The sequence below is a fragment of the Pseudovibrio sp. M1P-2-3 genome (assembly GCF_031501865.1).
GTDB lineage: Bacteria > Pseudomonadota > Alphaproteobacteria > Rhizobiales > Stappiaceae > Pseudovibrio > Pseudovibrio corallicola.
In genome coordinates this window covers 195,001-310,343 of sequence record NZ_JARRCW010000001.1, presented here as the reverse complement: position 1 = coordinate 310,343, position 115,343 = coordinate 195,001, and the positions used below count along the sequence as shown (strand labels likewise).

108 protein-coding genes, 3 tRNA genes, 2 rRNA genes and 1 pseudogene (1 of these 114 running past the window's edge) are annotated in these 115,343 nt (G+C 50.4%); 39 read left to right on the top strand and 75 right to left on the bottom strand.

The features are described from left to right. Window positions 1-869: 869 nt before the first annotated feature. A complete protein-coding gene (locus P6574_RS01465; RefSeq protein ID WP_310618630.1) occupies window positions 870-4,208 on the top strand; it encodes a M10 family metallopeptidase C-terminal domain-containing protein in 3,339 nt (1,112 codons plus the stop codon). Between the two features lie 126 nt (window positions 4,209-4,334). After that, window positions 4,335-4,721: a hypothetical protein gene (locus P6574_RS01460; protein WP_310618629.1), complete on the top strand. Its 387-nt coding sequence runs from the start codon at window positions 4,335-4,337 to the stop codon at window positions 4,719-4,721. On the opposite strand, the gene P6574_RS01455 is transcribed toward P6574_RS01460, so the two are convergent. The 5 genes from P6574_RS01455 to P6574_RS01435 all read right to left on the bottom strand — a co-directional run bounded on the left by P6574_RS01455 (window position 4,718) and on the right by P6574_RS01435 (window position 10,752). Next, a complete protein-coding gene (locus tag P6574_RS01455) occupies window positions 4,718-5,845 on the bottom strand; it encodes an ABC transporter ATP-binding protein (RefSeq protein ID WP_310618628.1) in 1,128 nt (375 codons plus the stop codon). The genes P6574_RS01460 and P6574_RS01455 overlap by 4 nt on opposite strands. A 2-nt stretch (window positions 5,846-5,847) precedes the next feature. After that, complete coding sequence (locus P6574_RS01450; protein WP_310618627.1) at window positions 5,848-7,530, bottom strand: alpha-glucosidase family protein; 1,683 nt, start codon at window positions 7,528-7,530, stop codon at window positions 5,848-5,850. 7 nt (window positions 7,531-7,537) lie between these two features. Beyond that, window positions 7,538-8,365 carry a carbohydrate ABC transporter permease gene (locus P6574_RS01445; RefSeq protein WP_310618626.1) on the bottom strand — a complete coding sequence of 276 codons (828 nt, stop codon included), beginning with the start codon at window positions 8,363-8,365 and terminating at the stop codon, window positions 7,538-7,540. Further along, on the bottom strand, window positions 8,365-9,327 hold the full coding sequence (locus P6574_RS01440; RefSeq protein WP_310618625.1) for a carbohydrate ABC transporter permease: 963 nt from the start codon (window positions 9,325-9,327) through the stop codon (window positions 8,365-8,367). The genes P6574_RS01445 and P6574_RS01440 overlap by 1 nt, the downstream gene beginning before the upstream one ends. 123 nt (window positions 9,328-9,450) lie before the next feature. Beyond that, window positions 9,451-10,752, bottom strand: coding sequence for an ABC transporter substrate-binding protein (locus tag P6574_RS01435; protein ID WP_310618624.1), 1,302 nt, complete (start codon window positions 10,750-10,752; stop codon window positions 9,451-9,453). Between the two features lie 451 nt (window positions 10,753-11,203). Here P6574_RS01435 and P6574_RS01430 point away from each other — a divergent pair, with 451 nt between their 5' ends. Continuing rightward, window positions 11,204-12,229, top strand: coding sequence for a LacI family DNA-binding transcriptional regulator (locus tag P6574_RS01430; protein ID WP_310618623.1), 1,026 nt, complete (start codon window positions 11,204-11,206; stop codon window positions 12,227-12,229). Window positions 12,230-12,252: 23 nt separating this feature from the next. Here P6574_RS01430 and P6574_RS01425 read toward each other — a convergent pair whose 3' ends face one another. Then, window positions 12,253-13,197, bottom strand: a complete 945-nt coding sequence (locus P6574_RS01425; RefSeq protein ID WP_310618622.1) for a LysR family transcriptional regulator — start codon at window positions 13,195-13,197, stop codon at window positions 12,253-12,255. Between the two features lie 46 nt (window positions 13,198-13,243). On the opposite strand from P6574_RS01425, the gene P6574_RS01420 reads away from it, so the two are divergent. Beyond that, entirely contained in the window at window positions 13,244-14,227 is a 984-nt protein-coding gene (locus P6574_RS01420) for an aldo/keto reductase (protein ID WP_310618621.1), read from the top strand. A 163-nt stretch (window positions 14,228-14,390) separates the two neighbouring features. On the opposite strand, the gene rplT is transcribed toward P6574_RS01420, so the two are convergent. From rplT to P6574_RS01400, 4 genes are all read right to left on the bottom strand, one after another. Beyond that, on the bottom strand, window positions 14,391-14,747 hold the full coding sequence (gene rplT, locus P6574_RS01415; protein WP_310618620.1) for a 50S ribosomal protein L20: 357 nt from the start codon (window positions 14,745-14,747) through the stop codon (window positions 14,391-14,393). A gap of 31 nt (window positions 14,748-14,778) precedes the next feature. Further along, window positions 14,779-14,976: a 50S ribosomal protein L35 gene (gene rpmI, locus P6574_RS01410; RefSeq protein WP_310618619.1), complete on the bottom strand. Its 198-nt coding sequence runs from the start codon at window positions 14,974-14,976 to the stop codon at window positions 14,779-14,781. Window positions 14,977-15,270: 294 nt separating this feature from the next. Then, the gene (gene infC / locus P6574_RS01405) at window positions 15,271-15,813 is read right to left on the bottom strand and encodes a translation initiation factor IF-3 (protein ID WP_310622078.1); all 543 of its coding nucleotides are present in this window, start codon (window positions 15,811-15,813) and stop codon (window positions 15,271-15,273) included. A gap of 197 nt (window positions 15,814-16,010) precedes the next feature. Beyond that, the gene (locus P6574_RS01400) at window positions 16,011-17,171 is read right to left on the bottom strand and encodes a glycosyltransferase family 4 protein (protein ID WP_310618618.1); all 1,161 of its coding nucleotides are present in this window, start codon (window positions 17,169-17,171) and stop codon (window positions 16,011-16,013) included. 117 nt (window positions 17,172-17,288) lie between these two features. Here P6574_RS01400 and P6574_RS01395 point away from each other — a divergent pair, with 117 nt between their 5' ends. The 4 genes from P6574_RS01395 (at window position 17,289) to P6574_RS01380 (ending at window position 21,562) form a co-directional block, all read left to right on the top strand. Continuing rightward, a complete protein-coding gene (locus P6574_RS01395; protein ID WP_310618617.1) occupies window positions 17,289-18,071 on the top strand; it encodes an alpha/beta hydrolase in 783 nt (260 codons plus the stop codon). A gap of 41 nt (window positions 18,072-18,112) precedes the next feature. Next, window positions 18,113-19,099, top strand: a complete 987-nt coding sequence (gene mepA / locus P6574_RS01390) for a penicillin-insensitive murein endopeptidase (protein ID WP_310618616.1) — start codon at window positions 18,113-18,115, stop codon at window positions 19,097-19,099. 121 nt (window positions 19,100-19,220) lie between these two features. After that, window positions 19,221-21,026: a translation elongation factor 4 gene (lepA, locus tag P6574_RS01385; RefSeq protein ID WP_310618615.1), complete on the top strand. Its 1,806-nt coding sequence runs from the start codon at window positions 19,221-19,223 to the stop codon at window positions 21,024-21,026. 251 nt (window positions 21,027-21,277) lie between these two features. Continuing rightward, a complete protein-coding gene (locus P6574_RS01380) occupies window positions 21,278-21,562 on the top strand; it encodes a TM2 domain-containing protein (RefSeq protein ID WP_310618614.1) in 285 nt (94 codons plus the stop codon). Window positions 21,563-21,683: 121 nt separating this feature from the next. Here the strand turns inward: P6574_RS01380 and P6574_RS01375 are convergent, their stop codons facing one another. From P6574_RS01375 to P6574_RS01365, 3 genes are all read right to left on the bottom strand, one after another. Continuing rightward, window positions 21,684-22,574 carry an SRPBCC family protein gene (locus P6574_RS01375; RefSeq protein ID WP_310618613.1) on the bottom strand — a complete coding sequence of 297 codons (891 nt, stop codon included), beginning with the start codon at window positions 22,572-22,574 and terminating at the stop codon, window positions 21,684-21,686. Further along, entirely contained in the window at window positions 22,571-22,933 is a 363-nt protein-coding gene (locus P6574_RS01370; RefSeq protein ID WP_310618612.1) for an ArsR/SmtB family transcription factor, read from the bottom strand. Before P6574_RS01370 ends, P6574_RS01375 begins: the two co-directional genes overlap by 4 nt. A 150-nt stretch (window positions 22,934-23,083) precedes the next feature. Beyond that, the gene (locus tag P6574_RS01365) at window positions 23,084-23,965 is read right to left on the bottom strand and encodes an alpha/beta hydrolase family protein (RefSeq protein ID WP_310618611.1); all 882 of its coding nucleotides are present in this window, start codon (window positions 23,963-23,965) and stop codon (window positions 23,084-23,086) included. 252 nt (window positions 23,966-24,217) lie between these two features. Between P6574_RS01365 and P6574_RS01360 the strand changes: the two genes are divergently transcribed. Further along, window positions 24,218-24,850: a peroxiredoxin gene (locus P6574_RS01360; protein ID WP_310618610.1), complete on the top strand. Its 633-nt coding sequence runs from the start codon at window positions 24,218-24,220 to the stop codon at window positions 24,848-24,850. 124 nt (window positions 24,851-24,974) lie between these two features. Next, a complete protein-coding gene (locus tag P6574_RS01355) occupies window positions 24,975-25,376 on the top strand; it encodes a hypothetical protein (protein WP_310618609.1) in 402 nt (133 codons plus the stop codon). A gap of 62 nt (window positions 25,377-25,438) precedes the next feature. Here P6574_RS01355 and pheT read toward each other — a convergent pair whose 3' ends face one another. Further along, complete coding sequence (gene pheT / locus P6574_RS01350; RefSeq protein WP_310618608.1) at window positions 25,439-27,859, bottom strand: phenylalanine--tRNA ligase subunit beta; 2,421 nt, start codon at window positions 27,857-27,859, stop codon at window positions 25,439-25,441. Window positions 27,860-27,900: 41 nt separating this feature from the next. Next, window positions 27,901-28,983, bottom strand: a complete 1,083-nt coding sequence (gene pheS / locus P6574_RS01345; protein ID WP_310618607.1) for a phenylalanine--tRNA ligase subunit alpha — start codon at window positions 28,981-28,983, stop codon at window positions 27,901-27,903. 487 nt (window positions 28,984-29,470) lie between these two features. Here pheS and P6574_RS01340 point away from each other — a divergent pair, with 487 nt between their 5' ends. Continuing rightward, window positions 29,471-29,611 (top strand): hypothetical protein, encoded by a 141-nt coding sequence (locus tag P6574_RS01340; protein WP_310618606.1) that lies wholly within the window; start codon window positions 29,471-29,473, stop codon window positions 29,609-29,611. Between the two features lie 31 nt (window positions 29,612-29,642). Here the strand turns inward: P6574_RS01340 and P6574_RS01335 are convergent, their stop codons facing one another. From P6574_RS01335 to P6574_RS01325, 3 genes are all read right to left on the bottom strand, one after another. Beyond that, on the bottom strand, window positions 29,643-30,242 hold the full coding sequence (locus tag P6574_RS01335; protein ID WP_310618605.1) for a metallophosphoesterase family protein: 600 nt from the start codon (window positions 30,240-30,242) through the stop codon (window positions 29,643-29,645). A 55-nt stretch (window positions 30,243-30,297) separates the two neighbouring features. Next, window positions 30,298-31,143, bottom strand: a complete 846-nt coding sequence (locus P6574_RS01330; protein WP_310618604.1) for a DMT family transporter — start codon at window positions 31,141-31,143, stop codon at window positions 30,298-30,300. 126 nt (window positions 31,144-31,269) lie between these two features. After that, the gene (locus P6574_RS01325) at window positions 31,270-31,953 is read right to left on the bottom strand and encodes a YrbL family protein (RefSeq protein ID WP_310618603.1); all 684 of its coding nucleotides are present in this window, start codon (window positions 31,951-31,953) and stop codon (window positions 31,270-31,272) included. Window positions 31,954-32,153: 200 nt separating this feature from the next. Here P6574_RS01325 and P6574_RS01320 point away from each other — a divergent pair, with 200 nt between their 5' ends. Continuing rightward, a complete protein-coding gene (locus P6574_RS01320; protein WP_310618602.1) occupies window positions 32,154-33,032 on the top strand; it encodes an alpha/beta hydrolase in 879 nt (292 codons plus the stop codon). Between the two features lie 27 nt (window positions 33,033-33,059). Here the strand turns inward: P6574_RS01320 and P6574_RS01315 are convergent, their stop codons facing one another. From P6574_RS01315 to P6574_RS01305, 3 genes are all read right to left on the bottom strand, one after another. After that, window positions 33,060-33,584 (bottom strand): DUF2478 domain-containing protein, encoded by a 525-nt coding sequence (locus tag P6574_RS01315; protein ID WP_310618601.1) that lies wholly within the window; start codon window positions 33,582-33,584, stop codon window positions 33,060-33,062. Window positions 33,585-33,714: 130 nt separating this feature from the next. After that, on the bottom strand, window positions 33,715-34,383 hold the full coding sequence (locus P6574_RS01310; protein WP_310618600.1) for an NnrU family protein: 669 nt from the start codon (window positions 34,381-34,383) through the stop codon (window positions 33,715-33,717). Between the two features lie 3 nt (window positions 34,384-34,386). Then, window positions 34,387-35,583 (bottom strand): NnrS family protein, encoded by a 1,197-nt coding sequence (locus P6574_RS01305; RefSeq protein WP_310618599.1) that lies wholly within the window; start codon window positions 35,581-35,583, stop codon window positions 34,387-34,389. Window positions 35,584-35,959: 376 nt separating this feature from the next. On the opposite strand from P6574_RS01305, the gene P6574_RS01300 reads away from it, so the two are divergent. From P6574_RS01300 to cyoD, 6 genes are all read left to right on the top strand, one after another. Further along, entirely contained in the window at window positions 35,960-36,229 is a 270-nt protein-coding gene (locus P6574_RS01300) for a hypothetical protein (RefSeq protein ID WP_310618598.1), read from the top strand. 281 nt (window positions 36,230-36,510) lie between these two features. Continuing rightward, window positions 36,511-36,762, top strand: a complete 252-nt coding sequence (locus P6574_RS01295; RefSeq protein WP_310618597.1) for a hypothetical protein — start codon at window positions 36,511-36,513, stop codon at window positions 36,760-36,762. 320 nt (window positions 36,763-37,082) lie between these two features. After that, window positions 37,083-38,000: a ubiquinol oxidase subunit II gene (gene cyoA / locus P6574_RS01290; protein WP_310618596.1), complete on the top strand. Its 918-nt coding sequence runs from the start codon at window positions 37,083-37,085 to the stop codon at window positions 37,998-38,000. Further along, the gene (locus P6574_RS01285) at window positions 37,985-39,985 is read left to right on the top strand and encodes a cbb3-type cytochrome c oxidase subunit I (protein WP_310618595.1); all 2,001 of its coding nucleotides are present in this window, start codon (window positions 37,985-37,987) and stop codon (window positions 39,983-39,985) included. The genes cyoA and P6574_RS01285 overlap by 16 nt, the downstream gene beginning before the upstream one ends. Beyond that, on the top strand, window positions 39,982-40,581 hold the full coding sequence (locus P6574_RS01280; protein WP_310618594.1) for a cytochrome c oxidase subunit 3: 600 nt from the start codon (window positions 39,982-39,984) through the stop codon (window positions 40,579-40,581). Before P6574_RS01285 ends, P6574_RS01280 begins: the two co-directional genes overlap by 4 nt. Window positions 40,582-40,593: 12 nt before the next feature. Continuing rightward, on the top strand, window positions 40,594-40,902 hold the full coding sequence (gene cyoD / locus P6574_RS01275) for a cytochrome o ubiquinol oxidase subunit IV (RefSeq protein WP_310618593.1): 309 nt from the start codon (window positions 40,594-40,596) through the stop codon (window positions 40,900-40,902). A 75-nt stretch (window positions 40,903-40,977) separates the two neighbouring features. Here cyoD and P6574_RS01270 read toward each other — a convergent pair whose 3' ends face one another. Continuing rightward, the gene (locus P6574_RS01270; protein WP_310618592.1) at window positions 40,978-41,316 is read right to left on the bottom strand and encodes a hypothetical protein; all 339 of its coding nucleotides are present in this window, start codon (window positions 41,314-41,316) and stop codon (window positions 40,978-40,980) included. A 209-nt stretch (window positions 41,317-41,525) separates the two neighbouring features. Here P6574_RS01270 and P6574_RS01265 point away from each other — a divergent pair, with 209 nt between their 5' ends. Continuing rightward, the gene (locus P6574_RS01265) at window positions 41,526-42,701 is read left to right on the top strand and encodes a M20 aminoacylase family protein (RefSeq protein ID WP_310618591.1); all 1,176 of its coding nucleotides are present in this window, start codon (window positions 41,526-41,528) and stop codon (window positions 42,699-42,701) included. A gap of 256 nt (window positions 42,702-42,957) precedes the next feature. Here the strand turns inward: P6574_RS01265 and P6574_RS01260 are convergent, their stop codons facing one another. Continuing rightward, window positions 42,958-43,992 carry an aspartate-semialdehyde dehydrogenase gene (locus P6574_RS01260; RefSeq protein WP_310618590.1) on the bottom strand — a complete coding sequence of 345 codons (1,035 nt, stop codon included), beginning with the start codon at window positions 43,990-43,992 and terminating at the stop codon, window positions 42,958-42,960. 572 nt (window positions 43,993-44,564) lie between these two features. On the opposite strand from P6574_RS01260, the gene P6574_RS01255 reads away from it, so the two are divergent. Both P6574_RS01255 and P6574_RS01250 read left to right on the top strand, forming a co-directional pair. Next, window positions 44,565-45,065 (top strand): hypothetical protein, encoded by a 501-nt coding sequence (locus tag P6574_RS01255; protein ID WP_310618589.1) that lies wholly within the window; start codon window positions 44,565-44,567, stop codon window positions 45,063-45,065. 43 nt (window positions 45,066-45,108) lie between these two features. Continuing rightward, complete coding sequence (locus tag P6574_RS01250; protein WP_310618588.1) at window positions 45,109-45,612, top strand: GNAT family N-acetyltransferase; 504 nt, start codon at window positions 45,109-45,111, stop codon at window positions 45,610-45,612. A gap of 76 nt (window positions 45,613-45,688) precedes the next feature. On the opposite strand, the gene P6574_RS01245 is transcribed toward P6574_RS01250, so the two are convergent. Beyond that, window positions 45,689-46,123 carry a hypothetical protein gene (locus tag P6574_RS01245; RefSeq protein WP_310618587.1) on the bottom strand — a complete coding sequence of 145 codons (435 nt, stop codon included), beginning with the start codon at window positions 46,121-46,123 and terminating at the stop codon, window positions 45,689-45,691. A 213-nt stretch (window positions 46,124-46,336) separates the two neighbouring features. Then, window positions 46,337-47,449, bottom strand: coding sequence for a 3-isopropylmalate dehydrogenase (leuB, locus tag P6574_RS01240; RefSeq protein WP_310618586.1), 1,113 nt, complete (start codon window positions 47,447-47,449; stop codon window positions 46,337-46,339). 241 nt (window positions 47,450-47,690) lie between these two features. Here leuB and P6574_RS01235 point away from each other — a divergent pair, with 241 nt between their 5' ends. Beyond that, window positions 47,691-49,121 carry an APC family permease gene (locus P6574_RS01235; RefSeq protein WP_310618585.1) on the top strand — a complete coding sequence of 477 codons (1,431 nt, stop codon included), beginning with the start codon at window positions 47,691-47,693 and terminating at the stop codon, window positions 49,119-49,121. Between the two features lie 74 nt (window positions 49,122-49,195). Here P6574_RS01235 and P6574_RS01230 read toward each other — a convergent pair whose 3' ends face one another. Both P6574_RS01230 and P6574_RS01225 read right to left on the bottom strand, forming a co-directional pair. Continuing rightward, window positions 49,196-49,846, bottom strand: a complete 651-nt coding sequence (locus tag P6574_RS01230; protein WP_310618584.1) for a carbonic anhydrase — start codon at window positions 49,844-49,846, stop codon at window positions 49,196-49,198. Between the two features lie 114 nt (window positions 49,847-49,960). Then, window positions 49,961-50,347 carry a RidA family protein gene (locus P6574_RS01225; RefSeq protein ID WP_310618583.1) on the bottom strand — a complete coding sequence of 129 codons (387 nt, stop codon included), beginning with the start codon at window positions 50,345-50,347 and terminating at the stop codon, window positions 49,961-49,963. A gap of 163 nt (window positions 50,348-50,510) precedes the next feature. On the opposite strand from P6574_RS01225, the gene P6574_RS01220 reads away from it, so the two are divergent. Both P6574_RS01220 and P6574_RS01215 read left to right on the top strand, forming a co-directional pair. Next, complete coding sequence (locus P6574_RS01220) at window positions 50,511-51,581, top strand: MaoC family dehydratase (RefSeq protein WP_310618582.1); 1,071 nt, start codon at window positions 50,511-50,513, stop codon at window positions 51,579-51,581. An 89-nt stretch (window positions 51,582-51,670) separates the two neighbouring features. Then, window positions 51,671-52,825 carry an amidohydrolase family protein gene (locus P6574_RS01215; RefSeq protein ID WP_310618581.1) on the top strand — a complete coding sequence of 385 codons (1,155 nt, stop codon included), beginning with the start codon at window positions 51,671-51,673 and terminating at the stop codon, window positions 52,823-52,825. A gap of 22 nt (window positions 52,826-52,847) precedes the next feature. Here P6574_RS01215 and P6574_RS01210 read toward each other — a convergent pair whose 3' ends face one another. The 7 genes from P6574_RS01210 to P6574_RS01180 all read right to left on the bottom strand — a co-directional run bounded on the left by P6574_RS01210 (window position 52,848) and on the right by P6574_RS01180 (window position 60,215). Further along, window positions 52,848-54,494 (bottom strand): U32 family peptidase C-terminal domain-containing protein, encoded by a 1,647-nt coding sequence (locus P6574_RS01210; protein ID WP_310618580.1) that lies wholly within the window; start codon window positions 54,492-54,494, stop codon window positions 52,848-52,850. 138 nt (window positions 54,495-54,632) lie between these two features. Next, a complete protein-coding gene (locus P6574_RS01205) occupies window positions 54,633-55,592 on the bottom strand; it encodes a LysR substrate-binding domain-containing protein (RefSeq protein WP_310618579.1) in 960 nt (319 codons plus the stop codon). A gap of 436 nt (window positions 55,593-56,028) precedes the next feature. Next, entirely contained in the window at window positions 56,029-57,108 is a 1,080-nt protein-coding gene (gene modC / locus P6574_RS01200) for a molybdenum ABC transporter ATP-binding protein (protein ID WP_310618578.1), read from the bottom strand. After that, window positions 57,105-57,806 (bottom strand): molybdate ABC transporter permease subunit, encoded by a 702-nt coding sequence (gene modB, locus P6574_RS01195; protein WP_310618577.1) that lies wholly within the window; start codon window positions 57,804-57,806, stop codon window positions 57,105-57,107. The genes modC and modB overlap by 4 nt, the downstream gene beginning before the upstream one ends. Beyond that, complete coding sequence (modA, locus tag P6574_RS01190) at window positions 57,803-58,618, bottom strand: molybdate ABC transporter substrate-binding protein (RefSeq protein ID WP_310618576.1); 816 nt, start codon at window positions 58,616-58,618, stop codon at window positions 57,803-57,805. The genes modB and modA overlap by 4 nt, the downstream gene beginning before the upstream one ends. 135 nt (window positions 58,619-58,753) lie before the next feature. After that, window positions 58,754-59,578 (bottom strand): tellurite resistance TerB family protein, encoded by an 825-nt coding sequence (locus P6574_RS01185; protein WP_310618575.1) that lies wholly within the window; start codon window positions 59,576-59,578, stop codon window positions 58,754-58,756. 163 nt (window positions 59,579-59,741) lie between these two features. Further along, complete coding sequence (locus P6574_RS01180; protein WP_310618574.1) at window positions 59,742-60,215, bottom strand: Lrp/AsnC family transcriptional regulator; 474 nt, start codon at window positions 60,213-60,215, stop codon at window positions 59,742-59,744. A gap of 121 nt (window positions 60,216-60,336) precedes the next feature. On the opposite strand from P6574_RS01180, the gene hppD reads away from it, so the two are divergent. Next, window positions 60,337-61,452, top strand: a complete 1,116-nt coding sequence (gene hppD / locus P6574_RS01175; protein ID WP_310618573.1) for a 4-hydroxyphenylpyruvate dioxygenase — start codon at window positions 60,337-60,339, stop codon at window positions 61,450-61,452. Between the two features lie 31 nt (window positions 61,453-61,483). On the opposite strand, the gene P6574_RS01170 is transcribed toward hppD, so the two are convergent. Continuing rightward, window positions 61,484-62,743, bottom strand: coding sequence for an SLC13 family permease (locus P6574_RS01170; protein WP_310618572.1), 1,260 nt, complete (start codon window positions 62,741-62,743; stop codon window positions 61,484-61,486). A gap of 127 nt (window positions 62,744-62,870) precedes the next feature. Between P6574_RS01170 and P6574_RS01165 the strand changes: the two genes are divergently transcribed. Beyond that, window positions 62,871-64,115, top strand: coding sequence for an MFS transporter (locus tag P6574_RS01165; protein WP_310618571.1), 1,245 nt, complete (start codon window positions 62,871-62,873; stop codon window positions 64,113-64,115). A gap of 90 nt (window positions 64,116-64,205) precedes the next feature. On the opposite strand, the gene P6574_RS01160 is transcribed toward P6574_RS01165, so the two are convergent. Next, window positions 64,206-64,328 (bottom strand): hypothetical protein, encoded by a 123-nt coding sequence (locus tag P6574_RS01160; protein ID WP_310618570.1) that lies wholly within the window; start codon window positions 64,326-64,328, stop codon window positions 64,206-64,208. 250 nt (window positions 64,329-64,578) lie between these two features. Here P6574_RS01160 and P6574_RS01155 point away from each other — a divergent pair, with 250 nt between their 5' ends. After that, entirely contained in the window at window positions 64,579-65,568 is a 990-nt protein-coding gene (locus tag P6574_RS01155; RefSeq protein ID WP_310618569.1) for an IS481 family transposase, read from the top strand. Between the two features lie 47 nt (window positions 65,569-65,615). Here the strand turns inward: P6574_RS01155 and P6574_RS01150 are convergent, their stop codons facing one another. From P6574_RS01150 to P6574_RS01090, 13 genes are all read right to left on the bottom strand, one after another. After that, complete coding sequence (locus tag P6574_RS01150) at window positions 65,616-66,251, bottom strand: SH3 domain-containing protein (protein ID WP_310618568.1); 636 nt, start codon at window positions 66,249-66,251, stop codon at window positions 65,616-65,618. 359 nt (window positions 66,252-66,610) lie between these two features. Further along, entirely contained in the window at window positions 66,611-67,288 is a 678-nt protein-coding gene (locus P6574_RS01145) for an SH3 domain-containing protein (RefSeq protein ID WP_310618567.1), read from the bottom strand. A 204-nt stretch (window positions 67,289-67,492) separates the two neighbouring features. Then, window positions 67,493-68,872 (bottom strand): alpha,alpha-trehalose-phosphate synthase (UDP-forming), encoded by a 1,380-nt coding sequence (locus P6574_RS01140; protein ID WP_310618566.1) that lies wholly within the window; start codon window positions 68,870-68,872, stop codon window positions 67,493-67,495. Between the two features lie 71 nt (window positions 68,873-68,943). Continuing rightward, the gene (locus P6574_RS01135; RefSeq protein ID WP_310618565.1) at window positions 68,944-70,770 is read right to left on the bottom strand and encodes a glycoside hydrolase family 15 protein; all 1,827 of its coding nucleotides are present in this window, start codon (window positions 70,768-70,770) and stop codon (window positions 68,944-68,946) included. Beyond that, entirely contained in the window at window positions 70,771-71,562 is a 792-nt protein-coding gene (otsB, locus tag P6574_RS01130; RefSeq protein WP_310618564.1) for a trehalose-phosphatase, read from the bottom strand. A gap of 529 nt (window positions 71,563-72,091) precedes the next feature. Continuing rightward, window positions 72,092-72,559, bottom strand: coding sequence for a PTS IIA-like nitrogen regulatory protein PtsN (gene ptsN, locus P6574_RS01125; protein ID WP_310618563.1), 468 nt, complete (start codon window positions 72,557-72,559; stop codon window positions 72,092-72,094). An 82-nt stretch (window positions 72,560-72,641) separates the two neighbouring features. Beyond that, on the bottom strand, window positions 72,642-73,226 hold the full coding sequence (gene hpf / locus P6574_RS01120) for a ribosome hibernation-promoting factor, HPF/YfiA family (RefSeq protein WP_310618562.1): 585 nt from the start codon (window positions 73,224-73,226) through the stop codon (window positions 72,642-72,644). 220 nt (window positions 73,227-73,446) lie between these two features. Then, complete coding sequence (gene rpoN, locus P6574_RS01115) at window positions 73,447-74,988, bottom strand: RNA polymerase factor sigma-54 (RefSeq protein ID WP_310618561.1); 1,542 nt, start codon at window positions 74,986-74,988, stop codon at window positions 73,447-73,449. A gap of 74 nt (window positions 74,989-75,062) precedes the next feature. Next, window positions 75,063-75,806, bottom strand: a complete 744-nt coding sequence (lptB, locus tag P6574_RS01110; RefSeq protein WP_310622077.1) for an LPS export ABC transporter ATP-binding protein — start codon at window positions 75,804-75,806, stop codon at window positions 75,063-75,065. Between the two features lie 88 nt (window positions 75,807-75,894). Further along, entirely contained in the window at window positions 75,895-76,455 is a 561-nt protein-coding gene (gene lptA, locus P6574_RS01105) for a lipopolysaccharide transport periplasmic protein LptA (protein ID WP_310618560.1), read from the bottom strand. Next, complete coding sequence (gene lptC / locus P6574_RS01100; RefSeq protein WP_310618559.1) at window positions 76,452-77,120, bottom strand: LPS export ABC transporter periplasmic protein LptC; 669 nt, start codon at window positions 77,118-77,120, stop codon at window positions 76,452-76,454. Before lptC ends, lptA begins: the two co-directional genes overlap by 4 nt. A 315-nt stretch (window positions 77,121-77,435) precedes the next feature. Continuing rightward, window positions 77,436-78,056: a ribonuclease D gene (locus tag P6574_RS01095; RefSeq protein WP_310618558.1), complete on the bottom strand. Its 621-nt coding sequence runs from the start codon at window positions 78,054-78,056 to the stop codon at window positions 77,436-77,438. Window positions 78,057-78,259: 203 nt separating this feature from the next. Beyond that, entirely contained in the window at window positions 78,260-78,691 is a 432-nt protein-coding gene (locus tag P6574_RS01090; RefSeq protein ID WP_310618557.1) for a CPBP family glutamic-type intramembrane protease, read from the bottom strand. Between the two features lie 524 nt (window positions 78,692-79,215). On the opposite strand from P6574_RS01090, the gene P6574_RS01085 reads away from it, so the two are divergent. The 3 genes from P6574_RS01085 to P6574_RS01075 are packed head-to-tail and all read left to right on the top strand — an operon-like array spanning window position 79,216 to window position 81,149. Further along, window positions 79,216-79,953: an energy-coupling factor ABC transporter ATP-binding protein gene (locus P6574_RS01085; RefSeq protein ID WP_310618556.1), complete on the top strand. Its 738-nt coding sequence runs from the start codon at window positions 79,216-79,218 to the stop codon at window positions 79,951-79,953. Further along, window positions 79,950-80,582, top strand: coding sequence for an energy-coupling factor transporter transmembrane component T family protein (locus tag P6574_RS01080; protein WP_310618555.1), 633 nt, complete (start codon window positions 79,950-79,952; stop codon window positions 80,580-80,582). Before P6574_RS01085 ends, P6574_RS01080 begins: the two co-directional genes overlap by 4 nt. 9 nt (window positions 80,583-80,591) lie before the next feature. Beyond that, the gene (locus P6574_RS01075) at window positions 80,592-81,149 is read left to right on the top strand and encodes a biotin transporter BioY (protein ID WP_310618554.1); all 558 of its coding nucleotides are present in this window, start codon (window positions 80,592-80,594) and stop codon (window positions 81,147-81,149) included. Window positions 81,150-81,365: 216 nt separating this feature from the next. On the opposite strand, the gene queF is transcribed toward P6574_RS01075, so the two are convergent. From queF to queC, 4 genes are read right to left on the bottom strand one after another with little or no spacing between them, the layout of a single operon-like run. Further along, window positions 81,366-81,833 (bottom strand): preQ(1) synthase, encoded by a 468-nt coding sequence (gene queF, locus P6574_RS01070; protein ID WP_405048062.1) that lies wholly within the window; start codon window positions 81,831-81,833, stop codon window positions 81,366-81,368. Between the two features lie 18 nt (window positions 81,834-81,851). Next, on the bottom strand, window positions 81,852-82,604 hold the full coding sequence (queE, locus tag P6574_RS01065) for a 7-carboxy-7-deazaguanine synthase QueE (RefSeq protein ID WP_310618553.1): 753 nt from the start codon (window positions 82,602-82,604) through the stop codon (window positions 81,852-81,854). After that, window positions 82,583-82,939, bottom strand: a complete 357-nt coding sequence (queD, locus tag P6574_RS01060) for a 6-carboxytetrahydropterin synthase QueD (RefSeq protein WP_310618552.1) — start codon at window positions 82,937-82,939, stop codon at window positions 82,583-82,585. Before queD ends, queE begins: the two co-directional genes overlap by 22 nt. A gap of 5 nt (window positions 82,940-82,944) precedes the next feature. Further along, entirely contained in the window at window positions 82,945-83,643 is a 699-nt protein-coding gene (gene queC, locus P6574_RS01055) for a 7-cyano-7-deazaguanine synthase QueC (protein ID WP_310618551.1), read from the bottom strand. Window positions 83,644-83,939: 296 nt separating this feature from the next. Here queC and P6574_RS01050 point away from each other — a divergent pair, with 296 nt between their 5' ends. After that, the gene (locus tag P6574_RS01050; RefSeq protein ID WP_310618550.1) at window positions 83,940-85,010 is read left to right on the top strand and encodes a serine hydrolase domain-containing protein; all 1,071 of its coding nucleotides are present in this window, start codon (window positions 83,940-83,942) and stop codon (window positions 85,008-85,010) included. A gap of 113 nt (window positions 85,011-85,123) precedes the next feature. Here the strand turns inward: P6574_RS01050 and P6574_RS01045 are convergent, their stop codons facing one another. From P6574_RS01045 to P6574_RS01015, 7 genes are all read right to left on the bottom strand, one after another. Beyond that, on the bottom strand, window positions 85,124-86,113 hold the full coding sequence (locus P6574_RS01045) for an IS481 family transposase (protein ID WP_310618549.1): 990 nt from the start codon (window positions 86,111-86,113) through the stop codon (window positions 85,124-85,126). 84 nt (window positions 86,114-86,197) lie between these two features. Beyond that, window positions 86,198-86,461, bottom strand: a complete 264-nt coding sequence (locus P6574_RS01040) for a BQ00720 family protein (protein WP_310618548.1) — start codon at window positions 86,459-86,461, stop codon at window positions 86,198-86,200. Window positions 86,462-86,515: 54 nt separating this feature from the next. Next, complete coding sequence (locus P6574_RS01035) at window positions 86,516-86,944, bottom strand: Hsp20 family protein (protein WP_310618547.1); 429 nt, start codon at window positions 86,942-86,944, stop codon at window positions 86,516-86,518. Window positions 86,945-87,138: 194 nt separating this feature from the next. Beyond that, complete coding sequence (locus P6574_RS01030) at window positions 87,139-88,242, bottom strand: sn-glycerol-3-phosphate import ATP-binding protein UgpC (RefSeq protein ID WP_310618546.1); 1,104 nt, start codon at window positions 88,240-88,242, stop codon at window positions 87,139-87,141. 8 nt (window positions 88,243-88,250) lie between these two features. Further along, complete coding sequence (locus P6574_RS01025) at window positions 88,251-89,093, bottom strand: ABC transporter permease subunit (RefSeq protein ID WP_310618545.1); 843 nt, start codon at window positions 89,091-89,093, stop codon at window positions 88,251-88,253. Window positions 89,094-89,104: 11 nt separating this feature from the next. Further along, on the bottom strand, window positions 89,105-89,986 hold the full coding sequence (locus tag P6574_RS01020) for an ABC transporter permease subunit (RefSeq protein WP_310618544.1): 882 nt from the start codon (window positions 89,984-89,986) through the stop codon (window positions 89,105-89,107). 100 nt (window positions 89,987-90,086) lie between these two features. Continuing rightward, window positions 90,087-91,367 carry an extracellular solute-binding protein gene (locus P6574_RS01015; RefSeq protein WP_310622075.1) on the bottom strand — a complete coding sequence of 427 codons (1,281 nt, stop codon included), beginning with the start codon at window positions 91,365-91,367 and terminating at the stop codon, window positions 90,087-90,089. 407 nt (window positions 91,368-91,774) lie between these two features. On the opposite strand from P6574_RS01015, the gene P6574_RS01010 reads away from it, so the two are divergent. From P6574_RS01010 to P6574_RS01000, 3 genes are all read left to right on the top strand, one after another. Further along, entirely contained in the window at window positions 91,775-93,178 is a 1,404-nt protein-coding gene (locus tag P6574_RS01010) for a cryptochrome/photolyase family protein (protein ID WP_310618543.1), read from the top strand. A 70-nt stretch (window positions 93,179-93,248) separates the two neighbouring features. Beyond that, window positions 93,249-93,725 carry a YaiI/YqxD family protein gene (locus P6574_RS01005; RefSeq protein ID WP_310618542.1) on the top strand — a complete coding sequence of 159 codons (477 nt, stop codon included), beginning with the start codon at window positions 93,249-93,251 and terminating at the stop codon, window positions 93,723-93,725. 201 nt (window positions 93,726-93,926) lie between these two features. After that, the gene (locus P6574_RS01000; protein ID WP_310618541.1) at window positions 93,927-95,240 is read left to right on the top strand and encodes a glycosyltransferase; all 1,314 of its coding nucleotides are present in this window, start codon (window positions 93,927-93,929) and stop codon (window positions 95,238-95,240) included. Here P6574_RS01000 and P6574_RS00995 read toward each other — a convergent pair. From P6574_RS00995 to P6574_RS00985, 3 genes are all read right to left on the bottom strand, one after another. Continuing rightward, a tRNA-Ala gene (locus P6574_RS00995) sits at window positions 95,228-95,303 on the bottom strand. The two genes, P6574_RS01000 and P6574_RS00995, sit on opposite strands and share 13 nt — an antisense overlap. Window positions 95,304-95,359: 56 nt before the next feature. Further along, window positions 95,360-95,435, bottom strand: a tRNA-Ala gene (locus P6574_RS00990). Window positions 95,436-95,563: 128 nt separating this feature from the next. Further along, on the bottom strand, window positions 95,564-95,923 hold the full coding sequence (locus P6574_RS00985) for a TIGR02300 family protein (protein ID WP_310618540.1): 360 nt from the start codon (window positions 95,921-95,923) through the stop codon (window positions 95,564-95,566). Between the two features lie 206 nt (window positions 95,924-96,129). Here P6574_RS00985 and aroA point away from each other — a divergent pair, with 206 nt between their 5' ends. From aroA to rpsA, 3 genes are all read left to right on the top strand, one after another. Beyond that, a complete protein-coding gene (gene aroA / locus P6574_RS00980; RefSeq protein WP_310618539.1) occupies window positions 96,130-97,485 on the top strand; it encodes a 3-phosphoshikimate 1-carboxyvinyltransferase in 1,356 nt (451 codons plus the stop codon). Then, window positions 97,482-98,108 carry a (d)CMP kinase gene (cmk, locus tag P6574_RS00975; protein ID WP_310618538.1) on the top strand — a complete coding sequence of 209 codons (627 nt, stop codon included), beginning with the start codon at window positions 97,482-97,484 and terminating at the stop codon, window positions 98,106-98,108. Before aroA ends, cmk begins: the two co-directional genes overlap by 4 nt. Window positions 98,109-98,312: 204 nt before the next feature. After that, entirely contained in the window at window positions 98,313-100,007 is a 1,695-nt protein-coding gene (gene rpsA / locus P6574_RS00970) for a 30S ribosomal protein S1 (RefSeq protein WP_310618537.1), read from the top strand. Between the two features lie 69 nt (window positions 100,008-100,076). Here the strand turns inward: rpsA and P6574_RS00965 are convergent, their stop codons facing one another. Beyond that, a complete protein-coding gene (locus P6574_RS00965; protein WP_310618536.1) occupies window positions 100,077-101,171 on the bottom strand; it encodes a class I SAM-dependent methyltransferase in 1,095 nt (364 codons plus the stop codon). 314 nt (window positions 101,172-101,485) lie between these two features. On the opposite strand from P6574_RS00965, the gene P6574_RS00960 reads away from it, so the two are divergent. Then, a complete protein-coding gene (locus tag P6574_RS00960; protein WP_310618535.1) occupies window positions 101,486-102,700 on the top strand; it encodes an MFS transporter in 1,215 nt (404 codons plus the stop codon). Window positions 102,701-102,884: 184 nt separating this feature from the next. On the opposite strand, the gene P6574_RS00955 is transcribed toward P6574_RS00960, so the two are convergent. From P6574_RS00955 to P6574_RS00935, 5 genes are all read right to left on the bottom strand, one after another. Then, window positions 102,885-103,948, bottom strand: a protein-coding gene (locus tag P6574_RS00955) for an IS630 family transposase (RefSeq protein ID WP_310618534.1) whose coding sequence is annotated in 2 segments (ribosomal slippage) — window positions 102,885-103,465 and window positions 103,465-103,948 — 1,065 coding nt in all. Because the reading frame shifts where the segments join, the coding sequence is not laid out codon by codon here. Between the two features lie 175 nt (window positions 103,949-104,123). Further along, a complete protein-coding gene (locus tag P6574_RS00950) occupies window positions 104,124-104,939 on the bottom strand; it encodes an RDD family protein (protein WP_310618533.1) in 816 nt (271 codons plus the stop codon). A 104-nt stretch (window positions 104,940-105,043) separates the two neighbouring features. Next, window positions 105,044-105,742, bottom strand: coding sequence for a 4'-phosphopantetheinyl transferase family protein (locus P6574_RS00945; RefSeq protein ID WP_310618532.1), 699 nt, complete (start codon window positions 105,740-105,742; stop codon window positions 105,044-105,046). Between the two features lie 48 nt (window positions 105,743-105,790). Further along, a complete protein-coding gene (locus P6574_RS00940) occupies window positions 105,791-106,843 on the bottom strand; it encodes a siderophore-interacting protein (protein ID WP_310618531.1) in 1,053 nt (350 codons plus the stop codon). 248 nt (window positions 106,844-107,091) lie between these two features. Next, window positions 107,092-107,574, bottom strand: a complete 483-nt coding sequence (locus tag P6574_RS00935; RefSeq protein ID WP_310618530.1) for a hypothetical protein — start codon at window positions 107,572-107,574, stop codon at window positions 107,092-107,094. 325 nt (window positions 107,575-107,899) lie between these two features. On the opposite strand from P6574_RS00935, the gene P6574_RS00930 reads away from it, so the two are divergent. Beyond that, window positions 107,900-108,400, top strand: coding sequence for an AAA family ATPase (locus tag P6574_RS00930; RefSeq protein ID WP_310618529.1), 501 nt, complete (start codon window positions 107,900-107,902; stop codon window positions 108,398-108,400). A gap of 100 nt (window positions 108,401-108,500) precedes the next feature. Here the strand turns inward: P6574_RS00930 and P6574_RS00925 are convergent, their stop codons facing one another. From P6574_RS00925 to P6574_RS00900, 6 genes and pseudogenes are all read right to left on the bottom strand, one after another. Then, window positions 108,501-109,361: an SDR family oxidoreductase gene (locus P6574_RS00925; protein ID WP_310618528.1), complete on the bottom strand. Its 861-nt coding sequence runs from the start codon at window positions 109,359-109,361 to the stop codon at window positions 108,501-108,503. Window positions 109,362-109,388: 27 nt separating this feature from the next. Next, the gene (locus tag P6574_RS00920) at window positions 109,389-109,964 is read right to left on the bottom strand and encodes a TetR/AcrR family transcriptional regulator (RefSeq protein WP_310618527.1); all 576 of its coding nucleotides are present in this window, start codon (window positions 109,962-109,964) and stop codon (window positions 109,389-109,391) included. Between the two features lie 151 nt (window positions 109,965-110,115). After that, a pseudogene (locus P6574_RS00915) lies at window positions 110,116-111,177 on the bottom strand (FAD-dependent oxidoreductase). 648 nt (window positions 111,178-111,825) lie between these two features. Continuing rightward, a 5S ribosomal RNA gene (gene rrf / locus P6574_RS00910) occupies window positions 111,826-111,940 on the bottom strand. Window positions 111,941-112,059: 119 nt separating this feature from the next. Beyond that, window positions 112,060-114,790 (bottom strand): 23S ribosomal RNA (locus P6574_RS00905). 484 nt (window positions 114,791-115,274) lie between these two features. Continuing rightward, window positions 115,275-115,343, bottom strand: a tRNA-Ala gene (locus P6574_RS00900) (it continues 7 nt past the right edge of the window).

Genomic DNA, 115,343 nt, shown 5'->3' with positions numbered 1-115,343 from the left:
CGCCTTACACGTGTAGTTCACTCTGGACTCCAAGATATTATATTGTCGTTGCTATGATCTAAATTTCAGAACCTTCGCTTGGGGTAAACAGAACAAATTTCCCTGGTCTCAGAACGGGCTGGATTTGCGGAAATTCTGCATAAGTAGATGCGTATTCACGGATTGAACGGCTGATATGCAACTTCTTAAACTTTTAAGTTAGTTCGCAACAAATATTATCAATAATAAAACGGCATTTATTTACAATTTTAAAATTCACATAAATTAACAAAACAATAGTTAAGTATATTAACAGGCTTATCCAATATATCTCATTAAATTAGTTTCATTGGTTAAATTTTATCACCTTAAAAATCATTGACTTTCAACCAGAAAACAAAAAGAATTCTATAACTATATTGGAAAAGATAACGATAAAATCGTCTGCATTAAGTATTGATAGACCACACCTTTTATGGGTAATCACTGGCACTGAATATGCAGACAGGGACTTGGAGTGATTGAAAGTGTTGACTGGCTATGCGTATTCTCCGCTTAAACAAGCTCTTAAGAAATCATCAAAACTCCTTAAACTGTTGGAACCTCAAAAACTTGAGCATCTCAACGGATACAGGAAGTCCCAATCGCTCTCCTGTACAGCAAATGCGAGGCGGATCAGAAAGTACGCCCGTTATAATCTAGCAAAAATTATAAGTGTCCCTAGTAAAACACACTACGAATCCTCTCCTCAAGATTCTCAATAATTTTGTCTTCTAGAAACGTCCCCAAGTGCCAATGGGGCGACGGCATATGTGATGCCGAGTAATTGCTGGCACACCAATACTGTTACGCATTATCAACCCAAACTTATAAAGCAGGGAGATCAACCGATGCAACATCCGACACATGCCAGTGGCTACTGGTGGATTAATGATCAAACCCCAGACAATCCATTTGGTAAAAGTGAAGATTATGAATCTTATCTGGATTACCTTGGTGCACTGCCGCGAAGCCTGACACCTGAGATTGCTCAGGAACCGTTGGTTATCAACGTTTCAGGACTCAATGACTACCCTGAATACAAAGCTGCCGCTATTGGAGCTTTGCAGATGTGGTCTTATGTTACCCCGCTTGAATTTGAAATTGTCGATGACGTGCCATTCGATCCGGACACGCAATGGATGGAAGTTGTAAGCCCAGCACTGGGTGAACAGGACGATGGCAGTGCCTACTCATCCAACCGCTATGTCAGCATCGGCCAGCGCTTCCACGACACAGAGCCTAACCTGACAGACATTGGCGGCTATGTGTTTGACAGCTTTATTCATGAATTCGGTCATGAATTCGGCCTCAATCACCCTGGTCTTTACAACTACGGCGGACCAGGCGGCGTTCAGATCAACTACCTGAACAATGCCACATGGACCTATGACCGCCAACAGTACAGCGTCATGTCCTATTTTGATGGCATTGATGTTGGGGAAACAACGCGCTGGTCGGCAGCAACACCGTTAATGGCCGACATTGAGGCAATTATCCGCCGCTATTTCTCGACTGTTGATGAAGATGGTGTGCGCACATACCAGACGATTGATCTCAATACGGGTGACAACACCTACGGCTTCAACAGCACCGAGTATGGCTATGAGCTGACCTCCACGGGCATGCAGCACGATATTGGTTTCGTGATCCATGACACTGGCGGGGAAGACACCATTGACTTCTCCGGCTCTACAGCAGGCACCATCCTTGATATGCGCGCTGGACAGTTCTCCAGTGTAAACGGACACAGCAACAACGTGTCTATCTTTGCCGGACACAATGAAGATCAGACCGAGTACTATATCGAGAACGGTATCGGTAGCCAGTTTGATGACATCATCATCGGTAACGATGGAAACAACGTGCTGAACGGTGGCAGCGGCGCTGACCGCATGGCTGGCGGCAACGGCGATGATATTTACTTTGTCGATTCCGCTGATGACATCGTTCGCGAAGAAGCTGATGGCGGTAATGACACCATCATCGTCCTGAACAGGGATATTGATCTGGGTGACGTGGAGAATGTTGAAAACATTATCTATGTTGACGGCACTCCAGTTGAACCCGTTGAGCTGCCTGTTGAGGATACCACACCAGATACAAGCGAAGCGATGACCAGCATCATCTTTGGTGATGAAGGAAACAACACCCTTGATGGTGGCGCTGGTGGCGACACAATCTTCGGTATGGATGGAGACGACTACATCGTTGGTGGTCGCGATTCACTGGCCAGCCGCGATATCAACAACACCATTGATGTTGAAGACCTTGAAGATCAGACCGAAAGTGATGACGGCAACGACGTTCTGTATGGTGGTCGCGGTAACGACACCATTTTGGGCGGTGCTGGCGATGACATTCTCGATGGCGGCGAAGGCGACGATATCCTTATGGGTCAAGACGGCGTTGACGTCTTTATCGGCGGTGAAGGCAGTGACACTGTTGACTTCAGCAATGAAAGTCCGTTCCAGCTGATCGTTAACCTTGAAACCAACATGGCCAGCGGCGGCACAGCCTCCGGGGATACATTCTACTCCATCGAAAACCTGATCGGTTCCGATGATCGTGTTGACCGGTTCATTGGTAACTCCTCCGACAACCATTTCTGGGGCCAAGGTGGCGGTGACGTCTTCAATGGCGGCGCTGGTGATGACATTCTGGACGGCGGCAATGACGGTGACATGCTGTGGGGCGATGAAGGCAACGATACGCTTATCGGTGGCTCCGGTCAGGATTACCTGAATGGCGGAGAAGGTATCGATACCGTTGTTTACTCAGGAAGCTCCGGCGGTGTGATGGTTGACTTGGTCAATGGTACAGCCAGTGGCGGTGACGCTGATGGTCCTGTGCAGATTGTGGGCCGCGGCACTGCCATCAAGCACGACATCATTGTTGATGTAGAAAACGTTGTTGGTTCTTACTTCGACGATCACCTCATCGGAAACGATCAGGTCAATGAGCTCTCTGGTGGTTCAGGCGACGATGTTCTGACTGGCGGCGCAGGCGCTGACATCTTGAACGGTGGAGCAGGTAGCGACACTGCAGACTATTCAGATGCAACAAGCGGTGTCCGGCTCAATCTGGCGAAGGGGCGTTCCGAGGGAGATACTTATAACTCCATCGAAAACCTTGCAGGTTCCGGTTTCAATGACCGCATGAAGGGTGACAACTCAGCGAACACTCTAACAGGTCAGGGTGGCAACGATATTCTTCGCGGCGGCGGCGGCGATGATATTCTGCTCGGTGACTTCGCCGACCTTGGAGAGGCTATCCCACGTCCAGGCATGGGCACCGGTTACGCCACACTGGGAGCGGACGCCACCAACAACTCAATGGATACCGCGTTCGATATTTCCAACAACTTCTCCTTGACAGAAGATCCAAATATTTTCGATTCGACCTCAGTCCTTCACACGACTGTCAACGCAACCGGAAATGGTTTGGGCGGCTACTACAGCATCGACCTTGCAGCTGGAACAGTTCTTACAATCGACATCGATGGTATTGCTGATCCGAACGTCCATGACAGCTGGGTGCGCTTGCTTGATAGTGATGGGAATATCGTCACTGAAAACGATGATGGTGGCGGCGATGCCGGCTCTAACAGCAGCCGCGATTCAAGCACAGTCTTCGTTGTTCAGGAAACCGGAACCTACTACATCCTTGAGGGCAGCTGGACACCGGATTCCCCTGAGGGCTGGACAGAAGCTGTTCCTGAGGGTTCCGACTACACCTTGAACGTATCCGTTGAGTTCCCGCCTGAGCCGGTTCAACCGGGTGTTGCCGGTGATGACAAGCTCTATGGTGGACGTGGCAGCGACTTGCTGGACGGCGGCCTTGGAAACGATGTTCTGGATGGCGGCGCAGGGGAAGATTCCTTCCGCTTCTCTACAGAGCTTGGCGAAGACAATGTGGATAAGATCAAGGACTTCAACAGTGCTGAAGATCTGATCCTGCTGGACAGCAGCATCTTTACAGAAGCTGGCAATGAGGGTCTGCTTGACCTGAATTCATTCCACATGAGCGCCTCTGGTGTTGCAAGAGACGCCAGTGATCGTATCATTTACGATACCGATAGCGGGGCTCTGTTCTATGATGCGGACGGGTCCGGTGATGGTGATGCGATCCAGTTCGCACGACTGGATTCAGGCTTGAACCTTGCAGCCGATGATTTTGTGATCATCTAAAAATAACGAGAGGGGCGCCTTCCAGCGCCCCTCTTCTTTTGGCTATAGTCTTTTTATAGATCTGGAACTATTGCGGGTTACATACACAATAAAGGTAGTATTATGAGGCTCTTGACCAATCGCAAAATGGTATTCGCAGCAGCCGGATTTCTGGCGTCAGGCAGTGCAGCGGTTTCCGAGACAGTCACAATACAACCAGAAGATATTAAGGTCATAGTCAGGTTCGAGGACAACACTGCCATACCGAAAGGTTCACTCGAAGTATCTTTCAAAGGGCAAGACACTCACAAAGATACCCAAGACCTTGACGGTAAAGTCCAGCTCTCAAGTTCGGGCAAATCCAAGACGCTGGAATTTTCGCTAGCATCCCCCTCCTCCACTGCAACCACATCTCCAACACTACAGCTCGTTGCCAACCTGAAACGCAGCGACGGCTGGCTACTCGCACGCGGCAGCGCAAAGTTAAAGCCGGCTACCCCAGTAGACATTACCCTTTACAAAGTAATGTACTAATTATTTTCCATCTGGCGGGCGGCCATGGACGTTGAAGTGTCCGCTTGGCGAGGAAGAGATGTTCCGTCACTTTTGAAAACATGGCACTGGGTTGGCGGGAGTTCCAAAGTCACTTCATCGCCGGCTTTGATTTGCGCATCACCTGATTTTTGAACTGTCATTAGTTCTCCATCTGGAGAGCGAACGTAGAGAAAATGGCTCTCACCCAGCTCTTCAATGACCTCTACAGGCGTAGAAATAGGCCCCTCTTGAGAGCTTTCAATATGCTCGGGCCGGATACCAATGGTAACTTTCTCTCCAACTGTAAGCTGGCTCCCGTCAACACAGGCCGCAACAGTGTTCCCATTGGCAAGCCTTGCCTCCACTTTGTCTTTGCTGGCTAAAGTAACTGCCGCAGAGACAAAATTCATTTTTGGGGAACCGATAAACCCTGCAACGAATTTATTGCGCGGGTTATGATAAAGCTCCAACGGCGAGCCCACTTGCTCCACCTGACCTGCAGAGAGAACCACGATCCTATCAGCCAGTGTCATGGCCTCCACCTGATCATGAGTTACATAGATCATGGTTGCATCCATTTCGCGGTGCAGTTTTGCAATTTCGATACGCATTTGCACACGAAGGGCTGCATCCAGATTGGACAAAGGCTCATCAAAGAGAAAGACTTTGGGATTGCGGACAATCGCACGGCCAATAGCCACCCGCTGGCGCTGCCCGCCAGATAGCTGCTTGGGCTTACGCTTCAGCAAAGGTGTCAGCTCAAGAACCTCGGCAACCTTGGTGACTTTCTCACGAATTTCCTGTTTGGAGTGTTTTGAAAGCTCCAGCCCAAAGGACATGTTCTCATAAACATTCATATGCGGATAAAGCGCGTAGGACTGGAATACCATCGCGATTTTCCGCTCTTTCGGCGATCGGTCATTCACCACCTCACCGTCTATAGACAAGGAGCCGGTAGAAATGTCCTCCAGACCTGCAATCAAGCGCAGTAACGTGGATTTTCCGCAGCCGGAAGGTCCAACAAAGACGACGAACTCGCCGCTTTTAATATCCAGATCAACACCGTGAATAATTCGGGTGCTGCCAAAGTCCTTTACGATACCTTTTAAGGTAATGCTGGCCATATTCAGTAGGCTCCCGACCCTTTTTGAATTTTCAAGAATGCTGCCTGCCATGGTGTAATGGTCACAGCCCCACCTTTAAGCCGCGCAACAAAGCCATGCCCCTTCAAGGCCAGCAGTTTGCCAAGGCTACTCACATCCAGTGTGGCAGTCTCATCGCTTAAATTGAATAGACAAAAGGTCTCTTCAGTTTCTAATGCTCTAACAAAACCCAGAATCTGGTCACCGGTATCTAAAAAGCGAATTGTTCCTTTAATGAGCGCGCTTTGACTCCGGCGCCATTTCAGGAACTGCCGCGTGCGGTTGAGGATAGAGTTCGGGTCTTTTGATTGTTCACCGACATTGCTGGCGATATGCCCAGAATCCACCGGCAGCCACGGCGTTCCCTCAGTGAAGCCCCCATGCATGGAATTATCCCATGCCATTGGTGTGCGGCACCCGTCACGACCTTTGAACTCTGGCCAGAATTCAATTCCGTATGGGTCTTGCAGCAGATCAAATAGAACCTCCGCCTCTGCAAAGCCGAGCTCTTCGCCTTGATAAATACAAGGAGAGCCGCGTAAAGATGCGTTGAGCGCCAGCAAAACCGGGGCGATTTCAGCCACATTGGCCCCCTCGCCCAAACGGGAAGCCACCCGCACAACATCATGGTTCGACATGGCCCAGCTTGGCCAGCCATCTCCAATCTTTGCTTCCAGTTTCTCAACACAGGCCTTCACGTAGGTGGGAGTGGGCGTGTTGGACAGGAGGTCGAAGCTATACGCCATATGCAAACGTTTGCTGCCCTCAGTATATTGGGTAATAAGATCTATCGCATCCTGCTCAGCCCCAATTTCCCCCACGGTCGTCGTATTGGGGTACTCATTCATCAATGCGCGCAGGCGCTCAAGAAATGCGATATTGTCAGGGCGTGACTTGTCGTAGATATGCTCTTGGAAGGTGTAGGGATTATTGTCCTTTGCAGAAGCCGAGGTTTCACTGGACTGGCGAGGGGGATTATCACGCAGCTCCTTGTCGTGAAAGTAGAAGTTCACCGTGTCCAGCCGGAAACCATCCACCCCCAGATCAAGCCAGAAGCGGGTTGCCTCCAGAACAGCTTTGCGAACCTCCTCGCTATGGAAGTTCAAGTCCGGTTGGGATTTCAGAAAATTATGCAGATAATACTGCATCCGGCGGGCATCCCATTGCCACGCCGACCCGCCAAATATGGAAAGCCAGTTGTTTGGAGGGGAACCGTCCGGTTTGGCATCGGCCCACACATACCAGTCCGCTTTGGTATTGTTGCGGCTCTGACGGCTTTCTTCGAACCACAAGTGCTGATCTGAAGTGTGGGAGATCACCTGATCCATAAGGACCCGAAGACCGAGGGCGTGGGCCTTTGCTATCAGCGTCTTGAAGTCCTGAATGGTTCCGAACATGGGATCCACCTCGGTATAATCAGAAACATCATAGCCAAAATCATCCATCGGTGATTTCATAAAAGGGGAGATCCAAAGAGCATCTACGCCCAATCCGGCAATATATTCCAGCTTGTTGGTAATCCCCTGCAAATCTCCGATACCATCCCCATTGCTATCAGCAAATGAGCGCGGGTAGACCTGATAGATGACAGCGCCCCGCCACCAATCCCTGTCATTGGGGAGCGTTGATTTGCGGGCACTTTGATCTGGGGAAACAAATGCATTCATCCCGTGATTATCCTTTTACGGCGCCAGCAGTCAGGCCAGCGACAATTTTTCTTTGAAAGATGAGTACAAGCACCACGATCGGCACGGTGACCACAACCGAGGCTGCCATGATGCGCCCCCACGGCAGCTCAAACTCGGAAGCACCGGAAAGTAGAGCAATTGCCACAGGGACCGTGCGCACATCGTTGGACAGGGTAAAAGTAAGTGCGAACAGGAACTCATTCCACGCGGCAATAAATGCCAGCAGGCCTGTTGTGACCAGAGCGGGCCACATGAGTGGCAGGAAGATCCTTCTGACAATCGTAAAGGAGGAAGCCCCGTCTACAATTGCAGCTTCTTCCAGCTCTTTAGGCAGCTCGCGCATAAAGGTTGTCAAAACCCAGACAGTAAACGGCAACGTGAGAACTGTATTGGGAATAATGAGGCCGGGCAGACTGTTATAAACGCCCAGCGCACGGATGAGTTCAAACATGCCCGAGAGTATGGCCACCTGCGGAAACATGGAGACACTCAAGACTGTCATAAGCAGCAGCCCGCGCCCTCTGAAATGGACCCTTGCCAGTGCATAGGAGGCGGTTACAGCAATAAACAGCGAGAAGATCACAACCGACGTTGCAACGATAACCGAGTTTAAAATGTTCCTGCCAAAAGGCTGCTCGGTGAAAATGCCAAGATAATTTTCAAAATTGAAGGATGTGGGCAGCAAAGAGGTGCTGAACAGTTCCGCCCCCGAACGCAGGGAAGAGACAACGGCATAGTAGAAAGGAAAAACCGAGAAAACGACTATGCAGGCGACAAGTGCATAAAACAGCACTGTTTTGATCGTTCTATTCATCACTGGCCCTCCTCAGTAACGCGGACCTTGCCGACAACCAGAGTAAGCGCGGTTAATCCGGCAACAATCATGAACAGCAACGTTGCGGCGGCAGAGCCGTACCCAACCTCTTGAAAGTCGATAAGCTGCTGCTTGGCATAAACGGACATAGACATGGTGTCGGAGGAGTTGGAGGTCAGTACGTAGATCAGATCAAAGATACGCAGCGCATCCAGCGCGCGGAAGACAACCGCCACCAAAACCGCGGGACGAATAAGCGGTAGCGTGACCTTGAAGAATACCTTAAGGGGACTAACACCGTCCACTTTTGCCGCCTCGTAAATGTCAGAGGGCAGCATTTGCAGGCCCGCAAGAATAAGCAGCGCCATGAAAGGCGTTGTCTTCCACACATCAACAATAATAACCGCCCACATGGCCGTATCGGGATTTGCTGTCCATGCAACTGGCTGGCTGATGATACCAATTGTCATCAGAATTTCATTCAGCACTCCAAACTGGTCATGAAGCAGCCACCCCCACATACGGGCAGAAACAATTGTTGGAATGGCCCATGGAATAAGCACGGCAGTTCTTGCTAAGCCGCGCCCTTTGAAGTTGGCGTGCAGAACCAGTGCCACAATCAGACCGAAGAAGGTTTCCAACCCAACCGAAATGACAGTGAAGTAGATTGTGTTACCAACAGCATTCCACCACTGCGGGTCAACCAGCAAGCCGAAAGCTTCACCATCATAAAATGCGAGATAGTTTTCAAAGCCGATAAACTGGGTAGCAGATAGGTCTGACAGGTTTGCATCGGTAAAGCCCAGCCAGATTGTTCGGAGCAAAGGCCAGCCGGCAACAACTGCCAAAGCTAGAAGCATGGGAGAGAGAAAAAGCCATGCAGAGCGAATTCTGGAAGAGGTCAGCCGAGAGCGCTGGGCTTTTACTAACTTCATTCCGCCGCTGGATACGGCAAGGGTCATGGACCTGATCCTTGGTGCACAGGCAAACTATTTAAAACAGCTTCTAAATAGGATTTGCGTTTTTATAATAGATTATTGGCGAATGCGGCCAATCAAAACCGCATTCGCAAAAGCGGGCTCTGGCTACCAGTCTTTACGCTTGATGCGCTTCAAGTCTTTTTCCAGCTTTGCAAGGGATGCCTCTGCGGTTGTTTTCCCGCTGAGAACCTTATGGGCTGCATTATAAAAAGCGTTGGAGACCTTGTTGTAATTACTGCCTGTTGCACGAGACGGGCGGGCAACAGCATTGGTGAAGGTCGCTTCCAACTGACCCATAAACGGGTTAACAGCCAGGATTTCAGTGTCGGAGTAAAGGGCTGGGATTGTTGGATTATAAGACCCTTTGATGGCAGCTTTCTTTTGCTCTTCCTTGCTTGTCAGCCACATGACAAGGCTTGCAGCGGCCTCGGGGTTTTTGGAATACTTGGAAACGGCCATTTGCCAGCCTCCCAGCGCTCCGGTTTGCTTTCCATTCTCCCCACCCTTTGGCAGTGCAACAACACCCACTTTACCCTTGACGGACGAGCCTTCTTTTTGTGCTAGCGACCATGCGTAGGGCCAGTTGCGCATAAAGACCGAGTTACCGGATTGGAAGATGCCGCGAGAATCTTCTTCCATATAGTTCAGCACACCTGAAGGGGTGATCGTACCAACCCAGCTTGCCGCCATATTCAAGGCTTTAACTGCATGAGGGTTGTTGATGGTGATGTCGCCTTCCGCGTTAACGATGTCGCCGCCGCCGTAACTATCCACCCACTCCAAGCCATCACAGGTCAAACCTTCATAGGCCTTGGCCTGAAAGACAAATCCCCACATCTTGTCTTTGCCGGAGGCGCGTTCAGCTGCTTGAATCTTTTGAGCTGTAGCGGTCAACTCTTCCCAAGTTGTTGGTACTGGTTCACCATATTTTTCCAGCAAATCTTTCCGGTAATACAAAAGGCCCGCATCGGTATATTTGGGCATAGCAACCAGTTTGCCCTTATAGGTATTGTTCTCAATAATTGGCTGGAAATGTTCGGCTTCAACACCATTTGTGTAGGGCTTCAGATCGATAAAGTGATTACCCAGAATGCCGGGCCAGATCACATCAATTTGAAAAACATCAATATCATCAGAGCCTGAGCCCAAAATTTGCTGAAATAAAGCCAACTGATCGGTGGCGGAGGTCGGCGCTGAAACGATATTGGCAGTATGGCCGGTTTTCTTTTCCCACTCAGCGACAGAGGAACGGCAGAGCTCCTGTTCCTGCCCAACACTGCCACAGGTAATCGTAACTTCCGCGGCATTGGCCTGAACTGTCAGTCCGGCAAGGCTCACTGTGGTTGCGGCTAAAACTGTTTTGATGTTCAAAAGACATACTCCCCGATGTTTTTGTTTTAGAGACATTATCGATAACCTCCCCGACAATAGCTCCGTGCCCTTTCGCAAATGGGCCAAGCAGGATAATCGAAAAGCAGCTGTTTTCATTACCCCAAAGCGCTTTGGATACTACGGTGACGGACCTACAGCTAAGTGTCAAGAGCTATTCCCTATGGGATAATTAAATGGTCAACTACTGATATTGCCTATATATTAGGCAATATTTCTTCAAATAACTGAATCAAAGCAATGTTTTCAAATTCCTCAAGTTAAGCCATCCCATTCCATAGTGCTCCCCTAGGTTTTATTTCCAAAGCGCTTTGGATATGCTATTATAAATACTCATGTGGAGCATCTATCGAAAAAGGATGGACGAACTTGATCTTACCTGAAGCTACCAGCATCAGTTGAAAAGTTATAACTGGGTAAGTTCGTCGGTTGCCGGGAATGCTGTAAAAATTGAAGGTTGAGCACTTTAATGAATTTGAAAAGCCTTTCTGTCCATCTGGGACTTTCACAAACAACCGTCAGCCGCGCCTTGAACGGGTACAGCGATGTCTCTGTGGAGACGCGCAAACGGGTTGAAGAGGCTGCGAAAAAATATGGGTACCGCCCCAATGCCAGCGCTCGCAAACTGGCAACAGGCAGATCCCGCGCCATTGGCGTTTCCTTTCCCACAGACCGCAATTTGCTCGCTGATCCACACTTTATCGAATTTCTGATCGGGTTGACCGAACAGGCTGCCGAGTGTGATTACGACCTTCTGTTATCCGCAACCAAAAGCGATTCAATTGAAGGGTATCAAAGAACCGCCGGTAATGGCGCTGTCGACCTGATGGTGCTGTCCAGCCTGGATCTGAGCGAAGAGAGGCTGGATCAACTAAAGGATATAGGCAGGCCTTTTATTGTTCATGGGCGCATTGAGGGACGTGAAGACTATGCCTATTTGGACATCGATAACCGGCAAGCGTTCTACCTCCCCACGAAACTTCTTCTGGATCTTGGGCACCGACGGATCGCCATTCTCAATGGCCCTGATGGGCGGCACTATTCCAATCAACGCGCGAAAGGGTGGGCGGATGCCTTGAAAGAGTACTCCATTGAAGCCGATCTGAATCTTACACGCGGCGGTGTGATGAGTGAGGAAGTGGGATACCGGCTTGCAAAAGACTTGCTGAAACAGGCAGAAAGGCCCACCGCGCTTTTATGTTCCAGTGTCGTTATGGCCGTTGGTGCCTACCGCGCGGCGGGAGAGCTTGGACTTTCGGTGGGCTCTGATGTCTCCATAACCGCTCATGATGATGGATTACCTTTGGTCAACCCTCAAAGAATGGAGCCTGCCCTCACAGTTACCCATTCCCCCATCCGCGCAGCAGGCAAGGAAATTGCCTTGATGGCTAAACGCTTTGTGGGAGGCGTACCTTTGGAACAGCTGAAAACCGTTTGGGATGTGGAGCTGATTTACCGCCCATCCGTTGGAGCGCCGCGCAAGAAAGTAGATTGAGACCGTCATATACCAAGCCGCGTTTAGTACCCGCGCAACTTACCTCGGTGATCAACTATCAAGTCACTTAGAAAATCGGCCAGTACACGCACTTTCCGACTTTGAGCCAGATCCGTTTGAATAACGAGGTAAATTGGTTGATCCAGACCAATATCTGGATCAATACAGACGAGGCCCTGTTTTTGAGCCAAAAGGTGGGGTATGACCGCAAGACCCAAACCCGCTTTTACGGCAGAGACCTGCGTCGCAAGAGATGTTGTGGTTACCGCAGGCGCACGTCCGTGCAAAATACGCTCCACCCATTGGGCCGCAGGCAAATAGGCCTGTGCCCCTCCCCAAGCAATAAACTCATCCGTCTCATAGCTCCCCCGCTCCAGCTCCGCACGCCGTTCTCTCGCATAATCTTTGCTGGCATAAAGGCCAAACCCTAATACTCCCAGTCGCTTTATGGTCACATTACCGCGCTCTGGCTTCACCATGCGAATAGCCAGATCCGCATCGCGGCGATGCACATTCACCGTGGCGATATCCGTGATCACTTCAACTGTAAGCCCCGGATACTGTCTTTTAAATTCACCAAGAGCTGGCAGAATAAGTGAGGTTGCAAGGTTCTCAGCGGTCGCCAAGCGCACCTTTCCGCAAAGCTGTGCTTGGCGTCCGGCTTCTGCCCCAAAGGACAGAGCAGCCTCTTCCAGCACCTCTGCTTTTTCAACCAGATTACGCCCATCCTCTGTGAGGAGATATCCTGACTGCTGGCGTGTAAAAAGCGGTACACCCAGTGCATTTTCAAGCCTGTCAATCCGGCGGGATAAAGTTGCTATCCCCATAGTGAGAGAGGCCGCAGCCGCGCTCAACGTGCCATATCGGGAGACCGCCAGAAAGGCACGGGCATCATCCCACACCAGCCGTCGGGTTTTGTATTTTTCAATATCGGAAAACCACTTCTTGGAACTCGCTAATTTCTTCATTTTGGAAACATGCCACATTGCCTCTGAAAAGCACAAGGAGGCTATCATGCAAAAACGTAAACTAGGTCAGGACTTTGAAGTATCCGCTATTGGGCTTGGCTGCATGGGAATGAGTGAATTCTATGGGCCCCGCGACGATACCCAATCGCGGCAAGTTCTCTCCCGCGCAGTGGAACTCGGAATCAACTTTCTCGATACGGCGGACATGTACGGCCCGCATCACAACGAAGAGCTACTAGGCGAGTTTCTTCGAAGCAGCCGAGCCGATGTGCGCATTGCAACGAAATTTGGTATCCGGCGCAACCCCGGAGAATACAAACGAATTCTGGACAATAGCCCTTTATATATGAGCCAAGCCTGTGAAGGTTCTTTAAAACGCTTGGGCGTGGACTACATCGACCTTTACTACGTACATAGAGTAAGCCCGTCCCATCCAATTGAAGAGACAATAGAGGCTCTGTCCCGCTTGATCCAGCAAGGAAAGATTGGCCACATCGGCCTTTGCGAAGTCAGTGCCAAAACTCTACGGAAAGCCCATGCTGTACACCCGGTAACAGCAGTGCAGACAGAATACTCCCTATGGTCGCGGCAGGTGGAAAGCGACATTTTGCCGACTTGTCAGGAACTAGGTATTGGATTTGTCCCTTATTCACCGCTGGGGCGCGGCTTCCTGACAGGGCGTTTTCAAGATACTCAGGAATTTGAGGAGAATGACTTTCGCACATCCCTCCCCCGTTTTTCTGCAACTGCCCTCACCCAGAATAAAAGCATCGCAGAAGTGATCTCTCAAACCGCGAAGGAGAAGGGATGTACCCCTGCGCAGTTGTCCCTAGCATGGCTTTTGGCACAGGGGGACAACATTGTGCCCATTCCAGGCACGAAAAAACTCAAATATCTGGAGGAGAATGCAAAGTCCCCGGCAATCCACCTGAGCAAAGCTGACTGCAAGAAACTGGAGGCCTCTCTAACCCCCTTACCTGTTATCGGAGAGCGATACACAGCAGAAGGCATGAAGGGGCTTAACGCATAACTCACACCTCTCTTTCTGCTTAAATAAATGATGCCCCAAAATACAACGGCATCACCTTGCTAAAGCGCAGACAAAGATACGAGCAAAAGTGGCAACCCCTAACAAAAAAGGCACGGCCCTAACGGGCGCGTGCCTTTAAACTGCTAAGTACAGACTATCGCAATTAAGAGATAGCAGCCTGTGCTTTTTCAACCAGCGCTTTGAACGCTTCTGGCTGATGGATAGCAATGTCGGACAGAACCTTACGGTCTACTTCGATGCCAGCCTTGTTCAGACCATCGATGAAACGACCATAGGTCATGCCGTGCTCACGGGTTGCAGCGTTGATACGCTGAATCCAGAGCGAACGGAAGTTCCGCTTGCGAGCCTTACGGTCGCGATAAGCGTACTGTGCCGCTTTTTCGACCGCCTGCTTAGCTGTACGGATGGTATTTTTACGACGGCCATAGTAACCTTTGGCTGCCTTAATAACCTTTTTGTGACGAGCGTGGGCTGTAACGCCTCTTTTTACACGCGACATGGGTAACTCCTAGTCTCAATTGCTGGACGGCTTAGCCGTATGGCAGGAACTTCTTCACGATACGGGCATCCTGATCGCACAATGTGGTTGTGCCACGTGCGTTACGGATGAACTTTTTCGAGCGTTTGATCATGCCATGGCGCTTGCCGGCCTGAGCGCATTTAACTCTGCCTGTCGCGGTGAGTTTGAAGCGTTTCTTGGCTCCAGACTTCGTCTTCAACTTGGGCATTTTGCGTCCTTTCTTTATATGGCTGGCTAATTGCCAACCAAGGTCACATCTTGGATGCATCAAAAGCCGCCACGGCATGCCCTATATGCCTTGGAAAGAAACCTTTTTAAAAAAGCTTTTCACCAAGAGTAGCCGGGCGACTTTGAACCGCGGGGTTATAGGACTGAACTGCCAGAAAAGCAAGAGGCAATCCGCTTCGAGAAGTGCTCTTGAAAGGGGAGACTGGGATTGGGCAAAAAAATACCCGGCGCACGAATACGCCGGGTAAAATTTTCTAACAAAAATCAGATTGAATTAGCGAGCAATCGGCGCCAACACCATCATCATCTGCCGACCTTCAAGCTTTGGATGGCTTTCCACCTTGGCGATATCAGCAGTTTCTTCTTTTACTTTCAGAAGAAGCTTCATACCCAGGTCCTGGTGAGCCATTTCACGGCCACGGAAACGAAGCGTAACCTTGACCTTATCGCCATCATCGAAGAAGCGCTTCATGTTTTTCATCTTCACTTCATAGTCATGAGTGTCGATGTTTGGGCGCATCTTGATCTCTTTGATCTCGACGATTTTCTGCTTCTTGCGAGCTTCAGCAGCTTTTTTCTGGGCCTGATACTTATAGCGACCATAGTCCAGAATTTTACAGACAGGAGGCTTGGAATTCGGCGCGATTTCTACTAGGTCCAGCCCCTGATCCGAAGCCATTTCAAGGGCTTTTTCGATAGGTGTTGGGCCAAGGTTTTCCCCTTCAGCATCAATCAACTGGACTTCACGAACACGAATTTCTTGGTTGGTGCGCGGCCCTTCCTTCGTGGGGGGTGGTGCGCGAAACGGACGACGAATGGTGGCTAACTCCTCTTTGGATGCCGATAAAAGCTAATTACAGAATGGTTCCATGAACCTTTATCTCAGCTTCGTCAAGACCTGAAGCCAAAAAGAAAAAAGTCTATCGACACCCTGTTGCACAAAGATCGATAAAAATACGCTGCAAGTCAACAGCTCTACAACTAAAAAAGATCAAGCTTTCAGCCAATCTATCCTCAATTTCCCAATTGCTTGGCATAGACATCAAGGGTCGCGGAACACATTGCCTCTTTTGTAAATTTTTGTTTTACATGGGCCAATGCCCTGCTTCGCAAATCCTCAAGATCTACCTGAGGCAGACTCAGAACAGTTTCAAGGGTTCGCGCAAGCGATTCTGCATCTCCCGCGGGCACATGCCATCCGGTGCGCTCGCTTTCCGAAACTACCGGCGGCACCAGAACCGTTTCTGGTACCGCGCCAATATCACTCACAATCACCGGAACACGGGCGGCCTGAGCCTCCACTGCTGCACGCCCAAACGCCTCTGGCTCAATGGAGGCCACAACACTTACATCGGCAAGAGCGTGGGCGGCTGCAACATCGGCGCAATGGCCAACCAGCTTGATACGCTCGCTAAGCCCCGCCTGATCGATTTGCGATTTGAGCGAGCGAAGATACTCCTCCCGCCCCTGATGGTCCCCCGCCAGAACAACACAAAGATCCTCATAGTCTCCACTACCGAGCAGGCGCACCGCCGCATCAATAAGAACCCCCTGCCCCTTCCATGCGGTCAATCGGGCCACGTTCAAAATAACCCGCTGTCCTTTGCGCAGGCCCCAAGCCGTCCTCAAGGCTTCCTTGCGCTCTTCCTCCACATTGTTCGGGTCAAGGTAGCCTAGATCAGAGCCCCTATGGATAACCGTGATTTTGGAGGTAACGGCAGCATTTCTTTGCCGGATGACGCCAGCGGTGTAATTGGAATTTGCGATAATGGCATCAGAACGGGTCATTGCCGAATTATAAAAGGCTTTCAAAGCATTCTGTTCTTTGTAGAGCCCGTGATAGGTCGTCACAAATGGGATTTTCAGTGCATGAGCTGCCCACAGCGCCGACCATGCAGGCGCACGACTTCTAGCGTGGATCAAAGAGACGTTGCTTTCCCTTGCAATTTTAATAATACGCCGCGAGTTTTGCCAAAGCCTAGCAGGGCTCTTGGTTCCAGCTGGAAACTGAATGTGCCGAGCGCCCGTAGCCTCCAGCTCCGGCAACAGCCTTCCCCCTTCCGACAAAACAATCGATCCCCACCCATGCTTTACAATTGCCTCGGCCACATCAACGGTTGTGCGCTCAGCGCCGCCAGTTCGAAGATCGGGGACAATTTGCATTATTGTTGGCATAGGGGCCTTCCTCTGGGCGTTAAATCTGGCATTTGTAACTGGAACAGTTTGCGGCACAGGTTTTCTTCAATAAATATCCGCTGTGTCCTACAAAGGTAGACAATCGGAGGTTCTTTAATGAGTGCTCAGATACCCCAATTCATTGAGGTTGGCAAAGACTCTGAAACACGCAGGATCGCGGTCAGGCAAGACAAGCGCTCCAGCACAGGCGTTTTGTGGCTTTCCGGCTTCAAATCCGACATGCAGGGAACCAAAGCACAAGCACTGGTAAAATGGGCCGAAGACAAAGGCGTCACCTGCACCCGCATGGATTACTCAGGACACGGAGAATCCAGCGGGGAGTTTACCGAAGGCACGATCTCCAAGTGGCTTAAAGAGGCCAAAGCCGTTTATGAGCGGTTCTGCGATGGTCCAACAATCATCATCGGCTCGTCCATGGGGGGATGGATTGCCCTTGCCCTTGCCAAAGCACTCGCCAATGGAGAAAAGCTGGGCAATGGAACGCTTGCCGGCATGGTTCTGATTGCCCCGGCTCCCGACTTTACCGAGGAACTCATGTGGAAACAGGAGTTTACCGAGGAAATCAAGCGCGAGATTATGGAAAAGGGCCGCATGGAGCGCCCCTCCGAATATGAAGACAGCCCCTATATCATCACTCGCGATTTGATTGAGGACGGGCGTAAAAACCTTCTCTTGGGGGAAGCTATTCCAACCAATTGTAAAACAATCATTCTACAAGGTCAGAAAGACCTTTCCGTACCTTGGCAGCACGCCCTGCGTATTACAGAGCAGATTGTGAATGATGACGTGCTTCTCACCTTCGTAAAGGATGGCGACCATAGTCTTTCTCGCCCAGAAGATCTTGATCGGCTATTATCCTCCATTGAGAGCCTCATCTAGGTTTATGGCTCTTCGGAACTGCACGAATAAATAGGGCACCTATGGTTATTCAAAAACTCATCTATACGGTTTTCTCGCTCTTGGGTGTCCTTGCGTTTTCTGCTGAAACCGTCATGGCAGTTCCCCTACCCAACAAAAAACCTTTTGCAATTCCGGCCCATGATTCTCAGGCCCGCAGTGAGCAAACAAAGTTTGACGGGCCTGCAAAAGAGTACTTTGGCGCACATCGCACACCTGCCAGTTTGAAGGCGGAAAGCTACGGCTCCTACGCCAAGGGCTGCATTGCGGGCGCGGTTGAAATGCCAAAAAACGGTACCACCTGGCAAGTCATGCGCTTGTCTCGCAATCGCAACTGGGGGCACCCCAAGCTCGTCGCATTCCTGCAAGACCTTGCGGGGCAAGCACCTTCTCTGGGCTGGAACGGCCTGCTGGTTGGCGACATGTCCCAACCCCGCGGCGGCCCCATGCTCACCGGTCACGCCAGTCATCAGGTGGGACTGGATGCCGACATCTGGCTTCGTCCACTGCCTGAAAAACGGTTTACGCCCGCCCAGCTGGAAAAGGTCAGCGCCATCTCCATGCTGAAAGGGCCGATGGACGTGGCGGGTGCGGACCGCTCAGTTGACCCTGAGATTTGGACCCCTGCCCATGCGGGCCTTATCAAAGCCGCTGCACAACATCCGGAGGTCGCCCGCATTTTCGTCAGCCCTGCCATTAAAAAGGAACTCTGTGAGTTTGAAACAGGTGAAAATCGGGACTGGCTGCGTACCGTACGCCCTTGGTGGGGGCATCATTATCACTTCCACGTGAGGATGAAGTGCCCTGCGGAAGATAAATCTTGCAAAAATCAGCCGGCACCACCGCGCGGCGATGGCTGCGGGTCAGAGCTGGGTTGGTGGCTTTCCGATGAACCTTGGGTTCCAAAACCAAAGAAACCCGGCGAAAAAAAGAAGGTTACGCCTAAGAAACCACCACTGGAAGTCATCGATCTTCCCACTCAGTGCACTAAAGTGCTGCTGGCAAACTAATTCTAAAGGTTTCAAGGAGGATGCTTGACGTCCTTCCAAAACTGGAAGAGTCCTTTTAAAAATCCAATATACTGGTCATTTAGGTCTTTGCCTAAGTGTCCAGCAATGGTAATTGAGCGCCATGACCACGAAAACACTGTCCAACATACGCAATTTTTCAATTGTTGCGCACATCGACCACGGTAAATCCACACTGGCCGATCGCCTGATCCAGTCCACTGGCACGTTGACCGAACGTGAAATGACGGAGCAGGTTCTCGATTCCATGGATATCGAGAAAGAACGCGGCATTACGATCAAGGCACAGACTGTTCGCCTGATTTACAAAGCCGAAGACGGTCAGGAATATACCCTGAACCTGATCGATACGCCCGGTCACGTGGACTTTGCCTACGAAGTTTCGCGCTCCCTTGCTGCGGTAGAAGGCTCCCTTCTGGTCGTCGATGCCTCGCAAGGTGTGGAAGCGCAAACTCTGGCAAACGTATATCAAGCCATTGAAAACGATCATGACATCGTGACGGTTTTGAACAAGGTTGACTTGCCTGCCGCAGAGCCGGACCGTATTAAAGAGCAGATCGAAGATGTGATCGGCCTTGATACGGCTGAATCAGTCATGATTTCCGCCAAGACCGGCCTAGGTATTCCTGACGTTCTGGAAGCAATCGTCAAACAGCTACCCGCCCCTAAAGGCGACCCTGACGCACCCCTCAAGGCCATGTTGGTGGACAGTTGGTACGATACGTATCTGGGCGTTATGGTGCTTGTACGCATCATTGACGGTGAGCTGAAAAAAGGCGATTCCATCAAGATGATGGGAACCGGTGCGGTCTATCCGGTGGACCGTGTAGGTGTTATGACCCCGGCCTTTGTCGCCACCGACCGCCTTGGCCCCGGTGAAATTGGCGTGTTGACTGCGTCCATCAAGGAAGTTGCCGACACCCGTGTTGGTGATACAGTCACCATGGACAAAAAAGGCTGCACAGAGGCTCTACCTGGCTTCAAACCAGCCCAACCAGTTGTGTTTTGTGGTCTGTTTCCGGTAGATGCCAACGACTTTGAGGATCTGCGCTCTGCAATGGGCAAGCTACGCCTCAACGATGCGTCCTTCTCCTTTGAAATGGAAACATCAGCCGCTCTCGGCTTTGGCTTCCGCTGTGGTTTCCTTGGCCTGCTGCACCTTGAAATTATTCAGGAGCGCCTGTCCCGCGAGTTCAATCTGGACCTGATCGCAACCGCTCCATCCGTTGTTTACGAGATGGAGATGACTGACGGTTCCAATTTTGAAATGCACAATCCAGCTGACATGCCGGATGTGGTCAAGATCAAGGAAATTCGTGAGCCTTGGATCCGCGCAAACATCATGACACCCGACGAGTATCTGGGTGCAATCTTGAAACTGTGTCAGGATCGTCGCGGTATTCAGGTTGACCTGTCCTATGTGGGCAGCCGTGCCATGGTAACCTATGATTTGCCGCTCAACGAAGTTGTTTTTGACTTCTATGATCGATTGAAGTCCATCTCCAAAGGGTATGCATCCTTCGATTACACCATTAGCGAATATCGCGCTGGTGACTTGGCAAAAATGTCTATTCTGGTGAATGACGAGCCCGTAGACGCGCTGTCCGTTCTTGTTCACCGTTCACAGGCAGAGCGCCGTGGCCGTGCCATGTGTGAGGTTCTTAAAGAGCTTATCCCTCGTCACATGTTCAAAATCCCAATTCAGGCCGCACTTGGTGGACGTGTTATCGCGCGTGAAACTCTCTCTGCCCTGCGTAAAGACGTGACTGCGAAATGTTACGGCGGTGACGCCACCCGTAAGCGTAAGCTTCTGGAAAAACAGAAAGCGGGTAAGAAGAAAATGCGCCAGTTCGGTAAAGTGGAAATCCCTCAGGAAGCCTTCATTCAGGCCCTGAAGATGGACGACTGAGACCAGTTTTGCCTCAAGAATAGTCCACGCCTGTGCATCTGCTTAGCGCACAAATATACGAACTTATTGAAAGGCAGCCATCTGGCTGCCTTTCGTATATATACTTAAGTTCTAATTAAGTATATTTTTAACAGATATTTATTTAAACACGCTTTAATTGCCTTTTTATCAATCATAAGTTGATGCAGCTAAAATACACCTACCTAGGCAACTGGCTATATTTCTGCCCTATCAGTAAAAATGGATTTGCTATGAGTGAAAATAATACAACTCAAATCAACATTAACGTAAGTGAAAACCAAAAGTCGGCCATTATAGGATTTGTTCTGTGGTTCTTTCTTGGAATGCTCGGTATTCATCGAATCTACATGGGCAAAATAACTTCAGGCATAGCCATGGCTGCCATGACGGTTATAGGCGGGATTACAGCTATCTTCTTAATAGGTTACTTTATTTTAGTTGCAGTGTGGGTATGGTGGATAATAGATCTTGTTCTCATGGCTATTAATGCAAGTAAAGGTCAAAAGTTGCTCTAGAGTTGCAAATATAACCCAGCTTTGTACTATGCAACCAATCGCTTGACTATCTCTTGGGGCCTCGCTTCTTTTACTACCCAAAGCGAAGCCCCAAATAGGAATTTCAATAGGCCTGTTTAACTCACAACTGATGAGGCTCGCCCTCTCCGCCATTCAAATAGTCCTTCAGGCTATTTGCAAAATATCGTTCCCATCCGTCTACACAGATCTCATGGCATTGCAGTGCTGGAATCAGCCCCTCATGGGTAAGCGTTATAGAGCATCCTCCATTCTTTTTTCTAATATCCCAGCGTAGCCTCGTGTCATTCCATTCTTCAGGCTCAGAAACCTGCCGACTTATAATATTGGAAGCCGTGCACGACCAAAGAACCTGCTCAGGTACTTTGGAGTGGTCCAGACGAAAGGTCTTGAATGATGGCCCAAAGTGAACGGTCATCTCACCCTCTTTGCGGTCAACTTCCGGCGTCCACCATTTCTCAACATCCCCGATAATCGCTTGGCAAGCGCGATCAGGAGAGCAGGCAACCTCTATCGTTTGCGTGTAACTTTCGCTCGGGCTCTTCCTATAGGAAGCCTTTGCGAGAAACTCACCTACACTTTTGCGAAGGGCACCAAAATGCTTATCCCAGCCTTTATCGAAGGCTTGAAAGAGGTTGAGAGCGACAGACCCTGCAGCGTCTTCAACCCCATCGTGGGTCAGTAACAAACGGGTACCACCGGCAACCTCCTCCAACTCCCAAATCACAGTCGTCTCATTGTGTTTTAGTGGTTCAACGATAAAGGTGGTGACGAGCCTGTGGGGCGGGTCCATTTCAAGTACCTGCCCCCATATCAACGGAACGCGCCGGTCATTCTCATCGACACGGTAGAGGCTATAGCTCGCGCCACTTGAAAGGTTCTCTTCTGCGGGGTGATACCACTCCCCAAGCTTATCCTTGTCAGTCAAGAACGACCAGACGATCTCACGGGGAGCTTCAAAGAAAATAGATTTCACCAGAGTTGCCGAATTCATTGCTCTTCCTTTCCTTGATTTGCCTGCTCACGTGCAACTGCATCTTGCAGGAGTGACAAGCGTTGATCCCAGAATTGGCTGAAGTAGTTGAGCCAGTCGGAAACCGACTTGAGACCTTGCGGCTCCAGCCTGTTCACCCGCTCCCGCCCCCTTGGAAGCACTGAAATGAGTTCCCCTTCGCCAAGAATTGTCAGATGTTTTTTGACTGCAGCGCGGGTGATGTCGAAATGAGTGCAAACCTGAGCGATTGTCATGTCTTGACGACTCAACAGCAAGAGAATTTCGCGGCGTGTCGGGTCCGCAAGAGCACGAAAAACGCACTGTTCCTGTTTTGAGTGGTAGCTTTGCGGGGTGGGCATACGGGCTGTTTCTCCTCATCCAATACCAAAAGGTACCACATAATGTAGTACCTTTTGGTATTATGTCATTCCCCCAAATATAAGGGAAATACAGATGTGATGCGGAATAAGAGCTCTAAAATAGGAGAACTGTCCTGCCCTATATCCGGGTTAAACAGCTCCCAAAAGGGTTGGCCACAGTACTTTTTTACTCGTCCTGAAAGAATTTAAATGCCCCACAGAGCGCAACCCATAGTCTTTAGGCTGAATTCGAATTCTCTCAATATCCGCTGCTGAATAAACACGTGTCAACCGATCGGCAGCTACCGTCGGGACCATCTGGTCATCTTCAAAACTGATAATGCGCATGGGGCCTGCGTAAGGAACTGCTTTCCCTTGGCGAATGCTTTTCTCTACTTGCTTTTCATAGAGGTTTCTCTCATTGCACCATTGTCGCCATGTCCAGAAAACATCGGAGGGCATGTTCTCGGCCATGCCAAATTTACTTCCTACAAAATAACCCTTAGCCCTCGTCCAAAAGGGACCGAGAATATGCCAGAATAAACCTACCCAAAAAATATAGGGAAACGAATGATCGTAGAGATGTGTCGGGCCACTGGCCACGGTTGTCATGCGGTCAATTTTGGACGTATTTTCGTGAAACGGCGTTCCTAACCCGCCAAGTGATTGCCCTATAACATGCACCTCTGGCGTTTTTGCCAGAGAGACAAGATAGTCTAGAGCCGCTTGTTGATCGCAAATGGCCCAGTCCATCATATTGGCCTTACTGGCCTTGAGTGCATCAATCGTTTTCGGCTCATTTTTCCCGAAATCTCGATAATCATAGGTAAGCACAAGGTGGCCCTGCTCTGCAGCCCACTTAGCAAATGGGTGATAAAACGACTGGGGAACACAAGTCGCAGCATGGATCACAAGTGAGGACTTGAGAGGCCCGCGTGGCCAAAAAACAGTTCCACGCAGCGTCTCCCCATTGGAGGGGAAACTCACCGTTTCTTCTTTCACCCTTTCCTCACTCTTCAGCATCTCGCCCATAGTCCTTCCCACATATTAGCCATCCTCAAACAGCACAGTGTAGCTGCTCCATTAGAATAACAAGCTGCCCATTGGTTCCACTGGATTTTAAGGAATGCTGACAAACAGGCCTGCAAAAGTTAGGACTAAGGATAGCTGCCTATCATTTTTGTTCCTCTAATTTTCGGATAATTCTAGAATTAGTTAGGCAGATATTTTCATAGTCTCTCTCTAGTCTATTAATAAATTGCAGTGATTTCCAAGGAGCAGACCATGTCTCTTCACGTGGGAGAAGTTGCGCCGGATTTTACGGCGGACACAACGATAGGTACTATTAACTTCCACGAGTGGAAAAAAGACAGCTGGGCTCTTTTCTTCTCCCACCCCGCCGACTTCACTCCCGTGTGCACAACAGAACTCGGCCGTGCCGCACAGCTGCAAGAGGATTTCAAAGCTCGGAACGTTAAACCCATCGCTCTTTCAACCGACAGAATTGAGGACCACTTGCGGTGGGTCTTCGACATCAATGAAACTCAAGATGCCTTGGTGCGCTTTCCGATTATTGCAGATAATACAATGGAAATATCTCGCATGTATGACATGATCCATGCGCAAGAAAGCGAAGTGAAGACCATCCGCACTTATATGATCATCGATCCCGACAACAAAATCCGAGTAACCTGCGCCTACCCAATGGCCGTTGGACGCAGTTACACAGAAATTTTCCGGATTATAGATGCTTTAATCGTCAGCGACATGCATCAGGTCGCCACTCCTGTTGACTGGGAGAAGGGGGACTCGGTCATCATCCCACCTAATATTGACAACGCCACTGCCCGCCGTATGTTCCCCCGCGGCTGGAATGAAGTCCTGCCATATCTGCGTTATACGCGCTACGATCAATAGAGAGTGCCCGCATCAAGCCCCCCTTCATATACTGACAATATCAAAATTATCGGCTTACATTATAGCGATTGACCTTCTGTGCTTGGGAAGTGACCATTAACCGACTAGGCACAGGAGATTCAGATTGCCTTCCCACAACATACCCCTCATTTTGACTGTTATACTCGGCCTCGCTGCCTGTGCTTCTGCAGGTAACGAGACCCTTAGAAGCGAGACGCAGGTTTCACTGGACCAAAAGTTTGAAAAGGGTGTGACTACAAAAGAGCAGGTTAAAACCTCTTTCGGACAACCTCAGACTTTGAATTTCACAGACAGTGGGAATGAAGTCTGGAAATACAGGCACGTACGCGCAAAAGCAAAGGCGACTAATTTCATACCCGTTGTCGACCTTCTAGCAGGTGGTCAAGATTTAAAGACGAAAGAGCTCGCACTTTTCTTTGACACAAACGGCGTTCTGGTCAACTACTCCATGACTGAATCTAAAAGTGAAATCCGTACTGGGCTCATCACCGCTAACGCTCAGTAGATAACAAAAACGCGGCGCTCAAGATGAACGCCGCGTTTTATTTTTTCATCTACTTGCAAGTCTTACCCGCGTAGTGTTCCGCCGGTTGTTTTTGCGACAGCTGCAACAATCTTGGCAGAGACAGCTTCGATGTCCTCATCGGTCAAGGTTTTCTTAACCGGTTGAAGCATCACGTCGATAGCCAGAGAACGCTGGCCTTCTGGAACGCCTTGCCCCTCATAGATATCAAAGAGTGTTACGTCTTTGATCAGATTTTTGTCCGCACCACGGGCAGCTCTTAGGAGCTTTTCAGCCGGAACATCCGCATCCACAAGGAACGCAAAGTCACGGCGCACCGGCATCAGATCAGCCGCATTGAGTGCGCCCTTGCTGCGGGTTGCTTTTTTCTTTGGTGCTGGAGGTGCGTCAATGAACACTTCAAAGCCGACCAGCGGGCCTTCAAGATCCAGCTCTTCCAGTGTTTTGGGGTGAATTTCACCAAACAGAGCCAGCGTATTCTTCGGACCCAGCTTCAACGCACCGGAACGACCGGGGTGGTAGTAGCTCGGCGCATCTGTGAACACCATCAACTTCTCGGTCGGAGCACCAATGGCAGACAGTGCAGCTTCTGCATCCGCCTTGGCATCAAACACGTTCACAGCCTCAGAGTTACCGGACCAGTGACGACCTGCGCCGCCCATGGACGCAGTTCCGCGGCGGATACCGGCAACGACCATTTTCTGGCCCTTTTCCGTATCATCCGTGAACACTTGTCCAACTTCGAACAGAGCGACATCCGGATAGCCACGATCAGCATTACGCTGAGCAGCAGTTAACAGACCCGGCAACAAGGACGGACGCATGTCGGACATATCTGCGGAAATCGGGTTAGCCAATTCCAGTTCCTTGCCGCCGCCATCGAAGATTTCAGCTTGACGTTTGGAAATGAAGGACCATGTGACAGCCTCGTCCATACCACGCGTTGCCAGCGTACGGCGGGCGCTGGAGCGGCGGTTTTGGCTCACGGTCAAAACTTTTTCTGAGACAGGCGACATGCGCGGCAAAGTTTCGGCTGGGACATTATCCAAGCCAATAATGCGCACAACCTCTTCAACCAGATCAGCTTTGCCATGTACATCCGGTCGCCAGCTTGGTGGAGTTACCTGAACGCTCTCACCTTCACCGGAAATAACAAAACCAAGCGCACTCAAAATACCTTTGATTTCATCGCTGGAAACATCCAGACCAGACAGGCGTTTTACTTCTGCAAACGGGAAGTTGATGACCAGTTCATTAGAAGGAACATCACCGGCAAGGGTTGCCTCGGTTGCTTCGCCGCCGCAAAGGTCGATCACCATTTGCGTTGCAGCGTCCAAGCCTTCAGCCATGTAATTCGGGTCAACACCGCGCTCAAAGCGATAGCGTGCATCGGACACAACATTGAGCTTGCGACCTGTGCGGGCAATCATCAACGGGTCCCAAAGAGCTGATTCAATGAGGACATTCACAGTCTCATTGGTACATCCGGACTGCTCGCCGCCCAAAATACCACCAAGAGACTCAACGCCGTTATCATCGCTGATTACAACAGTACCACTCTCGAGAGCGTACGTTTTACCATCAAGACCGGCGTAGTCCTCACCGTCACCATCATAGTGGGTTACAACCAGATCACCATGCACCTTATCCGCATCGAACACATGCAGAGGACGGCCTTGGTCGAATGTCATGTAGTTGGTAATATCAACGAGGGTGTTGATCGGGCGCAGACCAATATCGCTCAAGCGCTTTTGCAGCCACTTTGGCGAGGGGCCATTTTTCACGCCCTTTACCAGACGCAGACCGAATGCAGGACAATGCTCTGGATTATCACCCAGCTCCAGCGTCAAACCAATAGGGTTCGGACCAGTTGGCGCGAATGCTGGTGCCTTTGGAGCTTTCAAGGTACCTAGGCCAGCAGCAGCAAGGTCGCGAGCGATGCCGTAAACACTGGCGCAGTCAGGACGGTTTGGAGTGAGACCGATTTCGATGACAGGATCATCAAGGCCCGCATACTCAACGTACGGCATTCCAACAGGGGCGTCATCCGGCAGGTCGATCACGCCGTCATGCTCATCAGAAAGTTCCAGCTCGCGCTCGGAAGCCATCATGCCGAAGCTTTCAACATCGCGGATTTTGCCAACGGACAAAGTCACATCAAGACCGGGAACATAATCGCCCGGCTTGGCAAACACACCCACAAGTCCAGTGCGGGCATTCGGCGCGCCGCAAACAACCTGCAACGGATCACCTTCACCGGTGTCCACTTTCAGTACGCGTAAACGATCTGCATTGGGGTGCTGCTCCGCATGCAAAACCTTGGCGATTTTGAAAGCGCCAAGCTTTTCAGCAGGGTTAACAACCTCTTCGACCTCAAGGCCGATCATGTTCAGTTTCTCAAGAATCTCGTTGAGACTTGCATCGGTCTCAAGATGGTCCTTGAGCCATGAAAGAGTGAATTTCATTGATCTGCTCTTCTTTATCTAGGCAGCGGAAGGACCGCGAATTACTTGGAAAGGCCAGCCAACAGAGTTGGCATGTCCAGAGGGCGGAAACCATAGTGCTTGATCCAGCGTACATCGCCATCAAAGAACGCACGCAAATCTGGCATGCCGTATTTCAGCATGGCAAGGCGGTCGATACCGATGCCCCAGGCAAAGCCTTGGTAGACGTCAGGGTCGAGGCCACAATTACGCAGGACATTCGGATGCACCATGCCCGAACCCAGAATTTCCATCCAGTCGGAGCCTTGACCGATTTTCACTTCACCGCCCGAGCGGTCACACTGCACGTCCACTTCCATGGAAGGCTCGGTGAACGGGAAGAAGCTTGGGCGCAAGCGCAACTTCACATCATCCACCTCGAAGAATGCCTTGAGGAATTCCTGCAGGGTGCCCTTCAGATGCCCAATGTGGCTGGCTTTATCGATGACAAGACCTTCCAACTGGTGGAACATGGGCGTGTGCGTCTGGTCACTGTCACAGCGGTATGTGCGGCCCGGAATGATAATGCGCAGCGGTGGCTCCTGTGTGCGCATGGTGCGAACCTGCACTGGAGAAGTGTGCGTACGCAGCAACTTGCGCTCACCCTCTTCGTTTTCATTGAAGAAGAACGTGTCGTGCATTTCACGCGCTGGATGCCCTTCGGGAAAGTTCAATGCTGTAAAGTTCAGCTCATCCGTTTCAACGTCCGGCCCTTCGGCAACAGAAAAGCCCATATCTGCAAAAATGGCGGTAATCTCGTCCACCACTTGAGAGATCGGGTGAATGTGGCCCATTTCCGTAGGCGCAGCACGCAGCGGCTGTGTCACATCAATGGTTTCGCTTTTCAAGCGTGCATTCAGGGTTTCTTCCTTAAGCACGGTTTTACGAGCAGCAATGGCATCGGCAACACGGTTTTTCAGGCCGTTGAGTGCCGGCCCCATTTCCTTACGCTCTTCCGGCGTCATTTTGCCGAGCGTCTTCATTTTCTCAGAAACGGAACCCTTTTTACCAAGGGACGCCACGCGCACATCTTCAAGCGCAGCTTCGCTGTCAGCACCGGCAATAGCGGTGTTGATATCAGCTTCAAGTATTTCGAGGTCGGACATAATCCCTCAAAGGTTTGCAGCAGGCTTTAAAAGCCAAGCGATAATAACGAATTCGTGGAGTGTCTTTTAGCAGGTTTACAGCGGCTTTCCAGTGGTGAACCATGAATTTTCCAAGTGCCGACAAAGGTATTTCCTACTCAGTGTCTCAAGGCGGGCTCACGCTGGACTTTATCTTGATAGCTTTGGAAAATTTGAGGCGTTCCGCAAACGGATCATGCGCACTGTAGCGTGTTAATTACACACTAGAATCTAAATCGTCCGCATGCAGGCCCTGCGTGAATATGGGGGGAAACGGAGCGAATCGTAGCTCGGTTATGCTGATGGAACTCTATCATGCAGCTAGACTAGTAAAGACTACATCCAAGATCAATCAATGATTTAAGGAAGGAACACGCGCAATTATAGGCCCCATATATTATGGGTATGTATTTATACGTGCATATAGTCTAATGTTCTATGGCTGCATATATTTGGGGGGAGATAGACAATGATTGAATTTCTCTGCGTTATGGCCATCCTTGCCATTATCACCATTGTCACCCACTGGCGCAAAGATGGCGGAAAAGACACACAGCAGCGGACCAGCCAACGTGTAAAAGGACGACGTGGCACTCACGCTTCTCGCTGAAAACTACCGATCTCCGGATTATATGTGGCCGTTAAACCTCAAACCAGTTTAGCTTAGGCCCCATGTTGTGCACGAGAGTTTCCCCAATGCGGCCTGTTTGGCCCCATGCAAAATGAACATGGCCACACAGGTTCAACACCGGTTGTGTGCTCTTTACGGCATCATGTACTGAAACACTGCCCCCATGAGAACCATCTTTATGCAGGTCCGCAATGCCATAGGGCGGCGTGTGGGTTACCAGAACGGAGCCACGCGGACACGAAGAGAGCAGCGCCTCTGCCACCTCTTCGCTCATCGCCTCTCCATGATTCTTGTCCATCTGCTTGGGCACTTCTTTTCCCAAACCAAAAAAGAAATGGCCTTCCAGCTCTACACCTGTACCGTGCAGAAAGTGCCCTAACTCCCAACCTGCACAAAACTCTTTCAGTTCGTGTTCACGATCATGATTTCCCGAAACCAGAACAACAGGGACCCGGCACCCTTTCAAAATCTCGAGCGTATCCAGAAGGCCAATACCTTTATGGGCAAAATCTCCCGCTCCAACAACAACGTCCGCTTGAGCACTTTCCTCTACAATGGAATAGGCAACATCTTGCTTACGATGAAGGTCGCTAAAACCCAGAATACGCATGGGATACCTCTTGGCACTTACAGTAAGTCTTGAGAGCGGAAATACAGTATTTCCGTCACTTTGCAAAGCGTAGAAGAGCCGCGCCCATTAAGGTCATCATGGTCGAGAAAACCCGCCAAACACTAATGCTTTCTTTGAGCACAAAGGTACCAATCACCAGCGCAAAAATAATACTTGTTTCACGTAGTGCAGTCACCAGAGCAATCGGGGCAAGGGTAAATGCCCAAATGACAAGCGCATAGGCTACATATGACGCCAACCCACTCCCCAGAAATAAGAGTTTATTATGCAGTACCAACCGCTTCAGCACCAATGGATTGCGGTAAAGCATGATTAAGAAAAATAGCAGGGAATTTCCCAGAGACAGGATAGAGTAAAAGCTCAGCGAGTTTCCGGAGATGCGGGCCCCCATACCATCAATAAGAGAATAAGATGCAATAAAACACCCTGTTATAAAGGCCAAAATTGAAGCTCCGTTATTGCGTGCTCCGCTGCGCTTGCGCTCCAATGAAATACTCAAAATGCCTGCTGCAATGGTAAAGACTGCCAAAAGCTCCAGCCCCGCAAGCACCTCACCAAGAAACAATACCGAAACACCAGCCACCAACAGGGGCGCTGTTCCACGTGCCATAGGGTAAACTTGGGTTAAATCCCCTAGCTTGTAGGAATAGAGCAGGAAAATCTGATAGCCGGTGTGGAGCACGATTCCCGCGAGGATATAGGGAATACTCTCCAGGGCCGGTAGCGGTACAAACAACAGAGCCAGCAAGGCAAAGGGCACATGCCCCAAAACTACCGCGCTCATGCCCAGATACTTGTCACTCCCCCCTTTAACCAGAGAATTCCAAAGGGCATGAAGAAAAGCAGCCGCAATAACCGCAACAAAAACATAAAATTCCAAGAAAGCCTCCGAGTCCTCAATTCTATCTGGAAGGACACAGTATAAGGTGTGCGAATCGCTAGTTTACCGAGCAGAGCAGACTAGGGGCTTTCGGGATCGTGTCAAATCGAATGCAGTTTTCTGCAATCAGAGCTTTCCCTTGCCTACCGCGTAATTTTTATCCAGCAAGATTTCTAGGTGCCGTTTCAGGCGCCGCTGCGTACGGATGTTTTTAAAGAGTTTAATTTCATAGATCGGAATAAGGTGGTGATTATAATAGGGCTTCACATCGAAGCTCTTGCAGTAGAGCTTGCCATTTTCATCCACCACAATAGCAATATTCTCGGGGCGGTCGGCAAAAGCTGCCAGTTTGTGCTCTCTCAAAACATCGAAGTACTTTGTCAATGCCTCTCTGAGCTCTGGATTTTGAATATTTTTGTGCTTCCTGAGATATTGGCGAATGGTTTTGGTATCGCTGTTCCAAAAGTTCGTAATCCGCTCAATCATGAGTGCAGGGCCCCGATCCGTCTCCACCATTCCGTAGACTTTTGTGAAATAGCGGTGACCTGCAAGCCCCTTATCCTCGAGCACACGCCAACCCATAATTTCATCATGGTTGCCGCTCAAGTGCCTGGTTCCCAGTCCCAGCTTATTGCGAAACTCTCTCCGAAGCCTTTTAAGTCCACGATTCTTTCGAGGGGGGCGCGGGGTTTTTCCATCAAACTTTAAGAGCTTAGTGTCATCGTCAGCACACTCCCATGACTGGCGAAAACCACCTTTATTCACGTAATTCCCGACCCTATAGACCTTGTGATCACTCTTGTTAGGCACTGCATACTCCGAAAACATTATCACCGCTTTTATAGGGGAAACCCAAGGCTTTTCAAGGCTCTCAATTAAGCCCTCAGCACACTCAACCTCACATTGAGAAGAGCATAGATATGTATTTATGTTTACACTTTTCTTCTGGGTTTAGAGTAATCTGTGCTTACAATTACCATTCATCAAAGTCGTTGGGGCAAAGAGTTTTTATGGTTGACGTTGCAGCAAAACCAAACGGGCACATCAATAAACTTCTTGATCTCTTCAAGAGCAAATTTCCCCTTCATTTCATCTGGCCCTACATTGTCAATGCCAGTGCCCCGATCAAAGGGAAGATGGAAACATTTAACCTGATGACAGCACAGGGCCAAACATACAGCTACGTAATTTACATACCACCCGGTTATGAAGACGGTGACGAGGAGTATCCTGTTCTCTATCACCTTCATGGGGCCGGAGTTATACGCAATTGGGTGGAGCTGGATTGCAACCGCCTCGCCAAACAGCAGGAAAATGCAGTCAGACAAGGCAGTACGCACCCTCACATCATTGTGGCTCCCATTGACAAAACCCGCTTTTCCATGTGGGTCGATTCAGTAGATGGTCAAAGTCAGGCCTATTCCAAGTTCATGGATATTCTGATCCCCCATGTGGAGAGTACTTACAAGACCATTGCAAAAAGAGAAGGGCGCGCCCTCTCCGGCTTTTCCATGGGTGGGTTCGGGGCTGCTATCACTGCATTTAAAAAGCCGGATTGTTTCAATAAAGTGGTTATCTGGGACGGGGCCATCCATACGTGGGATAGTCTTTATGAAAACCGGAGAAAAATTGCCCGATCAATCTTTGGGGGCACTGCGTATTTTAACAGCTGGTCGCCGTGGAAAGGCTCTTTTACTTCAACCCAAGAGCCGCCTCAGTTTTTCATCGTGACAGGCGAACTGAAAGAGCCCAACGAGAACTTTGTAGAGCTCTTAAAAGGTCAAGGCGCAGAAGTTGAGTATATAAGCACCTCATGCGGGCATGACCTGTTCTGCATGCTGCAAAATGCGGGACAGGACTTCTACCGTTTTCTTGGTAAAGACTTCTAGCCCCCATTTTTGCGATAAGGGGGTGCGCTAGGCCACCTGCTCTTTTTCTGATTTCAGGCATCCATCCAGCCAATCAGCAATTTTTTCAGGCTCGGGAGATACTTTTACAGCAATACCAGCGGTGTATTCCAAAAAGGCGGGTAGGTTCAGCTCATTCACACCAACCAAAACCGGAATCTCCATGGCAAGAGCTTCCCCGATCAACTCTCGAAATCCCCTGCCCTCGGCTTCATGCTTTCCGAATTTATTGATGATTAGCACATCAACGCCTTGATCCAATCGGCTCCTAGAATAGCCAACAGCCTCTTCCAAAGCGGAAGGGTTTAGCCTGCATCCTTGCGAATCCTGTCCAAGGCTCTGGGAAATTCGAATGACAGGGCCATTGGGAAGAACTTTCACATCCATATCGCAGGCATGACAGTTTTCGCGGTCACTGTTGATCTGTACGGTACCACAGGTACGCACGCCTTTTGTTTCCAAAAGTGCAGCGGACTGCTCCAAAATCAGATCCATGTCACCACGGCCCGGTGCCATTGTATATGCAATGTGCATTTATTTTTCTCCGTTCTAGGAAGATCACTGCGAACCCTAGTGTATATTTTAGCCCAAGTCATATTAAGAGTGAGCTCATGCGACGCAATGTCCACCAAATGCACAAGGGCAAAACTCTCCAGATACGGCTCTAGGAAATAAAGATCGCAATGGGGGACACCCCAAACAGGTATTGATGCAACCACAACAACCCAGCAAAAGCCCCCAACCCCAAAGACACTCTTGGCAATATAGAACTGCTTATAGAGACAGAAGAGTTTTGCAAAGCATCTCGTAACTCGCCCCAGCGAGCGCCCATTTCCCGTTGCTTTTTGCGGTCAACCAAGCGCTGACCCAACAAGGCAAAAGCTGCAAAGCTGCCAAACACCAGAATATGGGCCAAATCTCCGTTTGGTACCATATGGGCGGTTGCCCAGATTGCCAGAGCCACCAGAAGGGGATGGCGCATCCACTTCACGATGCCGGGTTTTTCAACGTTAAATTGCTCGTTTTGTGCTCCACCAAAAGAAAACGGGTTCGGCCTGCCCACAGCCAGAGCAATAAGAACACAGACCAGCGCCATCGCCACAAGAGGGACACCGTTTTGCCACGGCTGCCACTGCCAAATTTCCACATAAGGAGCCCTTTGTGCTGCTGCAAACAGCCACCACAAAATGCCGAGGGAAAGGGCTGAATAAAGAGCCGTAAAGCCACGGCTCCCAACAAGAGCGACCAGCCTTGCTTTCATTGGTGGCCGCGTTGGCACCTGATGCAGGACAAAAAAGGCCCCAAACGCCGCGATGTATTCCAGCCAGTCCACGTTTTACCCCATCTTCCTATATCGCAGTAAAGAAGGGCCATAGACCACAGCATAACTGGCGAAAGACAGGCACCATGCCGCGCCGGACAGACTGTAGAGCTGCATGTTAAACTCTGGGACAATACCGGCAACAACCCGTGCGATCACGGAGACCAGTATGGTGAGGTAGATGATCACTGTTCCAGCTCCAGCCGTGAGCTCCTGCCCGGTATGCCCCAGCGTGGCGCGGGTCATGACGGCAAGTGTCATGGTCGCAATTGCCCCAGCCATCCAAAGGTGCTGGGCAGCTGTTGCCGGAATTACATCAGGAAAGAAAATGGAAAGCCCCATGGCCAGTGCACCAAGAGGAACGAAGGCATAACCCACATGCAAAATCCAGACAAGCGGCTCACGACCAGTGAGATAGCCACACCAGCGCCACAGGCGATAGGTGTGAACGCCGCCTGTGATAAGAAGGGCTGCGGTTGTCACCAAGCTATCAGGCTGAACAACCCACATCAGCACTGTGAACAGGCAAACTAGCATTGAAACCTTGTCATAGGTGCCAATTGCAGCAGGGCGCGCTTCCATTTTGGATCTCGCCATCCAGTTCCGTGTAAAGCTTGGAACAATACGCCCGCCAATTACAACAATCATCATAATTGCCGCTCCAACGCCAATGCGCAGACCATAGCCGCCCGCTGCATACTCTCCACTGCTGGCCTCTATGTGAAATATCAAGTTCCCGAACATCAACATAACCAGCATGCCAAGAACAATCAGATTCCGCCAGTTTTTGCCCTTTATGATTTCCTGAGCAATGGCCAGAGCCAGTGCAGCAGGAGCCATAAGGTCCGCTAGGGCAACAATTTCCGGCGACCACCATGCTGAAGTTAGAACGGCAAAACGGCCAATAATCCAGCACAGAAACAAAACACCCAGAGGCCAGCCAACGATGGGTAAACGCCCCGTCCAATTGGGAACAGCCGTCAACAAGAAGCCCGCGACAATCGCCTGCAGGTATCCATAAAGGAACTCATGGGCATGCCATGACACTGGGTCCCACGCGATTGGTAAGGAAATATCTCCCATCAACAAAGGTATCCAGAGGAGTGCGGAAATGAAGGCCCAGAGCGCTCCCCCTAAGAAAAATGGTCGAAAGCCATAGCTCAAGAGCGCCGGTCCAGTCCATTGGCGCATTAGACTTGCTGTACTGCTCATGATGACCAGTCCCTTCAAATAGGCCCATCCGGCTTTCTATTTTTGCCGAATAAAGCGTGCACACTTCCCTTACAGCCGATAACCGGAACCGTAGGCTATAATATATATTATGTATACATATTATATTTTTTCTAAAATTTCAATTCTTTCCTTCCTGCTGCGGCAATGCGTCCGCTGGAAATATGAAACTTTGCGTAAAACGCGGCAATGATACATGTCAGCCTTTTGAAGGTTACTGGAAATTTTCTGCAAAACACCAAACACGCCCGCTCCTGTTAAGGGTCTATAATTCTTAATTTCATTGGGGATTTGTTTCGAGTTTCCAGCTCACCTACTCTCATAACGTGTCTTATCAACAACCCCAAGGATACATGGAATGAGAACCGCAGGCCGTCTCCTAAGCCTTTCCGCAGCAGCTCTTTTTGCCCTCTCTAACGTGACATTTGCTTCCACTACATTTGTACTGGACCAGAAAGCTGCCCTACAAAATTCTGCTCAATCCCAGTTTATACAAGTGGCAGATAACAAGGAGCATAAGGACGACAAGCACGACAGTAATGGCCATGACAATGATGACAAGAAAGACGATCACCATGATAGCAGTGAGCACAAGTCAAAAGGGGACAAGCAAGGCGACTCCCATTAGCAAAAATTGAGTTGCCGTTCAGTCATGGAAACTACCTTCAAATAGTCATTGCACCGTTTCACACAAAACAGTCGCCCCCGTAAACACGGCACACCACATACATCCAAAGTAAAGCCGCTGAAGTTATGTGACACTTCAAGCGGCTTTAGCTTCCAGATTTACGAAAGAGCGCGCAGTCCTTAACGCTCCGTACCCCATAACTCTACAAGCTATTTGCGCTGATTTTCAGCCCCCCCTACTCTCAAAGCGTGTCTATCAGCAACCCTTCAAGGATACCAATAATGAAAAAGCTGAGAATCCTCCCAAGCCTTTCCGCTATAGCTCTTTTTGCCCTGCCCAATCTGGCAGTTGCGTCCAACGCGCCCACAGCTGAGCCAAAGGCATTCCTTCAAAATCCCTCATCCCAACTGCTGTTAAGCCAGTTGGAGGAGGATATCGACCGGATTGATGATAGCCATAGGGATAGAGACGAAGACAGAGATAGGGATGAAGACAGAGATAGAGATAGAGATAGGGATGACGGGCACGGATAAGAGCCTAAGGCTTCTCATAGAACGCACAAGCCTGCTTTCAAACGTAACTTAACATGACCAGTAGGAAACCGCTCACCCACCAACTTAACTGGTAACGCGCACTCCTGCAAAAGCCGCTGGATTCATTCCGCACTTCAGCGGCTCCACTATTTTAGTGAAAATAAATACACAGTAAATTACAAACAAAAATAACGCAAAGACAATAAACTCAAAACAATAGATTACCCAAAATATTTCAAAATATCTGAGCCACTTATCAAAATGATAAAATCAAATGACCTATACTGATAACAACAACCAAATAACAGTGCGCTGGTCAAATGAACAACAAATTAAACTACATTAAACTACTAGTTATTGTTGTCACTTTGTTTTTACTGGGGTCCTGCGCCCTGGGAAACGCCCCGATGATCGACACCAAAGGTCCTATCGCTGAAACACAGCGTAACCTTATGTACATCTCCCTCCTGATCATGTTGATCGTCGTCCTGCCAGTCTACATTCTGGCCTTCACATTCATCTGGCGCTACCGGGCCAAGGGCGGAAAGGGCGAACATCGGCCCGCTATGCCGACCTCTATTGCAATTGAGGCTGTTGTGTGGACAATTCCAGCCTTGATTATCGTAATATTGGGAACACTGGTGTGGGAATACACCCACAAGCTTGACCCCTACAAAAAACTTCAAAGCACCGCCAAACCAATCACCATTCAGGCTATCGCCCTCGATTGGAAGTGGCTCTTTTTATATCCCGAACAAGGCATCGGCGCTGTAAATGAGCTGGTCATTCCCAAAGGGCGCCCCATCACCATCGAGCTCACTTCCGATACGGTGATGAATTCCTTTATCATTCCCGCCCTCAGCGGTCAGATTTACGCCATGGCTGGCATGAAAACCGAGTTGAATATTCTTGCCAGTGAAGTCGGTAAGTTCCGCGGCCGCAATACCCAGTTCAGTGGCACCGGATACCCCTTGCAGTACTTTGATGCCATTTCACTGGATGCTGCCGATTTTGAAAAGTGGGTTGCAACTGTCAAAGGCATGCCCGAACAGCTCACCCACGAAATTTATGCGGATCTGGAAAAGCCCTCCATCGGCAACAAAGTAGAATACTTTTCCAGCACCCCATCCGAACTCTTCAATAGCATTCTCGCAAAATATGGAAACAACAGCTCGTGGCGCCCAAGCGCTCGGCAACAGCCCACCTGCGAAGGAGGTAAGCCATGCTTGGAAGACTAACATTTGATGCTCTCCCTTTCTATAGCGCCATTGCAGCTGGCGGAGCACTCATCACAGTTGGTGGAGCCGTCACTGTAATCGCCCTTATCACCTACTTGGGAAAATGGCGCTATCTATGGCAGGAGTGGCTCACAAGTGTGGATGCCAAACGCATCGGGGTCATGTATATCGTCCTAGCGATTATCATGCTTTTGCGCGGGTTTGTTGATGCACTCATGATGCGCGCCCAACAAGCCATTTCCTACCAAAGTCAAGGCTATCTTGACGGATCACACTTCGAGCAGATATTCACATCCCACGGCACCATAATGATCTTCTTTATGGCCATGCCGTTCCTCGTTGGCTTGATCAACATCGTCGTTCCGCAGCAAATCGGAGCCCGGGATGTCGCCTTCCCCTTCCTGAACTCCGTTAGCCTGTGGCTCACTGCAGCGGGCGCAGCATTGGTGATGGCTTCACTGGTAATCGGAAAGTTCTCAACCGCAGGCTGGACTGGTTACCCTCCCTATTCGGGAAGTTATTTCAGCCCCGGCGTGGGTGTTGACTATTGGATCTGGGCACTTTTGGTCAGCGGTGTAGGTAGTACGCTCACAGGTATCAATTTCATTGTTACTATTTTGAGAATGCGGGCTCCCGGCATGACGCTCATGCGGATGCCCTTGTTCACCTGGACCGCCCTTTGCACCAGCTTTTTGATAGCCTTCGCTTTCCCCGCACTCACCGTCGTTGCCATTATGTTGGGTCTGGACCGTACTTTCGGTTTCCACTTCTTCACCAACGAGCTTGGTGGCAACATAATGAATTTCATTAATATCATCTGGATTTGGGGACATCCGGAGGTATACATCCTCGTTCTGCCAGCCTTCGGAGTATTTTCCGAAGTGGTGGCAACATTCTCGCGCAAAAAGCTGTTCGGCTATGAATCTCTCGTTTATGCCACTGCCTGCATCACGATCTTGTCTTTCAGCGTCTGGCTACACCATTTCTTTACAATGGGCTCAAGCGCCAGCGTGAATGCTTTCTTCGGCATTATGACCATGATTATTGCCGTACCCACCGGGGTGAAAATTTATGATTGGCTCTTTACTCTCTATAAGGGCTCCATAGTCTTCCACACCTCCATGCTATACACCATCGGCTTCATGGTGACCTTTGTTCTGGGCGGCATGTCCGGCGTTCTTCTGGCCATTCCCCCAGCCGATTACATGATGCACAACTCCACATTCCTTGTCGCCCACTTCCATAATGTACTTATACCCGGAGCCCTTTTCGGCTTTCTGGCCGGTATGAACTATTGGTTCCCCAAAGCCTTTGGCTTCAAACTAAATGAATGGTGGGGCAATGTTTCCTTCTGGTGCTGGATGATCGGCTTCTATCTGGCCTTTATGCCTCTATATGTTCTCGGTTTCATGGGAATGACACGGCGTATGGCCCGCTATGAAGTCGCCGAGTGGCAACCATTGTTGATCATCGCAAGCATCGGCGCGCTGTTTGCTTTATGCGGCATCATCGCAATTCTGGTGCAGATTGGCGTCAGCTTCAGAGATCGCGAACAACTCAAGGACACCACTGGAGATCCTTGGGGTGGACGGACGCTGGAATGGCAAACAGCCTCACCTCCAGCCGAGTACAACTTCGCAGTTATTCCTAAGGTTCACGATCGTGATGAATTTTTCCTCCGAAAAGAACAAGGCAACGCCTACACAGCCCCACCCGTTTACCAAGACATTATCATGCCCCGAAAAACCGGTCTCGGCGTGATCATAGGTGGTGTTGGTTTCGTGTTCGGGTTTGCCTTCGTCTGGCATATCTGGTGGCTGGTCGCCCTCATGACAGTCCTGTCATTGTGCGCCGGTCTTTATCGTAGCTGGGCGGATGACCGTGAAGAAATCATTTCCGCAAAAGAAGTCGAACATTTTGAGACAGCCCGCCTGAAACAACTGGCTGCTGCAGGCCGTTTGAAGCCAATGGGAGAAGGCAATTGAGTGCAAAACTAGAAACACCTATTGAAGAGTTCGAGCATCACCAGCTTTCCAATCGGGAACTCGGTTTCTGGGTCTTTCTCATGACGGATGCCATCATCTTTTCCCTCTTGTTTGCAACCTATGTTGTGATGCTGGTTGGTACGGCAGGTGGTCCCACGCATAAGGATATCTTCGAGTTCGGTATCGCCTTTTGGGAAACCATGTTCCTGTTGACCTCGACCATGACATTCGGTTTTGCCTATATCTGTGCCACGCGCAATGACATCGGCAAAGCGGGTGTCTGGCTCATTGCTACCTTTATTTTGGGGGGCGGGTTTCTTACACTGGAACTAGTGGAGTTCGCCAGCCTCGTTGCAGCAGGGGCCGGCCCGACACGAAGTGGATACATGTCCTCGTTTTTTACGCTGGTAGGCACCCACGGTCTTCATGTCACCTTTGGCATGGTTGGCGTTTTGTTTTTAATCTTCCAGATGCTGTTTAAAGGTCTCACTCCGCTTGTTCGCTCACGATTGTTCCGGCTGGGCCTGTTCTGGCACTTTCTGGATATCGTCTGGATCGGTATTTTCTCGATCGTCTACCTTCCCGGTCTCATATAGGAGGTTTTACCTGTGTCATCCTCTACACATACAAACAAACCCTATATTCAGGGATACGTAATCGCGATGATATTAACGCTCATACCGTTTGGTCTGGTATGGATGTCTTCGTTCACTCTCATGACCACATTCTGGATTATAGCGATCTGCGCTGTCATACAGGTGGTCGTACATCTGCGCTTTTTTCTGGGCCTGTCTTTTCACGCAACGCCCGGAGATTACATGTTGACTATGCTTTTTGCCGCAATTCTGATTTTTATTATGATCGGCGGAAGTCTCTGGATTCTCTTCGACCTCCACCACCGAGGCCATGTATTGTAGGAGCCTGCACAGGCTCCCGGCAAAGCAGGGGCGTGAAAAGTTCTGCGTCCACGCCCCTGCTTTCACAAGTCCCCTCTAATTGCTGGAGCTAATGGTCAAATTATTTCCATCAGGTGACAGCGTAAAATTCGGATTGCTGCCGGACTGGCTCCAGCCGCCACTCGTGGAGGATGTGCTGGTACCATCACTATCCGCACCACTTGAAGAGGGGGCAGTGTAAACAAACACGGCCACATTTCCGTTCACAATTGCCGTTACGCTGGTGATCTTGTCCGAATCCAAAGAGCAGCTGTCATAGCTATGCCCATACAGAAGGTCAGGAGAATTAATCTGCACGCTTTCCAGATTAAGTGTCCAGCTTTGCGCACTGCCGGTTGACGACGTATTTGATAAAATCACATTGTATATTGTCATTGGAGCCTCCTTAAAACACGGTCTTCCCCCTCTAAGACGAGCAATCGAGGGTTTCGTGAGGCTCCAACGTTCGAGCGGCACGCACTCTTTGCAAAACCGAAAACCTCCAAAGGCTGGTTTTAAGCGGGTCGGCAATGTGCTTTAAATATGGGAGGACACGCCCAGACAGTCGTCCGCAACTATCTTCATCTGGTTCAGGAGCACGCCCTATGCCAATCTTTGATTTTTCACCGGACTTCCTCAAGGAACTCACTGTTTGGCGGCGGGACTTCCACCAGCACCCAGAGTTATTATATGACACTCACCGAACGGCGGCGCGGGTTGCCGAGCTGCTGACAGACTTTGGGCTGGATGATGTAACCACCGGCATTGGTAGAACGGGGGTCGTTGGTACCATCTTAGGTCACAATGGCGGGGCTGGTAAAGTCATCGGCCTGCGGGCGGATATGGATGCCCTGCCCCTACAGGAAATACCAGGCAAGGAATGGATCTCCAAAGTGGATGGCAAGATGCATGCCTGCGGCCATGATGGCCATACGACAATGCTGTTGGGCACTGCCAAGTACTTAGCAGAGAACAGAAACTTCTCGGGAACCGTTGTGGTCATTTTCCAGCCAGCGGAGGAAGGCGGGGCAGGAGCCAAAGCCATGATTGATGATGGTTTGATGACCCGCTGGCATATCGAGGAGGTTTATGCTTTGCATAATTTACCGGATCTTCCAGTAGGGGAATTTGAAATCTGCTCAGGCCCGATCATGGCCTCCTCCGATGACTTTTATTTAACTATCCATGCAAAAGGCGGACATGCCGCCATGCCTCATGAGGCAGTTGACCCTATTTTTATTGGCTCTCAAATCGTCATGGCATTGCAAACTCTGGTAAGCCGGATTTGCGATCCTCTGGATGCCGCCGTACTTTCAATAACCACATTCCAAGCGGGTTCGGCCACCAATATTATTCCGGAAAGCGCAACATTATCAGGCACCGTACGCACCTTGAGCCCCCAAGCTCGGGAGATCATTCAAACCCGAATGAAAGAAGTCATCAATAGCCTGTGCGAGGCGCACAATGCGCGGGCAAACTTCACCTACGAGATTGGATATCCGGTCACCGTCAATCACCCGGTTCAAACAGAACTTGCCGTATCCGTAGCAGCTCAAGTGGCGGAGTCTCCAGATAGGGTGAATAACCAGATGAAACCTGTTATGGGTGCAGAGGACTTTTCATTTATGCTGGAGGAAAGACCGGGCGCTTTCATTTTTGCTGGAAACGGAGACACCGCCAGCCTGCATAATCCGGCCTATGATTTCAACGACGAACTCACCCCCTATGGCTGCGCCTATTTCATCAATCTGGTTCATGCAGCATTGGGGAATGAGAGATAAAAAAGGCGTGGCCACTTGCATAGCCACGCCCATATTACATTCACTTAGAGTATATCGCCGAAAAGTGGATACCGGTTTTCGGTCAAAGATACGCGACTAAACAATAGATTAAAGCAGTGAGCTGTTTCAATAAAACGTCTCGCTGCTTTAGACTACTTGAATTAGAGCACGTTGCGTTCATTCGCTCGCACTCTAACTTTTATATATTTAAGCGAATTCTTGTCGTTTGATTGAATCCAATCAAACGGAACGCGCTTTAAGCGGCGGCCTTCTTTGGCTCGATCAAACCACGGTTTACCAGAACCTCGGCGATCTGCACGGTGTTAAGGGCAGCACCTTTGCGCAGGTTGTCAGAAACAACCCAGATGTTCAGGCCGTTCTCAACAGTTGCATCCTCGCGGATACGGGAGATGTATGTAGCGTCTTCCCCTGCACTCTCGTAGGGGGTGACGTAACCACCATCCTCTTGCTTGTCGACAACCAGACAACCGGGCGCTTCACGCAAGATATTACGGGCTTCCTCAGGTGAGAGCGGATTTTCAAACTCGATATTCACACTCTCGGAATGGCCAACAAACACAGGCACGCGAACGGCTGTACAAGACACCTTGATTTTTGGATCAAGGATCTTCTTGGTTTCAGCCAGAACCTTCCACTCTTCCTTGGTGTAGCCATCTTCCATGAACTCGTCGATGTGTGGAATGACGTTGAAGGCAATGCGTTTTGGGAACTTCTGCGGCTCGATCGGATCGCTCACAAACACAGCACGTGTCTGGTTGAACAGCTCTTCCATCGCGTCTTTACCGCCGCCGGAAACGGACTGGTACGTGGACACAACGATGCGCTTGATGCCAGCAGCTTCATGCAGCGGAGACAGAGCAACAACCAACTGAGCGGTGGAGCAGTTGGGGTTGGCGATAATGTTCTTCTTGGTGAAGCCTGTAATATCATCCGCATTCACTTCAGGAACGATCAGCGGCACATCCGCATCATAACGCCAAGCCGAGGAGTTATCGATGACAATACAGCCCTTTGCGGCAATTTTGGGAGCCCACTCTTTGGAGATAGAGCCACCAGCAGACATGATACAGATATCCGTATCAGAGAAGTCGTAGTTCTCCATGGCTTTCACTTGCAGTGTTTTATCACCAAAAGAGATATCGGTTCCCTGAGACCGGCGGGAGGCAAGCGCTACAACTTCATCAGCCGGAAAACCCCGCTCTGCGAGAATGTCCAGCACTTCGCGCCCTACATTGCCTGTTGCACCTGCAATAGCAATTTTAAAACCCATGAATTTCGTCCTTCTCGTCTCCCCCCATCACTCTTCGGAGGCATTCGCTTCCGGTGAGCTCTCTGGCCCCCTCCGTCCCGGGAGGAGTGCGGGAAAGAGAAGTACCGTCAGGCGGTCGTCTTGGTCGTAGTTGTGATAGAGGTTTTGCGTTTAAGCGTACCCATAGCGAAAGATACAGTCATCCCTTTGAAGGACGCTGGCATCATTTCTACAATGTTGGACCGCAGTTGGGCCATTGGTACAATCTCTCAAACTAACATCGAAAATGTTCTCCCTTCTTTGCCCGCTCACCTTTCTCATGTCAACTCCCTTACCAAAGCTCTGTGCCAATCATCGGAGCAAAATTGAGTTTTTTCATGGCACGAGACGCTCCAAACTCCAGTCTTTCCAACCACTCAAGGCCCACGCAATTCAAATCATGAATATTCCTCAACATGCCTTCAAGGTATTGGCGACAGAACGGCGTACAAACAAAATGTAGAAAACAACTACTTATGCACTTCACTTAGGCCTTGTGCCTGTGAGACATTACACCCCCAACATGAATGCCCTTTAAAAATAAAGTAGAAAACGTGCCGGATCTATTCAATTACGTGGTTGGCCTTGCCAGCCAGTTGCAGGCGTCCTTTATAACGGACCTTTTTAGAACCTATGACTGGTTCTATCCGCTGATAAACATTCTACACCTTTTTGGCATGGCAATATTGTTTGGCGCTCTGGTTCCTCTGGACCTGAGAATGATGGGGCTCTGGCGCTCCATCCCGCTTTATGAGCTTGCCCGCGTTCTGGTACGCGTTGCTCTGGCGGGTGGAATTCTTGCAATTGCAAGCGGTGTTTTTCTGTTGGCTGTCAAAGCAAAAGTTTACGTAGATTCGCCCATTTTCTGGGCCAAGGCAGGTTTTCTCATCCTCGCCCTGATCAACGCAATTACACTCAGGTTTGTAACAGCATGGCGATACCTGCCCAAAGTAGATTCCCGCGGCACCATCTCCCGTTTCCGCTGGGCAGGTTTCATCTCTCTTTTTTCTTGGAGCTCCGTCATAATCTGCGGTCGCTACTACGGCTACTTTTAGGGTACACTTGCCACAAATAGCCATAAAAGAAGCTAGGCACCCTATGATAATCCGAGTGGAACACCCTAAAGATCATACAGAAATTCGAGATCTTGTTTATGAAGCATTTGAGGATAACCCTCATCGCGAGCCCGGCACACCGCCAACAGAGCCCGAAATTCTGGAACAGCTGCGTTCCCACAAAGCGTTAACCTTGTCTCTGGTTGCCGAACAGGACGGCCAGATCATCGGGCACGTTGCCTTTTCTCCCGTCACAATAAACGGACAGGATCTGGACTGGTTCGGCCTAGGCCCCGTTGCGGTTGCCTACCTTCACCGAACCAAAGGAGTTGGTGCCAAGCTTATCAGGAAGGGATTGGAAATCCTGCGAAATGACGGGGCCTCCGGCGTGGTTGTGCTGGGCGACCCTGACTACTATCAAAAATTCGGGTTCAAACCCGATAGGCGACTTTACCTTGCAGATGTTCCACAGGAGTATTTCATGATGCTAGCTTTCGAAAAAGACCTGCCTGAAGGCGAAGTGGCTTATCATCCGGCATTCAACTAGATCACCCTCCCTCATTTGCACGTAAAGACAACAGACGAAAACACCGTAAGGTGCTTCAAGAAAGCACCTGATGGCTTTAATTGGCCCGTACGTATACCGCCTCGTTGGTGAAGGAGCCCACATCAAGCAAGTGAACGGTCTGCTCTACAACGAGGTGCTGGCCAGTGTCATCAATCTGGCGCTTGGCGCTCATGATCACCAGTCCGTTTTTCTTGGCCTCTGAAGTCAAGGTGTGGCTGTCATCAAACACCAAAGAGAGAGTATCTGCGAAGGAGTTCGGGGGCATCGGGCGGTCGATACCATCTGGAATACCCGAAAAATTCGCCTCAAGCGTATCTCCGGCCCCTTCAACGGTTTTCATAAAAAAGCCAACCTCGCCATCCTTTTCGGCGATCTTCAAGCTTCCACCCAGAGGCACTTCTCCCTGTTCATAGTGAGACTGGTCAGGGTCCAGAATCCACATGCCCAGAAAAGGTATTAGACGTTCATCCATCAGCTCAGGCTTTCCCATTACAGTGTACCTTTTACAATGTGCCCACAGGGCTTCTAAAAGATACACACGAAACAAAAAATTAAAGCGGTGAAGTATGTCCTTAACACATCTCACCGCTTAAAATTCGAAATTAGCAAGCCTTATGCAGCAGGAGCATAGCGAGTTCAACTGTTGATCCTCGCATACCCATAAAAGGGCACAGCAACAGTGCTATACCCTTTGTGTTTGCGGTTACGCAGCCAGCGCACTCAGCTCGGCAACAATGGCATCACCCATCTGCGCTGTAGTCACTGTTGCTTCGCCTTCACCGGCGATATCCTTGGTCCGCAGGCCTTTGTCCAGTGCAACGGAGACAGCCTTTTCAAGCAAGTCAGCCTCTTCAATCATCTGGAAGGAATAACGCAGCGCCATTGCAAACGAGGCGATCATGGCGATCGGGTTTGCAGCGCCCGTTCCCGCGATATCCGGGGCAGAGCCATGCACTGGTTCATAAAGCGCCTTGCGTTTGCCGCTTGCTGCATCAGGCGCACCTAAAGAAGCAGATGGCAGCATACCCAGCGAGCCGGTCAGCATTGCAGCAACATCTGAAAGCATATCCCCGAACAGGTTGTCAGTCACAATCACATCAAACTGCTTTGGCCAGCGCACCAGCTGCATACCGCCAGCATCAGCAAGCATATGCTCCAGTTCAACGTCTTTGTATTCAGCCTCATGGGTAGCGCTCACCACCTCGTTCCAAAGAACACCGGACTTCATGACATTGCGCTTTTCCATGGAGGTGACTTTGTTGCCGCGAGTACGGGCAAGGTCAAAGGCAACACCTGCAATGCGTTCGATCTCATAGGTGTCGTAAACCTGCGTATCAACCGCGCGCTTCTGGCCGTTTTCCAGCTCGGTAATCGTTTTTGGCTCACCGAAATACACACCGCCCGTCAATTCGCGAACGATCAGGATATCCAGCCCTTCGATAATGTCCTTCTTGAGAGACGATGCATCCGCAAGAGCCGGATAACAAATGGCCGGCCGCAGGTTTGCAAACAAACCAAGATCTTTGCGCAGGCGCAGCAAACCAGCCTCAGGGCGCACCTCATAGGGCACATCATCCCATTTTGGCCCACCAACAGCGCCAAATATCACAGCATCCGCCGCGGCGGCTTTGGTCATATCTTCTTCGGAAATAGAAACACCATGGGCATCATAGGCACTTCCGCCCACAAGCCCTTCATCATATTCAAAGGAGGCTCCACCGCGCTCATTGAACCAGGAAATGACTTTTTTCACTTCCTCCATGATTTCGGGGCCAATGCCGTCACCGGGAAGCAGAAGCAGTTTATTTGCAGACATGGGTTTGTGTCGCCTTCGTAAATGAAAATCTGTGTTTTATTAGTGCAAGGTTTCGGCAGTTTTATCAACTGAACAGCGCTCCATTTAACCTCAACGATCCTTTCACAGCCCTCAACTATTCGTGTTCACTTGGGTAATATTCGCGTAGCTTAAGCTTCAAGACACTCCCAAATCTAGCAGCTAGCCCCGCGAGCGAATTCAGCTAGCATTCACACGAGGGCACACGCTTTAGGGAGCAAGAATGGCGGAGCAAAGCGAGCCGCAGCATAAAATTGGTCTGGTGCCTCTTGTCCTTATGACAACCGCCCTGTTCATGACCCTGCGCAACCTGCCCATGATGGCCGAAACCGGCATGCAGATGCTGATATTGAACACAATTACCGTATTCGCCTATCTCATTCCGACAGCCTTGATTTCGGCGGAGCTGGCAACGGGTTGGCCCCAAAACGGGGTATTTCATTGGGTGGAGGCGGCGTTCGGCACGCCCGTCGGCTTCATTGCCGTTTTCCTGCAATGGGTTCAGAGCATATTTGGCGTCACTTCAATTGTTGCATTCGCCGCTGCCTCTTTTGGGCAGATGATCAGCCCTGAGCTCGCCACAAACCCCTATTTCTTATTTTTCACAATTCTCTCCCTTTACTGGGGGGCCACCCTTGCAAATTTCAAAGGGACCAAAATCTCGGAGCGCATTTCCAGTGTGGCGGTGGTGGTCGGCGTCTATTTCCCTTCGCTCCTGTTAATTCTGGCGGGGGCCACCTACGCGCTTCTGGGCGGAGAGATTCAACTGGACACTTCTTTCACGCTCTCCAACTGGGTTCCAAGTCTGGAGAGTACAAACAGCCTCGTGCTATTCATGAGTTTTGTTTTCGGTTTTGTGGGGATCGAGGTCTCAGCCTGCCATGCGCGGGAGGTCAAAGACGTTCAGAAGAACTACCCCACCGCCATTTTCATCGCCGCTATCTTTGGCTTTGTGGTCACGCTGCTGGGAGGCGCAGCGGTGTCGTTTATTCTCCCCGCCTCGCAAATCTCTTCTATCAGCGGCTCCTTGCAAGCCTTCTCCGCCTACTACAGTTTTTTTGAATTAGGCGCTTTCATCACAATCACGGCATTTCTGGTCGGCCTTGGCGCAACGGGGCAAGTCAGCACGTGGATAGTGGGACCGGTCAAGGGTATGTGGGCAGCAGCCCAGCGGGGGCTTTTGCCTGAGCGTTTTGCCAAAACCAATGAAGTCGGTGTTCCGGCGGCACTGCTTGTTCTGCAAGCCACGCTCATCTCGATCATTGCAGTGAGCTTTCTTTTTGCCGACAACGTTGACCTTGTCTTTCTGGTGCTCACATCAGTTGCGGTGCTGCTGTACTCCATCATGTATATAGTGATGTTTATCGCGGCGATCCGCCTGCGCTACACACATCCTGATACACCGCGTCCCTATAAAGTGCCCGGAAAAAACTGGGGGATTTGGGTTTTAGGGGGCATCGGTGGCCTCACAGCCAGCACTTGCTTTGCCATTGGCTTCCTACCGCCCGAAGGCTTGCCCCTCTCCCTGTTCCGCTTTGAAACCACAATGGTTATCGCCACACTTCTTGCCCTGATCATTCCACTTGGCATCTGGGCTTCAAGGCGAGAAAAGCTGTCCAGTATTCCAAAGGTTTCACCGGACAGAACTCTGTGAAAGGGACCATCCTGCATTCTTAGCAAACAAGGAGACCTGCTCAGCGCCTCCCTGTCCATATTTAAAGCACCTGCTTATTTCAAAAAATTGTCAGCCATTTCGAACTGTTGCGTTTCCGGATTCATGATCCGCAGTTCACCGGCTCCTATATCAAACCACGCACCATGCAAATTCAACGCCCCTTCCTTCACCTTTCTCGCAATAAAAGGAAAACCCATCAGGTTCTTCAAACTTTGGCGAACACCAGCATATTCCATACCCAGCTGCGGGTCCTCGTTCACCTCCACAGGCGTACACGCCAATGAAACGGCAGCGGGCTCCAGCAGTTTGATCCACGGCCCAATGAAGTGGCCTGTATCTTCAAGGTGCCCCCCATTTTCGCGGAAGGCCTGTACACCACCACACTTGCAGTGCCCCATGATGATAAGGTGCTCCACCCTCAGGTTGTTCACTGCATATTCAATGGCAGCACTGGTTCCATGGTTTCCCGGTTCACCTTCATAGGGAGGAACAAGGTTGGCAACATTTCGCACAACAAACAAGGAGCCCGGTCCGGCATTGAAAATGCCTTCCGGCGTCACCCTGCTGTCGCAACAGGAAATCACCATCACCTTGGGCTCTTGCCCATAAATTGCGAGGTGCTCATAGTCTTCTCGCAGTGCACTATAAGTGGTGTCTTTATAGTTTTTATAGCCGTCGAGGAGTTCCTGCGGAAATTCTGCCATTTGTTCTGTTCTTCCCAAGTGACCTGTTACACACCTTGAAAATAGTTGGAGCACTCCCCGTATTCAACGGGGAATGCTCAATTTTTACAATCGAATAGCCCGTGAAGTATTATTTTAGGATTTTCGCTGCGCTGTCACTTCGATCTCTACCTTCATCTCTTCCTTGATAAGGTCGCAGATCACCATGGTCGCAGCGGGCCGGATATCGCCAAAGTACTCGCCAAGGACAGCAAAGACAGCATCCACATTGGCCCTGTCTGCTACATAATATCTGGCGCGCACCACTCCATTCAAGGAGGCTCCTTCCCCTTCCAAAACCTTCTTGATTGTTTCAAGACAGTTTGCAGTCTGGGCAGCCACATCCTCAGGCATGGTCATGGTGCTGTAATCATACCCCGTTGTTCCCGACACGTGAATATAGTCGCCTTGAACAACCGCTCGGGAATAGCCCGCAACTTTTTCAAAAGGAGAACCGGAGGAAATAAGTTTACGCTCAGTCATAGGACGCTCCATTAAATAAGGCAGGTTGTTCCTAACACCCTTTCCAGCAAAAGAACACCAGCGTGTGCCTTCAAAAAAGACCCCGCCAAAGGTGCAAGTTGCGGCCCTAATTTTCTTCATGTTCAATGGCGCAAATCATAAGTTAAGCGGAAGGTCCGATTGAATGGCACAAGAGAAGCACACCGGAAAAACAAACACTGGTAATTTCTTTGAGGATTTTGCTGTTGGCCAAACCATTCGGCACGGAACGCCGCGTACCATAACCAAAGGCGATGTGGCCCTTTATACAGCGCTTTATGGCTCCCGCTTTGCAGTCCAGTCCGCTGATGCATTTGCCGGAGAAATCGGCTACCCGAAAGCACCAGTAGATGACATGCTGGTATTCCATATCGTCTTCGGCAAAACAGTTCCCGATATCTCCCTAAATGCAGTTGCCAATCTAGGATACGCCGAAGGACGCTTCCTGAGCCCCGTCTATCCCGGAGATACCCTGTCTTCTCAATCAGAAGTAATCGGGGTTAAGGAAAACTCAAACGGCAAAACCGGCGTGGTTTATGTGCGCTCCTCCGGCTATCGCTCCGATGGAACAAAGGTTCTGGAATATGTTCGCTGGGTGATGGTGAAAAAACGGGATGTAAACTCCCCAGCTCCAGAACCTCAGGTACCAGAGCTGGAAAAATCTCTGACAGCAGAAAAGCTGGGCAAAGCAGTTCCCGGGCTTTCCATGAACGCTTGGGATTACGCACTGTCCGGCTCCCCTTTCACCTTTGGTGATTACAATGTGGGTGAAAAAATCAACCACGTGGATGGGATGACAGTGGAAGAGGCCGAGCACCAGATTGCCACACGCCTCTACCAGAACACAGCCAAAGTACACTTCAACCAACACAGCGAAAAAGACAGCCGCTTTGGAAAACGCCTCATCTATGGCGGCCATGTGATCTCTCTTGCCCGCGCCCTCTCCTTTAACGGTTTGGGCAACGCGTTCCACATTACCGGCATCAATGGTGGACGCCATGTGGCGCCGTTATTTGCCGGAGACACGGTGTATGCATGGAGCGAGGTGCTGGACAAGCAGCTCATTAAAGGGCGTGATGATATCGGAGCCCTGCGCCTGCGCCTTGTGGCAACCAAAGACCAGACCTGTGAGAATTTTCCGCTCAAAGATGAAGAAGGAAAGTACCACAATGGGGTTATTCTGGACTTCGACTACTGGGCTGCATTGCCCCTTTAGACAATCTTGGATTGCCCCTGATTTATCAGGGGCGACACCCTCTTTTGTAAGATAGACAATTCCAAGCATCTTTGTGCTGAGGGGGCAATATGTCGAAATCGAAGATCGAGATTATTAATTGCCATAGTCATCTGTTCACTCTCAAACACGTTCCGGACCGCTTTTTACCCTTCGGCCTCAGCCGCATTCTGGATCACATCATTTTCCAAAAGCAGGTTCTCTGGCTTCTGCGGCTGCTTTCCTTCGGGCACACCAAAAGCCTGTTGGCCAGATACGCGAATTTTCTTGAAATCGGCGGAAAGGATACGCAGGAGGAAGTCTACAAGGTTTTAAACTCCTATTACCCCAAGAACACCCGTTACATTGTCCTGCCTATGGATATGGCATGGATGGAGGCTGGAAAGCCTCCCGTCTCCCTTGAAGAACAGCACAAGGAGCTGGCAGAGCTCGCCCTTAAGGAAAAAGGGCTCCTCCTTCCCTTCATTGCAGTAGATCCACGCCGACAACGCATTGGCGGGCAAAGCCTGACAAAGATGGTGGAGGAGCTTCTGGATTACAAACATGACGATGGCATCACCGTGTTTAAGGGGATTAAGCTTTATCCGCCTCTGGGCTATTTGCCAGATGACCCTGCCTTGAGCGAACTTTGGCACTTGTGTGAAGAAAAAAGCCTCCCTCTCATGACCCATTGTTCCAAAGGGGGGATCAAATCACGGGCTTTAAGCTGGGACACAGCCGCAAGCTACGCCGATCCAGACCACTTTATACCCGTTTTAAGAAAGCACCCGAACCTACGCCTGTGCCTTGCCCATATGGGCGGGCAAACGGACTGGCAGCGCTACTTTCAGGCCCCCTCCAGCAGACGCCCTGCGCCGCTGGACGCTCCCGCGCACGAGCGGGCTCACATGAACTGGCTCAGTAAAATCATGCAGATGATTGAAAGCCAGCAGTTTCCCAACCTATATACCGACATCTCCTACACGGTGTTTTATATCCGCCAGAACATGCCCTCTCTCAAGATTTTTCTGCTCAACGATGTCCTGCGCAGCAAAACCCTGTTCGGGTCGGATTTTTATATGAGCGAGCGTGAGACTTTTGAAGAGCGATATCTTTCCATGAAGCTGCGCTCCGAGCTAGGCGAGAAAACCTATCGGCAAATTGCCTGCCAAAACCCCTTGGATTATCTGGGACTTCAAGGTGAGGCGGAATGCAAAAATACCGCTGGTCAGAAACCAGCGGCATAACATATTGAAACCGAGACGCTGATTAGCTCACTTCGTGCTTCAACGCATTGCGTTCCAGCATTTCACCCTGCTTTTTACTCTTGAGGACTTCACGAGCTTTTTCAAACTGTGGATCTTCCCAGAACATCATGCATCCATTGCAACCACGGCCACAGCAGCCTTCCAAGCCAAGACGCGGTGATTTTGGTGTCTTGTCCTGCAGGCCCTCAGAAATAGCGTCGATCAGTTTTCCGCGCTGTGTCTCATACTTGCTTTGCTGGGCCTGTGTCGCTTCACCCCGCGCCTCAATGCGCTCAGAAACACGGTCCAACTTCAAGCGGTTCCACTGCTCTGCTGTCAGCGGCTTTTCTTTGCGCACCACGGTATTCTCCGGGAAGCGTTCCTTAAAGGTGGAGGCATCATCTTGATCAAACAGGGAGAACGGAATGCGTACAGTTGGCTGCGCCCCAGCGTGCACAACATCTGTCACCTCACCGTTCTTTGCATTTTCAAATTCATAAATGCGTAGCAGAACAGAGTTTTCTGACATAGGCTGCATGAACTCCAGCACTTCGCCCGCAGAAATCTTATTTTTCACTTTCATATAGAAAGCTTCGTCTGTTACTTTTTCAATGAGACCAGCAAACTCCCATTCACCAATGGAATGTGTATCTTCATAGTTATGGGCGAAATTATTCAACCGGCCATCATGGAAAGCTGTCGTGTAACCGCGGTTCGCCACACTATACATTTCATCCATATATTTCTTGGGATCCCAGTTGTCCGGGTCGGCATAGTAGTCATCAATTGCCTGCCTGTAAGCCCTTGCAACAACAGCCACATAATACATGGACTTACCACGGCCCTCCACTTTCAATGAATCCACGCCAATGCGCAGGAAATCATTCAGTTTGGGCATCAGGCACAAGTCTTTAGAGTTAAGGATATAAGAACCGCGACCATCTTCCAGAATTGGCATCAGCTCGCCGGGACGACACCCTTCTTCCAGAAGGAACTCGAACATATCGATGTTGTCTTCGGTCAGTTCCAACTCATTAATGGTTCCATCTTTCATGCGCATGCGCACTTTATAGTTCCAGCGGCAAGAGTTGGCGCAGTTGCCCTGGTTGGCACCGCGCTCGGCCATGAAGTTGGAAAGCAGGCAGCGACCGGAGTAGGTCATGCACATGGCCCCGTGCACAAACGCTTCCAGACGGATATCGGGACACTTCTCTCTGATCTCGGTAAGCTCGGGGAAAGAAACCTCGCGGGCCAGAACCACAAGGTCGGCGCCCTGCTCTTTCCAGAAGTCAACGGACAGCCACGAGCATACGTTGGCCTGCGTTGAGATATGCAGCGGCACGTTCGGCAGTTCCTTGCGCATGAACTGGAACACACCAGGATCGGCAATAATCAATCCGTCCGGATTAATATCGCGAATCGTATTGGCATATTCCTTCAGTTTAGGAACGTCCTTGTTGTGGGAGAACAGGTTCAGCGTCAAGTAAACGCGCTTTCCGTGTTTATGCGCAAACTCGATGCCTTCAACAACTTGTTCCAGCGTAAACTCTGCCTTTGTGCGCAAGGACATGTCAGGCGTACCAAGGTAAATGGCATCTGCCCCGTAAAGGACAGCAATTTTCAATTTCTGCAGGTTTCCTGCAGGCATCAGTAGTTCAGAGCGATTCATTGGCGACCTTTTCGCGGCCCTCAATTGCAATGGACGCAGACGTCAAAACATTGCAAGAGACCGGTTACCGACAAGCAGTTTAATTATTAAGTTAAGCTGCTTTTATTCGATAAAAGTCAGGAGAGCTAGAAAAATATTTTAGGCAGGCTCCAGCTCCGCGTTCTCCTTATGCTCTGCATTTTTGGCAGGCTGTTCGGCTTTCATCGCTCTTGGTTTCACAACCATCTGCCCTTCAACCCATTCACAGAATCGTTGCACTTGCGGAGCCCCTTCCCTTTTGGGGTTCCACGTAAGCGAAAACCCGCTACCGCTGCTCTGATATTCGGGAAACAAGGGAACAAGCTGGCTCTCATTTTCCATATCATAGCTAAGAACGCTTGATTCAAGAACAATGCCAAAACCATGCACGGCCGCCTCTACGGCAAGTGCAGAACATCTGAATGTCATGACCTCATTGAGGCCTGAAGGCTCCACACCCGCTTCTTGCAACCAGATTTCCCAAGAGATCGGACAATACACACTCTTAATCAACGGCAACGCGACCAAATCCGCAGGCTTTTTGGGATATCCGGTTTTTTCCAGAAGTTTGGGTGAAATGAGCGGGCGAAATTTCTCCCGCCCCAAACTAATCGCCTTCATGCCCTGCGGCAAGCTATCCGTTCTACAAATATCAATATCGTACTGGCCGTCATCCAGTGCATAATCCATATACATACTTGCGATGGACAACGTGATTTCCGGGTTCTGGCTTTGAAAAGAAGACAAACGCTTGAGCAGCCAGGTTCTGGAAAAGCTGGGTATACAATGGATGGACAAGGTATCCTTGTTTCCCACACTCTCCAGCGTTTTGGTTGCCGAAGAAATCCGGTCAAAGGCAATCGAGATTTCCGCAGAGTATCGATGGGCAGCCGCAGTGGGAAAAACCGCTCTAGAGCGTCTTTCAAACAACTCCATTCCCAAATGGTCTTCCAGCGCTTTCAGCCTGTGGCTCACGGCGCTTGCCGTAATCGATAGCTTTTGGGCCGCTGAAACGAGACTCCCAGTATCCATTACAGCTCGAAAAGCTACAAGTGCATTCAATGGAGGTAAACGGGTCATAAACAGCCTTAGATTAAATAAGTGTTCTCATAATCCTCACAAGGCGTATCACAATAAATCTATTGATAAAACACCCCCGTTTTCGCCATTTCCCTTAACGTAATTATCAATAATCACGCAGCATACATATGAGCTAACAAAGACTTACCAAATTCAATAACCAATAAACTCACTAAGTATTCTTTAAATAATCATGATATAATTTACATTATTCATTAAATTGACAAGTAGCAACAAATAATAATTTATACATAGAGTTATTACTCTAGTGCAAATTGAACATTAAACGATTAAATTTTACAATTACCTATCTTTGATTGCAGGTAGAATAAGTGAATAATGATTACCTATTCTGCACCTGATCACAAAAATGTGAACAAGCATCACTTAACAATTTATAACTACTCTAACCAAAGAGACACAGTGCTCGGCCTCGTTATACCGCAAGGTTTTGCGAAAGGGCTGCGCTTTTGATCATTGCATAGATTTTCTGCCCTTCTCGCAGGCCCAGCTCATTTGCCGATTGTCTGGTCACGCGCGCGCGCAAAGATTGCTGCTCCAGCTTGCACAGAACTTCCATGTGGGCGTCATCCACGCCCTTAATAGAGGCAACCTGAACCGCCATTGTATTTCGCAAGGATGTGCCTTCCACCAAACGGTGCGATAAAATTACATCCCGTGCATTCACATGCAAACGCACGCTTGTTCCTTGGGCGACATCCAGTTTGGGGAGCTGGATTTGAGCACCTTTCAGCAAAATGGTTGTAAGGGCCCATGTCTGGTCTGTCTCGCCCACCTTGCCTACTAACAGGCTTCCCTTGTCCGCCCCTTTCAGCACAGGCCCCAGATCATGGGTAGACAGAATTTCCTCAAAGGGGCCGAAGGCGACTGTTTTCCCCTCGTCCATGAGCAAAATACTGTCTGCAAGCTGTTCAATCTCAGGCAGCGAGTGGCTCACGTAAAGCATGGGCAGCTTCAGCTCCCGCTTGAGCCTTCCAAGAAACGGAAGAAGTTCCCCTCGCCGCCGTTCATCAAGAGACGACATGGGCTCATCCATAATCAGGATTTCAGGACGGCTAAGCAGTGCACGGCCAATGGCAACCCGTTGCTGTTCCCCACCCGAAAGGTGATGGGGGCTGCGACCTAGAAGGTGGCCTATGCCCAGCAGGTCCACAACCTGTGTAAACTCTTGTTTGGTTGCCGAACGTTTACCCCAGCGACCAAACCTCAAATTAGCGGCCACTGAAAAATGAGGAAACAGCCGCGCTTCTTGAAAAACAATGCCCAGACGGCGGCGTTGAATAGGAACGTTCACTCTCTTTTGCGCATCAAACACGGTGCGTCCGTTGAGACGCACATACCCCGTCCGCGGTTTTTCAAGGCCACTGATCATGCGCATGAGGCTGGATTTACCGGAGCCGGAAGCCCCAAAAACGGCGCTCACACCACCTTCGCTTTCAAAGTGGGCGGAAATGGAAAAGGTGCCAAGTTGCCCGCCAATAGAAACCTCAATCATGTTTTCCCCCGTATCCGCTTGGAGATAATGCGGGCAAGCACTTCTGAGAGGATAAGGGCAGTGGCGGAAAGCGTCACTGCGATCATAGCAAGGCGGAAAACAGCTGCTTCGCCATCTATCCCTTGCATCTGTGTATAAAGTGCCAGTGACAGGTTGCGGGTCTCCCCCGGTATGTTGGAGACAAAGGTAATCGTGGCCCCAAACTCCCCAAGCGCCTTTGCAAAGCCCAGAACCAAACCGCTTAATATCCCCGGCAGGGCAAGCGGCAAGGTCACCAGAAGAAATGTCAAGGCCCGCGATGCGCCTAGCGAGCGGGATGCCTCCTCCAGTTTCTGGTCAGTACTTTCAAAGGCAAGCTTGATGGGGCGCAAGATCAATGGAAACGCCATAACACCAGCTGCAAGCGCAGCCCCTGTCCAGCGAAAGGCGAACGTCAGGCCAAAATATTCTTCAAAAAAGATACCGAGCGTCCCTTGCCGCCCAAACAAAAGGAGAAGCACATAACCCGTCACCACCGGCGGCAGTACGATAGGCATGTGTGCGAGCGCGTTGACCATTGCTCTACCGGGGAAATTCCAGCGCGCCAAAGCGTAACCCGCAAATAATGCAGGCGGCAGCGCGAATGCCATTGCAAGCGCTGCAATCTCCACCGAAAGGCGCAGGGCCTCCCATTCAGCAGGCGTTAAAAATTCACTCAAGGCTGCCCTGCTCCAAAACCCAGTTTAAAGAAGATCGCCTGCCCCTCTTTGCTTTCCATAAACGTCAAAAACGTATGTCCCTGCGGCTTGGCATCCAAGGTGAGGGCTGCGTAAATCTCGATGGGGTCATGACTTGAATTGGGAAATGTTCCAACCACACTCACGCCCTTCTCAATCAAGGCATCCGTACGGTAGACAATCCCCAGCGGCACTTCCCCCCGCGCAACGGCAGCAAGCGCAATACGTACATTGTCCATGGGGGCAAGCCGGTTTTTAAGCCCATCCCATTCACCAAGGCTCTGAAGGGCCTGCTTGGCATAACGGCCTGCCGGAACAGTTTGCGTCTCACCAACCGCGAGCCGTCCATCCCCAAGGACTGCCGCAATATTATTAAGCGGGAAAGGGAGTTTTGGTTCCTGTCCTTTGGGCGCCACAAGCACCAACTCGTTTGTGGCAATGACGTGAATGCTGGACGCCTGAACGCTGCCTTTTTCCTTAAGAAACTGCATCCATTCCCTGTCGGCCAGCACCACCACATCCGCCGGAGCCCCTTGCATCACCTGTCGCGCAATCAACGGCGATCCTGCAAACACGAAGCGGGGAGGCTCATTACCTTTTAGTGCGAAGGCTTCGCCCGTCCTTTCCAGAGCATCTTTCATGCTGGAAGCGGCAAAGACCATCGTAGCATCTGCTTGAGATGCCTGCGCGCCTGTCAGAACTGGAGAAGAAAACAGAGCCGCACAACAAAGACCCACTACGCCAAGTAAGTGAACAGGCCAATCCAGATGAAAGCGTTTAGGTGCAAAACCCATAAATGACCCCTAGAAATGATAGGCCTCAATAGACATGGGTGACCATTTCACTAATTGCGTGGGCAGGCAAGCCTGCACACACTAAAACTAGGGGGCATTGTAAAATAGAAGTATCAAGGTACTGAAACTTACACCCTACCCCGCCATTTGCGCTTGCGCTACAGCCTTATCTATCTCGGAGATAAAGCCTTCTTCCAGATTAAGGCGCGCGGCCAGCATCATCAGGTAGGCTTTTTCCGCCGGATCATTGGGCTCAATGGTCATGCGCGAGACAGTGTAAAGTTCGGCTGCCAGCTCCGGCGTCGTAGCGGACTGCACAACACGATCAATATCAAGAGGCGCCCGCATTTCATCCATAATGAAGGCTTTGGCTTCCATACCAAGGTTTGCTTCGTCAATACGGTCAAAAATACGCTTTTGCTCCTGCGCATCAATATGCCCATCCGCTTTGGCTGCCTGTATCATGGCCGTTATCAACGACATGGACAAATGCTCTTCACTGTTTGCGCAGTTATGAGGGTCAAACGCGGTGCCACCCACTTCCGGTAAATCCTCTGCCGTACGGTTGAACGGGTTTTGGCCCTGCGCCGCACTTGGTCCCTGCGGGGGTACAGGTGGCAGTACTTTGCCTTGCATGGGCTGGGCTTGTCCGCCACCATCACTTTGCGGATTGTTCTTGTTGGCCTGATAGCTTTGGTAGGCTTTATATGCCAAGCCGCCGACTAGCGCCAAACCGCCCACCTGAACAGCTTTTTTTCCAATTTTATGGCCTTTTTTCGAACCAAGGAGCATACCGGCAAGCCCGCCAGCCATTGCGCCGCCCGCCAAACCACCCGCATTATTTTGCAGGTACTGTTTACCTTTCTGCGCAAAATCTCCGGCCTGATTTCCCAGATCTTTCCCACCCAGTGACTGGCCTGCACCTAGAAATTGATCGAGCAGCTGTTTTGTATTTATCATTGTCGCTTCCTTGGCTATCCGTTCTACTTAATGATGGTATCGAATAGAGGCCGCTTCAAGGTTAAATCCAGTAATATCTAGGAGATAACAGAAAAAATTGTAACCAAATGTCGTTAAGCTTACATTTATAAAAGTTTTACTTCAAACCAACATAGTTTGACTGTCACAATAGCGGCAACTGGTTGGATTTTTTCAATGCATCCATGGCAATTGAAGAGCGTACATTTTGAACCGCCTCATGGGGCAATAATTCCTCATTTATGATTTTGTTCAGCTCTTTTAAGTCCCTTGCGCAGACCTTGAGTAAATAATCAAGATCCCCCGTCATTGCATAGGCCTCCTGAACGCAGGGCAGGCTTTGAACCAGTCGGTAAAAGTGCTTAGCATTCTGTCGGTTATGGGTTGCAAGGGAAACCCCGACAAAGGCCACCACATCAAACCCAAGAGCCTCCGCTACAAGGTCTGCCCGATACCGGCGAATGACGCCCTTCATCTCCAGCCGCTGCCGCCGTCTGGAGACTTGTGAGGCAGACAAGTGAATACGACCACCCAGTTCCTGGTTCGTTAAGCTTGCATCTTCTTGAAGAATCGCAAGAAGTTTTAAATCAAAACCATCTAGGTCAATAGTTTCATGCATGTTTAACATGCTAAACGCAAAATTCGTGCATCACTAGTCTTTTTTGGGGTGTCTTTGCACAAACATCCCGTAGGTTTAGCGCCACAATGGAGATCCACTTAACTTCGGGAGGAAGTGAAAGATGGGTCCATTTCCCCATGATGCCCCAGCGGCCAAGATTGATGAGAATAATCCAGCCGGTCTAGACGGGTTTGAATTTGTTGAATTTGCACATCCAGAACCAGAAAAACTGGACACCCTTTTCAGGCGTATGGGCTATATACCTGTTCGCAAACATAAAACCAAAAATATAGTTCTCTATAAGCAAGGCGACATCACCTATATACTCAATGCAGAACCCGATAGTTTCGCCATGCGTTTTACCGAAAAGCATGGCCCCTGCGCCCCCTCCATGGCTTGGCGTGTGGTAGATGCGGAACACGCTTTCAACCACGCAATTGCCAAAGGGGCAACGCCTTATACAGGCACTGATAAATCCGTAAACGCGCCCGCCATTAAAGGCATAGGTGGCTCTCTGCTTTATTTCATCGACAAATACTCTCAGGAAAGAAGTGTATATGATTGGGATTTTAACTGGATCGCCAGCAGCGACCCAACCCCAGAAGGCGTAGGCTTTTACTATCTGGATCACCTCACCCACAATGTTTACCGCGGCAACATGGACAAGTGGTGGGCGTTCTACCGGGAACTGTTTAACTTCAAGCAAATTCACTTCTTTGATATTGCCGGAAAAATCTCTGGTCTATACTCGCGCGCTATCACCTCGCCATGCGGCAAAATTCGCATTCCCATCAACGAAAGTGCGGACGACCACAGTCAGATTGAAGAATACTTGAAGAAATACAGAGGCGAAGGCATCCAGCACATCGCAGTGGGAACGGAGACCATATATGACGCCACCGACAAGCTCTATGGTAATGGTCTGCGCTTCATGCCCGGACCGCCGGATACTTACTATGAGCGCTCCCGTGAGCGGGTCAACGGGCACTGCGAGCCTGTTGAGCGTATGAAACGGCACGGTGTTCTCATTGACGGCGAAGGAGTTCTGGAGGGCGGAACTACAAAGATCTTACTCCAGATCTTCTCAAAAACCGTCATCGGCCCGATCTTTTTCGAATTCATTCAACGCAAAGGGGATGAGGGCTTCGGGGAAGGCAACTTCCGGGCATTGTTCGAAAGTATCGAAGAGGATCAAATCAGACGCGGCGTCCTCACCAGTGAAACCGCGAGTGCATAAAAACAAATTGGGGGCAGCCTGCCCTGCCCCCTTATTGCGCAACAAATGGAGTGGTGGCAAACCAGTTGATCCAGAAGTAGCTCAGCAACACGCTGGCAACTGTCACCGGCAACATCCACAATGTGAACTGCCAGAAGCTGAATGGCTTCACGCCGAATTTTTCAGCCTGCTGCACCACAATAACATTACTGGCCGCACTGATAATGAACAGGTTGCCCGAGGCGGTGGAGATTGCCGAAAGCATCATCAAAGTGGCCGTGGTGTGTTCCTTCAAAAGGTTCAGATAAATTTCCACCACAGGTACATTGGAAAATAGCTGGCTTGCAAAAAAGCTAACAACCGCCACAATCTGCGGTTCATCAAGTCTTTGCTGCAAACCGCCCAGCAGATATTGCAGGGAGCCAGAGTCCAACAGTGATCCAGTCACCACAAACATGGCGATAAAAAACAGCAGTGTCGGCCAATCCACTTCTTTAAGCACCCGCAAGCGCTCATTGCTGGCCAGATAGATGGGCAGACAGGCAACAAGGCCGATTTCCGCAATAGACGGCTCATAGCCCCAGCCCCCCTCGTGCAAAATACTACCCAGTACAATAAGGCCGAACAATAATATGCCTGAGAAAATAGAGGGCCAGCGGCGTTTCACGTCCCCTTGATCCTCATAGAGAGCAACCTCCTCGATTTCCTCCTCGTTCGTCAAAGTCAAAAACCGCTTCAACCACCAGATGGCAATCACCATCGTTAATATGGCCGGAACGATGATCCATTCGCCAAAGACAAGAAACATATTCGAGAAACTGCCAAAGTTAGCGATAAGGATGTTTTGGGGGTTTCCAACGGGCGTTATCATGCTGCCGGTGGTTACTGCCGCACACAAAAGGATGAGAAGTGGCACAATGCCCCAGCGCATTTTGCGGGCCATCATAATGGCAATCGGCACACCAATTACGGCAGCGGCATCATTTGTCAAAACCGCAGCACAGACCGCCATAATTAAAGTATAAACCAACAAACTAAGAAACGGCGTTCTGAACGCCAGCAGATATTGGCTGATCCCTCTGGACACCCCCGCGTCATACAAAGCAGAGGCAATGGAGAATACAGAAAACAAATAGATAATCAGCGTCCAGTCAATAGATTCAAACGCCCGTGTCGGGGAGATTTGTCCCAGCAATAACAGGGTGATGGCTCCAAGCGTCATGATGTGCCAGATGCGCACGGTTTCAGGAAGCCACTGCCGAACGGCAATAAGTATAAAAATAGCAGCAGACACATACAGACTAATAGACATAACCCCATTATTTCACCGAGGCTTTTACAAACTGCTTGCACTCTTCAAATAGATTCCACCGGTTTCCTTAGGAGATCAGGAGCAAATTCCCGCTAGGCTAAACAAAACGCTCAGATCGGTCGGTGCAATGAAACTTAATAAACCACTGCTTTTTACAAATTTCTTTGCGGGGGATGTGGTTTTCGGGTTGGGGCCGTACTTGGCGATCTACCTTCTTTCAGCCCTTCAATGGAAACCCGGAGCGATCGGGATCGTGCTGGCCATTGGTGGCATTACAACCGTTTTACTGCAAACTCCGGCGGGCGCATATATTGACAGCACCAAACACAAGCGCCCCCTGATTGTTATTTGCGGGCTCATCATCGGCATTGTTTCCATCTCGATCGTGGAATTTGCGAACCACGCGCCGGTGGTTTATGTCTCTCAGGTTTTGATGGGAATCGCTATTGCCTTCATCGCGCCATCCATTGCCGCGATAACTCTAGGCGTGTGTACCCGCGACGAATTCACCGTGCAAACTAGTTCCAACCAGGCAGCCAACCACGCGGGCAATGTGTTCTCCGCAACAATTGCCGGTGCTCTTGCTCTGGCAATCTCGGCTGAGGGTGTTTTCTGGCTTATGGCTGTTATGGCCTCCTTGATGGCCATTTCCGTTATGTTTATTCCGGAAAAGTCCATTGACCACCTGCGCGCACGCGGCGGTGAGCGAAAAGATGCCAGTGGCAAACGGCAACCCTCCGGCTTTTCAACCCTTCTTTCAGACCGCCGCTTGGTGGCGCTGGCGATCAGTGTGTTCCTGTTCCACTTTGCAAATGCAGCCATGTTGCCTCTGGTCAGTCAGAAGCTCTCCATCAATTCAGATGCAAATGAAGCCATCGCCTTTACGTCCGCCTGCATCATCATTTCGCAGTTCATGATGATGCTCATGTCTTTGATGTGTGCAGCAAAAGCAGATGTGTGGGGCCGAAAAATTATATTTCTCATCGGCTTTTCCGTGAACCCCATCCGTGGCCTGCTGTTCATGTCCACGGACAATCCATATTTTCTCGTCAGCATTCAAAGTCTGGACGGCGTTGCCAACGGTATCTTCGGCGTCATCATCCTGCTTATGTGCGCCGATCTGACCAAAGGCTCCGGGCGGTTCAATGTAACACAAGGGGCTATGGCCGCCTTGGTAGGCATCGGCTCGGCCTGTAGTAATTTTGCGGCGGAGTATATTGTTGAGTTCTTTGGCTATAACCCCGCCTTTTTTACTCTGGCCTGTCTGGCAGCCATTGCCGGTGTGTTCTTCCTGATTTTCGTTCCTGAAACAATGAATGCAACAGGCATAAAGGGGGCCAGCGAAGACAACGACAATGCTGAAAAAACCTAGAAAAATCGCCGCGCAGAATTAATTCAACCCTACGGCGTCACGAACAGCTGATTTGAAGGCCCAGCCAGTTCGAAAATCATCGGGCATTTCTTAGCCACCAGTTCCACCTGATCCACCAGTTCCACCGAATCCGCCAGAGCCAGGTGGAACCAAACGAGTTGGTGTATCTGTACTATTGTAGCTTCCATTATGGTTTAGTGAGCTCTTGCTCATAGGATTACTCCTTCCATCATTTTACAAAATGAAGTGAACCAAAAGAAGGTGCTGATTGAGAGGCTGCACTTAGGTAATTTGATGACGTACAGCGTATCGCCGAAAACCGGTGCCCACTTTTCGGTGATACGCAAAAACAACAACTTACATCAGAGAAGCATTTCAATGAAAAATCTCACTGATGTAAGTGTATAGTCCCGCAAGGAGATGGAATCAGTTTATTATTGACGCCATCTTGTAAGGAGGGGCTATGGGACAGGTATTGCACGGCAGCGCCACGACTACTCACGCGGTTCGATCGGCCATCCAAAAATCGGATGCGACAATCAAGGAATTAAGCATCCGTTATAACATCAACCCTAAAACGGTGATGAAATGGAAGAAACGGACCAGCGTAGAAGATCAACCCATGGGACGGGAAAATCCGCGCTCTACAGTCCTCACTCTGGCTGAAGAGGCTGCGTGTGTCGCTTTTCGCAAGCACTCTTTGTTACCGCTTGATGACTGCCTTTATGCTCTGCAGGATGAAATCCCGCATCTGAGCCGGTCCTCCCTTCACCGCTTGTTCCAGCGTCACGGAATCTCGCGTCTTCCAGCTCCAGATAAGGACAAGGTGAAGAAACGTTTCAAAGCTTATCCGATCGGCTATTTTCACATCGATATCGCGGAAGTCCGAACTGCAGAAGGCAAACTGTATCTGTTTGTGGCCATTGATCGCACCTCTAAATTTACCTTTATGCAGCTGCATGAAAAAGCGACCAGAAGGATTGCTGGCGACTTTCTACGTAGCCTCATCAAGGTGGTTCCCTATAAAATCCACACCGTTCTGACAGACAACGGCACCCATTTCACCGATCCCAAAGGCGACAGCTGGAACGCTAAGGACATTACGCATATGCTCGCTACTGGCCAGCCATTTCGCTGCCATGGCTTTGTTCTGGCTTGCGCCCAAAACCATATCGATCACCGGCTCACAAAACCAGCTCACCCCTGGACGAATGGCCAGGTCGAACGCATGAACCGCACCCTCAAAGAGGCCACTGTCCGGCGCTATTATTATCAGACACACAGCGAACTACGCACTCATCTGGAAACGTTCATACAGGCTTATAACTTTGCCAAGCGCCTCAAGGCTCTCAAAGGACAAACGCCCTTTGAGTACATCACCAAGCAACGGACAAAAGAGCCGGACAGATTTATGAAACAACCACACCATCTCATCGTGGGACTAAACATGTAAGCGGAACTCGGGAACAGCGATTGCCACCTCACTGCGCTTGAATAAAGTTAACGATAGCGATGCCCTGCCCCGCCCACAGCTCTCCCATCAGGCCCAACCACTCGTCCAGTGCAGCCGTAGGGACCACACACAGCACCGCCTTTGGCAGTATGGCCATTAGGTCCTGTCACCGCCCCGCCTCGAGCCCGGTTTCCGGCTGGACCCACAACAGTCCCGCCTCTCGCTTCGCCGCCATAGGGGCCAACAACATGCCCACTGCGTGCTGCAACAGGACCCCGATAATACCGGTTCCAATGCCCGTACCACGGGTAGTTTCTATAATATCGGGTCCAGTAGGCTTGATTAAAGGTGATGACACTCAATCCCATGACTGGAGCGATAGCAGGCGTTATAATGACTGGTTGACCCTGATAAACTGCTTGAAGATAAGGAGCGTAGACCCACCCCCGATAAGTGCCATAGCCAACATCGCACCAAGTGTACCCCGCCTGACAGCCATATGTTGTTACTGTGGAGCGGTTGGGAACCACCACGATAGCGGGATAGGCTGTTGAAGGACCGGCGCGCATATTCACATTTGCGCTCGTAACAGATGTAATGGCAGCGTGTGCAGCAGTTCCTGCGAACACAACACCAGTAAAACCTAGGGTTATTGCCGTTATAATGCTACGGATTTTTCCCATTTCCTAGTCTCCGTAAATAATAGATCGCTTAGCGCAGCCCCGTTCACAGGGAGAACACCAAGGGCCCTTTCACATTCTACCCACCTGCTTGTGCAGTCCTGTAGTTTGTAATGGAAGTTCGCTTCAGCCTCCCATCAAGCAATTGAATTGAGCAGGTTTTATGGCACTCCGGCCAGCAGTCCAAAGCAATCAACTTAATTATTTGTAATGGAATCACCGAGAGAGGCTGTAAACTGCAGCCGCACTCTCTAAGGTCTCAATGATTTGAGGACTTAAATCCTCCAATAATAGACGACCCGCCTTACAACAGGCCACCTATCTTACAAACAAAGAGTGCCGGTTTCCGGATATGCCCCGCTTTAACGGCGGTGCTCTCGCTCTCCTCCCCGCTCTCTTCCACCGCCGCGGACATTGCCCTCAGGCCCCACAACTCTACGCTTACAGCCGTGAGGGCCGCACGCAGCTCCCCCTCGCACAGTGTTGCCTTCAGGCCCTGTAACCTTACCGCCTCTCACACGGTTTCCCTCGGGTCCAACAATCGCTCCGCCTTTTGCCTCTCCGCCATGAGGACCTTCAACGCGGCCACGCCGCACTTCCGTAGGTCCTCCATGTCGCCCGCCCACTGGCCCTCTGTAATACCGGTTCCAATCACCGTACCAAGGGTAGTTTCTATAATAACGGTTCCAGTAGGCTTGATTGAAGGCAATAACAGAGATTCCGATGGCCGCTGCAAGGGCCGGAGTAAACGTACTTGTTTGCCCGTTATAGGTTGTTTGAAGACCAGAAGCGGACACCCAGCCACGAGATGAGCCATAGGCCACATCACACCAGGAATAGTCATCCTGACACCCATAGGTTGTCACCGTTGACCCACCAGGCACCACGGCAACGGAAGGATAGGATGTGGAGGGGCCTGCCCGCATATTTACTGAGGACACAGTAACTGCCGTCACCGCCGCCTCGGCATCAATGCTCATTGGAGAGAAAGCAGCAAGGCCTAAAACAGTTGAAGCAACGATTGTTTGAAAGTTTCCCATGTTTCCCAGTCTCCATAAGTGTTGGGGCGTTCCTCATGGCCTCATTCACAGGTAGAGCACAAAGACACCCGAAGACAGTCTACCGACTAGCCCCCATGCGGCCCAGTCTCAGGCTTGGGAAATTGGTTTTAACGTTTCTTTTCAATAAACTAAATTGGTTAGGTAAGTATAGAAAGTTGCCTCCGCTTTTGAGGGGAAACAAGCCTACATGGCAACAACCTTCTTTAAATCCGCGAGAATGGAGTTCACCCAGAAGTTAGCGTCCTCCTCGCACAGGCGTCGGAACATGGACTGCCACCGCTCTCGCCGTTCGCCCAGCGGCATGGTGAGACCGGTTTGAATGGCTGCCGCTGTTTCCTCCGCAGAGTGGGGGTTCACAATCAGCGCCTCCGGCATTCGCTCGGCTGCCCCTGCAAAGCGGGAGAGAACCAGCACACCCGGATCCTCTGCCCTTTGCGCTGCAATATATTCTTTTGCCACTAGGTTCATTCCATCACGCAAGGGAGTCACAAGGCCGATCCGGCTGGCGCGGTAAATGCCTGCAAGAGCCGTGCGCGGTAGCCCCCGTGTCAAAAAACGGATCGGCGTCCAGTCCAACTGCGCAAACCGGCCATTGATATTGCCCGATAGCCCTTCCAGCTCCCGGCGAATTTCCGCATAAGCATCCAGCTCTGAGCGAGAGGGAGGGGCAATCTGCATCAGGCTCACTTGCCCTCTGTTTTCCGGATAATCTTCCATCAACCGCTCAAATGCCCGAAACCGCTCAGGCAAGCCTTTTGAATAGTCGATCCGGTCAACACCAATAATCTGGCTCCGCCCGCTCAGCAGTTTTTCTATCTGGGCGGTATTGCTGCGCGCCTCCGGCGTGAAGGCTGCTTGGGAATAACTTTCTGCATCAATCCCAATCGGATACGCTTTGGCCTGGATGGTACGGCCCACAGCCCTTACATAATCTTCCCCAAGCTCCTCTCCCTCCAGTTCCTCGACAACAAATCGGCGGAAGTTTGCGGCGTCCCGGGTGGTCTGGAACCCTATCAGATCATAGGCCATCATACGCCGCACGATAACATCGGCGTTGGGAAGCGCCGCAAGGATTTCAGGGGCTGGAAACGGGATATGGAGAAAGAACGCGATTGGGGTCTTAACCCCCATTTCACGCAGTTGCGCCCCCATTCCAAAAAAGTGATAGTCATGTACCCAGATGATATCATCATCAGTCAGTTCGGGCCGCAAGCGAGACGCAAAGCGCTCGTTTACACGGCGATACCCCTCTTCAAACCGGCGACCAAAGTCAGCAAGGTCAAGCCTGTAATGGAGCACAGGCCACAAAGTCCTGTTCGCATACCCGATGTAGTATTCATCATAGTCATTTTGGGAGAGATCAATCTGCACCAGAGAAACGTTATCATGATCGCTCTTGTGCAACTGGCCATAGGTCCCCGCCTCGGAAACTTCACCGGTCCAGCCAAACCAGACTCCGCCGGTTTGCAAAAGTGTGTCCACGAGTGCAACGGCAAGTCCCCCGGCACTACCTCTGCCCTCCAGAGGTCCGACCCGGTTGGAAACCACGACTAGCCGACTCATGTATACACCTTCCTAACTACAAAACTGTTTCAACAAATGCTCTTGTGTTCACGTCACCCAACTAAATGTCTTTAAATAATAGTCTCCCATTGTGAGGAGAGACGGACGGCGCCGTTAATAATCCCAACCATAGAGTATGTCTGCGGGAAGTTACCCCATAACTCTCCCGTTTCAGTCCTGGTATCCTCGGAAAGAAGGCCAACATGGTTACGACAGGCCAAAAGTTCCTCATAGATTTCCCGTGCCTCATCTTTTCGTCCGATTCGGGCCAACGCATCAATGTACCAGAACGTACAAATATTAAATGCGTTCTCCGGTTCGCCGAAATCATCGGCAGCACGATAGCGAAACAGATGGTTACCCCGCCGCAGCTGTTCCCCGATTTTATCAACGGTTGCCTCAAAGCGCGGGTCCGTTGCGGGTAAGAAGCCAACTTCAGCCATCAAGAGCAAGCTGGCATCCATATCCTCACCGCCAAAGCTCTCGACAAAGGCTCCAATCTCATCATTCCATCCCAGATCACAGATGGCGCTATGGATCGTTTTTGCCCGCTTTGCCCAGAACTTGGCTCTTTCATTCAGTTCAAACTGTCCGGCAATCTTGGAAAGCCGGTCACAAGCAGCCCAGCACATGAGAGAGGAAGAGGTGTGTACACGGGCTCTGTTACGCAGCTCCCAAATACCCGCATCAGGCTCATTATATAGTTTGAACGCCCGTTCACCGGCTTTTTCCAGCCGCATAAAGTCATCGACACCGGGCTGGCGCAGCAGGCGCTTGTCAAAGAAGGCTTGTGATGCCCCTAAAACAATATTGCCATACACATCATGCTGAAAATGCTCATAGGCCTGATTTCCAACCCGAACAGGTTTGTTTCCCTTATACCCCGGCAGGTCAACAGTCTTTTCAATGATTGTGGCTTCCAAACCGATGCCATAAAGGGGCTGCACGTGCCCGCCGTTTGTCATCATGGAGATATTGTTCAAATAGCGCAGATAATTCTCCATGGTTTCCATCTCGGAAAGACCATTCAACGCGCGCACTACAAAAAACGCATCCCGCAGCCAACAATACCGGTAATCCCAATTACGAACCGTATTGTTCGCCTCGGGTATGGAAGTGGTCACCGCTGCGATAATCGCTCCGGTTTCCTCATAGGTACACAATTTCAAGGTGATGGCTGCACGGATAACCGCATCTTGATACTCCAGCGGCAATCCGAGCCGCCGTGTCCAGAGTTTCCAGTAGTGCGCAGTTTCCTCCTGAAAATCACGACATATCTTTTCTGGATGTTCCGTCACGCTCTCATCCGGCCCCAAATAAAACGAAAGTGGTCCATCCAGCAAAAACGGAGTTTCATCCCGCACATAGGTCACCGACGCACTGGTTGTCATGCGCAAGGTTGTGCCATTCCCCACATAGCGGATATGGTTGGAGCCAAAGGTAATCTCTGGCAATTTCTTGCCCCATGCAAAACGGGGGCGACACCGGATAACAATACGCGGATGACCGGAAATTGCGCTCACCCTGCGGGCAATAGCATTGGGACGAAACACCCGTCCTTTACGGTTAAAACGCGGTGCGAAGTCTGTAATTTCGATGGCATTGCCATCACCATCATAAATTCGGGTTTGAACAATCGCGGTATTCTCCACATAGGTTTGCTCACTCCGCACCGCCCCCAAAAGTTCAACAATGAAAGTTCCGTCCCCTTCCTCGCCATTGGTCCCCAAAAGCGAATGGAATACGGGGTCTCCGTCAAAACGGGGTAAGCAGCACCAGACAATCCGTCCCATAGTGTCAATCAATCCAGCAAAGGAACAGTTTCCAATCAAAGCCATATTGAGGTCCGGCTCACTGAGCGGTTTCACTGGAAAAGATTTAATCTGTGCTTCAGCCATTTAGCCTGTCTCCGCTGTGCCTTGCCTGTCGATGAGGTTTTGTCTCGCCTGCATTTCAAAAAAACGTTCAACATACGTCTGGCAAAGCCAAACGCCAACGCTCTCCACATCCTTCAGCCGAAAGGCTGCTTCACTTTGTTGTTCTCCAACTTTAATTCCATACCCTCCCAGCTCCTGAACAGCTCGAATGCCGTCTTCATCTGTCACATCATCGCCAATGAAAACTGGCAGCCGGTTCTTGAAGACAGGCATTTCCAAAAACCGCCGTACTGCAGTCCCCTTGTCTTCACCTTTGGGTTTCGCTTCGGCGACCATATTGCCGAAAATCACATGCAAGGATGGAAATTGCTCCGCCAAATCGCATAGGGTCCCGCGCACGTCTGCTTCGCGCTCCGGGCAGGCCCGATAATGGACGGCAAGCGCACTGCCCTTGTCCTCCAACACAACACCCCCATGTAAAACTCCGGAGAGAATGAGCTTTTCTTTCAACTCGCAAACACCTGGCCAGCTGTCCAGCGCCACAATCCCCTCTTCCAAAGAGAGGCGGCGCTCCAAACCGTGTAGTCCCGCAGCAGGCAAAACCGTTGGATTTAAATAGTAGTCCAGCTCACGAATTGACCGACCGGAAATGAGAGCCAGCGCTCCGTTTAACCCGTGGTAAGTCTGCAAGAGACATTCAGCCATTACCGGTTCAAGGTAAATAGCATCCGGTTTTTCTGCAATTTCGACAAGCGTTCCATCGAAGTCCAAAAACAAAGCCATGTCAGGCGTAAGACGAGGAGGTATGGTCATGCCTCAACCTTGCAAAGTCTGAGGGGGTCCTGTCAACATAGTCAGGAGTTCGAGTAAAGGCTACTGCTTGTTGAGTATGCAGACTACACTTTGATAATTGAATGTGCGTTAAAGCCCAGAGACATCCAAAAATTTATCTTCCGTCAACGGATACCGTTTATTGGAATCACGCAGCAAAACGCTCGTCCCATCACGGTTCAACGCATCCAAGGTTATTTAATCGAATGTATTCTAGGGAAAGCTAGAGTTTTAAAGCAGTTTGCGTTTTAATAGAAACACTTCACCGCTTTAAGTTTTTGTTTGCGCGTATCTTTATCCGAAAACCGCATCCACTTTTCGGAGATACGCTGTAAGTGCCCATACCTGCAGTGTTGGCAGCGATGAGCCAGAGTATTTTTTGTTTAATTTACGATATTTAAAAGGCTGAGATCCGTGCTGCACACATAATGAACGCACACTGGTGTTCTCGTAAAAGCTGTTGCAGATCATCCCAAAAAAAACATGCCCCGAAAATTCGAGGCATGATTATTCAAGCTGCGGTTGGCGAGGCCAACGGCTGGGTTAAAATCGAGTAAATTGCTGCGCTGTCTTTGGTTGCACGCAATTTGGAAGCAACCTCACCATCACGAAGCAATCGCGCCACACGGGCCAGAGCTTTCAAATGGTCAGCACCAGCTCCTTCGGGTGCCAGCAAAACAAAAATCAGATCGACCGGCTGGTCATCCAAACTGTCAAAGTCTATGGGCTTGTCCAGTCGCGCGAAAACGCCATGAAGACTGGATAACGACAGCATCTTGCCATGGGGAATTGCAATGCCATTGCCAACTCCGGTGGATCCAAGTTGCTCTCGCTGTAACAAAGTCTCAAAAATATCGCGCTCATCCTGTCCGCAGACTGTGGCAGCGCGTGAGGCCACTTCTTGAAGCGCCTGTTTTTTGCTGTTGGCCTTCAAATTTGGCAAAATAGCCTCGGGACTTAATAGTTCAACGAGCTCCATTCTCTAATCCATACTCTCCTAAAGGCACAAAGCCGGAGAACCGGCTTTGCACGTTTTCATCAGTTTTATAAACTGCCGAAGTTTAACTTGGCTTACCAGCCTCGGCTAACACGGGGTCAATCCATCCAATATTGCCGTCTGTCCTGCGAAATACAACGTTAACTCCGCCATTTCCCGCATTCCGGAACATAACTACAGGGGCTTCACTCAAATCCAGTTCCATAACGGCCATACCAACTGTCATGGTTTTAACAGCTGCTGACGTTTCTGCAACAACAAGTGGCTTGTAGTCTGCTGGTACTTCCTCTTCTTCTTCCGGTTCAGCTAAAACATAGGATGTCGCATCCAGAGAATCTCTGTCAGCTCCATTTCCGTGATGTGCCTTTAGCTTTCTGTTGTAGCGGCGCAGACGTTTTTCCATACGCTCTGCCGCAATGTCGAAACTTTGTCTAGGGTCGTGATTGTCGCCAGAAACCTGAAGGACCACACCTGTGCTCAGGTGGATCGTACATTCAGATCTAAAGCCAGACCCCTCTCGCGATATTGTCACATGACCTGTGTAAGCACCCGGATAATACTTCTCCAGCGCGTCTGCAATCCGGTTCTCGACGTGGCCGCGCGTTGCGTCACCGATGTCCACGTTTCTTCCCGAAATTCGCAATGTCATGGGAACCTCATATGTTTTGTGTCGACTATGTTTCGCAGAAAGGCAAGCCTTTCAAAAGCACCAGCCTTCTACAATTGTCAGAATGGACCACTTAGAAAAAAAGTGCCACTCTTTTCGTACATTACGACACATCCGGCTTGATAATTATTAACTTAACAATTGTCAATACACCAAAAAGTGACCTAAGGTCAGTCACAAAATTACCTTTAATTTTAATGAGTTAGCTAGAAATTCGCTTCTCTCTGCGTCGTTGGACGGAAGAGGGAATCTTTAAGACGTCGCGGTACTTTGCCACAGTTCTGCGGGCGATATCCACTCCCTCTCCTTTCAGAAGTTTAACGATTGTATCGTCTGAAAGAATTGCTTTCGGGCTTTCCGCATCAATAAGTTGTTTGATTTTATGCTTAACAGATTCTGAGGAATGCCCCTCCCCACCTTCAACAGAAGAAATCGTCGATGAGAAGAAATATTTCAGCTCGTAAATCCCTCGGGGCGTTGCGATATATTTGTTGGAGGTCACACGGCTGACGGTAGATTCATGCATGCCGATTGCATCTGCAATTGTCCGCAGGTTCAAAGGGCGCAAGTGCTGCACACCCAGAGAAAGGAACCGGTCCTGCTGGCGTACAATTTCCGTTGCTACCTTCAAAATTGTTCGAGCCCGCTGCTCAAGGCTTTTGGCCAGCCAGTTGGCAGTTTGCAGGCTGTCCATAAAATACTGCTGATCCGCCTCTCCATTCACTGCTGAAGAGATCTCCGAATAATAGCTTTGATTCACAAGAACCTTGGGAAGCGTTTCCGAGTTCAGTTCCACCGTCCACCCGTGGGCGCTTTGTTTTACAATCGCATCAGGCACAACCGGCTGTACGAGCTCATGTTCAAATATCGCCCCCGGCTTGGGATTAAGCTGTTTGACCTCGAAAATCATTTCCTGCAAGTCTTCATCATCCACACCGCACAACGCTTTGAGCATCTCAAACTCACGTTTGGCGAGGAGGCCGATGTTCTCGATCAGGGCCTGCATGGCCGGATCATAGCGATCCTTTTCTCGCAGTTGCAGGGCAAGGCACTCTTCAAGAGAGCGTGCGAAAATTCCAACAGGATCCAAACCTTGAAGTTGCAGAATAACCTGTTCAAGGTGCTCCAGCGAGATCCCCAGCTTTTCTGCGGCCTCAAGCTGGTCAATTCGCAGATAGCCGTTCTCATCCAGAGCATCGATCAGGTAGAGCGCGACCATCCGGTCTGCGGGAGATGTGAGGGCAACAGAGGCTTGTTCCAAAAGAACGTCTGCCATGGAAAGTTCGGCGGCCACAAAAGTTTCAAGGTTGAAATCTTCCGAGGTGGACGCCATTGCCCCATTACTGGGTGCTTTCCAGTTATCCGCCTTGGCAGCAGAAGGGTCCACGACCCTTTCCACCCCATTGTCATCGGGAAACACATTGGAAAGATCAGCGTCCATCCGGCTGGAAATCGCCGCGGGCGTTGTTTCCAACTGGCTTGCCATCCAGTCCCCATCAGCCCCATCAGCCCCATCAGCCGAAGTCTTTTCGCCGGCATTCTCTAGGGGCTCAGAACGCTCCGCTCCCTCCCCTTGGGTGTCACCCTCGGTACGCTCGAGAAACGGATTGCTGTCAATTTCATTCTCAACGTAGGAAACAAGATCAAGGCTCGACATTTGCAGCAGCTTGATTGCCTGCATCAACTGCGGCGTCATCACAAGCTGCTGAGACTGTCTAACCTCCAGTTTTGGCGATAAAGCCATCGTTCCCCGCGTCCTCCCTGCTCTGTCCCCCAAGCGGTCCAGATTACATGGCGTAGTCTAGCAAATATTCGAGGCTAAAGGGTAAATTGCTCACCCAGATAAAGACGTCTTACATCCGGATTGGCAACAATGGCTTGAGGGTCACCCTCTGTAAGCACTTCGCCGGCAGCAATAATATACGCCCTGTCAATTAACCCCAGTGTCTCACGAACATTATGATCGGTTATCAGCACGCCAATGCCCCGCTGGGTCAAATGGCGAACCAACTGTTGAATATCACCAACAGCAATAGGGTCAATTCCTGCAAAAGGCTCATCTAGGAGCATAAAGGCCGGACGGCTTGCCAAGGCGCGGGCAATTTCCACCCTGCGTCGCTCACCACCGGACAAGGCCATACTGGGCGATTTACGAAGGTGCTCAATGCGAAACTCGTGCAAAAGCGCATCCAGCTCTTCTTCACGTTTCTTGCGCTTTGGCTCCACAATTTCCAGAACGGAGCGAATATTCTGCTCCACATTCAGTCCGCGAAAAATAGAGGCTTCCTGCGGCAGGTATCCAATCCCCAAACGCGCCCGCCGGTACATAGGCAACTGGGTCATATCAAAGCCGTCTAACCGTATAGCACCGTGATCTGGGCGAATAAGACCCGTAATCATATAAAAGCAGGTGGTTTTACCCGCTCCATTTGGCCCTAAAAGCCCAACGGCTTCACCTCGTCTCACAGAAAGACTGACAGACTTCACCACCTGCCGGCGGTTATAGCTCTTGCCAATTCCTTCCACTTCCAAAGTCTCATTGGCATAGTCCGCCTGAGCGATGCCCGACTCCTGCGGATTATAGGTGTGTGAATGGGGAGCGCTGTGGTCCTGTGTCAATGAAATTGCCCTAGCTTCTTGCTCTAGTGTGTTATTGCGATTGTTTTTGAAAGCTGTTTGGCTGCAGAAGCAACTTTACCCGACCCGTTTGCGGCGATTTCAGATCAACTTTTCCGGTTTTCAGGTTCACAACCAACTGGCTGCCCACCACAACATTGGGTCCTTGGCTGAGAACAACCTTCTTACCAGTCATAATCATAATTTCTTTGCCCATATCAAAGCTGGCTTCATCACCGGTCGCGACCTGATCCTCGGAGGAAATCAGCACATTTCCATCAGCCTCAATACGGGATATAGATTGCTGCACCGCTTCAGTGTCTTCGCCGGTTGTGGCCATGGAGCCGGAATAATAGACAATCAGTTTGTCAGCCTTCAGGCGGGACTCGCCCTGCGTTACCACTACATTCCCGGTAAACGTCGCACTTTTCTGTTTGTCCTGAACCTGCAGGTTCGCCGCCTGTATCTCAATGGGCTCCTTGCTGTTGGAGCCGAAACCGGCGAACGAGTCAGAAAAGGTCTGCGCCTGAACACCAAAGGAGATCAGTACTGTAAAAATCACAGATGCGCTCAAAGCGCGGAACAAATTGCTCATTGACTGTTCTCCATTGCGGCAGGGTTCAAGAGCATTGAAACCCCATCGCCAAAATTCAAAGTATCATTCTCTTGATCAAAGGACATGGAACCGGCACCAATCATACCACCGTTTGACTGGACCTCAACCACGTCACTGGTCTTGATTTTTCCGGTTTTCATATCAATGTCCAAGTATTCAAATTCTGCGGTATAGCCCTTGCTATAAACAACTTTAACGCCCTTTTCCAAACGCAGCGTTTCACCGCCTGCATCATAGGTCCCCTGACTGGCCGTCACAGTGGCGCCCTCTTCCTTGGTCAGGTTGATCTGTGCGGAGATGTTATCAAGGTCTATAATATCGGGATTGGTCAGTCGCTGAAGTGCTTCCGATGCCTTCACTGTGTAGGAACGCTCCCCATCACTTCCCGAAAGGTGCGGGTTAGACATCACCAGCCCATCAGGCGAGAGCTTGATCGCGCCAATTCCTATGCCGGAAAAGATATTCTGGAAGATAATCATCCCAACCATGAATGCGGCGATGAGAAAGCCAAGTGTCGGCAGTAAGAAGCGTAGAATTTTAACAAGCAGCGTGTGACGGCGGGCAGCTTTCTGGGCTGCCACCTTTTTTTGCTCGTTCCGTTTACCCCAACTGAAATGATCAGAGGGAGGCTGCGCTACTTGCATTCGTATTCCTTAAAAAGCGCTCAAGAACAGATCCGAGCCGACTTTACCTTTAAACACCCCTTTATAAGGTGCTGCTCCCTACTGCATATTTAATAGGGATGATTCTAAACAAAATTCGTGATGCCGCTTTATATCAGCTCCTCAAAGAAGTGCCTCTATTTTTAGCTGGTCAATTGTAGAATTGTAAAAACTACGCAATCATGAACGAAGACTTTTTATTCAAATAGGAAAACTGCCGCTCATATCAAGAAAAAAGCACTTGCCAACTTCCCGCTGGAAAGACATAGCAAGCGCTCCTTACAAACCCGACTTCTATCAGGAGTGGGCAAAAATATCTGTTTCCGGCCAACCTTCCAAGTCCAGTTTGGCGCGTGTGGGCAGAAAATCAAAACAACTTAACGCAATTTCCTCACGCCCTTCCCGGCGCAGCATGAACTCCAGCTTTTCTTTAAGCTTATGGAGGTGCAAAACATCGGATGCGGCATAAGCAAGCTGGGCTTCACTCAAGGTATCTGCTGCCCAATCGGAACTTTGCTGCTGTTTGGACATATCAACGCTGAGCAACTCACGGGTAATGTCTTTCAAGCCATGCCGGTCGGTGTAGGTACGCACCAGTTTGGATGCAATTTTAGTACACCAAACAGGGTTAACGTCAATTCCGAGATACTTTGAGAGAATAGCTACATCAAAGCGAGCAAAATGAAAAATCTTCGGTTTGGATGGATCGCTGAACAGTTCTTTTAAGTTCGGCGCACCCATCTGGCCTTTTGAGATCTGCACCACATCCGCATTTCCATCCCCATTGGACAACTGCACAACACACAGGCGATCCCGATGCGGGTTCAGTCCCAAGGTTTCCGTATCAACCGCAACTGCCTTGGCGTTTTGGTAATTGGATAGATCTGGAAGGTCATTTCGGTGAAATCTAATTGTCATTTTACTTCTCAAAAAATTACGGCTTACCTTAATTTCATGCCTTGACACACTTAAAGGCTTGTTAAACTACCATACAATGAAAAATCTAGTTCTTTTTGTCGAAGATTGAAAAATAATAGGTTTCTCGCCCTAATCAGCAGCTCTCCGCCCCGTTGCAAAAACGGCTTAAAGGAGCCGCCAGTACACCTATTCATTGAAATCGTTTACCCTAACCTATTAAGGCCTAGCCAGAAAATTCCTATGAACCCAATAAGGGCGTGACTGACAGAGAGAGCAATAATCGATTTGCGAATCTCAAACATAATACCCCAATAGAGCGCAATGAGCATTGTAGCGCCTGCGTGCTTCAAACCAGAGGAAAGGTGAGCAACCCCAAAACTCAAGGCAATCGCGATAATAGCAAGGGCCCGTACTTTCAAACTACGGGGCACGAGGGACGTTAGTACAGACTGGTAACCTGAACGGGTAATATAGCACTGCAATGGCGCAAAAATAAAAATATAAAGGAGCAGGTTCCCGATAAACAGAACTGGTCTAGGGTGCACTACCTCCAAAAAGTAAAAGGCGAAAACTTTCTCCTGAGGATAGGACACTTTGCGCATAATCAGCATAATTATGATGACCGGAAGGGACATGACCACCCCCCAAAGGAATTGCCTGTACGGCCTTGATAGCACCAGCCCGCGATACTTTGCACTCAAGTGAGACGGTTTTAGGGAGTACCAAACCCCAAAAGCTAACCCTGAAATGTAGAGAATGAAAAAAATTGAAATATAGAACAGGTAATTGGGACCGCCCATCAATAAATTAAGGGCAAATAGATTAAAGTAGAAAAGCAGAGGAAAGAAAATCATAGTTACCAATAGTAACCTATTATAGACTTTCAACAGACCCCGACGTTGTCGCAAATAATGCAATCATATTTACCTTAGTTTTTAAATACAATTTCAAATTACTGTTTCGTTCATATCCTATGTTATTTAAGTATATATTTCTTTTACAACACCGCCTCATTCAGGCGGGGTCCTCTGGTTTTTTGCGCAACTGAAAAAGGCCTTGGAGATTTTGTGAAGCAAATTGCGTTGATACGATGGATAACCACCCGTGATTTGACTATAAGGCATGACCGACGTCACTAGTTGAACACAGATTGTCCCAGATGAATTCACTCAGCAGCTCGATCAAATTTTCCGATCTCAGCATCGATCGCGGTACACACCAGATCATCAAAAGCATCAGCGCTGATTTAACTGAGCCGCGCATTGGCATCATCGGGCGCAATGGATCAGGGAAAAGTTCACTCATCCGCAGTTTCAACGGTTTGTTGCCCATCGCTTCCGGCAGCCTGCAGATTCACGGGGTAGATGCCAAAACGCAAAGTCCAGAGCTTTCCAGAACGGCGGGCTTTGTTTTTCAAAACCCTGATCACCAGCTCATTTTCCCGACACCTCAGGAAGAAATCAGCTTTGGCCTGCGCCAACTGGGCGTTGACAAAAAGTTGGCGAAACAGCAGGCGATTGCTTATCTGCGGGACAATGGCTGGCAACGGCTGGCGGAAAGTCCTGTTCACGAGCTTTCCGAGGGGCAAAAGCAGTACCTGTGTATTCTGGCAGTTCTGGTCATGGAGCCGAAACTGCTCATTCTGGATGAACCGTTCTCCTCACTGGATTTTCGCACCTGCGAGCAATTGCGCAGGCGTTTGCATCAGCTACCGCAGCAAATCGTTTTCGTCAGTCATGTCTTCAAAGTTCTTGAAGACTACGACCGAATTTTATGGCTCGAAGAGGGTACCATCAAAATGGATGGGCCGCCACAACAGGTACTGGACTCATATCTGGCCCATGAGCAGGAGAGCTTGTTTGATGTCTCGCTGCTGGAGGATACAAGTTCCCGATGATCTCCCTTTACCTGCCGGTAAACAGCTGGGCACACCGCTTGCCTGCCGGTTTCAAGCTTCTGGTTCTGTGCGGCCTCAGCCTTGTTTTCATCCCCTTTGATTACTGGTGGACACCGGCTGTCCTGCTCGCCTTTGCCCTTGCGCTTTATGTGTCCCTTGGAAAACAAGGTGTTCAGGCGCTCAAGGTGGTCAGGCCCCTGTTCTGGGTCATGGGCATCATGTTTGCCTTTCATGTGTTTCTCGGTACCTATCTGGAAGGCATCTCGGTAATACTTCGACTGTTAGCCATGGTGCTTCTGGCCAATTTTGTGACTATAACAACACCATTGGAAGCAATGATGGATGCTGCAGAACCGGTCTTCAGACCCTTCGCGCTCATTGGAATTTCCAGCAAGCGGTTAGCACTGGCGGTGGCCTTGGTGCTTCGTTTTATTCCGGTACTCCTAGGTGTTTATGCGGGATTGCAAGAGGCTTACTTTGCCCGCACAGGCAAGAAAAACAGTTGGCGATTGCTATCGCCTTTTATTTTGCAGGCCGTGTCCATGACCGAACATGTGGCAGAAGCATTAAGCGCACGCGGGGGTGCGGACGGGTATCCCCGCAAAACGACGAATAAAGACAAAAGTTAAAGAGGGATAATGTCTCAAGATCGCACTCTGGTTCAAATCGCCTTTTATGCAGCACTCATTGCTGCGCTTGGCCTCATACCAAAAGTTGATATTCCATTTCTTATGGGCGTCCCCATCACTGCGCAGTCTCTGGGCGTAATGCTGGCAGGTGTCATGCTTGGACCCATTCGCGGCGGCCTTGCCATGGCACTGTTCCTGCTGCTGGTTGCATTGGGTCTGCCATTGCTAGCAGGTGGCCGCGGGGGCCTCGGCATTTTTTATGGCCCAACAGCAGGTTATCTAGCTGGGTATTTCCTTGGCGCAGTCGCAACCGGATTTTTGATGAAGACACTCAAGAACATGCCAGTGATGCCAAGCGCTGCTATCGCGGCGATCATCGGCGGTATCGGCGTCGTTTACCTGTGCGGCGTCCCAGTTCTTGCCATGCACATGAAGCTGCCTTTGTGGGACGTTATCAAGATGAACGCCGTCTTCATCCCCGGAGACCTGATCAAGGTCGCTGTAGCTGCAACAGTGGCGCATACTGTTGCTAAAGGCATGCCCTCCGCCCTTCTCTCCCGCGCTTAAAGCATTTGAAAGAGCCATACATTTCAAAAGCCAGCACTTAGAACGCTGGCTTTTGATGTTCAGCACTACCCAACTGTTTTAAAGCTGCGCTCAGGATACTGTATCCACGCTTCGCATGTCCGGTATGACCTCCCAAATTACTTAGGCTTCTAACCAAAATTCGGGGTCTACCTTTTCAAAGCACCTGTCTGACATGGCAGCGTCTACAGACTCGTTTTAACCACGTCCGCGATAGGTAGGTACATCCTGACCAGGAATCCAGACGCCTTTTGGCGGCTCACCGGTCTGGTAAAACACATCAATCGGAATACCACCACGCGGATACCAGTAGCCGCCAATACGCAGCCACAATGGGTCAATTGCTTCCACAATCCGCTTTCCAATCGCCACTGTGCAGTCCTCATGGAATGCACCGTGATTACGGAAGGATGTGAGGAAAAGCTTCAGGGATTTACTTTCAACCAACCAACCGTCCGGAATGAAGTCCAACACAAGGTGGGCAAAGTCCGGCTGACCGGTGATCGGGCAGATGGACGTGAACTCGGGCGCCGTGAAACGCACCGCATAAGGTGTGCCCTGCTGCGGGTTTGGCACCCGCTCCAGTACAGCTTCTTCAGGAGATTGTGGCTGAACAGTTGCACCGCCCAGCATGGTCAGGTTTTTATAGATATCTTCGTTGCTCATAATCGTCTCTTTTCTTTTTTAAACGCCGCGCTTGTTGCCCCAAAGCAGAACATGGAGTTGCGGAAGGATGCGTGGTTTAAACCATTGTTCTTCAATAGTTTTATCCACCAGCCAGTGCATCCGGTCCATAATCCCGTCCATATCAACGGTTGCATCTATGTCTTCAGGGGGCGGCGGTGTGTGGTTTCCCGGTTGGAGGTAAAGTGGCAAATGAGGGTATCGCTCACTGACTTTCCGTGCCCAGTCAAAATCGGTGCTATCAAACACAACAATTTTCAAAACACAGTTTGGCGAGGAGCCCGCGAGTTCAAGGCACGCCTCAAACTTGTCCCAGTCCACCACCTCGCCCGAAGACGGAGGCTTGGGGCTTAGAACAAGCGTGTGCAGCTGGCCAAACCAGTCTTTGGAAATAGAGCCTTGTGTTTCCAACGCGAACCGGTAGCCGTTTTCCTTGCCAATGCTAATCAGCTGGGAAAAGTCCTGAATGGCCGGATTGCCGCCAGACAAGGACACGGTGATTGGCTGCCCGCCTGAAAGCTCTTGTATCTGCTCCCAAACATCGTGCGTTTCCAGCTGTGCCCATGTGTGCCGATATGCGCTGTCAACCGCATGCAGTGTGTCACACCAAGAGCAGCGATAATCGCAGCCACCTGTGCGTACAAACACAGTCGGCTCCCCCATAAGCGTCCCTTCGCCCTGAATGGTAGGGCCGAAGATTTCACTTATGGTCAGCGTCGGCTTCTTCCGGCTCATGGCCTGAATTCCGCCCATGTTTTCGGCGTTTCACTCACCCGTACTGCAACGACTTCCCTCCAGCGCTGCGAGCACCACTCAAACAAGTGGCTTGCAAGGAATTCCGAGGTCACCATGTCATGGCCAAACACTTCATTCAGATGCCGGTGGTCCAGCTTGTCATCAAGGTAGCGTTTGAGTGGTTTCAATTCGTTAAAATCCACCACAAAGCCATAGTCATCAAGTGTCTTGCTCCGCAGCTCTATGAGCACAACATAGTTGTGTCCATGCAGACGTGCACAAGGATGCTCCTCGGGCAGCCCACACAACTGGTGGGAGGCCGAAAAGGCGAATTCCTTCGTAATCGTATACATCGGTACTACGCCTTCGCAGATGCGACAACAGACTTCCAGAAGTCCGGATCCTCATAGTCTGTAGGGTCCTCAACGCCCGCCTCGAAAAACGCTTCGCGCCTTTCAACACAGGTGCCGCATCGCCCGCAGTGCTTCTCTCCACCTTTGTAGCAGGACCATGTGTCAGCAAACGGGACACCGAGCCGTGCCCCTTCAGCTGCAATCGCCCCCTTGGAGCCATTCACAAAGGGCGTGTAAAGACTCACATTGGCATAGCCATCAAGCGCCAGCTTTTGCATGTCTTCAAAGCTTTTGATAAAATCCGGCCGGCAATCAGGGTAGATGAAGTGATCTCCCCCATGCACCGCCGCCGCCACCGCGTCCGCCTGTTGAGCTGCGGCAATTCCAAAACCAATGGCAAGCATGATGGCATTGCGGTTTGGCACCACAGTCACCTTCATGTTCTCTTCTGCGTAATGGCCTTCGGGCACATCCACGTCATCGGTCAAAGCCGATCCGCTCAAATGGCTGCCGATTTGTGCCATATCCAGAACGTGGTGGGGAACACTCAGTTGCTTTGCCGCGTGCGCAGCAAAATCAATTTCTTTTTTATGCCGCTGGCCATAGTCAAAAGTGACAAGGCCCACGAGCTCCTGTTCACGCGCAACCTTATAGGCAAGCGTAACACTATCCAATCCGCCAGAGCAGATTACGAGTACTTTCATTTCTTTAGTCCTTGTTTTCATGAGCCGGGTAGGCTGCGACCGGCACCTCCCCAAGGGAGGCAACAACCATCTAGCAAAAAATACTTAGAAACGAAAGCCGCATAACCCCATTAAATTACTGATAAATATGAAATAAAATTCATTATGAATAAGCGAAAGTCTGCTTTGGGCTTAATGAACACCGCACCATCACGTCAGGTTCTCCCTCCGCCACCACGCAGGTATATATTTCTCTGGACTTTTCCGGTGTCCTTCAAGAAAGTGTGCTGCAATATTTTACAATTTTGCGGGTGGTTATGGGATCCTTTTTCAATACTCTTTGCGCCTCTGGTCTTTTGGCAATTACAAGCGGCTTTGCTCATGCCAGTGAGACTGCTTTGGACAAACAGCTCAAAGCCGCACAGGCTACGGGTGAGCTTCAAGGTTTACACAGCACAATTGTAGACCTGAAGGGCCAGCGGTTGGCGCAGGTTTATTTTTCAGGAAAAGATGAGCGGTGGGGTACCGCACTTGGCGAGCGCCAACACGGGCCACAAACCTTGCATGATCTGCGCTCCGTCACCAAGTCCATAACCGGCCTTCTCTATGGCATTGCCCTTACTGAAGGCAAGGTACCCCCACTGAGCAGCCCGCTGCTCGATCACTTTCCAGAGTATGCGGATCTGCGTGATGGGTCTGCTAGAGAACGTATTCTGGTTGAGCACGCCCTTTCCATGACAATGGGCAGTCAGTGGAATGAAAATCTGCCCTACTCGGACCCGCGCAACAGCGAAATCGTCATGGAGAATACGACAGACCGATACCGTTATGTTCTCGAGCAGCCCATGGTATTTGAACCGGGAACCAAGTGGACTTATAGCGGCGGCGCCGTTGCCCTCATTGGCCGGTTAATTACCAAGGGAACCGGAAAGCCTCTTGAGCAATATGCCCGGGAAATGCTGTTTGACCCAATGGGCATTACAGATTTTGAATGGGTTAAAGGGAAAGACGGTGTCGCCTCTGTTGCTTCCGGCCTGCGCCTGAGTACTACGGACCTTGCAAAGATTGGCGAAATGTTGGTGCACGATGGAGTTTATAAAGATACTCACATAGTGCCAAAGAGCTGGCTTCAGCGCTCCTTCCAGTCCCATACGTCCATTGAGAAAGGGCTGCGCTACGGGTATCTCTGGTATATTTTAGGGCCGGAAAACAATCCGATAGTCTTTGCGGCTGGCAATGGTGGGCAGCGCCTTACACTGCGCCAAAGCATCGACTTTGTTACCGTCTCCTTCGCAGGCCGTTACAACGACCCACAAGCCTTACAAACGCCAATCAAAGTCCTCGAAAAATTTGTGGTGCCCGAGGTTCAAAGAGCACTGGAACAGTAAACCGTTGCCTTCTAAAGCGCGTTCCATTTGATTGGGTTTAATCAAACGGCAAGGGTTCGCCTAAAATAAAGAAGTTGGAGCGCGGGCGTGAGTGCAAATAAACGCGATGTACTCTAAATGTTTAGTCCCGCGAGCAGATGGTGTGGTTGTTTTATAAATCTGTCCGGCTCTTGTGTCCATTGTCTGGTAATATAGTCGAAGGGTGTTAGGCCCCGAAGAGCCTTGAGGCGCTTGGCGAAGTTATAGGCCTGAATAAATGTGTCCAGATGGGCTCTTAGTTCGTTGTGTGTGCGGTAATAGTAGCGCCGAACGGTTGCTTCTTTAATGGTTCTGTTCATGCGCTCGACCTGGCCATTTGTCCACGGATGGGCTGGTTTGGTAAGCCGGTGGTCAATGTCATTTTGGGCACAAGCCAGAACAAATGCATGAGCACGAAACAACTGGCCTGTTGTGAGCAAATGTTGAACCTCATTGGCGTTCCAGCTGTACCCTTTGGGGTCAGTGAACTGGGTGCCGTTATCGGTCAGCACGGTATGGATCTTGTAGGGAACCGCTTCAATAAGGGCCCGCAGAAAGGTACTGGCAATCCTTCTGGTGGCTTTTTCAAAGAGTTTGACAAAGGCGAACTTTGAGGTTCGGTCAATGGCAACGAACAAATAGAGCTTGCCTTCTTGCGTACGAACCTCAGCAATATCAAGATGAAAGTAACCAATTGGATAGGCTTTGAAGCGTTTCTTGTTCGCTTTCATATCCGGTGGTGGCAGGCGCGAAATCCCATGGCGCTGGAATAAGCGATGCAGGGACGAGCGGGTCAGACGCGGGATCGTTTCCTGCAGGGCGTAAAGGCAGTCATCGAGTGGCAATAAAGAGTGCTTGCGAAAAGCGACACACGCCGCTTCTTCTGCCACGCTCAGGACTGTGGAGCGGGGATTCTTCCGCCCCATAGGTTGATCTTCCACGCTATTGCGATATTTCCACTTCATCACCGTTTTGGGATTGATGTTATAGCGCCGGCTCAACTCTTTGATGGTTGCATCCGATTTTTGTATGGCTGATCGAACCGCGTGAGTAGTCGTGGCGCTGCCGTGTAATACCTGTCCCATAAGTCCTCCCGAAATGATGAAGTCAATGTTAAACCGATTCCATCTGCTCGCGGGACTAAACATCTAAAACGTCCCCGTATAGGCTTAATGAACGCTCAATGCCTCAAGGTCACTTTCAATAGCGCTGGCAACGGCGGCATTGCGGGTGTCGGTAAGCACAATGGGGTGGCCGTCGGCAGAAAGCAGAGCCCACACAGGCAATTGCGCCCCTTGCAAGTCAGCATCTGGAAACAATAGCTGCAAGTCTGCGGGAGTTATCCGACGGACATACGCCATTTCACCCGTGCCGTATTCTTCGAAAGATTTGGTCGGGGTGACGTGTTCGTGCACGTAAAGGTCATCTGTCATCACCTTCTCCTTTTATTTTGGTTATGCGGTGAAAGACACGGGGAAATACCCCTATCAATCCTTGGATGTAATTTCAATGCGCCGGACAATCCGCTCCGGCTCCGGTCTTGCCAGATCGATGGAAAGCAGACCGTCTTTCAAATCAGCGCCCAGAATTTCAATGCCCTCGGCCAGCACAAATGCCCGTTGGAACTGGCGCGCAGCAATACCTCTGTGTAGATATTGGCGGGACTTATCTTCCACTTGCCGTCCACGGATTACAAGCTGGCTTTCCTCAACAGAAACGTCCAGCTGGTCTCGCGTAAAACCGGCTACAGCAAGCGTAATCCGGATAGTATCGCCCATATCTTCAGGGCTGGTGATACGTTCAATATTATAGGGCGGATAACCGTCATTCGCAGCTTTGCTCACCCGAGCCAGTACTCGTTCAATATCATCAAATCCCAGCATAAAAGGGCTGGAAAAAGCCGAAACACGCGTCATAGACAAAGTCCTTCCTTAAGCGACCTTGAGCTGGACCCATAAACAGGCATCCAGACAGGCAAGCAGCTCCTGCCTGCACCTGCCCTCAGAATATGGCGGTTCCCTGTAGATCTTTCAAGATTAATAGTTCGTTTGCCTTAAGCGTTAACCTTAGTGCCTTGTGCACAACCTTGCGGGAGGCGTGGCAAATACCTTTAAACGATTACTGCTTCCTTTAAATCTGCCATGCGTTTACCGGTACTGAAGTTAAACAGGTGAACGGCTTCCGTACTTGCGTAAAGTTGCAAGTTCTCACCTGCTCGAACCTGCGTTTTTCCTGAGATGCGCACAACCACATCCTCAGCACCTTTTCCCAGCGTACCATGGATATAACTCTCAGCCCCCACGGGCTCCACACCGCTCACATTCATTTCAAACTCGAGGCCACGTTCAGAAGAACCTGACTTTTCCACGATGCGAAGATCCTCAGGGCGAATGCCCAGCGTTACCTGTGTTTCTGCGGGGATGGAAGGCAAACCTATCGGTTCACCGCAATTGGTCCGCCACATGCCATCCTGCAGCTCCAGTTGAATAAGGTTCATAGCTGGCGAGCCAATAAATCCAGCTGTAAAGACACTCGCGGGCTTTTCATAGATCTCCATGGGCGTACCTATCTGTTCCACTTCGCCTTTATTCAGCACCACCAACCTGTCAGCCAATGTCATCGCCTCCAGCTGGTCATGGGTCACATAAATGCTTGTGGTACCTAAAGACCTTTGCAGCTTCTTGATTTCCATGCGCATTTGAACGCGCAGCTTGGCATCCAGATTGGAAAGCGGCTCATCGAATAAAAAAGCCGCAGGCTCGCGCACAATTGCCCGCCCCATGGCAACCCGCTGGCGCTGACCACCCGAAAGGGCTTGGGGTTTGCGGTTCAGGTATGGTCCCAGTTCCAGAATTTCAGCGGTCTTTTGCACCCGCTCGGCAATTTCCTTTTTAGGAACACCGCGATTTTTAAGGCCATACGCAAGGTTGTTGAACACACTCATATGCGGGTAAAGCGCATAGTTCTGGAACACCATGGCGATATCCCTGTCCGCCGGTTCTACCTTATTCATCACCCGCTCGCCAATTTTAAGCGTGCCTTCGTTGATTTCCTCAAGTCCTGCAATCATACGCAAAAGAGAGGATTTTCCGCAACCGGAAGGGCCAACGAGAACAATAAATTCCCCGTCAGCAATATTCAGTGAAATGCCTTTAACAGCCTCCACACCGCCAGCGTAGGTTTTGCGTAGGCCGTCAAGCGTAATCGCTGCCATGTTTCAACTCACTTCTCACTATCCACCAGCCCTTTGACAAACCAGGACTGGAAGAAAATCACAATCAGGATAGGAGGCAGCATAGCTAGAACAGCCAGCGCCAACGCCTCGTTTGTTTCAGGAATCTGCGCACCCACCCACACTTGCAAAATTTGTTTCATACCACGCACAAGGGTGAAAAAGGTCTCTTCTGTGGTGATTAAGGTGGGCCACAGGTACTGGTTCCAACCGTATACAAACATGATGATGAAGATGGCCGCCATCATGGTTTTGGAAAGCGGCACCAGAATATCAATAAAGAACTTCCAAGGCCCTGCCCCGTCTATGCGGGCCGCTTCCACCAGTTCATCTGGAACAGACTTGAAGAACTGCCGGAAATAGAAAGTCCCAGTAGCAGAGGCAATAAGCGGCACAATTAGTCCCGTATAAGAGTTCATCAGCCCCAAACTCTGCACAATCTGGTAGGATGGCAGGATGCGCACTTCCAGCGGCAGCAACAAGGTCGTGAAGATAACCCAGAAGAAGAACGTGCCCAGCGGAAGACGGAAATACACAATGGCATAGGCCGCCAGCATGGAAATGACAATTTTGCCAATGGCGAATCCCAATCCAAGGATCAGGGAGTTCTTGAGCATAGTCAGCCCCGTCACCTCTCCCGAGAAACTGGTAGATTCCAGCAGGGCCGCCCGATAGGTCTCCACCGCATTCCCGCCCCATGTCATTTGCAGGCCGTTTTTATAAACACTCAAAGCATCATGGGTGGAGGTCATCACCGCAAAGGCAACCGGTGCCAGCATGAAAGTTACACCGCATAAAAGCACCAGATGATCCCAAATGGTTACACGCTTCATCTCCGCCTCCTTTATGTGTAGTGAACGCGCCGCTCGATAAAGCGGAACTGCAAAACGGTTAGAACAAACACAAGCACCATCAGGATAACCGACTGGGCCGAAGAGCCGCCAAGGTCCCCACCTCTGAACCCGTCCACATAAACCTTGTAGACCAGCGTAATGGGATTATTGGCGGGTTCCCCCTTCACCACCAGATCCACCACCCCAAAGGTGTCAAACAGGGCGAAGGTGATGTTGATGATCAGCAAAAAGAAGCTGGTGGGCGCGAGCAGCGGAAAGGTAATAGACCAGAACCGGCGCAGGCCTGAGCGGCAATCGATACTTGCCGCCTCCTGCACTGCCTTGGGCACCGCCTGCAAGCCGGAGAGGAAGAAAATAAAGTTGATAGGGATTTGCTTCCAGATGCTGGTCACCACCATCACAAAGCCAGTATCGAAATAAGACACACCCACCCGCAAGTCCCACCCTAGCGAGCGGGCAAGGTCTGTTATGGGGCCTATGTGCTGGTCAAACAGCATCACCCCCAGCAGTCCGGCAACGGGCGGAGCAATGGCATACACCCACATGAGCAACGTGCGATAGCTGGAAGCCCCTTTCAGCACCTTGTCCGCCTTCACTGCCAATACAAGAGCGATGCCCAGCGAGAAGGTAGAGACAAGCGCGGTAAACACAACCGTAAACCCAGCAACGCGGAAATACTGGGCGCTGTCCAGAATATCCTTGTAGTTATCCAAGCCCACAAAGGTGGAGCCGAACCCGAAGGGGTCTTCCAGATAGAAAGAAGTTTTGACAGCCTCGAAGGCGGGCCACAAAAAGAAAATAGCCACAATACTCAGTTGCGGGAGCAGCAGAGCATAAGGAAAAATGGAATTGGAAAACACTACCCGTTTCAATAGAGGCCCTACCCGATCAGGACTGCGTTTGTGCAATCAAATAAAACGATCGTCGGCAGCACCCACACCACCGACGACACTTTTTTCCAGCTAAACCACCTTAGCCAGAAGTTTTGGCAAAACGCGCCAGCAGCTTGTTGGCTTCTTTTTCAATGGCGACAAAAGCTTCCTCAACGCTCGCTTCCCCGTTGAGGATACGGCCATATTCGCGGTTCATCACATCACGGATCTGGACGTTGAACCCCATACGGTAGCCTTTGGTCCACTCGCCCTGTGTATGGCCCAATTGTTTAATACCCACCTCGGCAGCAGGCAGGCGGTCATAGTGCCCATCTGCCTTTGCAAGCTCATAGGCGGCTGTGGTGATTGGCACATAACCGGTTTTCTTGTGCCACTCGTACTGAACCTCAGCGGAGGACAGGTAGGAAAAGAAGCTGGCTGTGCAATCATTCTCGGCCTTGGGCTTGCCAGACATGGCAAACAGCGCCCCGCCGCCGATGGAGGTACCCATACCTTGATCCACGACAGACTCCCAGTAGGGAAGGAACGTTGCTGCGACTGAGAACTCCGAGGCTTTAAGTACACCGCTGAACGAGCCGGAGGAGCCAAACCACATGGCCACTTTTCCCTCTTGGAAAGCGTTCTGGTTATCATTCCAGCCAGTGCCGTAAAACGCGAAGTAGCCGTCATCCAACCACTCTTTCACTTTCGTAAAGTGGTGTTTCAAGGCGTCATTGTTTACCAGAATTTTGGTGCCCTTGGCACCGTCAAACCCATTGTTATTGGTGGCATATTGCAGGTTATGGCGCGCCATGAAATTTTCGGTGAAAATCCATGTGAGGTGAGACTGTGCCAATGGAATAATTCCGGTCTCTTTCAATTTCGGCGCAATTTCCTCAAACTCCTCCCAAGTCTTTGGGGGCTCCACGCCGGCTTTTTTCAGCGCATCGGCATTGTAGTAAAGCACCGGCGTCGACGAGTTGAACGGCATCCCGATCATCTTGCCGTCAGAATCGGCATAAAATGAGCGTACACCGGAAATGTAATCCTCACTGTCAAACTCAACACCAGCGCCTTTAATCAAGTCTTCAGCCGGTATAACAGCCCCGCGTGCACCAACTATGGTTGCCGCACCGGCGTCAAACACCTGCAGCACATTCGGCTGCTGCTTTGCGCGGAAAGCGGCAATGCCGGATGTCATGGTTTCCTCATAGGTTCCCTTGAAAAACGGCGTAATATTGCACGCCTCTTGAGAGGCATTAAATCCTGCGGCAATTTCATTGGTTGTCTTGCCAAGTTCCCCACCCATGGCGTGCCACCACGAAATCTCTGTGGCCCCATATGAAAGACTTGGTAGTGTCGTCGCAGCAGTCAATGCCATTAGCCGCAGCGCAGCCTTTGCGTACCCCATTCCATACCCTCCTGCGGGGGAAATATCATTCAATGAAAAAGCCGCGCTCTAAAAGCCTCCCCCGGGCCGGTTCGCTCGACTTTCATGCAGTGCTATTACTTTTTATTTTTTAAAGTCCAATGACAGAAATAATAAACATATATAACAGGGCACGTCAGTATTTTTTACGATATCTCCTAAAGCCCGCCGGTTTTGTACTAAAAATATCTGCCAAGGCTTTCTAATAGGGCGTTCTCTTTGCTAGGATATATTGGAATTCTAGATTTTACTCCTACACCAGCCGCGAGCCCCATAAACACCGCAGACTGGTAACTTTTTGTAGGAAGTACCCGCGTTAGGCTTCAGACCGAACCAACCATCTTCAAGGTTTTAAGAGCGTGTCCAACCCCTTCGTCATTCACTGGTTCAGACAGGACCTTCGCCTTCACGACAACCCGGCGCTCATCCATGCCACCGCTCAAGGGCCGGTATTACCCATCTATATTCTGGATGATTACAATGCAGGCCCACACAAAATGGGCTCGGCCTCACGCCAATGGCTCCACCATTCCTTGCGGGCCTTAAATAAAAGCCTTGGCGGCAAGCTGCATATTTTCAAGGGCGATCCATTCCTTATTTTCGAGCAGCTTCTGGAGACCAATACCATTAAAGGCATTTTCTGGAATCGTTGCTATGAACCTTGGCGTATGACGCGTGATGCCTCACTCAAAGATCAGCTTCCCATTGAAACTATAAGCTTCAACGGGTCCTTGCTTTGGGAGCCGTGGCAGGTACTGAAAGGCGACGGAACTCCCTATAAGGTGTTTACACCCTTTTATAGGAACGGCTGCCTTAGCAGCGAGCCACCGCACACGCCCCTTCCTTCTCCACAAACTCTCGAATTTGCCTCACTGGAACAATCACCTCAGCCCGTAGAAAGCTTGGGACTCCTCTCCCCCAAACCATGGTCCTCCGCCATAATGAAACACTGGCATGTGGGGGAACAGGCATCGAAGGACAAGCTCGACCAATTTCTGGAAGCCGAGCTGTCCCAGTATAAAACAAGCCGGGACTATCCGGCAAAGCTGGGAACTTCTCTCCTGTCCCCTCACCTGCATTTTGGTGAGATCTCTCCCAATCAAGTCTGGTGGGCAGTGAGGCAACATGGCTCCAGTGAGGATCATGAGCATTTTCTCAGTGAACTGGGCTGGCGGGAGTTCTCGAATTCGCAGCTGTTCCATACCCCCACCCTGCCCAGTAAAAACTACCAGAAGAAGTTTGATGCGTTCCAGTGGTCCGAAGATGCCAAGACCCTGCACTGCTGGCAAAAAGGGCAAACCGGTATTCCTTTGGTCGACGCTGGTATGCGCCAGCTTTGGCAAACGGGCTTCATGCATAACCGCCTGCGCATGGTGACCGGCTCACTTCTCGTCAAAAACCTGCTGCAACCTTGGCAAACAGGGGAACGGTGGTTCTGGGATACATTGGTCGATGCGGACCTTGCCAACAACAGCGCAGGCTGGCAGTGGATTGCCGGTTGCGGTGCAGATGCTGCCCCCTATTTTCGAATCTTCAATCCCCTCACACAAGGCACCAAGTTCGACCCCGAGGGAACTTTTACCCGCACCTATGTGCCGGAACTTGCCAATTTGCCAAACAAATACCTATTTAACCCGTGGACAGCACCTGAGGCCGTTCTGTCTGAATCGGGTGTGCACTTGGGCAAAACCTACCCAAAGCCCATTGTAGATTTGCAAATATCCCGCCAAAAGGCGCTGGAAGCATTTCAAGCTCTTGCATAAACGCGAGTTTGTTGGAAAGCTCCTCCCCATTTCTTGCAATAGCTTTCCCGCGCATTTAAGCAGTGAGCCTATGACGAAAACCATTGAAATCTATGTGGACGCGGATGCCTGTCCCGTAAAAGATGAAATTTACAAAGTAGCAGAGCGCTATCGTCTCAAAGTCTACGTGGTCTCCAACAGCTTCATCCGCACTCCGCGTGATAGCGATGTCACACCCATCATCGTCGCAGAAGGGCCTGATGAGGCCGACAACTGGATCGCCGAGCGCGCCATCAAAGGCGACGTGGTGGTGACACAGGACATCCCGCTGGCAGATCGCTGCGTAAAAGCCGAAGCCTCCACACTCTCTCCAAAAGGCAAAGAGTTTGATGCAAACTCCATAGGCATGGCCCTGGCCACCCGTAACCTCATGGAAGACCTGCGCTCATTTGGTGAACAAACCGGTGGTCCAAGGCCATTCGCCCAACGCGACAGATCAAACTTCTTGCAAAGCCTGGACCGCGTTATTTCCCGCCTGAAACGCGAAGGCTTTCAAGACGGGCGCTAAGTTTTCAAAGTTCAGCCAGCAGTTCCAGCACAGGTTACCGACCGCAGTTGCCATAGGAGAGCGTTGTAAACGCTCCCCTCCCCAACACCGTTTCGCGGCACATCCTCCAACGCATTAACGCGCTTTGGGCCAGCAACATAATTATACAAACCACACCAATTAGATGCTGGAATAATGCACGTGCAAAAGTCATTATGGCCTATGAAGATTCTTATCCTGACCTATGGGTCCCGCGGGGACGTACAACCCTATATTGCTCTGGGTAAAGGTTTAAAAGCTGCCGGCCATCATGTTGTACTCGTCACCAGCGAGCGTTTTCGTGAGTTTGTCCAAGAAAACGGACTGACTTACGGATACATGAACGACGATCTACTGGCGATTCTCGATAGTGATCAGGGCAAAGACTTACTGGAAAACACAACTCACATTTTCCAAGTCCTGAAACAGGGGTTGAAGCTGGCGAAAAATGTTGGCCGGATGCAAAGGGATCTGCTTTGCGAAAGCTGGGAAATAGCACAGCATGTGAAACCCGATCTTGTACTCTTCCACCCCAAAGCTCTCGCAGGCCCGCATATTGCCGAACGGCTTGGCATACCTGCGGTTCTGGCCAACCCTGTTCCCATGTTTGTGCCGACCTCAGAGCGCCCTGTTATCGGGATTCCGGATTTAAAGCTCGGCGGTTGGTACAACCGTTTCAGCTACCGTGTTATACGCGCTCTGTTTGGACAGTTTTCGGGAAAATATGTCAAAGAATTCCGCAGTGATATTGGTCTGGCACCTCGATTTTCTTTATTCAAAACCGGACACGGAGATGATATTCCGGTTCTTGACGCGTATAGCGAAGCGATTCTTCCCCGCCCTTCCGATTGGCCGGATAGAGTTTGCATCACAGGCTACTGGTTTCTTGAGAGGCAACACGACTGGGTCCCTTCGCCCAAACTTGAAGCCTTCTTGAAGGCGGGCCCGCCACCTGTATACATCGGGTTTGGCTCCATGGCAGGGCGCAATCCGGAGCGGTTGGCCAGAACCACCGTAAAAGCACTGGAAAGCGCAGGTCTGCGGGGTATTCTTGCTAGGGGCTGGGGTGGCCTAAAGCCAAGTAAACTCCCCGATACTATCCTTCAGATTGATCAGGCACCACATGACTGGCTGTTTCCCCAAATGGCCGCGATCGTCCATCATGGCGGAGCTGGCACAACCGCTGCAGCTCTGCGCGCTGGAAAGCCGTCAATTGTCGTTCCGTTTTTTGGAGATCAGTTCTTTTGGGCTAAAAACGCTTACAAAATGGGTGTCTCACCCAAGCCAATCCCACAAAAGAAACTCGCAGTCGAGTCATTTTCCGCAGCACTTCATGCGGTGACTTCTCAAACTGATATGATAGATACCGCTGCAAAAACCGGAGCAAAAATCAGGCGTGAAGATGGCGTCGCCAACGCAGTTTCTTTTATTGAAGAGCGTCTATTGGCAAATGAACCTATGGTAAGCTTGAAGAAAGAAAAGATTGGTGGAGCCTAGGAGGATCGAACTCCTGACCTCTTCGCTGCCAGCGAAGCGCTCTCCCAGCTGAGCTAAGGCCCCATCTAAATAAGTTTGCTTGGGATGCAAACCTTGTTTTACCAAGTGTTGAAGAAAAATGGTGGAGCCTAGGAGGATCGAACTCCTGACCTCTTCGCTGCCAGCGAAGCGCTCTCCCAGCTGAGCTAAGGCCCCGTTTTTCTTCAAAGTCCTTTCTTATCGGAAAGGTCTTGATGGAGGCGGAACATAGTCGGGCCGCCTCCGATATTCAAGCCCAATTTACAGGTATTAGGCGCTATTTGCCAAGACCTGTGGAAACTGGATTAAACTTCGTCGTCGTCGCGGGCAACAACAATGCCGGGAACAGCGGCATCATCTTCATCATCTTCTTCAAGGAAGACGTCGTCGTTTGCTTCATCATCCACTTCGATATCTGCGATATCGTCATCGCCCACAGCTTCTGCATCAGCGTCTTCCAAGGAAACCAATTCAGCGCCCTCAACTTCGAGCACGTCTTCTTCGTCTTCCTGAACTTCCTTAGCTGCCTTGGCTGTTTTCACAGTAGTGCCAAGGTCAAGCACATCGCCACATTTGGGGCAGGTAATTGGGTCGCGGTGCAAATCATAGTATTTCGCACCACATGCAGCACAAAGGCGCTTGGTTCCGAGTTCCGGTCTTGCCACGGTTTTCACCTTCTAAAAATCAATTTTGTCGGCTCCCATAGCGCTACGGTGCCGGTCTTGTCAAAGAATAAATCACACTGAATGTCAAAACAGCCTATAGGTTCCTGAATTATTCTCAAGAGATCTCTGCGGGCTTATAGTGACGATCCTGTTCTGACGTGCTAGGAGAGACTACTTTTATTCACGTCGCAACCTTGGAATTGACCATGTCCCACAGTTCGTCACCCCTTAAGGTGACCTCCAAAAGCGGAAATCCCCTAAACGGGCGTATTAGTGTACCCGGCGACAAGTCCATTTCTCACCGCTCGTTAATGTTTGGCGCTCTTGCTGTCGGCAAAACGACCATTGCAGGACTTCTCGAATCGGAAGATGTCATCGGCACAGCTAAGGCAATGAATGCCGTTGGCGCCAAATGCAAAAAACATGATGACGGTACATGGAGCGTCGACGGCGTTGGCCTCGGCAGCCTTTTGGAGCCGGAAGCCCCCATCGATTTTGGTAATGCAGGCACAGGCGTGCGCCTTGCAATGGGCATTTTCGCAACCCACCCCATTGCGGTGACAATGGTGGGAGACGCCTCCCTGTCCGGCCGTCCCATGGGTCGCGTTTTAAATCCTCTGCGCGAAACCGGCGCGGAAGTAATTGCGCGACGCGGCGACCGCCTGCCCGCTTCCATCCGCGGCAGCGAGACACCAATCCCCTTCACCTACCGTGTACCAATGGCATCCGCACAGGTAAAAAGTGCCGTACTTCTGGCCGGTCTCAACACACCGGGTACAACAACGGTTATTGAGCCTGTGGCAACCCGCGACCACACAGAAAAAATGTTGGTGGGCTTTGGAGCTGACCTGACCGTTGAACTTAACGAGGCAGGCGAGCGTGTCATCACCTTGCAAGGCCAGCCAACTCTGAAGCCTCAACATGTAACGGTACCGGGCGATCCGTCCTCCGCCGCGTTCCCTATTGTTGCAGCCCTCATCACTCCCGGCTCGGATGTGACCGTGGAAGGCGTTCTTCTCAATGAACAACGCACCGGCCTCATCACCACCCTTCTGGAAATGGGCGCGGATATCACAATCGAGAATGAGCGAGAATCAGGCGGCGAAGCCATTGGCGACATTCGCGCCAAATATTCGCAGCTCAAGGGCGTCACAGTGCCAGCCGAGCGCGCACCGTCCATGATTGATGAATATCCGGTTCTTTCTGTCGCTGCCGCCTTTGCGCAAGGTGACACAGTGATGCTGGGCCTTGAAGAACTTCGCGTAAAAGAATCCGACCGTTTGGCAGCCGTTGCCCGCGGGCTGGAAGCCAATGGCATTCCGTGTGTTGAAGGTGACGACACGCTGACCGTTACAGGCGGCGCAAGCAATATTGGCGGCGGAACAGTTGTTACCCACCTTGATCACCGCATTGCCATGAGTTTCTTGGTTTTGGGTCTTGCCAGCCATAGGCCGGTTAGCGTAGACGATGCAGCCCCGATAGCTACAAGTTTTCCGAGCTTTTCGCCTCTCATGCGCGGCATGGGAGCGGCGCTTCAGGAAGATCAAGGAACGCAAGAATGATAATAGCTCTAGACGGCCCTGCAGCCTCCGGTAAAGGCACCCTAGCCAGACGCCTGGCTGCCCATTATGGACTTAACCACCTTGATACGGGGTTGACGTATCGGGCCGTCGCGGCTGCCCTTCTTGCGCAAGGCCTTCCCCTTGGGGATGAAGAGATTGCCATTTCTGTTGCCAAGCACCTGGACTTCACCTCTCTTGATCGTTCGCTTTTGTCCTCCCACGAGGTTGGAGAGGCCGCATCTCGCATCGCGGTCCTGTCAAAACTTCGTGAGGAACTGGTGAGTTTGCAGCGCGAATTTGGCAAAAAAGGCAATGGCGCGGTGCTGGACGGGCGCGATATCGGCACCGTGGTGTGCCCGGATGCAACAGCCAAGCTGTATGTGACTGCATCCCCAGAAGCCCGCGCAAAACGGCGCACCGATGAACTTCTTGGTAAGGGAATCGAGGCAGACTATAATGACATTCTGAGTGATCTGCATCGCCGGGACCTGCGGGACAGCACCCGTGAGGACTCTCCGCTGAAACCAGCGGAAGATGCCCACTTGCTAGATACGACAGAAATGGATATAGACTCCGCATTCAAAGCGGCTGTCGAGATTATTGAACGCGCGCGTAAGCTCTAAAAATCACTCCTGATTTTAGAGCGTCCATCGCTTCGACTCGATACGTTTTGTAATAAAATCTGAATCTGTCCGATCCGCTTTCGCCGGCACGTTTATTTATAAACGTTTGTTTCCTAATGCTTTTTAGGAATCGGATCTGGGTAGATTCATTAAACATTAACACGAACCCGCCGGCGAGTGCCATTTATGGCATCAGGAGCATCTATGGAAAATATGAATGCAGCTGCAGAGGATTTTGCGGCCCTTCTAGAAGAATCATTTGCAACTTCCGACCTTTTTGAAGGTACCGTTGTAAAAGGTACTGTTGTTGCAATTGAAAAAGACCTTGCAGTCATCGACGTAGGACTGAAAGTTGAAGGCCGTGTTCCTTTGAAGGAATTTGGCGCAAAAGGTCGTGACGGTGAGCTGGGCGTTGGTGACGAAGTAGAAGTTTACCTTGAGCGTGTTGAAAACGCCATGGGTGAAGCTGTTCTGTCCCGCGACAAGGCACGCCGTGAAGAAAGCTGGGTCCGCCTCGAAGTTGCCTTCGAAGCTGGTGAAAAAGTTACAGGTCAGATCTTCAATCAGGTTAAAGGTGGCTTCACCGTTGATCTGGATGGCGCTGTAGCCTTCTTGCCACGTTCACAGGTAGACATCCGTCCAGTACGTGACGTGACACCTTTGATGCACACCCCGCAGCCTTTCCAGATCCTCAAAATGGACAAGCGTCGCGGCAACATCGTTGTTTCCCGTCGTACAGTTCTGGAAGAAACACGTGCTGAGCAGCGTTCTGAACTGGTCCAGAGCCTTGAAGAAGGTCAGACAGTTGAGGGTGTTGTTAAGAACATCACTGACTACGGTGCATTCGTTGACCTCGGTGGCATCGACGGCCTTCTGCACGTCACTGACATTGCATGGCGCCGCATCAACCACCCAAGTGAGGTTCTGACAATCGGTGAAACCGTTAAGGTTCAGATTGTTCGCGTGAACCAGGAAACACACCGCATCAGCCTCGGCATGAAGCAGCTGGAAGTTGATCCTTGGGAAAGCATCGAAGCTAAGTACCCACTTGACGCTAAGTTCTCTGGTCGTGTGACTAACATCACTGACTACGGTGCATTCGTTGAGCTGGAGCCAGGCATCGAAGGCCTCATCCACGTTTCTGAAATGTCCTGGACTAAGAAGAACGTACACCCAGGTAAGATCGTTTCTACTTCTCAGGAAGTTGAAGTGGTTGTACTTGAAGTGGACAGCTCCAAGCGTCGTATCTCTCTTGGCCTGAAGCAGACACTTCAGAACCCATGGGATGCATTCGCACAGCAGTTCCCTGTGAACGCTGAAGTTGAAGGCGAAGTGAAGAACAAGACTGAATTCGGTCTGTTCATCGGTCTCGACGGCGACGTTGACGGCATGGTTCACCTTTCTGACCTCGACTGGAATCGCCCTGGCGAAGAAGTTATCGAAGAGTTCAAAAAGGGCGACGTTGTTAAGGCAATCGTTCTCGACGTTGACGTTGACAAAGAGCGTATCTCTCTTGGCATCAAGCAGCTCGGTTCCGACCCATTTGAAGCAGCAGGCGACATCCGCAAGGGTGCTGTTGTGAAATGTGAAGTTACCGAAATCAAAGAAGCTGGCCTCGAAGTTAAGATTGCAGACAGCGACCTGTCCGCATTCGTACGTCGTGCCGACCTTGCTCGTGAACGCGGTGATCAGGATCCAACACGCTTCAACGTTGGTGACAAGTTCGACGCACGCATCACACAGTTCGACAAGAAGACCCGCCGTGTAGGCGTTTCCATCAAAGCGCTTGAAATCGCTGAAGAAAAGGAAGCAGTTGCACAGTACGGTTCTTCCGACGCCGGTTCTTCCCTCGGCGACATCCTCGCAGCAGCTATGAAAGCCCGCGGCGAAGACGAATAAGATTAAATCTCTTTTTTAGAGGTTTAGCTGAGAAAACCCGGCCACTGGCCGGGTTTTTTTATTTATTGCTCACCCCATATAAGTCAACAAACACGCTACGCTCATATAGCGCAGTTGATAGTTTTCAGGGGCACACCTGACTAAACTCTCAGCATGAGCGTAGATGTCTTTTGTCAGCCCGCCGGCTTTTTCCGTTTCACGCAGGGCAGTATGCAGGAGAGGTTCGGTGAATGCCTGAAAGAAATTCCTCAGTTGCCGCGCATAAAGTACCGCATCTTTGTCGTTTTTGTAGCGTTCGACAAACGGAACTTTAACCTCGAAACTTTCAGCTTTTTCTATCTTGAATAGCTTTGCTAATGGCGCGTTATTCTCCTGAAGGGGGGCCAGTAAATCATCAAGACTTTTGAAAAATATAGGAAGGTAAAAGCGCTCATATACATCGCGGGGAACATCGCCCGTCTCCACAAAATCCATCAGCGCATCATTCAAGGCATCGGTAAAGGCTTCACAAGTACATATCCGCTCAGTTCTGCCAAACACCTGAATAAGAAACTTGCCGCCTTTCATCATTTCCTTGGCGCGCACCTTCAAGAATACTTCGAAGTCCGCACGGGATTGCCGCTCTCCCGCTTGAAACTCTGCAGGCATAACTTCAGCGTGCCCGTCACTGCTGTTCCTGCCGTTTACACAGATATGCCCTTCAAGCCGCTCCAACGGGCACCGGGAGAAGTAGCCAACCGTATTGTAGGAAGTCATTAACTGGACCGAATTGGGGGCAAGCAATTGATTGAACATGGAGCCCCCCACAATCTCACCGAACACATGAGGGTCATTAAACGGTGCCTGCCTCCTTGTTGCCATGGACTGTAGAAGAGAGGAGAAGTCATTGCTGGGTAAATCACTCTCGATCACGGCAACTGGGCCGCTGTGGCGTTCACGTAATGCTTTCAGTGCCACCGACATTTGCATGCAAGAGTTACTGCCCTCCGAGCAGCCAAAATCTGCAAGTCTTACTGTTTTGTCAGCGGCTGGCAGGCAAAGCCCTGCAACAGCATCCTCCAGCCAAGGGAACAGGTGGACAATAGCTTCGCGCTGCGGTGCCGAGTTCTCATCATAAAACCCGCCGCCTTTCATTCCGGAAATTGTTGAGGATGTACTGACCATGCGCGCTCCTTCTACCCACCAGAAATCATCTAAAACCACAGTGAACTCTCACTATATTGATCCATGGGTGAAGATTGCGGAAATATAACTCAAGGCCCTATACGAGCTGTTATTAGGCTCTTCAAGGCCCCCTCTGCTTGCGTATATGGTGAGGTATTTCCTGCGGAACCACGCCAACGAACAAGAAGCACTCAAAACCATCAAAGGTGCCGATATCAAATTACAATTGTATAAATTTCATAGGCACCTATTACGCGTTAAAGCGAATCTATTAGGTTGGGTATCTTGACCCAATATTTCAAGTGGACCGTTTGATGCGCACTGTTGTTAAGCTGTTTTTGGCTTCCTGTTTTATCGAGTACTTGTGTGTAGGCGTTATCGAAACATATTTCACCCTCACCTATCTGGTGGTGGAAGGAAGCCCGCTGCTGGGATTTATTACCGCGGCCATGCCGTTTTTCGGGCCAGTGGCGGTCGGGCCTATTTCAGGCGTTTTCATTGGCCGCATTCGGGCAGGTCGGCTTTGGATATTCTCAGGCTTAATGGCGATTGTTCTGGCTGGGGCCGCAAGCACTACCTTGCAAGCAGAGGCCCTTATCTCCATCCTAGCCCTCGCCGTACTTTCTGTTTTTGGATACATTAGCGCCCTTTCCAGAATAACTCTGTCCAAGCACTGCTTGGAAGAGGAAGAAGTCAACCTCACCCACAAATATCTGGTTTGGGTCATCAATGGCTGCAAACTTCTTGCCCCCTTGCTGGCATTGCCCTTATTGGGTGCCGGAACTCCAATGCTGTTGGGCTTGGTGCTTTGTGTTGCCATTGGCGGCTTAATCTCCGCCATTTCCATGCGCTATCTTTGCAAAGGCCTTACTGTTGAAAGTGAGCAACCTTCGCACCTAAAACCCCCGAAGATATTTGCTCAAATTGGCGAAGGGCTGCGCATAATAGGAGAAAAACCCCAGTTTCTCGCAGCAGTTTTTGCGGGCGGCGCAGTGAACCTGCTGGAACAGGCTTTCATACTTGTCACCGTGTACCTGCTGGCAGTCTCCTCCATTCGGGATTTTCTGCCCGATGACGGTATAACAGCCACACCGCTTCTCTTGGGAGCTGCGGGAGCGTTTCTCGTAAAGTTTGCAACACCTGCACACAATCCGAGAATTGCCTTCCTCTACATTACTGGAACTGGTAGCCTCCTGCTGTTGGCCATCTGCTTCTTACAGGCGGCAACTGTCGCACTCATTCTTTTGCCCTTCATCGGTTTTTTAGGGGCACTCACCTCTGTCACAGTGTGGGACGTGCGTCTGCGGGCTTCCACCAAACAGACCATTGGAACACTCTCCGGCCTCACCGGTGCTTTCTTCAAGATCCCCGTGCTCTTCCTCCTGCCTGTCATGGGCTATGCCATAGAACGAGGAGCCCTTATTACCGGTGCCGTCATAATCGCCGCTGTATCAATGGTGCCACTGTTACTGCAGGCCTTGGGTCTGGCAATGAAGAGCCGCGAGGGAATTGTTCGTCCGGAGAGTTAACGAGAAAGCTTGAATCAAAAGGTTAAAGCAGTGAGCTGTTCCAATAAAACGTCTCACTGCTTTAGAGCGCATCGCGTTCATTCGCATTCACGCTGTGCACTCTAACTTGTTTATATTGAGCGAATTCTTGTCGTTTGATTGAACTCAATCAAACGACAAGAATTCGCTCTAATACCAACGGCACTTATAATTGACCTGTATGCGCCCAATTTCGTCTACCGATTGATGTGATTGTGTGGGGTTGTTGAATAAGCTTATTCCAAGCGGAACAGGCGGCATCGACAATTTCCTGGTAGTCTTGAAAGGTTCGGTTAGAGAGCCAGTTTTGCCGTAAGTACTGCCAAACATTTTCAACCGGGTTGAGCTCCGGAGAACGGGGTGGGAGCAGCAAGATGGTTATATTATCAGGCAACTTCAGTTTTGCCGTTGTATGCCAACCCGCTTGATCCATCAGGACCACTGCGTGCGCCCCTTTGGCGACGGTTCGGCTGATTTCTTTAAGGTGAAGCTGCATGGAATTGGTATTGGCTTTGGGCAAAACAAGTGCTGCCCCTTTGCCGTGGGCGGGGCAGATGGCCCCGAATACATAAGTTGATTGATAGCGCCCGTCGCTGGGAGCCCGTGGTCTCGTTCCTTTTTTTGCCCACCTTCTGGTGAGCCCGTTTTTTTGACCAATGCGGGCTTCGTCCTGCCACCAGATTTCCATGGATGTTTGTGAGGGCAAGCGCGCTTTTATTTCTTTAAGCCGGGCATGGAAGTTTTTTTATATGTCTCCATAACTTGCTCGTCCTGTGCCGGGTGCTGTGGCCGAACGCTGACCCGAGAAAATCCCAGAACTCTGAGGAGGCTTGAAATAGCCCTTTCGCTATAGCTGACCCCAAACTTCTGCTCGATCACACCTTGCAGATCCCGCCGACGCCAGCGAATTACGCCGTGTTGTTGTAAATCAGGCCCAGCCTCAACCAGATCTGCAAATTCAGCCATTTGCTCTTTATTTAACCACCGGACACGGCCCGGGATCTTACGATTGTACAGGCTGTGCGGCCCTTCTGCGTTAAACCGATGCACCCAGTCTCGCAGTGTTTGGCGGTCCATGCCGCCCATGCGTGCCGCCTCCAAGCGCGACAACCCATCATAAACAGCAGCAAGAGCAAGAAGGCGGCGGCTCTGCCTGACATCCTTACTTTGACAAGCAAGAGTTCGTAACGAAGAAGCATCATAGTCTCGGCGCAATGGGATCGCTGACATTGGGAATCTCCTTTCCCAATGTTGAATCACAATTCAAGTGATTTGGGAATCCTCATCCCGAGTCAAAAACAGGTGCCGTTGGTATAATTGTCTAGGATCAGAACCACACCAAAAACTCAGGCTCGGCAGGGCTGAAATTTACTTACTGCAAAACAGCAGGAACCTTGATGGCTTTTTAGCTTTCCGTTGGCTTTGAAAAGTCCTTTGAGAGACCTGTATTCAAATGGGCAAAGCGGTCCCAATAGGAACGGCCTTTCCAGCGTATGAACGAGCCGAATAAGAACCAAAATACAGCCAATGCAATAAGAGCTGCACCTCCCAGCCATAACATCAGGAAATCAGGTTGCAGCATTTTTTCAAAAAGAGACGTTGCCAGCTGGGCTTGCCCACTCAAGTCAAATGTACTCGTCGTATACAGGTCATAAAAGCCGACAAGAGACGCTAATACAAACACACTTCCCTTCAAATACTCACGTTTAAGAGCATCTTTTAAACTCGGCTTTTCCCGAGTATCTCTATATACGGCCAGATTGAAGAGAGCTTTTCCCGGCGTCTGCCCCCATTTGGCGAGAAACAAAGCAAAAACGAGCGGGGCCAATATGTAGAAAAAGGGTTCAGAATCAACATAGAATCTGTAGTTTCCATTTTCATCGGCTGGGTAGCTCGTATAAACGGAATAGCTCCGATTGCCTTCACTCCATGTTTTTTGAAGTGTGAGCGTGTAAAATGTGGTGGCAAACATGTTCGTTTGCTTGCACAACACTTGTAAGTGAGCCTGTCCGTTTTCAAGAGGAAAAAGCTCATTCATCTTCTCTTCTGAAACCAGATCAGTGCTCGTCATACACGCAGAAGACGAAAGCAGCTCCGGAGCTAGGATACGCGTTGAAAACGCACTATTATAAGCGAGTGCAATCAGTGTCACGACCGCGCCTAAAATCAACAAATCTGCGAAATAGGCGAACAAACGCCGCCAAAATAATTTTGCTTGCATCAATACTTTACCTAATAAAACTCGTGCAACATCTACCCAAGCCGTGACGCGTAAACAATGAGACTTTAGACGCCTATTAACTATAGCTTATGCAGGCAACTGCCTCACCTTGCTCTCAATAAACACAGTGTGCGAATGTCCTGTTCTCCAACTTCATAGGAGAGGGAAAGCCTATCGTTAAAGTGCAGCAGGTCAGGTGAGGTGAAAGCCAGCTTGAGCGTTCCCTGACCAATTCCCATACACCGGGCTTCCTCAAACCCGATAAACCGCTTCACAGTCGGGAAGACGGCTTTATAGAGCGCTTCCTTGGCAGAGAACATGAGCGTGAAGGCGCTGGCAAAGTCTAGCTCGGACGACAGCAGGGCCATCTCTTGTGCTGTGCCTATTTGGGGCAAGAGGCTTGCAGCCCGCCCCCGCTCCACCAAGACTTCGCGATCAATGCCCACCCCGTCAAAACTGGTGGCATGGGCCACAACCGCATTGGCGGCGTCCCCTGCGTGGGTAATGGAGCCGATAATACCCGCGGGCCACAGGGGCTCACGCTTCTCTCCAGTGCCCACATGAGGCGTTTTACCCACCAAAGCGTTCAGTGCATGGGCAGCACACAAACGCCCCGCCAGATACTCATTGCGCCGCTTGGCAACTGCCCGCTGCAAGTTTGGAGGAATTGCAATCACCCCCGCATCTGGCCCCTCCACGTGAAACAGATCGGTTCTGGAAGAAGGAGGGACCACACACCCGTGCCCTTTCAGCCCTTCCACCTGATAGAGTGTCGGCAGGTTTTGCGCTAAAAACGGTCCCATCAAGATAACTTAGCCCCTAATGTATCAAGGAAGAGCGCTGAGCGCCTTTCACTCCCAATAGCCAGCAATATAGCTGTTTTTCGCGGTGTACCCCAGCTCATTGCGGAAATACTTCCGTGCCTTTTTAGAGAGCTCCTTGTTGGCGGCAAACCAGACAAAACTGTCTTTCTCGCCCTCCAGCGCGACAGTTTTTGCAGCTTCAAGCAGTACATCCTGCCCTTGCCCGTCCCGCAGCACCCATTCCACATCCATTCCTTCAGGTGCGTCTACAACAAACCGCTCGTCTTTTTCAGAAGACACCATCAACAGCACCTTGCCGCACGTATCCTTGGGAAGATCCAAGAGCGTTCTGCAAATTGCGGGAAACGCGGTCTCATCGCCTGCAAACAGCACAAACTTCTCTTTTGGCAACACTCCGCCGGAAGGCCCTAGCAATCCGACCTCATCACCTGCACTCACCCGGCTCGCCCATTCAGATGTGGGCCCGTCCTCATGCATAAACACATCCAGATCGAACGTGCTCTGCGCCTTATTGAAACTACGAACCGTATACACCTGACGCATCAGCTCTTTATCGCCCTCAGGCCAAACCGTGCGCCCGTTCTCGTCAACAAACGGCCATTGAGGCCCAACTCCGCGTTTTTTGGGAAAGAGCAACCGAAAGTGGAGTGCGTCTGCACTAAAGCGCTCAATATCCGGCACACGCAAAGTCACACGCATAAAATTACAGGTAAAGGCTTCAGCTCCCAAAACCGTTGCCTTAGTAAAGTTTGGCGGCAAAGCGCCTGCTGGCAAATCTCCCTGCCAAGCCTGCTTCACGCGCCCCTCGGTAAAATGCACGATATGCGCATCAATGCTTTCTTTCAGCAGATACAACGCATCTTTACTGGGAGAGCTGACTTTGAGGTCCAGAGCGCTGTCTGTGACCCGAAAATCGATAACACCTGCCTGCGTACCGGCGCGATAGGTGCTCTCGCTTGTTTGAGTGAACGCCAGATTATGTTCTTTTGCTTCTGCTTCAAACAGCTTAAGGGCCTCAAGAGGCGGCAGGAAAACGATACTGGTTTCAAGTTTAAAAATCACAGGGTCGACTGAAAGCATAAAACTACTCAAGATACTGGGTTAGAACAATTTGGCCCGCGTCACACCCATCAAAATCTGACAGGCCCCAAACTCCTATCTTAAATAGCTGTTTTAATCCAGATATTCAGTGCGCCCTTGGAAGACACCAATAAATTTATTGAAGGAATAAGTCTGCAAGAGCCGCAACCAAGTACACACGCCAAGGCTTGAGCCGGCAGGCACCTTTTCCGTGGCTGCATACCTGATCAAGCCTTAACTCCTAGACCTTATAGCTTGCAGTTCGCTTCAACTTTGCTTGTAACGCTTTCAGCTGTCTCCAAGATCACCCCTCCAAGGCCCAAATCTGTCTTGATTTGCTGCGCAGACAGCCACGCAGTTTCATAATCACCAAAGGAAATACCACTTAAGTGAGGTTGGATATGGAAGGTCACGTCAATATGAGTGGCTTCAATGCGCTTACCATGAACATCAAGTATTTTTGCTTTGCGGCACCACTGCCGAATGCCCTCAACAAACTCCCACCCGCTTTTCGTCAAAGACAAACGGTCTCTATCAAACATAGTGGAAGGGGCAAACTCTCCCCCAACGGCCAACTTCACTTGGCCCATATCACCCGATAACACCTGAATAGAAACTCCGACATTTCCGGCAAGCTCACCAACTTTGAAGGTCTCCCCCACCATATCAATCAGGAAAGGAACCTCCCCCACCTCAATAGTCCCCGCTTCACGCATACCGATAAAGTTCATGGCAGTTTCCTTTTATTATTATTGTTGTTTCAAGCTGCATATACAGACACGTGTTTATTAAACGGGCAGATCAAAGAGCCGCTCAGTGCTGCTGACATTTGCTTTAGAGTACAACCTACTCCTTCCATTTTTGCTAATGTGATGGATAGTCTTTGAGACTCGGTACAGTGAAGGTGATACTATGAACATCCAATGCAAGCCTGCGACTATGGCCGTGTCTATGAGTTCTACTGGTGTCGAGTGTATTTCGCTCGAAGAACAGGGGAGAATTTGAGCTGTAAAAAATCGCTTAACCTGCACAAAACTAGGCAAACCGAGGTCCATAATGGATAAGCAGAAAACCAAACTGCTGCTAGCCTGCGGGAAGATAGCTTCGGGCAAGTCAACGCTTCTTTCCAAGCTCAGCAGTAAACACGAAGCGATTCTAATCTCTCAAGACCAATGGATGGCAACACTTTATCCTGATGAACTGAAAACCCTGCGCGATTATGTGAAGTATACAGACCGCTTAAAACAAGCGCTTCGCCCGCATATTGTGGATTTGTTAAAACAGGGGCTGTCTGTCGCCTTGGACTTTCCCGCCAATACAAAGCAAGACCGCGCGTGGATGCAGGGGATTTATAAAGAAACTGATATCACCCATGAACTTCATTACCTCAATGTACCAGATGAAGCCTGCAAAGAGCGCCTTCACCAGCGTAACCAATCCGGCCAACACCACTACACGGTGAGCGAAGAACAGTTCAATCAATTCACCGCATACTTTCAAAGGCCCTCGAAAGAAGAGGGCTTTAATGTCATTCAGCATGACTTTCAGCCCGCATGATTACAGCTGAGAGCGAGGAGATTCCCAGCTCTTCCGGCAACCGCGAAACTGATAAAGCCTTAGTAAAGGGAGGCCTGTCCGGCCTCCTTTGTGTGTTACTTCACTCAGTCAAAAACTGTTCAACCACGCGGGCACGCTGTTTCTCGCCATCAAGGTCCAGTCCGGTCTTTAAAGATGTAAAGTCCTCGGCCCACTTGGATGTACGCAGCCGCACCGGTGGGTTGGAGCTTTCCACGCAGCCGATCACGACTTCAGCCACCTGTTCCGGTGTCTGGTATACATCACCTTCCCCTGCCCGCTTCTGCGCTTCTTCAATATATTTCAGTAGAATAGGGCCGTACTCATCATCCAGAATTCCGCCGGTTTCTTCCATCTGACGCAGTACGTTTGCGCCAAATTCCGATGAAATGCCTCCGGGCTCCACAACGGTAAAGTGGATACTGAATTTTGGCGTGATATAGCTGGCCATAGACTCCGTCAGCCCCTCAACGGCAAACTTAGCTGCACAATAAACCTCGTTAAACGGCTGACCCACAAGGCCGCCTACGGAGCCGATGTTTACCACATGGCCGCTCCGCTGTTTCCTCATGAAAGGCATCACAGCTTTTGTGCAGGTCATCACACCCCTCAGGTTCACATCCAAAACCCATGAGATTTCGTCTTCTGTTGCCTGCTCCAGCGTTCGCACAAACCCCGCGCCCGCATTGTTAATCAGCGTATCAATACGGCCTTCTCTTTCAATTATATGATCTATCGCAGCATTCACGCTGGCAGTATCCGTCACATCCAGCTGCACCACCTCCAGCGCGGCACCTGCCTGCCTTGCCATCTCATCCAGCACCTCCCGCTTGTGCAGGTTGCGCATGCTGGCGTAAACTTTGTGGCCGGCTTTTGCCGCCTGCACCGCCAGCTCCACACCAAGGCCCGTGGATGTTCCCGTAATCAAGATCACTTTCGACATTTTGTATTCCTCTTATTTATCAATCATTCACTTGGTTACCAAGCTGCGCCAGACACGCAGAAACGTCTCGGAGACTTCTGCTTCATTTCTAGGTTCGCTGCTCAACGCATTGCGACGGGCCAAATGCATGGCCGAGCCGATTAAAAGGTTCAGCGCCACATTCAAGGAAACTTCTTCCCCCGCCTCCGCATTGATAGAACTTTGAATCAGCCCGCTTAGTTCTTCCTGATAGGGCTCGATTTCCGCCCGCTGCTCTTCCGTTAAAAGTTGGGCTGCACCTGCGGTTTCAAGAAATAAAAATGCATTGGGCTGCTGGCATAAAAAGTTTACTAAATCACGCCACACCCCCTCAACCACCGCCCTCGGGCTTTGTGATGCCTGCTCCTGCCTCAAGGAATGATAGAACTTGCGCTTCAAGTACAAATAGGTGGCTTGAAGCATGGCTTCCTTGCTTTCAAAATGCAGGTAAAGCGTCCCAGCTGAAACTTTCGCAGTGCGCGCAACATCCGCCATAGACGTTGCCCCAACTCCCTTCTCTGCGGTGATTTGAACAACCGCATCAAAGATATTCTCTCTCACTTGTTCTTTGCTAAGACGTCCCATGACCACTTACAGTAATGAATATTCATTTCTATAATTACATAGGGAATGCCACAGGATCCATCAAGCCGTGGTCGGATATATTTGTTCAGCCCGCTACCAAAAGTGCCAGATGAAGGGTAGTCACTTCACCCTATGCATGGCAGAAATTGTTCTAGAACTCTACAAGGAACCGGCCTAAGTATCGTTTAAACGGGCCGGATGTATTTGCGGCAGTCAGAAGCGCACCAAAAGCCATCCTTCGTGGCAAGGTTATACCAGCACTCAGTTTCCTGCCATGTTCTGTAGTTTTAACTGATTCAGCTCCTTTTTTATGGCGTAGTTTGGAATAGCCGTCAGTTGTCCTGTAGACAATTCGCCTTGCAAGTTCGGTCGCATCTGCAATGCCCATATTCATTCCTCTGCCACCAATGGGCGCATGGCAATGAGCAGCATCTCCTGCCAGATGAACACTGCCCTTCGTGTAAGTCTCAGCCTGCCGAATGGATATATTAAACGTCCCTGTCCTATGCAGGGTTGAAACATTTATTGGTACTGGAATTGTCTTGAGTGCATCGGGCGTGCTGGCAACAAGCCTATACCTTGTAGGCCCAAGAGGGCCAATAACCAAAGTTACACCCGGCCTAACATGAAATAAAACAATCTTACCCGGGTGCGGCCAATCTTCCGATTCCACATCCGCAATCGACCAAATCCCTTCTAGGTCAATGCCCGGATAGGCAATCTCGGCGCACTTTCGAACAGTACTCATCACACCATCAGCACCAATTACCAGATCATACTTGTGCTCGGACCCATCTGAGAAAATCGCAACCACACCGCCATCTTGCTCTTTTAGGTCATCCAGTGCCATCCCATAACTCACCGATACACCGGCTTCAGCAAGTGCGTCGACCAAAATGGCTTCGGTACGGTCTTGAGCCAGACCGATTACAGTGCGGAAGAAAGTCCGATCGGAGTGGAGAGGTAGGTCCAATGCAAGCTTTTCACCTCGAAAAACAAGAAGACCATCCATTGGGATACTCTCTTCAATAAGTCGTCGCGCAACACCGGTCTGCGAAAGTCAGCCCAAACTACGCGGAGTTATCCCGACTGCCCTACTCAAAGTCGAAGCACTGTCCCGACGCTCTATAATGGTTGGTTTTATTCCCAAACGAGACAATTCCAAAGCCGCAGTCAAACCAGTCGGTCCGGCACCTACAATCAGAATATCCATCTAAGTCCAACCCTTCTTATGCTTAAGCCAACGCAGTTCGAGAATAGTCTGGATTTATTAATCCATCCCCAAATCCATCGTACTGGACCGGCAAACACTAAAGTTTCAGAACTCGTAGATTTGGTTAGATGGTCACGCTAGTGAAATGGATTCAAAACCTGCTTTTGAGCCTAGATGTTTCGCCCCATCACAAATTCCTTCACCCGGCTGTCTCGCCCATCCCGTAAATATATGCATTCAACACCGCCCATTTCCGTACAGAGCCGGTCTATGAGCGTACAGATTGCGGGAACTTTGTGTGATTGTCCATTTGTCGCGGGTTTATGAGGCAATTCAACGGGGTGTTGTTACGCAGTAGCTTTGGTGTCAACAGGGCGGCCAATGATGGGCTGCCGTCTTATCCCCTGCCTTTGCATCTCTCCCATTTTAGGGGGCTGGGAGCGCAGGGGGATAAGAGGATTTCCAAGAGGCTTCGGTTTGATTGTTTATGGGCGGCGTTGAGGTTCCGCTTATCCCCTTTTGCTCATTGCGGGGTATGAGTGAGGGGTGTTTTTAGAAACGACAAAACCCCGCCACGAAGTGTGGACGGGGTTTTGGGTGTTTGCTGTTCTGTGTTTTCATTTTGTTGAGTTTTGTTGCTTTTATCATGCCCGGCGGCGCCCTACTCTCCCGTGTCTTAAGACAAAGTACCATTGGCGCAGGGGCGTTTCACGGCCGAGTTCGGGATGGGATCGGGTGGGGGCGCCCCGCCATAGCCACCGGGCAGGATAAAAGCAACTGGAATTGGTCTGTTTTTTGTCGATCAGCTTATCTGACATGCGCTTTGCTTGTCAGGCGGATCTTTGTTTTAAGTTCTTATTGTTTGGGTATAGCTTAATGGGAGTGATCAAGTCGATCGAGCTATTAGTAAGGCTCAGCTTCGAGCATTGCTGCTCTTCCACATGCCTCCTATCAACGTGGTGGTCTTCCACGGCTCTCAAGGGAGATCTAGTTTTGAGGTTGGTTTCCCGCTTAGATGCCTTCAGCGGTTATCCATTCCGAACATAGCTACCCAGCAATGCGGCTGGCGCCACAACTGGTCCACCAGAGGTTCGTCCATCCCGGTCCTCTCGTACTAGGGACAGATCCTCTCAAATTTCCTACACCCACGGCAGATAGGGACCGAACTGTCTCGCGACGTTCTGAACCCAGCTCACGTACCGCTTTAATTGGCGAACAGCCAAACCCTTGGGACCTGCTCCAGCCCCAGGATGCGATGAGCCGACATCGAGGTGCCAAACAATGCCGTCGATATGGACTCTTGGGCATCATCAGCCTGTTATCCCCGGCGTACCTTTTATCCGTTGAGCGATGGCCCTTCCACGAGGGACCACCGGATCACTATGACCGACTTTCGTCTCTGCTCGAGTTGTCACTCTCGCAGTCAGGCAGGCTTATGCCATTGCACTCGACGACCGATTTCCGACCGGTCTGAGCCTACCTTCGCGCGCCTCCGTTACCATTTGGGAGGCGACCGCCCCAGTCAAACTACCCGCCACACACGGTCCCGGATATTGTAGTACCGCGGTTAGATATCCATGAGGACAAGGGTGGTATTTCAAGGATGACTCCACCCAAGCTGGCGCCTGGGTTTCAACGTCTACCACCTATCCTACACATGTCATCACGAATACCAGTGTGAAGCTGTAGTAAAGGTGCACGGGGTCTTTCCGTCTGACCGCAGGAACCCCGCATCTTCACGGGGAATTCAATTTCACTGAGTCTGTGCTGGAGACAGCGGGGAAGTCGTTACGCCATTCGTGCAGGTCGGAACTTACCCGACAAGGAATTTCGCTACCTTAGGACCGTTATAGTTACGGCCGCCGTTTACTGGGGCTTCAATTCGCTGCTTGCACAGCTCCTCTTAACCTTCCAGCACCGGGCAGGCGTCAGACCCTATACGTCGCCTTGCGGCTTCGCAGAGCCCTGTGTTTTTGATAAACAGTCGCAACCCCCAATTCTGTGCCCCCCATACAAAGTTGCCTTCGTATAGGGCTCCCTTCTCGCGAACTTACGGGAGCAATTTGCCGAGTTCCTTCAGCACAGTTCTCTCAAGCGCCTTGGTATACTCTACCTGTCCACCTGTGTCGGTTTCGGGTACGGTCTTAGCGTGGGAGCTATTTCCTGGAACGCCTTCGCTGCACCTCCAATCCAATAAGGAGATACAACACACGGCATCCGTCACTACCCACTGGCTGCAGAATATTAACTGCATTCCCATCGACTACGCCTTTCGGCCTCGCCTTAGGGGCCGGCTAACCCTGCGCCGATTAGCGTTGCGCAGGAACCCTTGGACTTTCGGCGAGAGGGTCTCTCACCCTCTTTATCGTTACTCATGTCAGCATTCGCACTTCTGATACTTCCAGGATCTCTCGCGAGTATCCCTTCATCAGCTTACAGAACGCTCCGCTACCGCTTGTCAAAGACAAGCCCGCAGTTTCGGTGTATGGCTTGAGCCCCGGTACATTTTCGGCGCAAAGACCCTTATTTAGACCAGTGAGCTGTTACGCTTTCTTTAAATGATGGCTGCTTCTAAGCCAACATCCTGGTTGTTTTGGGATCTTCACATCCTTTCCCACTTAGCCATAACTTAGGGACCTTAACTGGCGGTCAGGGTTGTTTCCCTCTCCACAATGGACGTTAGCACCCACTGTGTGTCTGCCCTGCAGTACTTCCTGGTATTCGGAGTTTGGTTAGGATCAGTAAGGCGGTGAGCCCCCATAGCCCATCCAGTGCTCTACCCCCAGGAGTATTCACAGGACGCTCTACCTAAATAGATTTCGCGGAGAACCAGCTATTTCCGAGTTTGATTGGCCTTTCACCCCTAGCCACAAGTCATCCCCGAATTTTTCAACATTCGTGGGTTCGGTCCTCCAGTGCGTGTTACCGCACCTTCAACCTGCTCATGGCTAGATCACTCGGTTTCGGGTCTAATCCAACGAACTAAGACGCCCTATTAAGACTCGCTTTCGCTACGCATACACCTATCGGCTTAAGCTTGCTCGTTAAATTAAGTCGCTGACCCATTATACAAAAGGTACGTTGTCACCCAGAACGAATCTTGAGCTCCAACTGTTTGTAGGCATCCGGTTTCAGGAACTGTTTCACTCCCCTCGTCGGGGTGCTTTTCACCTTTCCCTCACGGTACTGGTTCACTATCGGTCGATAAGGAGTACTTAGGCTTGGAGGGTGGTCCCCCCATGTTCGAACAGGATTTCACGTGTCCCGCCCTACTCGAGGACTAAGTTTCTTTCTACCCGTACGGGACTATCACCCACTAAGGTCAAGCTTCCCAGCTTGTTCCGGTTCTTAAAACTTAGCCACTGGCCTGATCCGCGTTCGCTCGCCACTACTAGCGGAGTCTCTGTTGATGTCCTTTCCTCCGGGTACTTAGATGTTTCAGTTCCCCGGGTTTGCCCCCTTGCGGGTACTCCATATAGGAGTGGGTTTCCCCATTCGGAAATCACCGGATCAAAGCTTATTCGCAGCTCCCCGATGCTTATCGCAGCGTATCACGTCCTTCATCGCCTCTTATCGCCAAGGCATCCACCGAATGCCCTTAAGACACTTGATCACTCTCATTAGCAATACCCACACAATCGCATGGATAAACCAATAAAAGACTTAATTCAAAAAAGTCATATCCGGTTGCAAGGATATGACTTAGACCAATTCCAATGAGACATAACAGACGGGCCTAGCGGTCAAGCAGGCCCCGTGTTCCAGCGAACTCTTGTCTGACAGACATCAAGATGTCGTCAGGAGCACGCTAGTTTAAAGAATAGAACTGACTAGCAGAACTACCCTCGATAACTGGCTATTGTTGTCACACCTCCGTACACAATCATATTAAAATATGACTGAGCCTGATAGGCGGCGCGGCCCGTTATGTCTTCTCTTCAAAATGTCACAGAACACGCTCATATCTTTCGATACAAGCAAAACGATACGTCTTTCTTCATACATAGATTTGGTAAAGATGGTGGAGCCCTCAGATGTTGTTCCAAAGGAACACAGCAAGCTAAAAACTCTAGTCTTCACTATCAAGCAAAGCGAGATGGTGGAGCCTAGGAGGATCGAACTCCTGACCTCCTGAATGCAAATCAGGCGCTCTCCCAGCTGAGCTA

Coding starts and splice junctions, on each gene's coding strand:
- P6574_RS01465 (WP_310618630.1), top strand. CDS start 870: ATGCAACATCCGACACATGCCAGTGGCTACTGGTGGATTAATGATCAA.
- P6574_RS01460 (WP_310618629.1), top strand. CDS start 4,335: ATGGTATTCGCAGCAGCCGGATTTCTGGCGTCAGGCAGTGCAGCGGTT.
- P6574_RS01455 (WP_310618628.1), bottom strand. CDS start 5,845: ATGGCCAGCATTACCTTAAAAGGTATCGTAAAGGACTTTGGCAGCACC.
- P6574_RS01450 (WP_310618627.1), bottom strand. CDS start 7,530: ATGAATGCATTTGTTTCCCCAGATCAAAGTGCCCGCAAATCAACGCTC.
- P6574_RS01445 (WP_310618626.1), bottom strand. CDS start 8,365: ATGAATAGAACGATCAAAACAGTGCTGTTTTATGCACTTGTCGCCTGC.
- P6574_RS01440 (WP_310618625.1), bottom strand. CDS start 9,327: ATGACCCTTGCCGTATCCAGCGGCGGAATGAAGTTAGTAAAAGCCCAG.
- P6574_RS01435 (WP_310618624.1), bottom strand. CDS start 10,752: ATGTCTCTAAAACAAAAACATCGGGGAGTATGTCTTTTGAACATCAAA.
- P6574_RS01430 (WP_310618623.1), top strand. CDS start 11,204: ATGAATTTGAAAAGCCTTTCTGTCCATCTGGGACTTTCACAAACAACC.
- P6574_RS01425 (WP_310618622.1), bottom strand. CDS start 13,197: ATGAAGAAATTAGCGAGTTCCAAGAAGTGGTTTTCCGATATTGAAAAA.
- P6574_RS01420 (WP_310618621.1), top strand. CDS start 13,244: ATGCAAAAACGTAAACTAGGTCAGGACTTTGAAGTATCCGCTATTGGG.
- rplT (WP_310618620.1), bottom strand. CDS start 14,747: ATGTCGCGTGTAAAAAGAGGCGTTACAGCCCACGCTCGTCACAAAAAG.
- rpmI (WP_310618619.1), bottom strand. CDS start 14,976: ATGCCCAAGTTGAAGACGAAGTCTGGAGCCAAGAAACGCTTCAAACTC.
- P6574_RS01400 (WP_310618618.1), bottom strand. CDS start 17,171: ATGCCAACAATAATGCAAATTGTCCCCGATCTTCGAACTGGCGGCGCT.
- P6574_RS01395 (WP_310618617.1), top strand. CDS start 17,289: ATGAGTGCTCAGATACCCCAATTCATTGAGGTTGGCAAAGACTCTGAA.
- mepA (WP_310618616.1), top strand. CDS start 18,113: ATGGTTATTCAAAAACTCATCTATACGGTTTTCTCGCTCTTGGGTGTC.
- lepA (WP_310618615.1), top strand. CDS start 19,221: ATGACCACGAAAACACTGTCCAACATACGCAATTTTTCAATTGTTGCG.
- P6574_RS01380 (WP_310618614.1), top strand. CDS start 21,278: ATGAGTGAAAATAATACAACTCAAATCAACATTAACGTAAGTGAAAAC.
- P6574_RS01375 (WP_310618613.1), bottom strand. CDS start 22,574: ATGAATTCGGCAACTCTGGTGAAATCTATTTTCTTTGAAGCTCCCCGT.
- P6574_RS01370 (WP_310618612.1), bottom strand. CDS start 22,933: ATGCCCACCCCGCAAAGCTACCACTCAAAACAGGAACAGTGCGTTTTT.
- P6574_RS01365 (WP_310618611.1), bottom strand. CDS start 23,965: ATGGGCGAGATGCTGAAGAGTGAGGAAAGGGTGAAAGAAGAAACGGTG.
- P6574_RS01360 (WP_310618610.1), top strand. CDS start 24,218: ATGTCTCTTCACGTGGGAGAAGTTGCGCCGGATTTTACGGCGGACACA.
- pheT (WP_310618608.1), bottom strand. CDS start 27,859: ATGAAATTCACTCTTTCATGGCTCAAGGACCATCTTGAGACCGATGCA.
- pheS (WP_310618607.1), bottom strand. CDS start 28,983: ATGTCCGACCTCGAAATACTTGAAGCTGATATCAACACCGCTATTGCC.
- P6574_RS01340 (WP_310618606.1), top strand. CDS start 29,471: ATGATTGAATTTCTCTGCGTTATGGCCATCCTTGCCATTATCACCATT.
- P6574_RS01335 (WP_310618605.1), bottom strand. CDS start 30,242: ATGCGTATTCTGGGTTTTAGCGACCTTCATCGTAAGCAAGATGTTGCC.
- P6574_RS01320 (WP_310618602.1), top strand. CDS start 32,154: ATGGTTGACGTTGCAGCAAAACCAAACGGGCACATCAATAAACTTCTT.
- P6574_RS01315 (WP_310618601.1), bottom strand. CDS start 33,584: ATGCACATTGCATATACAATGGCACCGGGCCGTGGTGACATGGATCTG.
- P6574_RS01305 (WP_310618599.1), bottom strand. CDS start 35,583: ATGAGCAGTACAGCAAGTCTAATGCGCCAATGGACTGGACCGGCGCTC.
- P6574_RS01300 (WP_310618598.1), top strand. CDS start 35,960: ATGAGAACCGCAGGCCGTCTCCTAAGCCTTTCCGCAGCAGCTCTTTTT.
- P6574_RS01295 (WP_310618597.1), top strand. CDS start 36,511: ATGAAAAAGCTGAGAATCCTCCCAAGCCTTTCCGCTATAGCTCTTTTT.
- cyoA (WP_310618596.1), top strand. CDS start 37,083: ATGAACAACAAATTAAACTACATTAAACTACTAGTTATTGTTGTCACT.
- P6574_RS01285 (WP_310618595.1), top strand. CDS start 37,985: ATGCTTGGAAGACTAACATTTGATGCTCTCCCTTTCTATAGCGCCATT.
- P6574_RS01270 (WP_310618592.1), bottom strand. CDS start 41,316: ATGACAATATACAATGTGATTTTATCAAATACGTCGTCAACCGGCAGT.
- P6574_RS01265 (WP_310618591.1), top strand. CDS start 41,526: ATGCCAATCTTTGATTTTTCACCGGACTTCCTCAAGGAACTCACTGTT.
- P6574_RS01260 (WP_310618590.1), bottom strand. CDS start 43,992: ATGGGTTTTAAAATTGCTATTGCAGGTGCAACAGGCAATGTAGGGCGC.
- P6574_RS01250 (WP_310618588.1), top strand. CDS start 45,109: ATGATAATCCGAGTGGAACACCCTAAAGATCATACAGAAATTCGAGAT.
- P6574_RS01245 (WP_310618587.1), bottom strand. CDS start 46,123: ATGGGAAAGCCTGAGCTGATGGATGAACGTCTAATACCTTTTCTGGGC.
- leuB (WP_310618586.1), bottom strand. CDS start 47,449: ATGTCTGCAAATAAACTGCTTCTGCTTCCCGGTGACGGCATTGGCCCC.
- P6574_RS01235 (WP_310618585.1), top strand. CDS start 47,691: ATGGCGGAGCAAAGCGAGCCGCAGCATAAAATTGGTCTGGTGCCTCTT.
- P6574_RS01230 (WP_310618584.1), bottom strand. CDS start 49,846: ATGGCAGAATTTCCGCAGGAACTCCTCGACGGCTATAAAAACTATAAA.
- P6574_RS01225 (WP_310618583.1), bottom strand. CDS start 50,347: ATGACTGAGCGTAAACTTATTTCCTCCGGTTCTCCTTTTGAAAAAGTT.
- P6574_RS01220 (WP_310618582.1), top strand. CDS start 50,511: ATGGCACAAGAGAAGCACACCGGAAAAACAAACACTGGTAATTTCTTT.
- P6574_RS01215 (WP_310618581.1), top strand. CDS start 51,671: ATGTCGAAATCGAAGATCGAGATTATTAATTGCCATAGTCATCTGTTC.
- P6574_RS01210 (WP_310618580.1), bottom strand. CDS start 54,494: ATGAATCGCTCTGAACTACTGATGCCTGCAGGAAACCTGCAGAAATTG.
- P6574_RS01205 (WP_310618579.1), bottom strand. CDS start 55,592: ATGACCCGTTTACCTCCATTGAATGCACTTGTAGCTTTTCGAGCTGTA.
- modC (WP_310618578.1), bottom strand. CDS start 57,108: ATGATTGAGGTTTCTATTGGCGGGCAACTTGGCACCTTTTCCATTTCC.
- modA (WP_310618576.1), bottom strand. CDS start 58,618: ATGGGTTTTGCACCTAAACGCTTTCATCTGGATTGGCCTGTTCACTTA.
- P6574_RS01185 (WP_310618575.1), bottom strand. CDS start 59,578: ATGATAAATACAAAACAGCTGCTCGATCAATTTCTAGGTGCAGGCCAG.
- P6574_RS01180 (WP_310618574.1), bottom strand. CDS start 60,215: ATGCATGAAACTATTGACCTAGATGGTTTTGATTTAAAACTTCTTGCG.
- hppD (WP_310618573.1), top strand. CDS start 60,337: ATGGGTCCATTTCCCCATGATGCCCCAGCGGCCAAGATTGATGAGAAT.
- P6574_RS01170 (WP_310618572.1), bottom strand. CDS start 62,743: ATGTCTATTAGTCTGTATGTGTCTGCTGCTATTTTTATACTTATTGCC.
- P6574_RS01165 (WP_310618571.1), top strand. CDS start 62,871: ATGAAACTTAATAAACCACTGCTTTTTACAAATTTCTTTGCGGGGGAT.
- P6574_RS01160 (WP_310618570.1), bottom strand. CDS start 64,328: ATGAGCAAGAGCTCACTAAACCATAATGGAAGCTACAATAGTACAGAT.
- P6574_RS01155 (WP_310618569.1), top strand. CDS start 64,579: ATGGGACAGGTATTGCACGGCAGCGCCACGACTACTCACGCGGTTCGA.
- P6574_RS01150 (WP_310618568.1), bottom strand. CDS start 66,251: ATGGGAAAAATCCGTAGCATTATAACGGCAATAACCCTAGGTTTTACT.
- P6574_RS01145 (WP_310618567.1), bottom strand. CDS start 67,288: ATGGGAAACTTTCAAACAATCGTTGCTTCAACTGTTTTAGGCCTTGCT.
- P6574_RS01140 (WP_310618566.1), bottom strand. CDS start 68,872: ATGAGTCGGCTAGTCGTGGTTTCCAACCGGGTCGGACCTCTGGAGGGC.
- P6574_RS01135 (WP_310618565.1), bottom strand. CDS start 70,770: ATGGCTGAAGCACAGATTAAATCTTTTCCAGTGAAACCGCTCAGTGAG.
- otsB (WP_310618564.1), bottom strand. CDS start 71,562: ATGACCATACCTCCTCGTCTTACGCCTGACATGGCTTTGTTTTTGGAC.
- ptsN (WP_310618563.1), bottom strand. CDS start 72,559: ATGGAGCTCGTTGAACTATTAAGTCCCGAGGCTATTTTGCCAAATTTG.
- hpf (WP_310618562.1), bottom strand. CDS start 73,226: ATGACATTGCGAATTTCGGGAAGAAACGTGGACATCGGTGACGCAACG.
- rpoN (WP_310618561.1), bottom strand. CDS start 74,988: ATGGCTTTATCGCCAAAACTGGAGGTTAGACAGTCTCAGCAGCTTGTG.
- lptA (WP_310618560.1), bottom strand. CDS start 76,455: ATGAGCAATTTGTTCCGCGCTTTGAGCGCATCTGTGATTTTTACAGTA.
- lptC (WP_310618559.1), bottom strand. CDS start 77,120: ATGCAAGTAGCGCAGCCTCCCTCTGATCATTTCAGTTGGGGTAAACGG.
- P6574_RS01095 (WP_310618558.1), bottom strand. CDS start 78,056: ATGACAATTAGATTTCACCGAAATGACCTTCCAGATCTATCCAATTAC.
- P6574_RS01090 (WP_310618557.1), bottom strand. CDS start 78,691: ATGTCCCTTCCGGTCATCATAATTATGCTGATTATGCGCAAAGTGTCC.
- P6574_RS01085 (WP_310618556.1), top strand. CDS start 79,216: ATGAATTCACTCAGCAGCTCGATCAAATTTTCCGATCTCAGCATCGAT.
- P6574_RS01080 (WP_310618555.1), top strand. CDS start 79,950: ATGATCTCCCTTTACCTGCCGGTAAACAGCTGGGCACACCGCTTGCCT.
- P6574_RS01075 (WP_310618554.1), top strand. CDS start 80,592: ATGTCTCAAGATCGCACTCTGGTTCAAATCGCCTTTTATGCAGCACTC.
- queF (WP_405048062.1), bottom strand. CDS start 81,833: ATGAGCAACGAAGATATCTATAAAAACCTGACCATGCTGGGCGGTGCA.
- queE (WP_310618553.1), bottom strand. CDS start 82,604: ATGGGCGGAATTCAGGCCATGAGCCGGAAGAAGCCGACGCTGACCATA.
- queD (WP_310618552.1), bottom strand. CDS start 82,939: ATGTATACGATTACGAAGGAATTCGCCTTTTCGGCCTCCCACCAGTTG.
- queC (WP_310618551.1), bottom strand. CDS start 83,643: ATGAAAGTACTCGTAATCTGCTCTGGCGGATTGGATAGTGTTACGCTT.
- P6574_RS01050 (WP_310618550.1), top strand. CDS start 83,940: ATGGGATCCTTTTTCAATACTCTTTGCGCCTCTGGTCTTTTGGCAATT.
- P6574_RS01045 (WP_310618549.1), bottom strand. CDS start 86,113: ATGGGACAGGTATTACACGGCAGCGCCACGACTACTCACGCGGTTCGA.
- P6574_RS01040 (WP_310618548.1), bottom strand. CDS start 86,461: ATGACAGATGACCTTTACGTGCACGAACACGTCACCCCGACCAAATCT.
- P6574_RS01035 (WP_310618547.1), bottom strand. CDS start 86,944: ATGACGCGTGTTTCGGCTTTTTCCAGCCCTTTTATGCTGGGATTTGAT.
- P6574_RS01030 (WP_310618546.1), bottom strand. CDS start 88,242: ATGGCAGCGATTACGCTTGACGGCCTACGCAAAACCTACGCTGGCGGT.
- P6574_RS01025 (WP_310618545.1), bottom strand. CDS start 89,093: ATGAAGCGTGTAACCATTTGGGATCATCTGGTGCTTTTATGCGGTGTA.
- P6574_RS01015 (WP_310622075.1), bottom strand. CDS start 91,367: ATGGCATTGACTGCTGCGACGACACTACCAAGTCTTTCATATGGGGCC.
- P6574_RS01005 (WP_310618542.1), top strand. CDS start 93,249: ATGACGAAAACCATTGAAATCTATGTGGACGCGGATGCCTGTCCCGTA.
- P6574_RS01000 (WP_310618541.1), top strand. CDS start 93,927: ATGAAGATTCTTATCCTGACCTATGGGTCCCGCGGGGACGTACAACCC.
- aroA (WP_310618539.1), top strand. CDS start 96,130: ATGTCCCACAGTTCGTCACCCCTTAAGGTGACCTCCAAAAGCGGAAAT.
- cmk (WP_310618538.1), top strand. CDS start 97,482: ATGATAATAGCTCTAGACGGCCCTGCAGCCTCCGGTAAAGGCACCCTA.
- rpsA (WP_310618537.1), top strand. CDS start 98,313: ATGGAAAATATGAATGCAGCTGCAGAGGATTTTGCGGCCCTTCTAGAA.
- P6574_RS00965 (WP_310618536.1), bottom strand. CDS start 101,171: ATGGTCAGTACATCCTCAACAATTTCCGGAATGAAAGGCGGCGGGTTT.
- P6574_RS00960 (WP_310618535.1), top strand. CDS start 101,486: ATGCGCACTGTTGTTAAGCTGTTTTTGGCTTCCTGTTTTATCGAGTAC.
- P6574_RS00950 (WP_310618533.1), bottom strand. CDS start 104,939: ATGCAAGCAAAATTATTTTGGCGGCGTTTGTTCGCCTATTTCGCAGAT.
- P6574_RS00945 (WP_310618532.1), bottom strand. CDS start 105,742: ATGGGACCGTTTTTAGCGCAAAACCTGCCGACACTCTATCAGGTGGAA.
- P6574_RS00940 (WP_310618531.1), bottom strand. CDS start 106,843: ATGCTTTCAGTCGACCCTGTGATTTTTAAACTTGAAACCAGTATCGTT.
- P6574_RS00935 (WP_310618530.1), bottom strand. CDS start 107,574: ATGAACTTTATCGGTATGCGTGAAGCGGGGACTATTGAGGTGGGGGAG.
- P6574_RS00930 (WP_310618529.1), top strand. CDS start 107,900: ATGGATAAGCAGAAAACCAAACTGCTGCTAGCCTGCGGGAAGATAGCT.
- P6574_RS00925 (WP_310618528.1), bottom strand. CDS start 109,361: ATGTCGAAAGTGATCTTGATTACGGGAACATCCACGGGCCTTGGTGTG.
- P6574_RS00920 (WP_310618527.1), bottom strand. CDS start 109,964: ATGGGACGTCTTAGCAAAGAACAAGTGAGAGAGAATATCTTTGATGCG.